The sequence below is a fragment of the Catenovulum sp. 2E275 genome, assembly GCF_025515275.1.
In the GTDB taxonomy this organism is placed as follows: Bacteria; Pseudomonadota; Gammaproteobacteria; order Enterobacterales; family Alteromonadaceae; genus Catenovulum.
The window spans coordinates 1-94016 of the sequence record NZ_JAOPFU010000012.1 but is presented as its reverse complement, the minus strand read 5'-3'; the positions used below and the strand labels follow the sequence as shown (position 1 = coordinate 94016).

Genomic DNA, 94016 nt, shown 5'->3' with positions numbered 1-94016 from the left:
TTAAACTCAGTTGATAATTTTCTTGTCATTTAAAACCTCTTTAGTTGTATTAATAATACCTCTAACTAGGTCTCCAAGATAAGTCTACCGTTACACTTACAATTCCTTCTGCATATTTGTATACCCACTAAGAATTTTCAATAGCTAGCAAGTAAAACGTAATGGTAACCATCGGCTAAATTTTGATATTCTTTGTGAACTTAAATAAATATTAGGATCTATTTAATCTATGATCTAACTGCATTTTGTATTTTTTAGGTGTAATACCAAACTGTTTTTTAAATAGCGCAATAAAATGGGACGGCGTTGAAAAATTCAGTTCAAATGCAATATCTGTAATTGATAATTTACTTTGTGACAACATACGCGCTGCGCTATACAATTTATGTCGATTAACATATTCAGAGTAATTACACCTAAAAATACTTTTGAACAATCTCGAAAAATACGAGGGCGATAAGTGGCATAATTCAGCTGCCTGTTCTAACTGTAAGTCTATAGCGGCCTGTTGTTTGAACTTCTCTACAACCGGCAATAAGCGCTCATAGCCTTGTATTTGATTTATCCCTTGGGTTTGGGAAGACTTAACCGGTATTGAATGATCACTCAGCCATAATAACAATAGCTTCAGCAGTGTTTTACTCATCTCACTTTGAGGATCTTTCTCGTAAGCCTGATAAAGCCAAGTAATTTGAGCCATCATAGAATCAAAATGCTCTACTGGCATGCGTAGATGCATGCCTTGCTGAAAAAAAGCCGCAGCGCTATGTAGTTTTTCTTTAGTTAAAAATGTAGGTAAAAATTGAATAATAAACCAAGATTTAGGTTTATCGACTAATTCAAAATCATGTGTTTCCATACATGGCGTAAACACGATATCATTATTTTTCAGTTCAGACTGTCCTTGACTATAAAAATACACCCCATCAATTTCTTCGAATACAATTATTTCATGTACTTCATGAAAATGCATAAAACAGGAATAACCTAAATTGCTCTCGTAACTCACATGATGTATTTCAAAATCATAGCCTTTTTGAATGCAAAATGGTTCGCAATATACTTTTTGTTTCGCCACAGTCTACTCATAAGTAATATCGAAAATTAGAATAGGCAGTCTACCTATATTCTTCTGAAAATAGCAATATTTTGATATTAATGAATTTTGAAATAACAGTTTTATTGTTAAAAGCGTGTTTAAATTTACATCATTATACATACGTCTTTTGAATAGAGGTTTTCATGATCAAGTCACGTGCAATAATTTCAGATGGTCAAGGCAATTTTAAGCTAACGGAGGTTGAAGTAGGTCAGCCGGGCGCGTTGGAAGTGCAGGTTAACATTAAAGCATCCGGTATTTGCCATACCGACTGGGATTCAATTCAAAATTGGAACAAAGAATTTATTGTTGGTCACGAGGGCGCGGGCATCGTCACAGCCATAGGCGAAGGAGTCACTAAGGTCAAAGTTGGTGACAAAGTGATTCTAAATTGGGCGATTCCTTGTGGTAGCTGCTTTCAATGTTTAGAAGGTAACCCATATATTTGTGAAACTAACTCACCTGTGTGCGGTTGTGACTTAGCAGGCCATGCACATGCGAAGGCATGTACTAAAGATGAGCAGCCAGTTGAACGTTCTTTCCATTTAGGCACTATGTGCGAATACACAGTTGTAAAAGAATCGGCAGTGGTAAAAACCGAGGTGGATATATCTTTTGAATCTGCGTCTATTGTCGGTTGTGGTGTTATGACGGGTTGGGGTTCTGTAGTAAATGCAGCCAACTTAAAAGCTGGTTCAACCGCTTGTATTATAGGTTGTGGTGGTGTTGGTTTAAATGTTATTCAAGGTGCAAAATTATCCGGTGCAGCGAAAATAATCGCCATAGACATAAATGCAGAGCGCATTGAACAAGCGAAGAAATTTGGTGCAACCCATGGCGTTATCGCTAGCCGCGAAGATTTTGATTTCAACCAAGTTGCTGCAGATGTGAAAGCGTTAAATGGTGGTAGAGGGGCTGACTACGCCTTTGAATGCACCGCCATTCCGGCTTTAGGCTCTGCCCCACTTAAATTAATTCGTAGCGCAGGTACAGCGGTACAAGTGAGTGGTATAGAGCAACGCATTGATTTTGACTGTGAATTGTTTGAATGGGATAAAATTTACATTAACCCATTGTACGGTCAATGTAACCCAGAGCGTGATTTCCCACGTATTTTGTCTTTATATCAAAGTGGTAAATTATTATTAGATGAACTGGTCACTAAAACTTACACACTAGAAACGGTTGCTGAAGGTTTTGACGACATGCTCAATGGCCGAATCGCTAAGGGCGTTATTAAGGTGAGTTAAAATGTCGATAAATCGTTTAGAAATTTCTAATCCGGCGTATTCGCCGGACAATACTAAATTTGTCACTGTGCATTCGTCGAATTTGCAGCGGCGCCACGACATAGTTTTATACAATAGTGATGCGCAAGGTGAAAATTTACCTGTGATTATTCTGTTGCATGGTGTTTATGGCAATGCTTGGGTTTGGATGTACTTAGGTGGTATTCACCTAGCCTATGAAAAAGTAAAAGCTCAATTAGGCGGCATAGACTTTGTACTAGCCATGCCATCTGACGGCGGTTTGTACGACGGCAGTGCATATCTGCCGCTAGCAAAAAACGCTAACTATGATAAATGGATAACTGAAGATGTAATTGCAGCCGTTAAACAAGTGCAAAACTCTGTATCCGACAAAAGCCGTTTTTACCTTTCGGGTTTATCTATGGGCGGCTATGGTGCACTGCGTTTAGGTGCTAAATATCCAAGCTTATTTAGTGGTATTTCTGCACACTCGTCTATTACTAAAATTGACGATATGCGGCACTTTGTCACAACAGAGTTAACTGAATACCAATGCGAAACTGAACAAGAGTCTGATATTTTTTATTGGCTACAACAACATAAAAACCAATTGCCACCGATACGTTTTGATTGTGGTGTAGATGATGTGCTCTACCAGAGTAACTTAGACTTTGCGCAAAAACTAAAAACACTCAATATTGATGCTGAACTAGCAAGTTATAGTGGTGAACATAGCTGGGATTATTGGCACCAGCATGTGCAAACGACCTTCAAGTTTTTCGCTAATATTGAACGAGCTAACAACTAACGTGACAATAATAGCTGCGCAATAAATTTGAACTATACTCTAGTTGGAATATTTATTGTTGGAGACTTATGTGTCAACGCTAAAACAGTTGTTGCTAATTTGGATGGCCTTAGTGCCATCTGTTTGTTTTAGTAATACTATAACTATAGACATTGCAGTTAATTCAGACCAACAGCAAAAATACCTACAACTTGTTCAACAGCAAAACTGTCAAACTGTTAACCACTACTCCCATCCCGCCGCATATAGGCTATCACTAGAACTACTGATTATTTGTAAAGCATTAACCTACAGTCAGCTCGATTTCAATTTTAAATTTTTTGATATTCCAAACTACGCCAGAGCACTAAAAGAAGCGGAGAGAGGCAATGTGGTGATGTCGGCAACAACTGTATGGCAAGACGACATGGACACAACAAACTTTTACGTGACCACTGCCGTTTTTCAATCAGGACAATTTATTAAAGGGTTATTTACCACCCCAGAGTATAAACAACAAATTGAACTAAAGCTGGCGGGTTTGCCCCATGCACACAGCGAGCGTGTTATTTTACATGCACTGCGTAATTATCATGTACTGTCGTCACGCCAATGGTGGCACGATTGGGCCATGTTAGAAAAGCTTGAATTACCGGCGGTTAATGCCTCGCAAGACAATACCTTGTGTTTAATGCTTACTGCAGGAAGAGCACAACTCTTTATTGGCGAGTTAGTCATGGTTGGGCCAGAGCAAACCAGTGTGCCTTGTGAAAGCGTAAATTTGGCGCCAATTGAAGGGATTAAGTTTGTTTTTCCAATCTCACGCCATTTTGCTGTGTCAAACCAGCATCCATACGGTCAGCTTGTATTTAACGCACTGCAAAAAGGACTAGCTCAGCTACAGCAGCAAGGGGAAATTGAGTTAGTGCTATTTCCAACTGAAAAAATTAGACAAGATCTTAAATCTAGAGTTGATTTATATCCGCACTGACTTTGATTAAAAATCCACTAAAAGATCAAGAAGTGCTATTTAGCACCTCTTGTAAACACATTAAACTAACAAACCTGAACTCTGGATAACAAATTGGCGGGTTTAAATTCGACGCTGGCATCAACTAATTTTGCTTTATCAATTTGCTCACCAGATTTAATAAACTTAGTGGCAACTACATAAGCTTTTGCATTGTTTACTGCATCTACCGCTAACAATTCATCACCTTTAAAATACCAAACTGAGAATTTCTTCGGCTCGTTTTCGTCACGCACCAAAATATCTGTATAACCTTGAGATAAACCAACCATCTGTAGTTTTACATCGTACTGATCTGACCAAAACCAAGGCAAAGTATCGTATTCAACTTCTTGTCCACAGATAGATGCGGCCGCCACTTTTGCTTGATCAACCGCATTTTGTACCGACTCCAAACGAATAAATCTCTGGTAATGCGGATTGTAGTGATAAGTACAATCACCAATAGCATAAATGTTCTCATCACTTGTTTGCGCTTGAGCATTTACTTTAATGCCATTGTCTATTTCAATACCCGCCTGCACAGCGAGCTCGGTATTTACGCGAATACCCACACCCACAATAATAATATCTGCTGGGTAAACAGTGCCGTCATCACACTGCACTGAGTTTTCGCCATCTCTGGTTTCAATACGCACGACATTTTTACTGGTAGCTACTGCCACACCATTATCAGCATGCAAGCGTTGAAAATAGTCAGACATATAAGGTGCAGTAACACGGGCTAAAATGCGTTGCTCTCGCTCAAGCACTGTAACTTCACCACCGAGCTTTTTAAGTGATGCTGCGGTTTCTAAACCTATATAACCCCCACCAATAATCACCACACGCTTTTGCGCTGAATGTGCAAATGCTTGGCGAATATTTTCTACATCCTGAGCTGTACGTAGCGGATACAAATTCGAAGCTGAGTCTAACCCTTCAATTGGTGGTATAAAAGGTCGTGCACCTGTGGCAATAACCAATTTATCAAAAGCAACCTGCTCGCCATTTTCAAGGTGAAGCACTTGAGCTGTGCGCTCAATGCGACCCACTTTCACACCCAAGTTCAGCTCAATATCGTCTTTTTGATAAGTCTCTGCTGCTTTGAGCAAATTTTTATCAATTGCATCCGAACTGGTTAAATACGCCTTAGATAAAGGGGGTCTGTGATACGGTAAACTTGGGTCGGCATCAAACAATTTTATACTGCCCTGCCAGCCTGCTTTTCTTAATGCAAACGCAAAATTAACCCCAGCATGACTTGCACCCACTACCACACATGTTTGATTTTCTGACATAACTTGCCCCCTTTTAACAAAGATTAAACCACTACTTAGCTACGTGTAATACCACACCGTCTAACTGCTCAGATACTTCAATTTGGCAGCATAAACGGCTGTATTCATTAGCGTCGTCATCTAACTCCAACATGTCTTGCTCAATCTCACTGGCTGGCCCAGTTTTAGCAAAATGTTCTGGAGCTACATGTACATGGCAAGTCGCACACGAACATACACCACCACAATCGCCGTCTATACCTTGCACTCCATTTTGTACTGCAAGCTCCATGACACTGCCTGAAGTTGCTTCTAATTCAATTTTTTCGCTATCACTGGTAATAAAAATAATTTTCGCCATGGCTTAACTACCTCTTATCTTGGGTTAAATTTTACGTTAATGCTGTCAAAACCAACTTTGCGTTTAAATTGGTCTAAGTCTTCGATGTTTTCTTTCGCATTTAAAATATCGATTGAACCGACTTTAGCCGCCAAAGTTTCTAATAAAATATGCATAATTTGTCGTGCATGGGTCGCGCCCAAACAATTATGATGGCTAAAACCAAAAGCCACATGTGGATTAACCTTGCGGTCTAATACCACTTCATTCGGATTTTCAAAGGTTTTAGCGTCACGATTGGCGGAAGCCCAACATAAAGAAATTCGGCTATCGGCTTTTACATCATGCCCATGCGGGCACACTTTTGTATCTTCAGTGACTACGCGTCCCATATGAGTTAATGGTGAGAAGTAACGAATTAACTCTTCCACCGCTCGATTGGTAATTTCAGGTTGATCACGTAGGCGTGCCAACGACTGAGGATGATCAGCAAAATAAGCAATCGAATTGGTTACCGCATTAATCACTGTGTCACGCCCACCAGCAAAAGTTAAAATCATCACGCCTTTAACTTCTTCTTTGCTTAATTTTCGGCCGTTAATTTCAGAATTGAGCAACACTGAATATAAATCATCGGTTGGATTTTCTGCTGCACGCTCAATTTGAGCGTCTATGTAATCGTACAGAATAGAAGCTTTGTCGCCATCTAAAGCTTCGCCTTCGCTTCTAAATACATGGGTACCCCAACCAATCCACACGTCTGATTCTTGGTATGGCGTATTTAATAATAAGGTTAACGCGCGTGATTGTAATTTAAGGGAAAACTCACTAACCACTTCAACGTCTTCTTGTGTTAATACTTGATCAACTAAAGATTCAATTTGTGCACGCAATTTTGTGCGGTATTCATCTTCCAACGGACGTTTAAACCAAGGCTCAACAATTGCGCGGTAGTCGCCATGCTCTGGTGGGTCGACTTCAAAAGGAATTTGTCTAGTATCACGGATCTTGACTTCCGACGGCACTACAATACGGCCAGGCTTAGCGCCAGACTGAAAGGTTTTCCAATTGTGTGCACATTTACGCACATCTTTTAAACCCAGTACCATAGTGACAGGATCATCTTGATCCTGCATTTTACCAATACCTTGCTCATTACGTGCTTGTTCAAACGGATCTGCAAATTCACTTCTTTTCATCAATCTCACCCCAACTAATCAGCGCGATAATCTGAGCGCCGAATTTGTTAAATAACTGTGAGTATTATAAGAAGAGAAAATTTAAAAAATATGCAACTTATCATCCAAAAATGTCATATTCTTGCTGTTTCACATTAAAATATAAAGATATTTAATAGCAAATTTTAGTCATATTCAGGTGTTATTAAATCAAACAAATACTCTATGAAAAGCTTTTATTTTCATAGAGTATTATGCATAGCTAATGTGTTATAACTATAAATCTCAGCAGAACTTGTTCGGATAATATTGGTAATTTCAGTTCATTTTGATAATTTTCTTTACCGCTTTTGCTTCGTACTTAAACACAATTTATTTCGCCTGGCTTTATTGTGCTATAGAACTATTTATCTGCCATAACCTATTCCTTTGGTATGCAAACATACAACTCAGTTAAGTTTTCCGTTTGAACTGTTTTATCCTAAATAAATTGCAAAAAAACTCTCTAATAGATTTTTACTAAAGTATTTTTTCTTTAGTAAAATTTGAAACACAACAAAAATTGTAAACAATTTACATTAAAAAGATTCCAATTTAAGTGTGTATATGATATTTTCATGTTACTTTACTGTTTCATATGTATTACAGAAGCTACTTAGAGTCTTAAAGAATGTCACACCCTGAAAGAAATGCTTTATTTTACGCTTTTATTGTTTCAATAGGCGGTTTTATTTTCGGTCTCGATATTATGTTAATATCTGGGACATTCCAATATACGACAATTGAATTTGGATTATCAGCAATAGAAAAAGGAAATATAGCAGCAGCTCCAAATTATGGTGCATTATTAGCTTTGTTAGTGGCTGGTTATTTCAGTGAGCATTTAGGTCGTAAAAAAACCTTAATGATCATTGCTGCACTTTATGTTGTATCAGCCATAGGCTCCGCACTTGCTCCAAGTTATTTCTGGCTTTTTTTTGCACGATTAATTGGTGGGTTAGCCTTTACTTCCTTGAGTCTTGCATCAATGTATATAGGTGAAATTGCTCCTCCTAAAATGAGAGGCAAATTAGTGGGTTTAAACCAATTAAATATTGTACTCGGTATTTTAGCAGCTACTATCATTAATTATTATTTGGTTCAAACAGTTACTAATAACACCTACTGGGCTGTAAGCATTGGTTTGAATGAGCAAACTGTATGGCGCTGGATGTTAGGTTTAGAAATTTTACCTGCCATAATCTGGTTTTCCTTACTATTTTTAATTCCCGAAAGCCCTAGATGGTTGATGCTTAATCATAAAGCGGAAAAGTCACTTACAGTACTTAAAAAGATCTTACCCAGCGAAGAAGTAGATGCAGAGTACGAACATATTAAACAAAATTTAAAGTCGACCGACCATAGCCTGTCTTACATTGAACAACTCAAATTTTTATTTAGTAAAAATATGCGTATCGCGTTGTTTATTGGTGTTTTTATGTCGATAGTACAATCCCTTTCAGGTATGAACGCTATTCTGGCTTTCATGCCAATGATTTTCCAACAAGTTGGAGGTGGGGAATCGGCATTCGTTCAATCAATTTGGGTAAGTTTAATTGGAACTTTCTTTACCATTTTAGCAATTATTTTAATTGATAAAATAGGTCGTCGTAAAATTCTACTAGGTGGATTAATTACCTGCTCTGCTAGTTTAGGCTTAGTCGCGTTGGGATTTTTTAATGCCGTATACAGCATAAATATTGATACTTTGTCCACACTAAAAGCCAGTTATGAAGACTTAGATATTCAGGCTCTCTCAGCATTATTAAATACCGAGTTTTATAGTGATATTGAATTTAAATCAGCTATAGTAAATATTATTGGCCAGAGTGACTTTGCCTTAATTGAAAATGATTTGCTTGTGCGATCTACTAATATGCAGAGCATGCTTATCTTAACTGGTATAATTGTGTTTGTATGCTCCTATAATTTTTCATTAGGTCCTATTTTATGGATTTTATTTTCCGAAATATTCCCGACTAAAGTACGTGCAGTAGCGATAACATCTAGTGCTTTAGTTGCAACGATTTTTGGTGGGATTATCGTGCCAACGTTCTTCCCATGGCAACTTGAAAATTTAGGGTCTGGTTTAACATTTTTAGCTTATGCAAGTTTTTGTGTGGTTGGATTATTAGTTATGATGAAAGTCATGCCTGAAACTAAAGGCAAAACTATAGAAGAAATTGAAATCTTACTCTTGTCTAAAAATACTTCAGCTCAAAAGAAATAAAAACTAGAGAACCGAGCTCTATAAACTAGTTTAGATGCGGCTGCCTTTTATTTTTGTCTGTTCCTTAAAGGTGGCTGCATTTTCTTATATTACCTGTAGGTAACAACTATATTAAGAATGTTACCGTCTGCTGAACCACTCCTACCTTTTATATTCCAAGGCAATAAATCATCAATATTGTAGTTGTGAAGGTAGACTTAGATTGGAGGCCTGTTTAGAGGTATTATTCAATACAACTAAAGAGGTGTAGTGGTCAAGTTATTTGGCCACAGTTTTATAGTTATGCCAGAAGTTATTCTCTGACTCGTTTGGCGTCAAACCGCTGTTATGCGTATGCGGCCTGACTGAATTGTAATATCGGTAAATATATCGCGTGATTTCACTTTTCGCTTCATTAAAACTACGGTAACCCGTATTTGGTATCCATTCTGTCTTTAAACTTCTAAAAAATCGCTCCATCGGGGCATTATCCCAACAATTTCCGCGTCGACTTAAACTTTGCCTTATCTGATAACGCCAAAGCTGTTGTCTGAATTCCAAGCTTGTGTAATGGCAACCCTGATCCGAATGAAACATCACGCCATGAGGTTGTCCTCTAAATTCATAAGCCATTGTTAACGCTTGTTTGGTCAAAGCGCTGTTTGGTGAATTCGACAAGGCCCAGCCAATGACTTTTCGACTGAATAAATCGATAACAACCGCTAGATAACACCACCGAGTACCTGTCCAAATATAGCTCACATCACCACACCAGACCTGATTAGGGGTTTGCGGTGAAAACTGGCGAGCCAGATGGTTTGGTATTTCAATATGTTCCGAGCCGGACTTTTTATAACGATGCTTTGGCACTTGGCAACTCACTAAACCCAACTGGCTCATAAACTTCCCTGCATAATAACGATTTAATGGATAACCATTTCCCGTCATAATCGTTGCAAGAGTTCTGGCCCCGGCAGAGCCGTTGCTTTGCGTATGCACTCGCTTGATTTCAGCTTTTATTTCGACCGTTTGCCTGGGTTCCGACTTATTTTTAGCTTGCCAGTATCTATAGCTGCTACGGTGAATGCCAAATACTTCGCAAAGACGCTTCACTGAGTATTTAGATGGCTGGCTCTGATTGAGTTTTTCAATTATTTCGAATTGTTCAGTGAGTCTGACATCAACAGAGCCGTAGCCTTTTTTAAAATATCCTTTTCTAATTCAATGCGCTCTATTCGTTTTTTAAGCTCACGAATTTCAATTTGCTCTGGTGTCATCGGAGACGCTTTTGGTGATTGACCTTGGCGTTCTTGTTTCAATTGTTTGACCCATTTCCCAACCGTTGAATTCCCCACGTTCATCGCTTTAGCGGCTTCTTCATGGGTATAACCCTGGTCAACAACCAACTGAGCAACTTGACGTGGTTTAATTGAATTGACCAGTCCAGTTAAGGATATAATTAAACCTTAAACTGGAGAAGTCGATGACAGAAAGAAAAAAGTTATACCAAAGAATTTAAACTTGATGCTATTAGTCTGGTACTTGAGCAGGGTTATACCAGAGCAGCAGCGGCTAAATTGTTGGAAATTAACAGCAACATGCTGGGGCGTTGGATAAAAGAACATCAATCAGATGATGGGCAAGCATTCAGGGGCAACGGCAAATTAACCCCAGAGCAACTGGAAATCAGACAGCTCAAGGAGCAGGTTAAGCGCTTGGAAATAGAAAAGAAAATATTAAAGGAAGCGACGGTCTTCTTCGCCAAGGAAACGAAATAAAATATTCGTTTATCGCCGAAAGAAAGAAGACCTATCCGGTTGATACCATGTGTCGACTGTTAGGTGTAAAGCGTAATGGCTTTTATCGTTATTTAAATGCTCAACAGCAACCCAAACCGGATAATGATAAGCGGGAAGAAATCATTGAATGGATGGTTAAAATAGCAGAATCGTCAGACTATAGCTATGGTAGCCGCAGGATGAAGAAAGCCTTAAATGCTTTAGGTTATCCGGTAGGTAGACGGTATACCAGACGGCTGATGAAAGAAGTCAATATACAGGTGCGTTACAAGAAAAAGTACAAAGTCACGACCAATAGTAATCATAAGCAGCCCATTTTTGACAACGTGTTGAAAAGACAATTTGATGTGACAGCACCCAATCTCGCTTATGTGCAGGATATTACCTATATCTGGACACAGGAAGGTTGGTTGTATTTAGCAGTCGTGATTGATTTGTATTCTCGCCGAGTGGTTGGTTGGAGTATGGGCAGTCGAATGAAAGCTAAATTAGTGTGTGATGCATTAACCATGGCTATTTGGCAACGCAGGCCAAAAGCGGGTTTAATAGTTCACTCAGATAGAGGCAGTCAATATGCCAGCAAGCAATACCGTCAACAGCTTAAAGCCAATAAATTTATTGGTAGTATGAGCAGAAAAGGTGACTGCTGGGATAATGCCGTGGTCGAAAGCTTCTTCGGCACGCTGAAGCAGGAGCTCGTGCATTGGAAACATTACCAAACTCGACATGAGGCTCAACAAGATATTTTACGGTACATAACGACATTTTATAATCCGGTAAGATTGCATTCTTTTCTGAATTATAAAAGCCCGAATCAATATGAGTCGGACAATAACCAATTGAAAAAAAGATGTTGCTTAACTGGGTTGGTCAATTTGCCTTGACCACGTCAACTTCCAGCTTAAATTCAGCACTAAAATTTCTTCGAGTTTTCTTTGTCATTTTGTCACCTAATCTTGCTATGATTGAATCATAACAAGATTAGGTGACAAAATTATTCTGCCACTACAAGGTTACAAATATCAGAATGTAGATGATGCAATGGATGTTGGATTATCGTCTATTCAACGTTGGGTTAGCCAATATACAAGTAAGTCGTTCCAACGCTAGCTAAAAACATTTGGTATTGAATCAAGTATAAGTCGCGCTGGTAATTACTTAGATAATGCGGTAACTGAACACTTATTTAGAAGTTTAAAATCAGAGTGAGTTAACTATCGACGATATCAAACTCGCTATCAAGCAGTAGCAGATACCGTTGATTATACTGAGCCGTTTTATAATCAGAAAAGGCACCATTAAAAATTGGAAAATATTTCACCAACACAATAAGAAATGAAATTATTAAAAACTGCCTAAAATAGTCTCCAAATTTAGTTGACCGTTCCTATACCACACCTAAACATTTATTTTATTTCGCTAAGCTCATTTGTTTTTAATGATAGGAGTAAGTTATTCAAACTAATCGGACACAACTCAACTGGAATATCAAAAACTAGGTGTGGATTAGCCGACGGTTACAATTTAATGAGAAACTTAGAGAAAAAGCGTCCCTGCTTTTTTGTGCTCGACGCTACTCGGGCACGACTACTAAACTTACAATATTACAATTACGAAAATAGATTTTGATATGTGTAAAGATCCATTATAGCTCCCTGATGCTTAACTACCTCTCTAGCAACTCGATTTGAGACTTTTATCGATTCAGAAACTGACTTTCCTTCCAATCGACAACTTAAATAGGTTCCGGCAAAAGAATCTCCGGCTGCTTTGGAGTCGACTTGTATAGGTGCGGAGGTATATTTAATGTGAAATTTAGCCCCTAGGTTATATCCGTAGCAACCAGATTCACCAGCGTTAATCACAAACTCGGTAACTTGGGAAAAGAACATAAAATCTTCAACTTCCTCTACAGAGTTATGATCAAACAATACTTGATGTTCGTCTAAACCGGGTAAAACAATATCGCTAAGCATATAAGCTTTAGTAAACCAATGTTTAGCATGTTCTTTACTTTCCCACATTGTAGCTCGGTAATTTGGAGCAAAAGCGATTTTACAACCTCTAATTTGTAAATCTTTAAGCAAAATTAGAAGTTTATCCTTATCTGGCTCTGATAATATTGCTAGAGAAATGCCGCTAAAAAATAAACAATCAGCTCTTAATAAGTCAGTTACACTTATATTTTCAAATAAAAGTTCTACCATAGACGTTGCAGCAGATCCTTTCCGCCAATAGGTGAAACTACGTTCCCCTTGCTTATCAGTAGATATAGTATAAATACCTATATTTTTAGTTTCAGATGTAAATAAAACCTTTTCATTTATTTGCTCTTTAGCCATTAACATTCGCATTTGTATACTGAATAAATCTCTACCAATAGCAGAGCAAAAACCGACATTTAATTTAGGATTCCAACGCTTAGCATAGACAGCAACATTAAAGGTATCACCAGCAAAGTTATGAGTTAATCGACCATATAGATCAGTTTTTAACTCAACCATAGCTTCGCCAATCGTTATTAAACTTTTCATTAGATCGAACCAATAATTAATTTGAATTTTAGAAAGTACCAGCGTCTAATATTTGGCGCTTTATCTTATAACGACAAATATAATTCCAGTCCCAACTAGCATCGTATTTGTGGCATAGTCTCCATCGCAAGTAGGGCAAATCTTATCATTACCCTGAGGATTTCTAAAAATACCTAATGCTTCTGGAGCTCCTTTTATATGGGACATAATCTCAAAGTTAATCCCATCCTCAGACTACTGTATTGTATTTTTTTCAGGACTATCTGTTATTATTAAGAAAGCAATAGCAACACCATGCTTAATTTCACAACCACCAAAATTCATACCTTCACCCATAGTTTCGCCTTTGTAGTGAAAGATAAAATTTATTTTTTAAAAACATTAAACAAGGGTCATGTACTTGATGACTATCACAACTACCCTTTGATTTAAAATAGAATCTATTATCTCTATCACCTTCCAACTCACCATCTTTGGTTGGACTTAATAATTGGTTTATCTAATTTAGTCCATTGTCCATAAGGACTTATAGATTGTGTTACTACAATCTATTCATATTGTCTATTCCTAAATGGAAACTACACAGTTTGATTTTAAGGTACTATCGGCTTTTATGAGTCAAAACCTCAGGTATAAAATGGCACGATCATCATAAGAGCTCTCAGCATCTTTGGAAGTAGCATGCCAAACCTCAGTTAAATCCCAAAGGAATACTTTGTCTTAAGGATTTAAATACCCAAAACCTACAGTGTGTTCTTCACCTTTTGTATACCAAACATGGTATAGCCATTAGGAATCTTTTTTATCATAGCGACGCTCTAATGTTCATCCACTGGCTAAACTTAATTTTTGTTCGGACATTTAGCTATCCGATTGTATTTGGGCAACAACATAGAAGTTTATCATTTAATTTTTAATATACACTAAAAATTGAATATTGTTAACAAAAATGACAATTAAATTTATTACTGAAAATCTCTAAACGACCATTTTCGCTTGTGATTAACAATGCTTAGAATTTAATATTCCTTATAAAAAACATCATATTCATCCCACATAAAACCAAATTTTCTTTCAAAACGCACAACTAAATCATCTGTTTCTATCTCTTTCCATTGAACTAATGATTGTGTTTTAAACAGTGTGTTTGAAATAGGGTAATATTGAATTTTTATGTAACCATTATAGCTTCTCAAGTAATCAATCAATATTTTATTTATTTTTATATCAATAAAATTAATATCATTCGCATTTACAATTTTTAACCTTTGATAATAATTAAAATCACCAAAAGTATTAAATATGGGCTCAATTTTGATATTTTTAATCTCAAATAATTGGCCTGATAATTTACAGGCAACTTGACTATGCTCTTTCTCAAAAATAATCCCCCAAAAATAAGAACACAATAACAAACCATAAAGAATAATTAAGCTTCCCCACAATGATCTATGCCAAGAGCTCTTAAATAGATTACCACTTAATGTCAGCATGTTTTTCCGCCGCCTAAAGCATTCCCACCAAAGAATATGAATATATACTATTATACGAATAACCTAACACCTCATATTATTGTTAACAATATACATTAATCAATATAAAAATGTAAGTATTATAAAGCTAGATACGGAATGTGTTCTCTTAAATAATAAATCTGAATCTGATACTGCTTTTACCATTGGTTTTAATGATTCAAATTATTTTAGAAATGTTTTAAAAATCACAAGGGTTTTGCCAAAAAATCATAAGGCATTGTTTTTATTAATTTGTAAAAAATATAAATAATTTGAATTTATTTATATTTTTAAGTGTTTTATTAAAAATAAATTGTTAACATTAAACAGTTTTATTGTAACATATAATTAGCCACATTGGTTTATTTAAGATTATTATTTTAAATCAAATAGAGGAAACATCATGATTTTGAATTTTAAGCTCAAAACCTTGCTATTGAGCATAATGATAGCTTCATTAAGCGCATGTAGTAACGATTCTACAAATAATAAAGAAGATTTACCTGATATAGAAAACCCTCAGCCTGAGACCCCAGAGCCTGAGACCCCTGAACCAGAGACCCCTGAACCTGAGACCCCTGAACCTGAGACCCCTGAGCCTGAGACCCCTGAACCTGAGACCCCTGAGCCTGAGACCCCTGAACCTGAGACCCCTGAGCCTGAGACCCCTGAGCCTGAGACCCCAGAGCCTGAAAACCCTAGTACAAAATTAATAGACACAGAAACGGTTATACAATTAGGTCAACCTTTTGAAACTAGCTACATGGTTTCGGGGCAGGCCACTAAGTCGATTTTATTTGATCTGTCTATTGCCGCTGCGTACGCACATATCAGTATCGAAGTTGATGGTAAAATCTTGCTTGATAGTTTAAATATTCCAAGCTCTGGTCAGCATTCTCTAACAGCAATTGTTGAGTTTGATGGTACTGGTGAAAAAGCGATAAAAATTATTGCTAATGCAGCCGATATCACAGTTAAGCACATTGATGTTGTGGATGCGACAGCCAAAGCGCTACCTAAATTTACCGATATTTCGGCTGACATTGGTTTGTTTGATGATCCTAGTTTGAAGTACGGTGGCCCTTCTATTGCAGATATGGATAACGATGGTGACTATGATCTTATCTTAAATAATCATAACGATTCGCCTAGCAAACTGTATTGGAACAATGGTGATGGCAGCTTAACAAAAAATTCAACAGATTTGTCTTTATGGAAATTGATGGATTTACATGGCTCTGCTGCCGGTGATTATGATAATGATGGTGATCTTGATTTAATTATTACCCTAGGTGGTGGTAATGGCACAAACCCAACGCCACCAGTATTTTTCCGCAATGATAATGGCACGCTTGTTCGCAGTGATACGGCAGTTGGCATTACCGCTGGTGCGCGAGGGCGTTCTCCGCGCTGGTTAGATTTAGATATGGACGGAGATTTAGACCTAGCCTTATTTAATGCTGCTGGAATTAATGGCGAAACTGGCGCGCAACATATTTTCTATCGTAACAAAGGTGATGGCACCTTTGAGGTTGTTGATGTACTCGGGTTAGGTTATGCATCGAGCGATCGTGTACTCGTGACTGATTTTAATAAAGATGGCATAGATGACATATTGATGATCGCGCCAATGTCTTTATGGCAAGGTAATGGAGATTTTACTTTTACCAATGTCAGCGATACTTGGTTACCACAATCAGTGCGTGATTTATGGGGTGGTATAGCTGCCACGGATGTAGATCTTGATAATGATGGTGATTTGGATATCTATGTCGCTGCTGGTAAAGGTTATTATAGTGTTGCGGATAAATCGCTCGACTTTAATCCAACTAGCCAACAAATGGACATCAGTGATAAGGGCGACACTGCTGGAAAAACTGAGTTCAGTTTTTCTGCTGATAGCGACATAAAGCTCATCAATTATGATACCAGTATTATTCGAACCTCTGGATACACAGGTGATTTTGAAATTTTCCTTGGCGCTGATAAAACTGCATTTGTACCTGCCGATCGTGATGAAGTGAATTCTATTAGCCAAACACAAGCACAAGGTTGGCCGACCACTCGAGATGGCAACGGTATTTATATTGGTCATGTCGGCAATGGTGAATGGAAAATGGAAATTGTCCGTGATCAAAAGTTAAGTTGGAGTATTAAGTATAGTTTGGCGGGTATTTCTTCGGTACAAACAGACTGGCAACCTAACAATAGGAACATGCAGGATACCTTGTTGATTAATCAAGGTGATAAATTTGAGTTGGCACCAGCAAGTTGGAATATTCCTCAAGGCGGTAATCATTGGGGGGTGACTCATGGAGATTTCAACAATGACTCGTTTAACGACATATTTGTTTATCGTTATACATATTTGCAGCAGCGCGTAGCCGACTATATTTTGTTAAACACTGGCCAAAACAGTTTTGAAATTGTCACATCTGTTCAAGCAACTGCTATGGACTCGACTGGTCATGCTGATTCAGGTCAAGCGTTTGATTTTGATTTAGATGGTGATGTTGATGTATTGAGTGGTGACGATGAATACGGTTTGTGGCATATGTTCCAAAATGACTATGCAGGTACAAATCAATTTACACTGGTACAGGTGGGTTATAGCCCAATTGAAAATATAGACCCAATTTCAGCACAAGTCACAGTAACCACGGCTTTAGGTACTTACTACAAGCGAGTTGGTTCTTCAGGAGAATCTCATTCTCAAAGTTTGTTAAATACAATTCATTTTGGTTTAGCTGATGCAAGTGTGATTGAATCGATAGAAATTCGCTGGCGCAACGGTGAAACTGTTTATCTAAAAGATCAGGCGGTTAATACCTTGCTTAAAAGCGCGGATGGTGAATTCCCTGAGCCTAATAACATTAAATTGACCCCAGAAGCTGCAGAGGTAAGAGTAGGCCGTTCTATTGATTTATCTTTAGTGCTTGAGCCAGTCAATGCTAACCCTAATGTAAATTGGATATCAGATAAGCAAAACCTCGCGACAGTTGACAATAACGGGGTGGTAACGGGTGTTGCCGAAGGAACTGGGGTGACTATTACTGCAACATCTACCGCAAATGGTCAGTCAGGTTCGGCTGTGGTAAACGTAGTGCCATATTTTGATATTCCTGTGTCGGGTATTTCACTTTTGCCACAATCTACTTTAGTGCTGGTTGGCAGTAGCCAAAAGTTAACCGCAAGTTTTACACCTGATAATGCCGATATTAAAGATATCAATTGGACATCAACTGACGACTCGATAGCGACTGTTGATGAACAGGGTGTTGTACGTGGTATTGCCGATGGCCAAGTTATCATTACCGCGACAACACTTGATGGTGGATTTGAAGATAGCAGCACAATTAATGTGGAAACTTATGCACCACCTTCAATTGCATTCAGTGATGAAGATTATTACAAAACGACTGAATTTTTGACCTCGGCAAGTTTAGAAGTGGTAGTTGATTATCATGCGGGTACAGGAGACAGCGTAATTGCCGGTGTGGATGATGGGGCAAAATTCTTTTTACGTGAAATGACTTCAGATTGGTCAAGTGTGGTCAAAGATTATACTGCCTCCGATGCTAGAATAATTGGTACAACTTCAGGTCAAGCGTCAGTGAGTATTCCGCTAACAAATGTAACACCAACAGCAGAATTAGCTGACGGCAATTTCTATTTCCTATGGGTTAGAATGAGCAATAGTGAAGGAGAGGTTGTAGATAAGGGCGTGTGGCCAGTTAATATTGTTGCCGGAGATACGAGCTCTGAACCAACAGCATCTGTTTGTAATGCAAGTAATTTAGTGAGTTGTGGCAATAATGATGGTGAAGGTGCAGACGTAACAGACTGGTATGCGTTTAAACACGAAAGTTATGCAACCGACCTATCTACTCAGTTATCTGTCAGTTCCGCGCAAGCAAAAGACGGCAATAACAGTATTATGTTTGCTTTTAACCAAGCGGGTATTCAGCATTTCGTTTACGATAAAATTGTATTTGAGGTAACTGACACTGCTGATTATCAACTTAGCCTAGACGTATATGGTGATAATTTGTCAGTGGGGACCGACTATGTGATTGAGATTTCATTTAGGCCTGTAGATGCGCCCGAAAACTCAGAAGCGTACAAGTTGTGGCAACGAAAAACCTCTGGTAGTTGGCATACTCTTAGCCATACTGCGACTTTACCGAAAGGCCAGTATTTTGTTGGATTTAAAGCATTCAGCCCTGGGTTTGCGAGCACACTAACCTTAGATTATTACTTGGATAATATAACTGTAACTAAACAATAAGTAATATCGACTAACAGACTATAAAAAGCTAAAAGATATACTTAATTCTTTTAGCTTTTTATTTGTGAATATCTTCTCATATCAACAAATAAACAACATAAAACTTATCTAAATATAATATTACTTAGGAAAAGTAGCTACAAGTTAGGTAATAGTAATGGCGCAAATATACAATCAATGAGAGTGCACTAAAGCAACCAAGAATCTAATTTAATTGGACATATTGATAGTTAATACAGCAAAAACCTTAATTTTTGCGTAGTGTTTAGAAATCTGTATCACTTCAATTTATGATTTAGATAAACAGGAGTAACACATGACTCAAGAATTTGATTTCAATGAAGCATTAAAGCAACTTCAATCAGGAAAAGCGTTAATTGGTAAAGATGGCATTCTTACCCCATTAATCAAACAACTGACAGAAGCCACTTTGCAAGCCGAACTAGAACTACATTTGGAAAATGAGACCCAGCCCAACCGGAAAAATGGCTCAACTGCCAAAACAATTAAAACCTCAACTGGTTAAGAAAAATCAAACCAAATCATCTGAAAAGATAGACCTTAAAATTCTCTCCATGTGTTCAATGGATTAAGTTACCAGGATATCCGCAAGCATGTCGCTGATTTATATGGATTAGAAATATCAGAAACCTCAATTACCGCTGTCACTGACCAATTAGTATCGCAGCTTAATGCTTGGCAATCTCGTCCATTAGATGCGGTTTATCCCATTGTTTGGCTAGATGCCATTCATTTTAAAGTCAAAGATGAAGGCCGTCATGTCAGCAAAGCCGTTTACACCATTTTGGGGTTAAATGTTGAAGGGCAAAAACAATTACTCGGTCCGTATGTGTCTGAAACGGAAGGCGCCAATCATTGGTTATCTGTGTCAACAGACTTACAAAACCGAGGTGTGAAAGATATTTTAATCTCCTGTACTGATGGACTCACCGGTTTTCCTGATGCCATTGAAACTATCTATCCGAAAACTCAGGTTCAGCTGTGTATTATTCATCAAATTCGAAACTCGATTAAATACGTAGGCTCTAAACACCATAAAACTGTAAACCTGCAAAAAAGCATCATACTTTTAGTGCGGTAACTCACTGTTTTACCGTTAATATCGCACTTATATAGCAGTTAAAAGTATCATACTAACTCACTACATTTCACTATGAAGCAATGCTAACTAGCAATCAGATCAACAAGTTAAATGGTTAGTATGATGGTTTTTTGTGAGTGTGATACTTTTTGTTGATTAACAAAAACCTTCATGGCTGATTTAAAGCCGGTTTACCGGGCAAACACTAAACTGGCAGCCGAAGCCGCATTGGATGAATTAGAACAAAAATGGGGTACTCAATATCCGATTGTTATCGAATCTTGGCGTAAAAAATGGGATAAGTTGAGCACATACTTCCAATATCCTGAAAACATTAGAAAGGTCATTTATACAACGAATGCGGTTGAGACGGTTCATCGCCAATTTAGGAAATTAACCAAATCCAAAGGCGCGTTTCCAAATGAAAATAGTTTGCTCAAGCTGTTGTATGCTGACATATTGAATGCTCAGGAAAAATGGACAATGCCAGTTGCCAACTGGAACTTAGCATTGTCACTTTGATGGGCAGTTAAATGAGTATTTACAATTTACAAGTGTAAATCGTATTTACCTGACACAGATTTTTGAACGCCCTCAATTTTTGCATTAAAACCTAATCAACAATATTTACAATACTGCTTCCGCTGCCATTTTTACCAATTAATACTCCCCTATTGAAGTGGTTTTAATTCTTCATTCAAACCAATTTTTTGAGCTTATTACTGTTTATCTTAATCATAAATTGAAATGACTAGATTTCTAAAAGCAAACTCGGTAACTGATAAACTATGATATATTTGCTTAAATTCAGAGTCCCTTTCAAGCTAAAAGCATAGGGCTGATACATAATGCTTGAATAATTTACAATACCATAACTAATACTATCAATTATTACTCAATTATGCTTAAAACAATCGACTAACCTTAGTTATGTTTTAAATAAACAACCCGTTTTTGCAAATATTCTTCAATACCATAAACGCCGTCTTCACCACCTGTGCCGCTTACTTTATGGCCTGAGTGGTAACCTTGCACATAACCCACAATTTGTTTGTTTACAAAAATAGTACCCACCTGCATGTGATTCATAGCATGCATTATGGTGTCGATTTTTTGTGTCCATAAATAAGATGACAAACCTTCATCCCTGTCGTTGGTGATATCCAGCGCCTGCTGATAATCTTTCACCTTGATAATGGGCATAACCGGGCCAAAAATTTCTTCTTTTGCAACGGCCATATCCGGTGTTACGTCAGTCAAAATAGTCGGTTCGTACCAGTTACCCTGTTTAAAATAATCGCCGGCTGGTTTTTTACCACCAACGGCTGCTTTTGCACCTTTGCCAATCGCTTCTTTAACCATTTCGTCAATTCGGTCGATGCCAACTTTAGTTACACTTGGCCCCATATTGACATCGCTCATCGGGTCGCCGTAAGTCACTTGTTTGGTCAGTTCAATCACTCTCTGGGTAAAAGCATCGGCGACTTCTTCTTCAACCAGCACCATTTCGTTACAAATACAAACCTGACCACAGTTGGCAAAACGGGAAATAACCGCAGCGCGCGCCGCCTCTTCGATATCTGCATCTTTTAATACGATAAATGACGCTTTACCGCCCAGTTCAAGCACTAAACCCGACACATTTTGCGAAGCCGATTTATAAATAGCCTGGCCTGCGCGCGTACTGCCAGTTAATGAAATTAAACGCACACTTGGATTAGTCACTAAATAAGAGCTAACTTCAATGCCAGTGCCGCTGACTAAATTCACCACGCCTTTTGGCATGCCAATTTCATCAACCACTTTACAAAATTCTGAGGCAGTCACAGGTGTGGCTTCGTGTGCTTTTAAAATAATGGTATTACCTGTCACCAATGCCGGGCCTAATTTACGGCCGATCAAGGCCAGAGGATAGTTATAAGCACATAAACCTAAAGTCACCCCATAAGGGACTTTAGTGATCCATAGCTGCTCATTCGCATTATCAGACGGAAAAATTTTGCCTTCAATCCGGCGCGCAGCTTCGGCGGCATAAGTAATGTAGTTACAGGTATCATCAAATTCGCCATACGCTTCAGGCAAAGTTTTGCCCTGCTCCGCAACCAATAATTTTGCAAAGTGATCCCGTTTTTCTTTTAAAGCTGCAACCAGTTTGTGTAACCAACGCGCACGTTCAATCGCAGGTAATGCTTGCCATAAAGGCTGGGCGACTAAACTGGTATCAATCGCCAGCTGGGTATCGGCTGTTGTTAGCTCTGGAACCGTCGCCCAAACTTGATCGTTAGCGGGGTTAGTGACTTCAAATACTTTGCCGTCGGCTGCGTTTTTCCATTCACCATTGATATAACACGGGTAATGCGTAATGCTTGAATTTGACATCTTTTTATTCCTCTTTTTTATGCCAGCTGAGTCTGAAATTAAAACTGCTGGAGTCATTTTTTCAGACCAGCGGGATCGTTTTATCGACCACTAAATTGAGCTTCGCGCTTTTCAACAAAAGCGTTAAACCCTTCTTTAGCATCCTGAGTATCATAAAGTTGATCAGATAATTGTTTTTCCAGTGCCAGGCCATCTGCCAGCGACAGTTCTGCGCCTTGTTTAACTGCTTTTTTGGTTGCAGCTATCGCAAGTCCCGGCCCTTTAACCAGAGCTTGTGCGTAATTGAGCGTGTTCGTTAATAACTCATCTGCTGGATATAAACGATTTATCAGGCCAATGCGGTAAGCTTGTTCAACGCCAAAATTATCGCCGGTTGCAAGAATTTCAAGCGCGCGGCTGGCACCAACCACTTTGGTTAATCTCTGGCTGCCGCCATTGCCCGGAATTAAACCCAGTTTAATTTCAGGCAAACCGAGTAAATAACTGCCGTTTGCGGCAAAACGCAAATCACACGCCAGCGCAATTTCAAGTCCGCCACCTAAAGCGTGGCCTGCAATCATAGCAATAAATATTTTGTCGCTTGCTTCAATCGCCGCTAAATTTAAACGGGCCTGTGCCACCATTTTCTGGTTATCAGCCGTGTTGTTTTGCGCAAATTCTTTAATATCGGCTCCGGCACAAAAGAATTTTTCCGATGAGCTGCACACAATCACAACGTTAACACTGGATACATTAGCTGCTTCAATTGCTTTGGCAAAATCCTGCATAAAGGTGAGATTATAGGCATTGGCTTTTGGGCGGTTAAAGCGCAGGTAACCTACCCCGTCGATTTGCTCGAAATAGACAAACTCTGTCATAAGCCTAACTCCTGAAATACGTTAGCGGTATGCTGGCCTAAACTGGGCGCGCCGATTGACGAGTGAATAATTTGGCCATCAAGCCGTATCGGGCAACGTGTGGTTTGATACTCGCCACCTTCAGCTTCAACCGTTTGCAGCATATTCAGTACTTTAAAACCGCTATGTTCAATCAGTTGTTGCCAGTTCAGTACTTCAGCACACCAGATATCGGCAGGCTCTAAAATATCCAGCCAGAATTGAGTTTTTTGCCCGGATAAATGATTGGCCAGAATTTTTTTAATTTCATCCCGTTTGGCAAACCAAGTGCCAGAATCGGTATAAGCAGTTAAAGGTTCACAGTTTAACAACTCACCTAATTTTGGAATTGCACCCATTGCCAAAGCAAGGAAGCCATCTGAAGTTTTATATAAACCATAAGGCGCACCAACCAAAGAATGGGCTGCGTTTTGCAGGCCACGATCAATTGCCTGTTTATCCTGATAATAAAGCGTGAGTGGTTCAAACTGAAAATCGAGCATAGCTTCTAACATGCTGACCTCAACTTGCATACCCTGACCGCTAACCAACGCAGCCAAAATGCCTTGCACTAACTGAGCGCCGGCAAAAATATCGGCCACTGCAACACCCATAGGCACAGGACCATCGTTTTGCGCACCGGTTAACCAGCTTAAACCCGATAATGACTGTAATAATAAATCCTGACCCGGACGATCAGCCCAAGGCCCCTGATTGCCGTAACCACTAATCTCGGCATAAACAATGTTCGGATTAATTTGTTTAACCGATTGATAATCTAACCCTAAACGCGCCATCACTTGCGGGCGAAAGTTATGGGTTAAAATATCGGCTTTTGCGATCAGTTTTTTTGCCGCTTCTATACCTTCTGCCGCTTTTAAATCCAGTATAATGCTTTCTTTATTGCGGTTAATTGCCTGAAAAAAGGCTGAACTGCCAGCAACCTGATGTTCCACTGCATAAATTGAACGGCAAATATCGCCCGCCCCTGGACGCTCAACTTTAATCACGCGAGCGCCTAAATCAGCCAGACGTAATGTGGCACTTGGCCCGGATAAAAACTGAGTAAAATCAACTACCAATAAACCATCTAACGGTTTTACCATTTCGGTTTGACTCATGATTTCGCTGTTATTCATGATTGTGAGGTCTCCGCTTTAAACTCAGATAAGCCATTGGCCAGTGCCTCGTTAGCTTCGCCAATTCGTGGCGCAGCCAGTTCAGATTTAAGAATCTGACCATTAATGCGAATTGGACAACGAGTAGTGGTAACCCCTATGCCATTATCACGCGATACCTTTTGCTCAAACTCTAATACTTTGTAAGCTTGATGATCGGTCAGCTGCTGATAATCCAGCACATCTGAACACCAGTATCCGGCTGGTTGCAATAAGCTAAGCCAATGCTCAGTGGTATCAGAGGTTAAAAATTCTGCCAGTATCTGTTTAATGGGTTCGCGTTTTTTAAAGCTTTCTTTGTCTTTATAGACTTTAAGCGCGTCGCATCCAAGAATTTGACCAAGTTTGCCAACCGAACCCATAGACAAAGCAATAAAACCGTCACGCGTTTGATAAATACCGTAAGGCGCTCCTAAATAAGGGTGCGCATTGTTTATGCGAGTCCGTTTAGGTAACTGACAGTCGGTATTTAAAAACGCGGTTAAGCCTTCAAACTGCAAATCTAAAATCGATTCAAGCAGGCTGACTTCAACTTTTGCGCCGATATTTTTACGTTTTTTACGCACCAGTGCCGCTAACAGCGCCTGCGCAAAATGTGTACCTGTGATCATATCGGCAACCGCCAAACCAAATGGGGTTGGTGGCTGATGCTGATTGCCCGACATCCAGGTTAAACCGGAAACTGACTGAGCCAATAAATCCTGACCCGGTTTATCGCGCCACGGACCTTCGTTGCCATAACCACTGACTTCACCATAAACTATGGTCGGATTAATTTGTTTTACACTCTCATAATCCAGACCAATTCTGTCCATAATGCCCGGACGGAAATTGTGGGTCATTACATCAGCCTCAGCGATTAGCTGCTTTACATTTTCTAAATCAACCGGGTCTTTTAAATTAGCGGAAAATGAGCGTTTATTACGGTTAATGGTATGAAATAAAACACTGTCACCATCGGCCCATAAATTTTTTGTTGCTAAGCTTCGGCATGCATCACCGCCATTGGGCCGCTCAACTTTAATAACAGTTGCGCCCAGATCGGCCAAACGCAGGCCCGCGTAAGGGCCTGCTAAATATTGGCTGAATTCCAGTACAGTGATGCCTTCTAATGGCAAACTCGTCATGATTAACTCTTAGCCTTAGATTGTCTGTACAATTCATTTAACTTGTTTAACAAGGCTTTTTCATCGCCGCCATTCATTAAATATTCACGAATTGGCGCACCAGAATTGTCCTGAAACTGCATATGGCCGTGATAACGCGGACGTAAAAATGCGCGCTCTAAACCCGGTAAAGTATCTTTGAAATAGTTGTTCGTTACTGCATTGGCTGAATCTGATAACCAGGCTGTTCTGTGACCCGGCTGACCGCCCATATCAACAAAGAAAGTGCTTTGCATATGCGGGTTGGCAACAAATTGCGCGTACTGGGCACAAATTTCTTTGTATTCAGAATTCGCTGAAATGGCTAACCCTGTACCGCCTAATGTAGTACGTAATCTGTCAGTACCTTCTAAAGTAACCATATCGCCAAACTGTAATAATTTTCGCGCGAAGTTATAACGGGCATAGTTTGAATAACCATAAGCAAATGGACAATAAGCAAACTTATCAGTTTGAGTCATAGCTTCATAAACCTGAATTGGATTCATATCAAAACAGGCACGGTTTAAATTAACCGATAATTCGCGCAACATTTGTAAAGATTGCAGACCAATTGCTTCGCTGACAACCACATCGTCCTGTAAACAAACGTCTTCACCTAAAGTTGAACATAACATGTAGAAGTTCATTAAGGTGTCTTGCGGAATAGAAGGCACAGCCACTTTGCCTTGTTTGGCTAAGTCCATCAGTTCTGCCCAAGTTTGTGGCATGCCATCTAACATGTCTGGACGAATTGACGCAACCGGTGTTGCCGCATCTATTGCCAGTGCCCATTGCTGACCACTGAACGAATAACTTTCGTGCGAATGGCCTACGCTGTTTTTTGCCTGATCGTCTAAAAACTCAGCTGGTAACCATTTATTTAATGCTTCAATCACACCCGTATGCGCCGCAAAACCAGTCCACGGATGGTCAATCACTAACATGTCGTAGCGTTTTGCTAACTGATCGATTGGTTCATCAGCAAAGGCTTGCAGTGAACGCTTTTCCCAAATAATGCGAACATCCGGGTTAAGTTCTTCAAAACGTTGTGCGGTTGCTGCCATTGATGTGTAACCACGGCTGTGGTTCCAGGTAATGCCTTTTAAAATTTTAACCATGATGTAAACCTGCTTTATGCTTGTCTGATAAACATTAATTTGCTTGGCTGGCAGTCGTTTTCCCAGCCGTGTAGTGTATTGGCCGCAAACGAAATAAAATCACCGGCCTGATAATGAACTTGCCCGGTTTTTTCTTCGTTAGCGCAGCCCGCATATAAAGTGCCTGATCCGGATACCACATATCCCATCCAGACTTGGTCAGATGCATGAAGTGGAAATTCAACTGCGTCTTTTTCAATATCAAACATAAATACAAACACGCCTGATTCTTCAATTGTCGCGCCGTTCCATCCCTGATGCTCCAGAGCTTCAAATTTGGGTCCGGTTTCAGTAGCGAGAAAACTGGCGCCTTGTTGTTCGGTCATTTTGATTAACTTTGACATGCGAGCTCCTGATATTTTTAAATATGCTCAGAATTCGAAACTGCAGGGAACAGGTCTGCAGTCCCGAACCCGAGCATAAAAACTTATTCCATTTCCCACATTTCAGGGAAGAAACGATAAATACTGTGTCCGCACTTAGCTAAACGCTCCTCGGCTTCTGCGAGGAATTTTAAACTCTGTGCTTTTGCAGCCTGCTGACTACCCACTAATAAGGTGTAGTGGTTGTCTGAAATGGTTTCGCCGTTTTCATCTTTCAGGCATACCGCAATTTCAAACGTGCCTTTGGCATTAGCTGGCACATCCCAGTTAATCGTGACATAGTTTTTCGCATCATCACTGGCAACATCAACCGTTTGGCTGCCAGCCACTTCGGTTTGGAAACCATCGTAAATCACCTTCCATTCCAGGGTTAGATTTGAAAATGCTTTGTGGTAATCATTTAATACCCAAAGGTCAGCGCTGAACTTAGAACCCGCATCCCAACGGCGTTTTTCAAAATGTAAACTAGGTAGCAGCGGTGCATAAGTACGTTTTAACCAGTCAAATGACAGTTTTTTCTCTCCGTAATAATCAATTACACCCCATTTAATATCCGGTACGTGAGTCATAAAGTGACAAAGCGCAACCCCACCCATACGGTCTTTACGACGACGATAGGTTTCTAATGCAAACTGAATCACTGTGCCCTGTACTATTTGAGTGGCTTCAACAAACTCTTCAAGTGAACCTAATTTGTAATCGTTAAATACTTCAAAGTTTAAGTTTTTCAGAATGTCGATGTCCGCCCAGTGATACGCCCAGCTCGGACCCATAGGCCATAACTCATCTTGGGGAATAAACTTTTTTAAACTATCAATATTAGGGGCAGAAGCCGCTGTTAATTCAGGAATAATCGCGCAATCTAAAGCCGGATAATATTCCTCCATAAACTCGGCGCCTCCCTGATAATAGTGCTCATTAGCATGCATAGACTCATACGCGCCAAAGCCCATATTTTGTGCAGATTCCGAACTTAATGGTGAGGCTAAGCCATAAGGTACATGGGTATATTCAGCAACGGCATCTCCAATTACTTCCATTAATTTTTTGTTACCACTGCGCTCATGTGCCCCCGAAAAAAATACTTCTTCCCCGCCCATCCAGAAAATGTTGGATGCATGGTTACGGCGTTGTTTAACGGTTTCAATACACTCATGTAAAACACCATCGATAAATGCCTGATCTTCCGGATAAGCTTGAGTAGCCAGAGTAAAGTTAGTCCAAACCGTAATCCCGAGCTCATCACAAATTCGGTAAAAATCCGGAATTTCTGGTGGATGCCAGCCGAAAATTCGCAGGTTGTTGATATTGGCTTCTTTCACCATAGCTAACCTGTCTTCGTATTTTTTCAGACTGTTACGACCATATAAGAAAGATGGCTGACCACCCCAACAGGCAGAACGTAAGAAATGGCGTTTACCATTAATCACAAATGTCCACGGAAACTCTGTGTCTTCACGGCTATGCAACATAGTAACCTGACGTAAACCAATCGTTTCGCTGAAACTATCTAGTTCAGTGTCTTCTTTTTGCACAGTCAGCGTGAGTTCATACAGGTTTTGCTCACCCATATCCCACGGCCACCATAATTTGGCGTGTTTAACTTTAATTTGCTCTCTGTATTCATGTATACCCGGCGGAACACACACTGTCATTTGTTTAACAAATTCATGTGTTTCACAATTTTTACCGGTGAGGTGGGCAACTAAATCAACTTGCTGTTCTTCATTGCTATGGTTAACCACAGTGACCTGATAATCGAGCACAGCTTTGTCGTCTGACTCTACGGTGACATCGGTACGAATGCTCTCAACTCGAACCATTTCAGTTGCCACCACTTTCACCGGACGCCAGATACCAAACGGGACTAAACCTGAGAAATAATCGCCGGAAAAATTAACTTTTTTACCACCACAGTTACGGTAGTTTTTAGGTGGCGGATCGAGCTTAACCATTAACATGTTTGACCCGTCGCGCCAGTCTTCAAAACTGACTACATCGCTAATATCAAATTCAAACTCAGAGAACATGCCTTCGTGACGACCAAGATGGGTGCCGTTTAACCAAACGTCACAACTGTAATCCACACCTTCAAATACGATACGGATTTTTTTGCCTTTCATTGTTGGGTCAACCGCAAAACGACGGCTATACCAGAATTCGTATTCAGCCGCCCATTTGGCTTTATGCATATTGCGACCAAAATAAGGATCATCAATTTCATTAGCGCGGTGTAAATCTGTGTATACATCACCCGGAACGGTCGCAAAATTCCAGCTAAAGTGCGTACCCTGATACTCAGCCGGTAATAAATGTAAACCTTCGATTACCCCCTGCCCCGGACGCATACGTTCCATCTGCCAACGGCAACCACTTAAATCTAATATTTGTCTATTCACCTGCAACCCTTATTTTTATATGAATTCACCATTTATATTTAAATCACAATTAAGGTTACCTTTCAAGGTTTAATTTAAAAATAAATTAATCATTCATATATAAATAAAATAAAAAAGGAAAAATAATTTTCGACAAGACAAAATTTAAGGTCGAAATTAATTATTAATAATTAATTTAACCATATGAGTATGCGAATGTTTTTGGGGAGAGGCGATGGCAGCCAGTTTGAGTCGGTAGCGTTTTTTGGGGGATTGGAAATCTCAAACAAATTAGCAGCAAGCCACTTAAATTTAGACTTGCCAACTAACGGTTTTATAAATTAATAACCCAGCTGTTTAGCAATTTTGTCCGCTGTCACTAATAATTCATGTTTTATATCAAGCATACTGCTTGCTTGATATGTTTTATTTTTTAATACTGACACAGCCAACGCCGCAACCACTTTGCCTTCTGGCTCACCTATTAATACAGCGACGTCACAAATACCATCAGTAATTGAGTTATCAGCCAACAAATAACCTTGTGCGCGAATACTATTTAATTCTGCAAATAAGCTATTTTGGTTTGATTTAGTCAGTTTAGAAAAGCCTTTTTCACGCTGTAAAATCATATCGCGTACTTCATCATTACTATTGGCCAACAATACTTTACCTGAAGTTGTTGTCATAGTTGGAAATAATGAACCTTCAGCTATGTTAACTGACACAGGTACTTGACTGCGTGCTTGGATAATGACCATAGTTTGGCTTTGATAAAGCATGCTCAAATAACAAGATTGTCCAATACGCACAGCTAAGTCTTCCATTTGTGGTAATGCAACTTGGCGCAATTGATCAATTGGGGAAATGGAGCGCGACAAATTATACAACTTTAACGACAGTTGATAGCGGCCTGACAATTCGTCACGTACTAAATATCCGCGCGCTTCTAGTCCAACCAAGACCCGGTAAATTTCATTGGGATTACGCCCAACACCTAAGGCTATTTCTGCCTGTGATCTTGGTAGCTCTTGGCTAACTAAGTATTCTAAAATATCCAAACCTTTGTCTAAAGCTGGTACTGCATACTTATTTGTTTTGCTGGTACTACCAGTCTTGCTTTCAACTGTTGTCAAAGTTGTTACCCTCAAGCATATTATTTTGCGCTTATATTAACATAGGAGCTTTAAAGTTTAGAGCCAATTCCTGCTTACATTTAGCCAGTCAACAACTCTCTATAAATCAGCATAGCTACCTTGTTACAAATTTTTAAAAATAATATGTGTCAGCCATGTACTTACAAAACAATAATGTTAACAACTAATAATACTATTTTTGGAGTTTTGATGAAGCTAAATTCAATAAAACCATTAGCATTCACTATTTTAACCCTAGCCTGCAGTGCATGTAGCAACTCATTACCAACACAAGCCACGGATTCGTTATTGATAGATTTTGAAAACGACACAGACAAAAAATTAATTTTGTTGGAAAATGCTCAAGCAAAATTGCAATCTAATGAAAATGGGCAATCATTAGTTATTAAGCTCGCATCGAAAGACCATCACGATGCATCTTTTACCATACAGCCAGACAAACCTTGGGACTTCAGCCAGTACCAAAATGCAGCTATCGCACTTGATATTAAAAACCCGAGCTCATCTTCAACTCATGTTTATATTTACACTTATGACGCAAACAACGCCTTTCAACTGCGTAATGTAGTGATACCAGCAAATAGTAAAAACAATTATTTAATTGAACTTAAAAGCTTGGGCTTGCAAGTTAACTCAGGTATTCGCAATAATCCACCAAGTTGGCAACATGATTATGTGCACACTATTTGGCGCGGTGGTGTTAAACAGCCTGACATTGGCGCTATCAGTAAAATAAAATTTTTAGTCTCAGGTGTGCTCGAAAATAAAACGTTAGAAATTGACAATATAAAACTGGTTGAGCCTAAACAATTTGATGATAACTTTTTAACTGGCATAGTGGATAAATTTGGCCAAAACGCCAAACAAGAATTTGAACGCAAAGTCCATTCGGTAGCAGAGCTACAAGCTTTTAGTCAGCAAGAGCAACAAACTCTAGTCGACCACCCACTGCCTTCTCGCTCAAAATTTAATGGCTGGGCTGACGGCCCCAAACTAAAAGCGACGGGTTTTTATCGCACTGAAAAATACCAAGGCAAATGGTCTATTGTCGATCCAGAAGGTTATTTGTTTTTCTCAAATGGCATCGCCAATATCCGCATGGCCAATACTTCCACCATCACTGGTTATGACTTTGACAAAAAATTCATCAAACAAAGAGACCCAAAAGACTATACGCCTGAAGATTCCATTGGCTTAAACCGTGCGCCTGATAGCGCAATTGTCTCTCGCCATGTAAGTTCCGATATCCGCGCAAATATGTTTACTTGGTTACCCAGTTATCAAAGCGAAGAAGCAGCAAGTTTTGGCTACCGTCGTGAAGTCCACACAGGTGCAATTGAGCATGGTGAAACCTATAGTTTTTATCGCGCTAATTTAGCGCGTAAATACCAAACTAATGACGAAGCCTTATTAATGGAAAAGTGGCGAGATACCACAATTAAACGTATGCATTCATGGGGATTCACCTCTTTTGGAAATTGGGTAGACCCAAGCTATTACCAGCTCAACCGCCTACCCTATTTTGCCAATGGTTGGATAATTGGCGACTTTAAAACCGTCAGCTCAGGCAATGACTATTGGGGCGCAATGCCTGACGTATTTGATCCTGTATTTGCGCAAAGAGCAGAAGTCACCGTTAAACAAATCGCGGATGAAGTACAAAATAACCCTTGGTGTGTAGGCGTATTTATCGACAACGAAAAAAGCTGGGGATCAGAATGGGGACCAACCGCACAATACGGCATAGTCATCAACGCTCTGACTAAACAAGCATCAGAAAGTCCAATTAAACAAAGTTTTGTCACTGAGCTAAAACAGCGTTATGCCAACATCAGTCAATTAAATAGCGCTTGGCAGAGTAATTTCGCTTCTTGGCAACAACTTGAAGCACCTTATACAGTTGATGTTATTTCAGACGCAATGCAGCAAGATTTTTCTGCGCTTTTATACCACTACGCAAACAAATACTTCAGCATAGTCGCCAATTTGCTTGAGCAACATATGCCAAACCATATGTACATGGGGCCAAGGTTTGCCCACTGGGCAATGACACCAGAAGTTAGAAAAGCCGCAGCAAAATGGGTTGATGTAATGAGCTACAACTACTACAGAGAAGGAATCGACCAACCATATTGGAATATATTAACCGAGCTAGACATGCCAAGCATTATTGGTGAATTTCACAACGGTTCAATGGACTCAGGTTTATTTAATCCAGGGCTGATTCATGCAACCAACCAAGCCGACCGCGGCAAAAAATATCAAGAGTACATGTACAGCGTAATCGACAACCCTTACTTTGTCGGCGCACACTGGTTTCAATATATAGACTCTCCTTTGACAGGCCGTGCCTACGATGGCGAAAACTACAACGTCGGTTTTGTAAATGTTGCGGATATTCCATATCAACCTTTGGTAGATGCAGCTAAAGAAGTCAATCAAACAATCTACACGCGACGGTTTAAATAATTATGTTTAATAAAATACTCAAAGCTAAACTGATTTTAGCGGTTGCAAGCTTAATGCTATTGAGTGCGTGCAACTTAACTTCAGCACCTGTATACCCAACAAGCGATGCTTTAGACAACAATTTAAAAAACAACCATTACTCAGAAAAAGTATCTCTGGCAGGACAATGGCAATTTCAAATTGATCCTTATAAAAATGGCAATAAACAGCAATGGTGGAAAACCAGTACAAATACACAAAATTGGGACCAAATAGCCGTACCTGGTGTGTGGGACGTATACGACCAATACGCCAATTACATGGGCGATGCTTGGTATCGAACCGAATTCAAAGGCAGTAAACATTGGCAAGCACAGCAAGTGCGTTTGGTATTTGACAGTGTTTACAACGATTCAGAAGTTTGGTTAAACGGTGTTTATTTAGGTGCCAACAAACTGGGTTTTATGGCTTTTGAATTTGATATTTCCAAACACTTAAAACCAGAGCAAAACAATACCTTAGTTGTAAAGGTAAACAACCGATTTAGACGTGGTGCAGTATGGAATTGGGGTGGCATTCGCCGTCCAGTATACCTTGATATTCGTCCTAAAACGCATATTGAAAAAGTCTATGTAACGGCTCAACCCAATTTATCCAGCGGCAGCGCCAACATAAAGTTAGAAACCTTTCTAGCTAACTTAGATGACAAACAAATCAACGCAACCATTGAGCATAAATTATTACGCAATGGCCAAGTTGTTGCTGTTTATAACGATATACCAAGCGTTACAATAACTGAGAATAATCAGCACAAACTAACGGCATCGTATACGTTAGAGCCTAACAAAGTTGCGCTATGGCACTTTAATAGCCCAAACCTTTACCATATTGAAACAACGCTGCGTATCAACAAGCAAATAGTCCATCAACATAAAGATAGATTTGGTATTCGCACCGTTGAAGTAAAAGACCGTAAGTTATTTTTAAACGGTGAGCAAGTGCGGTTAGTCGGCCTCAATATGGTGCCAGAAGATAGATTTGATGGTAATGCCCTACCACTTTCACGCATTAAAGAAGACGTAGATTTACTTAAATCTTTAAATGCTAATTTTGCCCGTTTATCTGGCCCTGCACTGCCAAAAGAATATTTAGACTATCTAGATGAAGTTGGCTTTTTAGTGGTTGAAGAAGTTGCCTTATGGGGCAAAGATGCGTTAGTTGACCCAGACCATCCATTGCCAAAACAATGGTTAGAGCGATTGGTTTCAGACAACTACAATCACCCATCTGTTATTGCACGTAGTGTTGGCAATGAAATTGGCGATTTAAACAAAAACCCCAAAGTACTTGAATATGTGGAAAGCGCAATTGCCCATGCAAAAGCGTTAGATCCGACTCGACTAGCTGTGTACATCTCTTATTCAGCTGACTACCAGAAAAATGATCCGTCAAAGTTTTCTGAAATTGTCATGTTTAATAAATATGGTAAACATGAAGAACGCTTGCAGGTAGTTGATTCATACCACCCTGACAAACCAATATTTTTCTCAGAAATTGGCACAGCACTAGATGGGGTTGACCCAAATGAATCTGTGTTAGATGTTGAAGCCTTGATGGGGCCTTTGCGTAAATATCCATACTTAATTGGCACATCGCATTTTGCGTTTAGCGACTACCGTAGTACTTGGTACGACGAAAAACCATCGTGGACGACTGACTTTTCACAGAACCGTGCTTGGGGTGTATTAACCTCGTATCGCAATAAAAAGCGCTCGTTTGCCAAGTTACAAAATTTCTATTCACCATTAGAAAAATTTGAACTAGACACCAGCGGTAAATTCCTCAAAATCAAACTTACATCACGCTCGTTAAATAGTTTCCCATCTTACACTATGTCTGGCTATCGACTTATTTGGCAAGCACTCAACCGTAAAGGTGACACTATGCAAATTGGCCAACTGCCCATTGCTACTTTATCGCCAGGAAAAAGTGCCCCAGTATTTGAAGTGCCGTATTTCGGAGACTACGCGAAACTTCAAGTTAGCTTAATTGACTCAGCAGGGTATGTTGCACAGCAGATCTCGCACGATAAACAAGTGCCGCTTAGTAGCGAAATTAAAGCTTATTTCACTTCCTTGGATACAATCCGAGTTGTCTATAACCGCTCAGCACTAGCGAATGAATATCAATTGGTTGCAATAGGTCCTAAAGGTGAAAAAATTCTGGGAAAACCAACCATCAATCATTTTGCCGAAGTCAGTGGTTTACAACCACAAACCGAATACACATTACACCTATATGCACTTAATGATGCAGGTCGTGGCCAGGCCAATAAAAAGCAGCTAAAAGTAGAAACTGCGCCAAACGAATTGCCACCGATAATTTGGGCAACCGAAGGCAAGTTAGACGCATTTCATATTGGTTTTTCTGTTGCACGTAACGATTTCGCTTTCGAAGTTCAGTACGGTTTAAGTTCAGGCGAATATACCCACAAACATTTAGTGCAAACTAAAGGAGCAACGCGCATACCGGCTATTGAGCAAGGGAAAGACCATTATTTTAAATTTAGACGTTTAATTACCGGCACAATAGACAGTGATTGGAGCGAAGAACACAAAGTGGTACTCCAAAGCCCAGCAGGTTTATTACCACCGAGCGACGCTACTGCAATTGCTACGACAAAAGGCTACGTGTTGAAACTAACCCCAGTTCGCGGTGCAACGGGTTATCGCATAACGGCTAAAGATGCGAAAGGTAAAAGGTTTGAATTAAACACAAGGTTGGCCTATTCAAACTTTATTAACCTAGAAGATCAGAGGCTTGTACAAGCAACCGATTTGCAAATAGCAACTTTAGATGCTCAGCAACAACCGGGTCAATTTGCTTCTATCGAATTGGTTTCTCAAACGGGTGCTTGGCTATTACTTCAAGCAAATAGATAAATAGTTATCTGACGTATATTCGGGCAGTTGTTGTAATAAACTGCCCGTAAAACCGCTGCAAGCTATTCGAAACGTGCTGGTAGATCTTTTAGAAAACTCGGATATAGCTAATTTTTTGTATAAACCATTCGGCCATCACGGTTAATTAACACTAGCGGTTAGTCGCGTTTGTGCCAAATATAGTATTCCAAGCCTGATCAACCATACTATTAACTGTTCAGGTATATTCTTGCTGTTTACAACTCATGTGCTAGTTTCACCGATTTTCGTTCGATTCAGCAAGTACCTCTACTCTATAGCAAATGCTCAGAGCTTGCTTAATACGCCGTCTATATTTACTTCTCAGATTAAAGAATACATCACGAATTTTTACTTAGCGAGGATAAATCATGGTTAAGCTATTAGACATTATTCTGCATTTGTAGGTTTAGATTGGGCGAGAAAAAAACGATGTATGTGTTCAAATAGGGACTGAAAACTGTATTGGACAGTATGAGACTTTATTACACTCCTGCAAAAATTTCTGCTAGATAAATTTTGAATATATAAAAATTACTTTTAATACATTTAGGGAGTAAGAACGTCATGTTCCATCAGAAATCTAGTTTAGTAATAATTAGATGTTGAACTTTGTTAGTTTAAAATCCCTTATAAATCATAATCTAAGAAAAACATATAGTACCTAATAATGATCCAGATATATTAATAATAAAGTTTTACCCTCACAAAATAGGTCAAATTTTCACTCATTATGCTTATAAAAACTTCCTGAGTTATGATATTTTATGGTTTTTACTGATTATTAACAGTAGTCTTTCAATACTACCTAAAACCCCCTCCTTGTTAACTACATGTTAAAATAAAACTAAACCCATTGCCTGACTGCAGCATATTTAGCAATATTATTATACTAGTAGATAACTCGTTGTTTAATTTTTACCTTATAGCTTTTGTTTATTCCTCTTTGTCATCGCCTGCTTTAATAGCTAGGGCCTGTTGATCTTTGCTGTATGTTTTTCACTCAGCAATGCATTGGTAACCACATCATCGAAAATTCCAGTGATACCATACTGGTATAATTTCTCACCAACTTTTCATATCTGATTGATATTGAACGATAATGTTTTATTCGAGCAAACGCATTTTCAACTAAATGTCAATATTTATAAAGACACCAATCAACGCTATTTTTATCAATATCTTGCCATAATTACGTTTTGGTATCACTGAGATACCCCCTTTGACTTCAATATATTTTCTCAGAGCATCACTGTCGTATCCTTTGTAACCTACGAAAATGTTGACTTCCCTAAAATGGTCAACCAAACTTTGCGCCCGAGCTATGTCATTTCTTTGGCCTTCTGATAGCTCAAAATAAATGGGAAGCCCGCCACTATCCACGGCTAGATGAATTTTTGTAGAATTACCACCTCGGCTCTTTCCGATACATTCACTTTCTTCGGTCACTGCGCCTGTACTATGTTGATGAGCTTTGATAATTGAACTGTCTGCAAAGACCCACTCGCAATCAGATAATTTGGCTAACTCATTGAATATTATATTCAATAACCCTTTCTTTGACCACAAATTGAAGCGCCTATAAATGGTATTCCAACTACCCAATTCCGTTGGTAAATCTCGCCACGGGATACCAGTTCTTAGCTTATAAAGTATCCCTTCAAACGTCATTCTGTGTTCTGGTTTGTTATAAATGCGGCCTGTACTCTTCATTATTTTAAGTAGCTTTTGCCACCACTTATCAATTAGCATTATTCTTGGCATGGTATTGAGTTGTTCTTTTACTTTTGGCGAAGCAAATTATAACCCTTTACCATGCCGCTCAAAAACTAATCACAGAAGCTCAACAGACCCTAGCGTAGGCTGCTAAGTAATCTGAATTTTTGTCTTCAGGCTCTACCTGAATAGGAGAAGTTAGATGGTGCGAGACTAAAATAGGAATATCATCTTGGCAATTATCTAATTCGGTTTGGATAAATGTTTTGGCTTTAGTATGCCACTAAACTGTCTCTAATGGTCTTAGCTTTCAGTATCCCATAGGTGATTTAACTTTATTTTTAGAAAATCATTCTTTCTCGATCAGGAAAAATTATTCTATTTAACAATATCTTGAACTGAAAATATTTCATAAATCAGCTCGGCATTAATGGATCAACAATTAAATCAAGAGGACAATGCAAACGTAATATTGAGTTAATGTGGTTAGCTGCATTACGTCACCCCATTTGGACGATAAAAATGTGGGTGGGAACAACGCATTTACTAACTAATTGCTTTGAAAAATGTAGGCATAGAAATCAGCTTTAATTTATACTGGCTTACACAAAAATCGATCCGAAATTTTCTAAAATCGCCTGTGTCAGTTACCACAAAGTCTGGGTACAATCCGAATATCAAATTCGAATGTACCCTAATAACAAATGCCAGATCAAGTTAGGACTTATTCAGATTTACATTTTGTCGATCATATGATCACCAGCTAATTTAATTCGTAACAACCTGTCATTTGCAGTGATATACAAGTACTGCTCTTTGTCATCAAATGCCAAATTAGCGCAAAAATATGGAATATTAATTTTTGCCAATACTTCTCCGGTTGGGGAAAATAGCCAAACGCCATATGGGCCTGTGGCAAACACTACACCAGAACTATGCACTTTTAAGCCATCAGGCGCACCATTGTCATGTGTGCCGTTTCCTGCAACTTGGTAAAAAAGTTTTTTGCTAAGCACCTCCCCTTGCTCATCTAATTGATATTGATACCAAGCAGGCGCATCTGGATCAGATACCGCAACATACAGGGTTCTGTTATCTGGTGAAAGAGCGATTCCGTTGGGAAAGGTTAAACTTTTATCCAGCAGTTTAAGATCACCTTCGGGTGATAATTTAAAAACGCCTTGAAAATCTAATTCTTTCGCTGGATCGTCCATTGATTTTGGCAAACCATAAGGCGGATCTGTAAAAAACACATTGCCTTTGTTATCAACCGCAACATCGTTTGGGCTATTTAGCCGTTTGCCATGGTAGTGGGTTGCCAATGCTTTGTAGTTTGTTTTAGCGTTATTTAGTGGAGCTTCCATCACAGCCACTTGTCGACTACGAGACTGCATTATCACTAATTGATTTTGTGGAGTTAAATTTAACCCGTTTGAAAAACCGCTATCAGTTAAATAAGTAGATACACCTTCAGTTGGCGAATACTTGATAATCTGATTATTTGGGATATCCGAAAATAGCAAATAACCTGATTGCTCAAGTGAGTTTTCAATCCATAATGGCCCTTCCACCCATTTAAAACCCTCAGCCAGTTGTTCATATCCTTGGTTTATATCTAAATAGTTTAACGCTGCTTGATCGTGAATTTGATACAAAGCTTGACTAAAACGTCGTGGATATATGTTTTTGTTTACCTCTTTTACCGCATCAACCAAAGGTTGATAAGGAATGTCCGTTACCGAGACAAAACCAACATTGTAGTTCTCGCCGTCGTAAGCGCGGCCAGTCAATGGCGAGTCTATATATTGGAACCAATGTGCACCAACTAGATATGGGTTGTCGATAACACTATACAAATACTCTTGATATTTACGTCCACGATCAGCTTGCGATTCTGCATGAATCAACCCAGGGTTTAATAAACCTGAATCTAAAGCGCCATTGTGGAATTCGCCGATAATACTTGGTTTGTCAATTTCAGCTAAAAAGTCCCAAAAATCGTCGTTGATGCCTTCTTTATAATAGTTATAGCTCATAACATCAGCATGTTTGGCCGCAGCAAAACGGATTTCAGGTGTCATACCCCAGTCGGCAAAACGTGCGCCCATGTACATATGGTTCGGCATATAGTGCTTAACCGATTGTTTAACTACTTTGAAATATTGCTCGGCATAAACAAATAATAAATGTGACAAGTCGGTCAACATAACATCAGAATACTTGGTTATTTCAACGCCTTTGGCTAAGGTTTGCCAATCAGATATTTGTGTATTCCACGCTAGGTTAAGCTGTTCAATCGAGCTATATTTTTTAGCTAATTCATCAACAAATACCTGTTTGGCAGGGCTATCACTGGCTGGGCGGGTGAGCGTATTTAATACTATGCCATACTGACCTTCAACTGAGCCCATCATGCCCCAACTTTTTTCATTATCAATAAACACACCAACACACCAAGGGCTATTTTTTACTTCATCAGCAATTTGTTTCACTGTGATGTCGGTACGTTGTTTAAAAACAGGATCGAACGGATCAGGCAACGGGCTCCAATAATCATTGCCACTGCTAACGGTTTTAAAGTCACCAATAATCCAACCGTTCGCAAAATATGGATATTGCTGCATGTCGTAATATTTAGCATCAATCCAATTACCAAACGAAGTGAAACCCCAAGACTGCATACGTTTTACTGTCGTTTCTCGCCATTTTTCCATCAATTCAGCGTCATCATTTGTTTGGTACTTACGCTGTAAATTGGCGCGGTAAAAACTAAAAGTTTCACCTCGCTCAATTGCGCCTGTATGTACTGAACGCCTATAACCAAAGTTATCAGCCAGTTCAGAGCCATATTCTGGCAACCAGCTAAACATATTTGCTCGTAACTCTGAGGAAACTTCACGGCTAGGCCATGCAGCTTTAGGTGCTGGGTTTAAACCTAATGAATCTTCCGGGGTTAAATCGCCCGCTTTGCGCTCAACGATTTTGCTGTGGTCAAAGTCATAACCTGTAATGGTAGAAGTATTGGCTAAACGTACATTGGCGATACCATTAGAGAAAAATAAGTGCCCTTCAGGATCAACTAAAGTCCATTTTCCTTGGAATTTCTCAGCTCGGTAATAACCCGTTGCCGCCAATTTGGGGCCATGCTTCCAGCCATTATATTTGGAGCGGTCGGTAAAACCACTCGCAGATAATTCGGTTTGTTCTTTATTGTGGATCTCAATCAGCTCAGCGGTTGACGTTACCTTGTTTGGAAAATCAACGCGAGTACTCTGGCCAAATTCATCCACTAAATTAGTTAGGTAGTTATTATCAACGGCTTTCGGGTAAATTAAACGAGCGTTGTCGATAATCAGTTGTTTATCTTCAAGTACACCTCTTACATTAAATTTAATACTGGTTATTTGGCTGATATCGATATTTTTTGTGCCATGTCGCCAAATAATCGGTACATAATCACTCTGCCAGCTTGGCGGATTTGAGCGTATGCCAGTTTCTACATCTAAATCTATGCCTTTAAGTTCAATAAAATAGGTGTCAGCTGAGCTAGCTGGCACAACAAAGCTCCGATTATGCGTTTTGCCGGCTTTATCTTTAACTGTGACATACATGTGCACTGAGTTATTTTTTGGGTTTTGTATATCTAATGCAAAAGCAAAAGATTGTTCGTGCGACCAGTCCCACCCATGCTCTGATTTAAACTCAAAACCGGACACATGCTGCTGTTTTGAATCAAAGCTAATTTTGGCAGCTGTATTTGAACCTGCAACAATAGATTTAATTAAAGCATTTTCAGTGACTAAATTATTAAAATCAGCCGCTTGCTCAAAATCCCACAACATTTTTTCACTGTTATAAGTATTCGAAGTTTGCCCGCATGCTGCTAATAACCCAGCAAAACCGAGCAGGCTAAGGTGTTTTATATTTATAAATTGCATTGTGCTTTTATCCCATTTGTTTTAGTCGATTAACTATTTTGCTAACACCAGCAATGAGTTGTTGTTTTTCAACTTCAGTTTCTACTGGTTTTGCCAATGCGCCGCCTATACCTAAACCTTTCGCACCAGCATCTATCCACTGTTCAAAGTTGTCTTGATCTATGCCGCCAACCGGGAAAAATGCTGTGTCTAAAAACGGCCCTTTGGCTAAAGCTTTCAAATATTCAGGGCCAATTGGCTCAGCCGGAAACAACTTAACTACATCAGCGCCTGCTTTTTTCGCCTCTACCACATCAGTCGGGGTAAATGCGCCCATTAATACAGGTAAATTATGTTCATTAGCAAAAGCACCAACTTGTTTACAGGTATTCGGGGTTACTAAGAACTGCGCACCCGCAGCTTTGGCTTGCTCAGCAATTTCTACTGTGGTGATTGTACCAGCACCAACAATTAAGTTTGGATATTGCTCGCGCAGTTGGGTGATTTTGCTCGCGAACCCCGGGGTGTTGCTGGTTATTTCTAAAATACCGACACCCGCGGTTAATAGGTTTTCAACTATGCCGTCTATCTGTTCTGGCTGTTCAACTCGAATAATCACCACCAGCTTTTGTTTAAACATCTGTTCAATTATTTGTTGTTTATTCATTGGATAATTCCACACCTCAACACCTTAAATAAAAACGTTAACTGTTAACTATATTTTTAAAAGAAAAAATTTAGCGAATAACATATCCGCTGGTAAAACCTTGAACGACTGCATTTATTTCAGCTTCATCCGACCAATGTTGATCGCCGTAACAAGTGTGCGCCAGTGCAAAAGCTGCATTGGCAAAATCAATTGTCTGTTGTGCTGATTTGCCACTTAATAGACCATGCAAAATCCCTGCGGCAAATGCATCCCCAGTGCCTAATCGGTCGAGTATCTCTACGTCTAACCAATTGCTTTGATAATTTTCACCTTGAGTGCGGTAAATCGCGGCCAACAGGTTGCTCGATGCACTCTTGTGTATTCGCGCGGTTACTGCCGCGTCTACATTAAAGGTATCGGTTAAATAAGCGGCAACAAGTTTGGTTTGGTCAATTGCATCAGCCTTGTCAAAAGTTTTGCCAAACACATCAGCAACTGCACCTGCGTTGGCAAAAGCTAAATCACTGTAATGTAAAATTTGGCTAAAAATCTGCTCGGCTTTTTTGTTTTGTTGCTGCTCTTCAGACCATAAACTGCGGCGGTAATTAATATCAAAAGCAACTTTAACGCCCATGTTATTAGCAATACGCGCAGCTTTTACTATCTCACTGGCGCAATTGGTTGAAAGTGCAGGTGTGATTCCGCCGATAAACAACCAGTCTTTACCGGCTAATATCTTTTCCCAATCGAATTGACCGGGCTGCAGCTCAGCAAAAGCCGAATCTGCTCTATCGTAAACCACTCGCGATGGACGAATAGATGCGCCAAGCTCAATAAAATAACTACCAATTCTATGACCACTTCGTAAACAATAATCGGTGTTGATACCGTATTGTTTAAGTGTCGCGATACAGTGATCGCCTATTGGGTTATCAGGTAAACAAGTCGCGAAATAACTTTGATGACCTAACCTTGCAAGTGAGCTCGCAACATTTGCTTCAGCCCCTGCAAAATCAACCGCTAAATTTTTCGCAACAACCAATTTTTGTTGTGGTAATGCTGGCGTCAACCTTTGCATTATTTCGCCAAAAAAAACTATGCTCACGCTTTGGCCTCCAATTCATTTTCGGCAATTGGCATTTCTATGGTTTCAACCTTGCCCACCAAAAATAAATACGAGAACAAACCAACAAATGCGAGGCCTGCAATCAGTGCTAATGCGGGTCTAAAATCACCGTCTTGCACTAAAAAACCAATAAGAATAGGTACAATTACCGCAGATAAACCACCGATAAAATTAAAACAGCCACCGACTAAACCAACCATATGTTTAGGCGCGATTAAAGAGACAAAGACCCAGTTGATCGAAGCCAAACCATTGCCAAAAAAGGTTAAAGATAAGAAGAAAGTCACCCATAAAGTGCTGTCGGTGTAGTTGGCAAAAATAACCGAGCTAGATAAAAACAAACCTAATATGATAGGAGTTTTACGCGCAAACTCATTTGAGTAACCTTTACGCACCAATAAATCAGATACAAAACCTGACAACAGCACACCACAAAATGCCGCTAAAAATGGTACTGAGGCTAAAAAGCCGGTTTTTAAATCACTAAATCCGCGGTATTCAGCTAAGTAAGTTGGAAACCAAGTTAAAAAGAACACTAAGGTGCCGCCTAAACAGAATTGGCCAATATAAATGCCCCAGAGTTTTTTGCTAGAAAATGCCAGTTTTAAATTTTGCATGCTAACGGGTGTTGCATTGGCTGGTTCTGCAGTTGTTTTATTGCTTTGAACATTAGCTTGAGTATTAGCTTGCGTGTTTTCAGTTGGTGCTTCTTTGTAAAATATGTACCAAATAACCGCCCAAACTATGCCAATTAAACCTGAAACAATAAACAAACCACGCCAGCCAAACCAGTCCTGAATAACCGCCAACACGGGCATTAAAAATGCCAAACCAATAAATTGCCCAGAGGTATAAACTGCAATCGCCCCTGCTCTTTCTTGCTCGGCAAACCATTGAGTGACTATTTTGTTGTTAGCAGGATAACTTGGTGCTTCAAAAAAACCTATCGCCATTCGACAGCCAATGAGTGCCGCAACTGAGCTAACTAAACCTTGTACTAAAGTCACTAAACTCCAAGCGACTAAAATAAATGGATACAAAATACGAATACGCACGGCGTCCACTAACATGCCACCAGGTATTTGCATAATTGAATAGGTCCAAGCAAATGCGGAAAAGATCAAACCCATTTCAACTTTGCTGATATTTAAGTCAGCCGAAATTGCAGCCGCTGCAACAGATATATTGGTTCTGTCCATGTAGTTAATGACCACACTGATAAATATCAGCGCTAAAATGCCACCTTTTTTCATTTTATCCCCCTTTATTACCAGTTGGTGTAACTGCCGTCTGGTTTAATTAATCTGGGTGGTTCCCAAAATTTGAATTGTTGGTTTTGCAGTTTTTCTTCATTTACGTCTATACCTAAGCCGACACAGTCAGGCACAGCAAAACTGTTATTGGTTACACGCGGTCGATTAGTAAAAATTTCATCGTATTCAGATAAATCACCATCGTATGGCGCAAGCTCTAACCAGCTCATATTGGCAATAGCTGCACAATAATGTACTGATGCGGCGGTACAAATTGGGCTAAGTGGATTGTGCGGCATCATGTCGATATATTTTGTTTCACACATGGCGGCAATTTTAATTGCTTCAGTAAAACCACCCGCGTTACAAATATCTATTCGCGCATAATTGGTTAAAGCGCTGTCAACGTATGGTGCAAAATCCCACTTGCTGGTGAGCTCTTCACCTATCGCAAACGGAATATCCACCATAGAGCGTAAATTTTGATAGGCCTGAATAGACTGATCGCGTATTGGCTCTTCTAAATAATCTAAAGTGCCACTTGGCATGCGTTGACAAAAAGATGCGGTTTCACCAACACTTAGTCTGTGGTGGTAATCAATACCCAGCATAATTTCACTGCCTATAGCTTCGCGTGCTTGGGTTAACCAATGTGCTGTTTTGGCTAATGACTTTCTACTGTCAAAAACAGTTTTCCCTTCTGCTTTGCCATGTTCGCCTGTGGTGACCCGAATAGACTGCCAACCTTGCTCTTTTAATTTGAGTAAATCTTCAATTAAACCTTGGTTGAAATCTTTTACTGACGTTGCAAATAAAGGGATATAATTGCGCTGTTTACCACCTAACAATTGATAAGCTGGCTGGTTTAAATATTTTCCGGCAATGTCATGCAGCGCTATATCAATAGACGAAATGGCGGCAGCCAATACACGGCCACCTTCAAAATATTGGCTACGATACATTTCTTGCCACATGGCAGAGATATTAAGCGCATTTTGGCCAATTAGAAATTGCTTAAAATGTTCAATAGTGCCAACCACAGCTTTTTCTCGACCGGATAAACCAGATTCCCCCCAGCCATAAATGCCCTGATCAGTTTCAACTTTCACCAAACAAACATTGCGAAAGCCAAGCCAAAATACATATGTTTTTATATCTGTTATTTTCATGTTACTTCTCTAGTTAACCAACTTACTGCACTAATACTTTTGACCAATATTGCCGACCTTGATTGATATGTTGCTGCAAAGCTTGCACTGCGTCCTGCGGCTTTTTGTTGACTATGTCGGATAGAATTTTTTCGTGTTCGACAATTGTATGTTCACGCCTTGCCAAACTAATCGGAATATTGCCGTGCAGCGCTTGTAAGATAAGTTTGTTTTTTTTCCACAGTTGTACAGCACTTTTGTTGTAATGGTGTTTGTACATCAGCCAATGAAATTCTGTGTCGAGTTCCCGAAATTTCATATGCTCATCAACTGCTAAACTACGCATTTGATGCAACACTTCGTTGAGTTTTAACAAACAATCTTGCGTATATCTTTGGATATACCATTCAAACAAATATGGCTCGAGCAATTGCAAAATTTCGAATACATCGCGCATGGTCGCGTGACTAAAATTCGCCACGCGTGCGCCACTATTTTTTTGCGAAGTAACAAATCCCTCACCTTCAAGTTGTTTTATTGCCTCCCGAATTGGATTAATTGATGTGCAGTAGCGTTTAGCCAAAGCTGTAGTCACAAGCCTATCGCCACTGACATATATGCCCTGAGCTATGTCAGCAAGAATTTGCGCATAAACTTTGTTCTCGTGTTGAAAAAAATCTTTGAAATATTCACTTGCCGACATATTGCGTACAACCCAACTAAAATTACACATAATCCATTTACAGACTACACTTAAATTAAATTGTTTACAATAAACACTTGACAACAATAGTTAACAGAAAGTAAAAATATTATAGAGATGTTTGTAACGCTGACATTAGAAGCAGTACAGCTAGGAAGTTAAACACTCAACAAACAACACAAACAAGAGGACATTCAAATGCGTAACAGCATGTTTAAACTCAATACCGTCTTATTATCTATGTTAGCCGCATCAGGTATGACTACGGTTGCTCAAGCTCAAACTAATCAAGCGGAAGAATCGGAAGTCATTCACGTAAAAGGCATTCGCAGTTCACTCAATAAATCAGCAGCGTTAAAACGTGATGCATCAGGGGTTATTGATGCCATTTCAGCTGAAGACATTGGTAAATTTCCTGACACTAATTTAGCCGAATCATTACAACGTATTACCGGTGTATCGATTGATCGCTCTAACAACGAAGGAAACCAAGTTACCGTGCGTGGTTTTGGTCCTAGTTTTAACTTGGTCACATTAAATGGTCGTCAAATGCCTAACTCATCTGCCTTAGATGGTGAAGGTATTTCCAGAAGTTTTAATTTTAAAGAAGTGGGTGCTGATACTGTTTCTGCTGTTGAAGTTTATAAAACTGGAAAAGCACATGTGAGTTCAGGCGGTATAGGTGCAACCATAAATATTAAAACCGCGCGCCCATTTGAACGCCCGGGATTTAATGCTCATGCAAGTGCCAAAGCTGTGATGGACACAAGCACAAGTGATGGTACAGGTAGAAGAATTACCCCTGAATTATCCGGAACAATCAGTAATACATTTTTAGATGATACTCTTGGCGTCATGTTGTCTCTCTCACATGCTGAACGAGATAGCCATAAAGACAGAGTAGGTACTCAAAATAACTGGAGTCGAGGGTATCCGGGTTTTGCAGAAGGAGCGTCTCCCGACACAGGTGCTATTAACACAGATAAAAACCCGACGTTAGAAACCTGGAAAGTACCAACAGTTGATTTGGACGACTCAAATACAGAGCGCACACGACAAAATGCACAATTAGTTTTCCAATATGCAATTAACGACAACCTAACGGCTACCGCAGACTATACAATGTCTCGCCACGATGAAAAAACCAAAATGAACAGAATGAGTTTTTGGTTTGATAATCTGGAATCAGGCAAAGCAGATGCCAATGGAACCATTATTGATCCGCGCCGTACAAATGATGAACTGAACTTCTGGGCATGGGAATATGCATTTGAAACCGAAAACGATTCATATGGCTTAAATTTCGAATGGTATGCAACAGACAACCTTAAATTTGAACTCGATATGCATGACTCAACTTCTCATGCAAATCCAGGTGCTTTACCGGCCGAACGCTTAGCGAATCTTGCAAACATCAAAACTGCAGATGGCAAAGGTGTTACCATACAAGCTGACTTTAGCTCTGATATGCCTAAAGTCAGCTACGACGATTCAATGTTAAATGGTGGCGCCTATGATTTGTCGAATATGCGGGCAGATTTATATCAGGAACGCGGCTACGAAATTGAAAATAACATCCAGCAAATTCAATTGCATGGTCACTGGGAAAACACAGGCAGTGGCGGCTTAAGTGCAATCAATTTTGGGGTTGCAACAACTAATTATCAAGTAGATACCACAACCATTTATAGCGCTAACTTTGCATTGGGTGGTGCAATGGATATATCTGCACTTGACCTATCGTTAGAAAATGGTGGGATAGGTTTTGAACATATTCCTAATTATTCTGCTATTCAGTTTATTGATATGGTAAAAGCGCAAGATCTATTTGTTGATACAAATAAAAATTTAAATGGTATTGAAGAGGAGACACTTGCCTATTATATATCATTTGATTTTAATACTGAATTTAATGGGATGGATTTTAATGCCAATATTGGTGTCCGCTACGAAGATACTGATGTGTCTTCTTACTCAATCGAAAAACCAGTTGTAGGATTTAACTGGGTTTCAGATTTAGAAATGTCTAAGATATATGCAAATGAAGAAACATCCAGCTCTTTATATGGTGACTATAACTACTTTTTACCAAACATGGATTTTAGTTTAAATATTACCGGAGATTTAGTCGCTCGTATGTCGTACAGCACAACTATTTCACGTAGTGATATTAGCGCTATGTTCCCAGCAACCGAATTAACTAACCATTTATCTACAGGCCCGTTTAAAGCAAATCAAGGTAACCCTAATTTGTTACCTTATGAATCTCGTAACTTTGATTTATCACTGGAATGGTACTACGGGGATACCAGTTATATGTCAGCAGGTTATTTCCGCAAACAAGTAGATAATTTTATTGCCACGGGCGAAGACGAAAGAATTATTAATGGACCAAATGGGCCTTTAACGAATCCAAGCGTGAATCCTCGTGGTAACTGTCCAGAAGGCAGTCCAACAAATCCGATTAATGCCTGCACATCGCAGTCTGATGATCCTGCTATTTTATGGACAGTGACTACTCCGAAAAACTTAGATTCAACCGAAGTGACCGGATGGGAGTTTAACATTCAGCATATGTTTGGAGATTCCGGCTTTGGTACCATTGCAAATTACACCATGGTCGACAGTTCTGATAACTACGATATTTATAACCTGAACAATGATTTTGCATTAACCGGTTTAAGTGACTCGGCAAATTTGGTTGGTTTTTATGAGCAAGACAGCTTCTCTATTCGAATAGCGTATAATTGGCGAGATAAATTCTTATTAAAAGGCGGTGCTGAGCCAACCTTTACAGAAGCTTACGAGCAAATTGATATCTCAGCTAACTATGAACTCAATGAAACTTTTACCTTGTTTGCTGAAGGCTTGAATATCACAGATGAAACGACTCGCCGTCATAACCGCTTTCAAAATCAAATTGTTGATTTTGAAGATTATGGCGCACGTTACAACTTTGGCATTACAGCCAAGTTCTAATTAAGTTGTAATTTGGTTGTAGATATAAGCGGTAAACATTCCGTTTGCCGCTTTGAGGTAGATTAAATGCACAATTCTATTTCATCTGTTGTCCTTGTTGGGGGTGGTAATGCGGGTTGGATCACAGCTGCGATATTAGCCAGCAAGCTGAAAAACAAATGTGCAGGGCAAGTTTCAATTAGTCTAATTGAATCACCAAACATCAAAACAATTGGTGTTGGTGAAGGTACTTGGCCAAGCATGCGCCGCACCCTTAAAAGTATTGGCGTAAGTGAAACTGAGTTTATTAAAAGTTGCAATGCAACATTTAAACAAGGTGCAAAATTTGTCGGCTGGGTTTCAGGCGCTAAAAATGATGCTTATTACCATCCGCTGATGTTGGCGGGCGAAGACGAACAATTTAATACACTGCACGCTTGGCATCACCAAGCACAACCCCAACAAGGTGCTTTTTCCAAAGCTTTTTGTGTACAAGATTATATATGTGAACTTGGTTTGGCACCTAAAAGCATCACCACTCCCGAATATGCGTCCGTTAGCAACTATGCATACCATTTAGATGCTGGTTTATTTACTGATTTTATAAAAAAACATTGTGTTGAAAAACTTGGAGTAAAACTGCTAACAGACGATGTGATTGAAGTTAAGGCTTCTGTAGAAAACACTATCTCAGCCGTGGTGACTAAAGAAAATGGTCTTGTGTCAGGAGATCTATTTATTGATTGCACCGGCTTTAATCGGCTCCTGATTAATAAACATTATCAAATTCCGTTTAAATCGTGCAAAAAGATCCTTAGTGCCGACTCAGCCATAGCTTGCCAAGTTGATTATGCCAATACTGATCAAGCAATTGCTTCAACGACAATTTCCACTGCACAATCAGCCGGTTGGATTTGGGATATTGGCTTACAAAACCGCCGAGGTGTTGGTTATGTATTCGCCAGTGATTATCTCTCTGACTGTGATGCCCAAGCACAATTGGCTAGCTACATAAACAACACAGCTGGCAATGCCACCAACTGCACTTTCAAAACCATTAAATTTAAACCTGGGCATTTAAGCAAATTTTGGCATAAAAACTGTGTCGCAATTGGATTATCAGCTGGTTTTTTAGAGCCACTAGAGGCTTCGGCTTTATTACTGATTGAGATGTCAGCCAATACTCTAGCTGAACACTTTCCTGCAAATCAAAGCGCTATGCAGTTAGTGGCAGATAAATTCAATCAAACATTTTTGTATCGCTGGCAACGCATCATCGATTTTCTTAAGTTGCATTACATACTCAATCAAAGACACGAGCCATTTTGGCAAGATATTAAACAAGCACAGAGCATACCTCAATCATTACAAAACCAGCTTGAGTTGTGGCGATACCAATATCCTTGTGTGCATGATTTTGAACAAGCAATAGAGGTGTTTCCGCTCGATAGCTATTTATATATTTTGTACGGCATGGGTTTTAAAACAGACTATCCGTTTAAAGTTAGTAAACAACAGCAAGACTTACTCTTGGCTCAATGCAGCGATATTCAATTACAGCTAGACCATCTTATCAATACTCTTGAACCCAACCGTAAACTCATTGAAAAAATTAAAAAATTCGGGCTGCAAAAAATTTAGGTATAACTATGCAATCATTTGAAACATTAGATGGAAAACGCCATCAAGATATACGCATTAAAACAGGCCATGGTGAAAATTTTGGTGAAAATGTTCACTGTGTACCTGTTGTCGCAAACGAGTTAAATCAATTAGCAGTTCATTACCCGGTTTGTTTTTTAAAAGACACAGAAACAGGTCAATTTGGTTTATATGCTTTATTAGGTTTTGAACCCAATCAAAATTTATACATTAAAAGTGGTCAGTGGGGACAAGACTACTTGCCTTTGCATATTCAAAGACAACCCTTTATTTACCAAATCAATAATAATTCCACTGGTTTAAACCTAGCGATAAATGTTGACAGCCCAAGAATAGATAATCAGCTTGGTGAAGCACTATTTTTGGATGATCAACAACCCAGTGATTATTTACAAAAAATGGCCAAGCTTGTTGAGTTTTTGCAGTCAAGTTTAGCCAGCAATCAAAATTTTATTCAAACCTTATTAAACATAGATTTAATTGAGCCGAGCCAACTCCAATTTCAACAGGCGGACGGACAAACAAAAAAAATAGATGGTTTGTACCAAGTCAGCCGACAACGCCTCGCTTCTTTATCCGAACAATCAATTATTAATCTCCATAAAACAGGTGCACTACAAGCTTGTTATTTGTTGTTGGCGTCACAAGAGAATTTCAAAAAATTGATCAATTGGTACAAAGGTTAATTACAGCCCAAGCTTAGTTAACGCTAGCGTCAATCAAGCAAAAAATTTACAACACTATACATGACAAGAGGTCGAAAATGCGTAAACTCCCAATTGCAGCCATCCTATCTGCAATATTGCTATCAGCTTGTAATAGCAAAAAGTCCGAAGTGAAAATAACTCAAGCACAACCAGAACAAGCGCTGGCTGTTATTTGGAATGGCAGTGCAGATTCCAAAGTGGATATTGCCAGTTGGGGGGCTCAAACTCAGCTGTTGAATAACTCAGTGAGAGTCAGTTACCAGAGTGATCACTACCGTCCATCGGTTAAATTTCACCCTGACACACCTTGGGACTGGTCTAAATTTGACGAATTTAACTTAGCGGTTGATATCAAAAACTTATCTGATGAGTCAATTCAAATTTACCTGTCGTTAACCGACGAAGCTGGTGTCAAAGAAGATATGGAAATTACCGGTAGCCGTGCGCGTTCATTAAACCGAGCTGCTAACTTAGCTAAAGGAGAACAAGGCACCTACTTTTCAATTATTAAAGGTAAGTTTGTTGATACCAATGCAGGTATTCGTGAAAAACCTTATCCATGGCAAACCGACGAAGAAATGTTTGTTACCCGTTTTGGTAAAAAACTTGATTTAAGCCGCATTACCGAAGTCGCCTTGTTTGTGCGCGGTAATTTACACGACAAACAAATTGAAGTTACAAATTTACGTTTACGTAAAAACCCTGAATACAATGACAGTTATCTAGTCGGTTTGGCTGATGAATTTGGTCAAAATGCTAAACAAAACTTTCCAATTAAAGTGAACTCTGCTGAACAGCTTAAAGCAGTTGCCGATAAAGAACTTGCCGAGCTGGCCAAAGGTGGATTAATGGCCAATCGCTCTAAATACGGCGGTTGGAAAGATGGCCCTAAACTGAAAGCGACTGGCTATTTTAGAACAGAAAAAATTGATGGCCGTTGGTGGATGGTCGACCCTGAAGGCCATATCTTTTTCTCACATGGCCCAGCTAATGTACGTATGGCTAATTTAACCACTTTGACCGGGGTTGATTTTAAAGATGACTCAGTGCGATATATTGACCCAACTCGAGTAACACCAGAAGACTCTATGGGCATAGTGCAAGTGTCAGACGAGGTTAGAAAAACGCGTTTTGTTGCATCAGAGCTACGCAATAACATGTTTACTTGGTTACCAAGTTATGACGATCCTATGGCTAAACACTATAGCTATCGGCGTGAAGTACATAAAGGCCCATTAACTTCAGGTGAAACTTTTAGTTTTTATCGGGCTAATTTAGAAAGACGTTACGGTGAAAACTTTGAACAAACTTGGCAACAAGTGACGTTAGATCGTATGAATAACTGGGGATTCACTTCATTTGGTAATTGGGTTGATCCGGCATTTTATCCGAATGAGCAAGTACCTTATTTTGCTAATGGTTGGATTATCGGTGATTTTAAAACGTTAAAATCTGAACATGATGTTTGGGCACCTTTACCTGATCCATTTGATCCTGAATTTGTCCGCCGTGCAAAAATCACCATTGATGTAATAGCCGAAGAAATTAAAGGCTCACCATGGTGTGCAGGTATCTTTATCGATAATGAAAAAAGTTGGGGACTGCCAGAAGGTACAGTTGCCCAAAAATACGGGGTAATCTTATCAACATTAACCGTAAACAATGCTGAAAGCCCTGCGAAAACTTATTTTACTGAATATTTAAAAGGTAAATATGGCAGCATTAACCAGCTTAACCAAGCGTGGAATTTTCAAGCAGATAGCTGGGCAAACATAGAACAAGGTGTGCATTTACATGCACCGTATTCTGGGGAATTAGTGGCTGATTTATCTTATATGCTTGAAGCTTTATCTGATCGTTATTTTAAAGTGGTTCATGACACTTTAGCAGAAGCCTTGCCAAACCACTTATATATGGGCGCGCGTATGGCAAACTTTGGTATGCCAAAAGAAACCATTAAAGCTTCGGTTAAATACTCAGATGTATTGTCGTTCAACATTTATGAAGAAGGTGTTCAACCTGAAGAATGGGGCTTTTTAACCGAGTTTGATTTACCTGTAGTAATTGGTGAGTTCCATATTGGTTCAACCACAGATACGGGTGTATTTCATGCAGGTTTAGTGCAAGCACATGATCATAAAGACAGAGCGAAGATGTATCTAGACTATATTACCAGCGTAGCCGCTCATCCGAACATGGTTGGTGCACATTGGTTCCAATATATAGATTCGCCATTAACTGGTCGTGCGTTTGACGGCGAACCCTACAATGTTGGATTTGTCGCAGGAACGGATATTCCATATCCAGAAATGGTAGATGCAATTAAATCCTTTATGTCGACTGTCTATGAAAAACGTTTCAACGGTGACTTCGACAACCCTGCATACAAAAAATAATTTGTGCTGATTTATAACTAAGGGCGCGCACGCCCTTAGTTATTTTTAGTCTTGTTTAGCAGTTTAATAGGATAAGAGTTATGCGCTCGCCACTGGCCGACATATAAATTACCTTCATCATCAATACACAAGCCATGGCAATGATTAAATAGTTGCCAGTTGGTTTTCATTGGCTGCAATTGCCCCTCTAGGTAAACTGGTTGTTCAGCACCTATGTTTGCCACAACCTGATTATTTTTATCAAAGATGCTGATAAAACCTGAATCGTCTTGGTTTTTACCATCAATATCAGACCAACATACTGGCACATAAAAATGCTCACCATGAAAAACCGGACGCCCAACCCAAGCGCCAGGTACATAAAGTGTGTCGACATACTCACCCTCTAAGGTAAAAAATTTAAACGCACATTCAGCTCTGGAGCTTATCATTAACATTGGTTTGTCAGGGTTGCGTTTATCAATTTCAATACCATGGGTGTTGCACAAATTGAGATTTTGCTCTTGGTTGTCGTGGCCGCCCCAATGACGAATATAACGCCCTTGTTTGTCATACTGAATGACATAATCTGAGCCATAACCATCAGTCACATAAATATCACCGTTATCAGCTATGGCGATGTCAGTCGGCCTAAAAGGCATATCAGGTGTATAAATACCTATTGTTTGTGGATGGCCAATAGTAAACAAAATATCACCACGCATATTCAATTTAGCAATAAAGCCAGCTTGTGCGATAACTTTGTTACGCGGCGAGTCCCATTCATTGATAGATACACCGTCCCAATCACGATTTAATTTCCAGCCGCTGTCAACCACATACATAAACTCGCCATCATCTTCTTGGCGAATTTTCAGCGCATGTGCACCAGGAAATTCAGTACCAAAACTATCGAGTAACTCACCTGCTTGGTTATAAACTAAAAAGTTATTTTGCACATTATCCGTAACTAGAATAATCCGCCCTTTCGAATCAATTGCTAAATCATGGCAATTTTCTACTGGATATTGTTTTGAATCTAACTTGCCCCAATTGGCATCAAGTGTGTATTCAAAACCTGCAGCACCGAATGTTTTTCCGTCTAAATCATCAGAAATCTTTAATGTTGCACTGTTATTCATCTGGTTATTATCCTGAGTTTATAAAACAAACAAGCCGCCTAGAGGAGCTCTATCGGCGGCTGTATAGAAATTGATAATTTGCGTTTATTGGCTTTCTTGCCAATTTAAAATTGCATCATCATCAACACGTTCTAGGGGATAATAAACAGCTTCGTTGTCGGCAAAAGCTTGATTGCTTATTGCGTTATAAGCAGAGATCATCGACCAACGAGGATCTTTCGAACGGTTTTGGTTTGATTTGTGTAATAAGTTGCAATGGAAAAACAATACATCACCCGGCTCTAACTCAACATTCACCAACTCGTGATATTTCATCGCTTCTTCAACAAACTTAAGATCGGCACCTTTTTGATCACCAGTTTTGCTATGATCTAGCCGACCCAAATGGTGTGAACCTTTTAAAACTTGTAAACAACCATTTTCGATTGTCGCTTTGTTAATAGCGACCATGCAGCTAATGGCTTTTGGATAAAGCATTAAATTGTCTTGATGCCAATAACCAAAATCTTGATGCCATTCCCACGCCCCACCAACAAATGGTTCTTTCATCATAATTTTAGTGCTGGTGTGGTAAGTTGGCTCACCAATCAGTTTTTCACACGAATCAACCAAACGACGGCTTCTGGAAAACATGCTATACAAGTCGTCACCCGTTTTTTGCCATAAACAAACTTTACTCACAGCTCCGCTGCCATCTTTTTTATTCCAAGCTCTGTCGTATAGCGAATCATCACTAAAGGCTTTTGCTTGTAATTTTTCGATCTCAGCCATATTGAAATAGCCGCGGGCGATTACATACCCATCACGGTTGAAATCTTCCATTTGTTTTTCAGTTAAAGAAATTGCACTCATAACACACCTCAGTTAAAACAACATTTAATTGTCAACAATATTTACACAAACACAAAGCCCAAGCAAGCTTTATTTTTATATGAATAGAATATTCATATAAAAATAAAAAAATTATAGTTACGAGGAGGCCTACTCTTTTTCACCAGAGCAAATTGATCTATCAATGGAAATGAATATTGCGGAGGAAAGTTTAAACGCTGCAGCAGCAGGTTAGCGGACTGCCAACCTGCTTTTTATTGGAGACTTGACTCAATTAAGCTTCGTCAGCCCATTTAATGAGCTTTTGTATATGAGCTCCCGAACTTAACAACAAATGACACACTTCCAAAACACTCGCCTTGTGACAAGTAGCTAACCCATCACCGGATAAGTTCTTTAATGCGTCTGTATCGACCGCGTATAAACCATTAATGCCGGTTTTTTCACCATTTTTCAGCTCTACTTCTAGGTTTATACTGGTTAATAACTTATGTTCTGCGGCAACATTTAATATCTGCTGAGTGCGCTGTGTACCAGCTAATAATCCGGCAAATGTATTTTGCATCCGCTGTAAGAACTCTGTCGCTTTACCCTCTGCCGTAAATAACGCTTCACCTGTTTGAGTGTTCACCCAAGGATGATTAACATCTATTGCTATTCTTCCCGCACTAAAATCATCATTTTCGATCATGGCGCTAAAAGGTCTACGCATTATATCCAGAGGTAAATAGGTGGCACGCCATTGCTCGCCGTGCAGATATAAATTCTGCTTAGGGCTAAAACCTAAAATTGCGACAAGCTGAAATTGCCCGGTATTTGGATGTTTTGTAGCAAATATTGGGTATTCGTGAATAAGTGTGCTGAGCTCGGTAACCACAACCAAAGCGGCATTCACTCGATTTTCTGGTGTATCCATGTTGCCAGTTTTAATTTTAATCTGCTGATGTTTTTGTTTATCCAACAGTTCTACTTGTGCTGCCATAATTCAACCTCTCTACAATCTAAACTTTTGCTAACCCATACTGCTTAATTTTATTGATTAAACTGCGATGGTCAGGTAATTGAGTTAACAGGTTATCTGTGCTTTTTTGGTTTTTTATAACCTGATGTTGCATAAATTCGACTTCGGCTGGCGACAAGTTGTACACTGGCTCGGTTCTGAAATGAGTGCCATACAATACAAATTGAAAACTTGGCGCTTGAAACAGCTCTCCTGTTGCTTCAAAGTCTGACACTTTAGGCACTTGATGCTGCCATAACAACATCAATTCTTGTAAACTAGACGGAATCGATGTTTCTGCTCTGTTGTCTTGCCAAAACTGTGTTTGCCGTTGACTTAAAATATAGTGCAGTTTGAGAAAATCGATAGCACGTTGCCAACGGTAGTGAAATTTTTGATTAAACCTTTTTTCAACAATAGATAAGGTGTTGATTGTAGGGGGTAATTGCTCGGCAATCATGGCAGCTGACAATTCCACCAGTACCAAAGCAGAAGCTTCAAGTGGCTCTAAAAATCCAGCCGATAGACCAACGGCTACACAATTTTTATGCCAAAACTTTTCTCTATAGCCTGAATTAAAATCAATTTTTCGGAAATTTAATTCGCTTGTATCAGCCCCTGAAGCAATAATGTATTGCTCTAATTCAGCTTGTGCTTGCTGAGCTGAGATGTGTTTGCTCGAAAATACATGCCCAACCCCACGGCGACTTGATAAACCAATGTCCCAAATCCAACCCGCAGTTTGCGCAGTAGACTGAGTATAAGGTTTAATTTGCATATTGTTATCTGGATACTGAACTTGAGTCGCAATGGCTGTATCGGCAAATAAAACATCTGACACTGGCTTAAATTTAATATCAAGTGCTTGACCTAATAACAATGATTTAAATCCGGTACAGTCAATAAATAAATCCGCAGAGAGCGTACGACCTTGATCTAAAATGACGGAATCTATACTACCATCGGTTGCCAACTCCACCTCTGTTACATCGGCTAATATATGCTTAACCGAGAGTTTTTCGGTACAGTGTTTTTGCAGTAGTTTGGCAAATTTCCCCGCATCTAAATGGTAACCATAATTTGCTGCATGAGCATATTCAGCATGGGTGATATTTTTTGGTGCTTTAAAGTTTTCACACAAAGCCTCTTGTACTGAAAATATTTTAGCGAGTGACCCCATGTCTGGGTTCGTTAACCAGTATTCTGGTAATAAACCTTCAAATGCCGCGATAGGCACATCAAATGGATGATAATAATATTGAGGTACATCACCCTCCTCTTGACCCCAGTTAACAAATTTTGAGCCTTGTTTAAACGCTGCATCGCACTCCCGAATAAACTCAGTTTCGGATATACCCATAGCTTTTAATGTCGAAGGCATAGTTGGCCATGTACCTTCACCAACACCAACCGTTGGTATATTAGGTGACTCACACAAGGTCACAGCAATATCACCATTGTTGATACGAGTACGTAGCCTAGATGCAAGAATACCCGCTGTTAACCAGCCAGCAGTACCACCACCAACAATGGCTATTTGTTTAATTTTGTTCTGCACCTGTAACCCCAATTTTTCAAGTTTAAACTTAGTTACTTAACAAAAAGCCCAGCTTAAACTGGGCTTTTGTATTGTTTATATCAAGCTTAGTGAATTCTTAAGGAATTGCGAAAACAGTTACGTTATCAACATAAAACTGAGTATCTGCAAGCTTAAATAATATACGCAAGCTGACATCTTCAGCTTGCCAATCAGGAGTACCAGTTGCAGCTTCTGTGTTTAAAACAACACGAACAGCCTCATTTTTGCCATTGCCCCAAACTTGACCGAAGGCTAAAACGTTGCCATTTGCAGTTTCAAGTCTAGCTTCAAAAGCTTGATGTTGGATATCAGCTGCGGCATTACTCGCTTGAATATTTAATTGAAGCATATAACGGCCACCAGCTTTAATTGCACCCGCTTTAATTGGCAACATCACATCTGCCGAATAACCTGATTTACCAGTGGTATCAACAGAAAGTGCACGCGTACCATCGCTTACAAACTGAGCTTCTTGAGTGATAGTTATATTACCTTCACCATTATTGGTTGGAAGATCATCTGATTCAAACAAACCAGCATTATCAGCCAATAAGTCATTTAACATAGGGTCAATATCTGTAATATCGACTATTTTTATGTCATCAACATAAGCGCCAGTAGTTGAATTGCCACCAGCAGGTCCATTAAATGCTTGGAAAGCAGCTTTTGGATAAATTGGTAATCCACCTTCAAAAGTATGGAATACTTTTACACCTTCATTCCATTGAGTAGAGTCAGCAACCCATGGTCTAAATCCACCATCCCACCATGCACGGCCTGCATCTGCTTCACCGTAAGCATTAAAATGGACAAAGTTACTAGTCACAGGATCAACTGTTTTAAACCAACCAGCATAATAATAAACACGATTTTCTTGTGCAGGCCAGTTATTGACAATCCCTACACCGCTGTCAATAAATACACTATTTTCACCTGAGCGAGCGGTTACTTTAGAAACCTGAGGTAAAATAGGATTTTCCCAACCAAATTTTGCCCAACCTGAACTAGCCGCTAAGTCACCTTCAGCTAGCCCTTCAAAGCCAGATGTAGCACCATTTTTCACCAAGATATTTGACTCAACCCCATTGACTTTAATAGTTAATGTGCGCTCACCGTCTGATTGATTACCGTTTTCATCGGCTACTCTATAAGTAAACTCTAAGGTTTTAGATTTACCGGCTTGGATTTCGGTTAAATACGCTGTCGGGTAAAACTTCAGATTTGTACCTTCAAGCTCAGCGGCAAACGGTAAATCTGTTGAACCATCTAGTTTAAGATCCTGTACGACAATCTGATCACCTTCACGATCTACAGCACCTTGGATAAGATCATAAACCTTTGCATTAGAATTTTCAGTCAGTTCATCCGATAAAAAATATTCAGCAAATAGCGGTGCACCAGGGACATCTTTAACACCTAGAACATTAATCGATACATTACGCTCGATGCTGTGGTTATGATCTTTAACATTATAAGTAAACTTGAAGGTTAGTTTGCTACCGTCCGGTATTTGATCTTTAACCGAGGCAATATCTATGTTTAAATCGGTGCCAGAAAGGCTAACAGGCAAATCAAATGGATTTGTCGCGTCGGCAGTTAAGTCAGCAACAGTCAATACTTCACCATCGGCATCGGTCACGCCACTTAATAAATCAAGCGAGCTAGCAGTTGAATCTTTGGTGAAATTTGCACTTAAATCACCCGATACTTCTGGTGCAAAATCCTCACCTTCAATATTGATGACCATTTTTCTATCAACTGTATTAATACCATCGGTTACTTTATAACTTAAAGTAACCGTACGGGTATCACCCGTATCTAGCTGGTCTTTCAGCAGTTCAGGCCTTACACCAACCTTTAAATCACCAATTTCAATCCCTGTCAAATCTTCAGTATCAGCCGACACATCAGTCACACTTAAAATATTGCCATCTAAGTCAATTGCAATACCGTCACCTGATTTTTGACCAGCTTGTGTGCCTAACATGTATAAAAACTGAAAAGCATCATTTTCATTTACAATAACACTAATATCGCCACCATGAGTGGGTGCATTATCATTTACTTGAGCTTCTGGTGAGTAATCATCTTCAGAACAGGCTGTTAATCCTGATAATACAGCAGCCACAAGTAGAGATTGTTTAAATAATTTCATAATCAACACCATTTAACCTTTAATAGGCGCATGAATATGCGCCTTATAATTTATAAAATTAGAAATTTACGCGCATACCTAAGCGGTAAGTGGTACCCACTTTGTATTCTGTATACGTACGTGACTTAGGTGCATCGCCTTCGAGCGGATTACCCTCCTCAAGCGCAATAAAGTCATAGCCATTGGCATTGTCAGCATATACTCGCTGCACTTCTAAGGTTCTACTTGTGAAATAAGTTCTGTATGCTGCATCAGTTAAATTAACCGCTTGGAAAGTAAAACTGATTTGTTCATTCATTTGGTAAGACAATGATAAGTCGAGAGTATCTCGTCCTTCATTCCAAATTGAACCTTGGTTCCATGTACGACCTCTAAAACCTGTATTCCAATCAGTACCAACTAGAGAATCGGATGAACCACGATAGCTTAGACGAATTTGATGTCCATCCTGCTCCCAGAAAGTAGTCAGGTTATAGGTGTGCTCAGGGGTATCAGCCACTGGATATTCAGGTAAAGGCTCACCTGTTACCGCTGAGATATCAGAATCATATTTACTATTTTGATAGGTATAGTTTGCTGACATACCAAGCCCACTTAACAAGCCAGGTAAAAAATCATAAGTTTGAGAGTAACCAAGCTCCAAACCAGTAATTTTAGCGCCCTTACCGTTAACAACTTTGTTGATTTGGAATTGTTGACATAAGTCTTTCATGTCATCACTCAATACTAAGGCGTCATTAGCATTTCTGAAACCATCCGCCGTTGAACGAACTGGCATACATCCGGTTAAGCCACTGTCTGGCAGTGAATCATCAGCTAACAAAGTAATTGTTGAAGCATCAATTGTTCCGGTAAACTCTCTAAGGTCTGTTAAGTAGGTTATTTCAGTATTGATATCCGTGAAATTTTTCATGTCTTTGTGGAAGACAGCCATACTTAACATGGAAGTAGGATTAAAATACCATTCTAACGAAACATCTAAGTTATTTGATTCAAGTGGCTCCAGTTTGGTGTTATACATATCTACTTCACTGCCGTAGAAGGAGCTTCCGCTATTCCAATAACCACCTTCTTTTAAAGCAAACCCTGGTCTAAGTTGGTCAATTTCAGGACGTGTCATGGTTTTTGAAATCGCAAAACGGCCAACAAACTCATCAGAAAAAGCATAGTTTAAATTTAAACTCGGCAGCACATTGGTATAACTGTGAGATCCAATAGCTGGTGTAGATTTTGTTCTTTGATTGGTGATTGTTTCTGGTAAGAAACCAACATAGTCACGCGCTCCCGGAGCTGAACCGTCCCAGTTAATAACATCACTACCCCAACCATTTATATGGGATGTAGAAACATCAGCATATCGCCACATAGTATCCCAACCCATGACTGGTAATTCTTGCTGTGAATCAGGGATGCTGTCAGTCACTAGCGTATGCCATGACGCATAATTTGGATCATGACAAGGGCCTTGATCAGCAATTCTAGTCCAGCCAGAAGGATCAGGACCAGACGAGGTATCCCAACCCAAACCATCAACACGTTCAAATTTTTTCGTATAACCTTGAGGATCGTCCGAGCTTAATGGGCGACATGCTGGTAATGACGTGTCACGCAATTCTTTTAATTTAACGTGGTCGAATTCTCGCTCCAAGTTAAAGTCTGTATGTGACCAGAAGTTAGCGCCTGCATAACCTTGAGTTTCAACTTCGGTCTTAACATATCGAACACCAAGATCACCGGTTAAACGCCCATCCATTAATTCAAAGTTAGCTTTAAAATAAACCGCTTGGGTATCTAAATCTGTGTTTCTGGTTTTAGTATTATCTATATTAGGTACTGTGTTTTCGTTATCTAATACTAAATCCCTAGCTTCAAGAACATCAATCGGTGTCCAACCTCGCGTTGCTGGGCTACGGCCATAGCCTAAAGAGCTCATAAAATCGTCATAAGCCAAACCATTTTCATCGGCAATCATCGAACCACGGATACCACTTAATGGGCCACTTGGTAAAACGATGGTATTACCAAATTCATCGGTAATAACTTCGGTTTGTGTTGACGACGTAAAAGTATATTGTTGGTTATCAACCAGTTTTTCACGACGACTTAGCTTACCTCCAAATTCAATCGAAGTAATAGGTCCCCAATCTAGATAATAATCAAAATCTATTTGAGCATTATTTAATGTATCTTCAACTGTTGTATCGTTTACAGAAATAAAACCTAAATGATAAGAATCTAAATCCGCTGGGTTATAACCTGTTACAACGTTTGTATTGTCATTCCAAGCTGGCTGTAATTCACCGTTTTCATCAGTATAAGTATCGTTGTGTTCACCTAGACCTAAGAATTGATCACCTGTAACCATTTCACATCGACCTGACGTACAGTCAAAACCAACAGGTTGCAATTGGTCAATTGGCACTTCAAATAACATAGGGCCAGCAACCTGCTGGTAGTTCTGCATTGCAGTCCAAGCATTCGGTAAGTTGTTAGATTTACTATTTGAATGGCCTAGTTGAATACCCATTCTCAGGTCATCCGTGATATCAAGGTCATATTTTAAAGATATATTTAAGTTTTCTTGTTCATCACCTCCCTCAGAACGACGAATATCACCAGCACCAAATCTGTCTAATTTTTTAATAAAGGTGTTGGTATCTGTATCTATTGTGTACCAATCTGCTTGAGGATCTGTTGAATCGGCAATTAGGCCAGGGTAGTTAGCCAACGGCGCTTCCCCTTCAACCAAATTTTTGTAATTACCACCGGTTTTACGGGATAAAACCGCATCGTACATGGTCTCTTTAGTTTGTTTAGTGTAGGTTAAATCAAATGTAACTTGGCTAGCATCAGTTGGGAGCCATTGCACACCTAAAGTTAAGCCTTTTCTGTCGGTATCGGATTGATTTAACTCATACATGGTATTTTGCGGCTCGATCGCGCGCACACCTGACAATAAATTTCCGTGCTGATCTGAAGCAACATCATGAGTTTCTGAAGCAACGAAATTTTCTACGCGATATTGGTCACGACGAGTTGAGTTTGTTTCGGTATAAGCTGTTACAACAACACCTAAAGTATCGTCTAAAAACTTATCTGAAACTGTAAATTGAAGTTTATAATCAGATTCATCAACAAAATCATTATAACGGCCTTGTAGCGTCATGTTTCTGATTGTGTACGGAATATCTAATGGCTTAACAGTGACCAAGTTTACACTACCACCTAAAGAGCCTTCATCATGATCCGCACTTGGTGTTTTAACCACTTCTAACCGCGACAAAATATCAGATGAAAAGGTACTTAAATCTACTGCTTGGCTAAAATCTGTTGTGGTCATTTGTTGACCATTTAACGAGATATTATTTTGTTGTGATGTTGCACCACGTACCGTAATTTGTGAGCCTTCTCCGTCTCGGCTAACAATAGATACGCCGGTCACACGCCCCAATGCATCAGCTATGTTTTGATCGGTATTTTTCCCGATATCTTCCGCATTAATAGTATCGGCGATATTTTTTGAAAAGCGTTTATCATTTATCGACTTTGCTAAACTTCCGCGTATACCTTGAATTTCAATAACTTCTACTTCGTCTTGTTCTTGTTCTATTGAATTATCTTCAGCTGCATAAGCTTGCATTGAGCTGGTAGACAGCAAAGCTAGCGACAGCGCACTTAATTTAAATCGTTTGTTCATTGTTGGCATTTTTCATCTCCGCTAAGGAATTTACAAATTTATGCTGATAGTTGCATCCTGACAAACATAAAACAGAACACATACAACATGCATATAGTATATTGTCAACAATCAACTATAAGCAAGTGTAATTTACAAAAAAAATACATTTAAGATGCTAGTTTAAATCTTTATGGTAAAAGATGTTAAAAAGGATAATAACATTGATAGGTTTAACTTGTGGTTATATCTCGTCTTCCCTGCGAAACACCAATTTAAAATATTGAAGTGAAATTTAAATATCCCCTTCTATAATTAGCTAAAGAAATTAGAAGTTAACTGTTTAAAAAAATTATCTCAAGCGGGCAATGCAAGCGTACTTGAGATATTTACTTTAAATATCACTCATACAATACCGATGGCAACCACAAGGACAATTCAGGAATAAATGTCACTAAGATTAAAACAAATATCAATGGCATTAAAAAAGGCAGCGTGGCTTTTGTGCAAGTTTCGAATGGTACTTTAGTCACGCGTGACAATACGTACAACACCATTCCGACAGGTGGGGTTAACAAACCTATCATTAAATTAAGCACCATAATAATGCCAAAGTGCACAGGATCTATGCCTAAGCTGATGGCTATTGGCAATAATACCGGCGTTAAAATTGTGATGGCGGCTATGGTTTCCATAAAACAACCAACTATAAATAGAATGAGCACCATTAATAGCAGCAACAGAGTTTTGTTTTGGGTAAAACCTAACATCCATTGAGTAAATAATTCAGTGATTTGTTGAGTGGTTAATACCCAAGAGAAAATTGATGCCCCCGCGATAATTAACAAAATGATACTTGTGGTCTCTATGGTTTCTAAGCTTATATTAACCAGCTGTTTAAACGTCAGCGTTTTGTAGATCACTGAACTTAAAACTAAAGCATAAGCGCTAGCAGCTACCGCCGCTTCGGTTGCAGTAAACACACCAAATAATATTCCACCTATTATGATCACAGGCGTCATCAGCGATAAAAACGCCGATCTAAAAGTTACAATGGTTTTATTAATAGAAAATCCGGCATCTTTTGGGTAATTGCGCTTTCTTGCGTACCAAGCAATCATAATCATTAAACCGAGTGCCATTAACAAACCCGGAATTAAACCTGCGGCAAATAATTGGCCGATAGAAGCGGATGCCATTACACCATAAATAATAATAGGTAAGCTTGGTGGAATAATTGGCCCTATGGTCGATGAAGCAGCGGTAATACCTACAGCAAAACCTGCGTCGTAACCTTTATCACGCATAGCTTTTACTTCAATTGCGCCTAACCCACCTGCGTCGGCAACTGCAGCACCAGACATACCAGCAAACAATACCGAAGCACCTACATTTACATGACCCAAACCCCCTCTTAACCAACCGACCAAAGAGTTGGCAAAATCGAAAATACGCTGAGTAATACCGGATGCATTCATTAACGCGCCTGCAAATACAAAAAATGGAATCGACAACAAAGGAAAGCTATTGATACCAGCAACCATACGGTGCATAACCACTAACTCTGGTAGTTGACCATCAACTAAAATAGCCAATAAAGCAGAAGCAATTAATGCAAAAGCGACTGGGGTGCCAAGCATAATCAGCACAAGTAACGAAATAAATAAAACTGCGATGACCATGTTTTTATAGCCCTTGTGTTTGGTGTTTGTATGGGGTGACAAGCACAATACGCAGTGTACGAGCGAGCATTGCGCACAAAAATACCAATAAAAGTGCATAAACCCAAGTAAGTGATAATGGCAATGAAGCCAATGAATGCGGCGAAATCAATGGAATAATTTGCCAACAAAAATATGCCAGTAGACAAATAACCACACAGTTAAAACATTCAATAACCATTTGCAGTTTACCGAGTGTTTTTTTTGGCAACCAACGATGAAATAACGTCATAGCGATATGCGCTTGGTTGCGACTGGCGATGCAAGCACCAGCAAACGCCAATAAAATAAGCAGATAGCGACTCACTTCTTCAGACCAACCTAACGGAAAGTTAAATACATACCGGCTAAAAAACTGGCTAAATAGAATAATAGCTAGCCCCCAGAAAATGATTAAGCTGAGCCAGTCTTCTGCATGCAATTGTTTTAATGATGTTACTTTTTGTTCAAGTTCTACAGTGTCCATCTTTATTTAACCCCCAAGGTATTTTCTGGGTTAAGCGCAATCAGTTTCTGATAGTTTTCACGGCCGACTTTTGCTACATAAGGCGCGTGTCGTTTTAACGTTTCATGACGCAAACTTTGTGTGTCGACTTGGTTAACCCTGATACCGTTTTGTTGAAACCAATTAATTAGCGCGAGTTCGTTATTACGCGTTTCTTCACTCACTTTTTCAGCGGCTTGTTGCAACACAGCTTGGACAATTTTTTTATCTTGCTCCGATAATTTATTCCATCGATAACTACTGACAATAGTAAGGATAGAACCCATCATATGACCGGTTAGATTGATATGCTTTTGCACTTCGTAAAGCTTCTTTGCTTTTATCGTTGGTAATGGATTTTCTTGTGCATCAACAACACCTTGTTGTAGTGCCATATACACTTCAGAGAAAGCAATAGGTGTTGGGTTTGCCCCGACTGCTAATGGAAACTCTTTAAAAATACTGGCGTTAGGTACGCGTATTTTTAAATTTTGCATGCCAGCTAAATCGACAATCGCCTTGTTCGAAGTAACATGTCGCTGGCCGTAATAGCTGTTACCAAGTATTTGGTTTCCGTTTGTTGAACTAGCGTAATCATTAGCTAAATTAACTAACAAATCACTCTGGTTAAAAGCTTGCCAATGCGGATAACCGTCAAATACATATGGTAAATCCGCAATTGCGAGTGAAGGCGAGAGCTGTGCCGCAAAACTAGTGCCTGTATAAATAATATCAACCACACCCAAACTTAAACTTTCGTTGAGTTCAGCTTCTTTGCCTAAAATTGAAATAGGGAAAATATCAATTTCAATCCGCCCTTCACTTTTAATTTTTATTTGCTCTGCCGCCCACACAGCCCATTTGTGCAAGGGTTCACTGGTTTCATAGACATGCCCCCATAACAGTCGCTCTGTAGCGTTGCCTACAGGTATGCAAAACACAATTAATAAAACGAAAATAGCCTTTTTCATAATAGAGTTATCGCATCTCAAGTTTTCACACCAATGTTCCGCGTTACCGATTTTTTATGCAGCAAGTAAACAGTATTTTTAACTTATACTACCACAACAAAGTTTATTGTTAACAATTAATTTTAAAATGATATACTTTATAATACTTTAAAACCACAAAAATTAACATTAAGGATTTTGATGAAATACTTAAGCTTTATCTTATTTTGCTCTAGTTGGTCTGGTGCCGTTTTTTCGGCACCGCCAAATGGTGAACAAGTTTATCAACAATATTGTGCAGGCTGTCATGGTCCACAATTACAAGGTGGGTTAGGTGCAAACTTAATAGATGATGTTTGGTTACATGAGGACAGTGAACAGGCTATTATCGAAACAATTAGAAATGGCGTAATAGATAAGGGTATGCCTGCTTTCAAGACAGGTCTAACACAAGAACAAATAAAACAAGTTGCGCAGTTTATTAAAGTAAGTAAAAGTGCCAATACAACACCAGAAGTATTTCTGGATAAAAATCAAATATTTACCACAAAACATTATCAGTTTAATTTAAAATTGATAAATGTATTTGACAGCCTGATTTGGGCAATCACATTTATCAATGCAAACGAATATTTAGCTACAGAGCGGGATACAGGTAATTTATATTACGGTAATATCGACGGCAGTTACCGCATTATTACCGGTACACCAAAAGTTTGGAATAATGATCAAGGTGGATTGTTAGATGTTGCCTTAGACATTAACTTTGCCAACAACCAGATTATTTATTTGGCTTACGCAAAAGAAAATATTAATAGCACTTGGCAACAAGCCCAGGGTATGACTGCAATTTTTAAAGCTCGAATAGAAGGGAATAAACTAGTCGACCAACAAGATATTTTTAGTGTGGATGACACATTTGCCCTGCCCTCTGGCCGCCACTTTGGTTCACGTCTTGTCGCAGATAACAACTACCTATATTTCTCAATTGGTGAACGAGGCATACGCCCTGATGCTCAAGATTTAACTAAACCAAATGGTAAAATTCATCGCATACATTTAGATGGCTCTATTCCATCTGACAACCCATTCGTTAACCAAGCTAGTGCCTATAAGAGCATTTGGACTTATGGCAACCGCAACCCACAAGGCTTAGCCAGACATCCAAATACTGGCGAATTATGGTCTACCGAACATGGACCTAAAGGCGGAGACGAAATTAATTTAATTTCTAAGGGCTTAAACTATGGTTGGCCTGTGATTACCTATGGAATGAATTACGATGGCACCTCAATGACAAATAAAACTCATATGCCGGGTATGGAACAACCCATACGTTATTACGTACCATCAATAGCAACAAGTGGTATTGATTTTTATAATGGTGACAAGTGGTCAAAATGGCAAAACAATATGTTTGTTACCGGTATGAGTGCACAAGAGTTACGCAGAGTAAAAATAGTTAACAAGCAAGTGGTTGAAGAAGAGTTATTAGTTAAAAACTTTGGCCGAGTTCGTGATGTCGCAGTGAGCCCTTCTGGTGATATTTATATTATGATCACCAGAGATCATAAGGGACATATGTATAAATTAGAGAAACTGAATAAGAGCGGTAACAACCAACAAGAAATACCATAAAGTTCACATGGTTTAAGTATAATAAATAGAAAAGGGCTTCAACTGAAGCCCTTGTTACCTTTAAAAAATTTCTTAATGAATTAGTGAGCTAATTCTAAGATACCCCAAACTTCAAGGTTACTCACCGACACTACTGCATCACCATTTGCGTTGGTTGAAACGGCAACAGTAGAACTTGAACCGTCTGGTAAATGCAATTTAGCTGAGGTTACACCTTGTGGGAAATAATCAGCAGGAATTGCTACTTCAACATTATTTAAGATAGGTGTTACCCCACCAGCAAATGGACGGTTAATTAAGTGCACAACATATGGCGCAGACGCATCTGTTTCGTGGATACGTGATACCGCAGATACTGTATCGTTTGATACTGAGCCGTTTATGCTTACATTAATTTGTAAACCTGAGATAGTACCACGTTGACCTATGTGTCTTACTTTACTGCCTTGAGCATCTAATACTGCGCGTTGCTCTGTAGTTAAGTAGTTTAAGTCACCGTCGTAGAAGATGTGGTCAAACTTATCAAAGTCAGCTTGGCGTGGTACAACTGGGTAGCCCGCATCACCAAATACCAACATATCAAAGTTAATATTATCTTCAGTTAATATTTTCACACTTGATTGAACTTGGTTGCCACCGTCAATAAAGCCAGCTTTCATTGACGAGAACATAGCATGTACATAACCCGCTTTCGCGTATGAAGTGTAACCGTCTAACAAGTTCTCTTGTGCACGAACAAATTGGTAAATATCACGGTAATTATCTGCACCTGGTGACCAGGTCCAAATGTCGCCACCTACCCAAACGTTAGCAGGGATAGAGAACAAACCACCATAAGCGTATGCTTGAGCAACCCAGCCACGGCCGAATCTTGGTGCATTTTGGATACGTAGCTCATCAAATTCCCAAGGATACGGGAAGTAAGCAAGGGTTTTATCCACTGCCTGCGCACCTTTTAAGTGAACTAGTATGTTAGTTGGCAACTCAGAAGTTGACGTTCTTGCACCTAAGTTCAACTCACCAGATAAGAAAGTAATGTTTTCATTAAAGATATAACCACGCGATTCAAATAAATGCGTACTTGCACCAATTTCGATATTTGGACGAACCTGACGAATATACTCTAGCACCTCGCCAAATTTTTGGTTCCATACATCGCGGTTGAAGTAGATAAAGTCTTCTAACATTGGGATATTGCCAGACAGCGTGTCGCCGGCATTTGACCACTCAGTATGAGTGACACCCTGCCCACGTAAATAATCACCATAATCAAAGGTATTGATGTCGTTAATGCCCATAGATGCTAATTGAGCATTGCTATATTTTTTCGACAACCAAACACGGAAGTTTGCCATTGCATATGGAGAGAAATCACCACCAAATGTGCGCATATCGGTTGAACGAGTTGAGTTAGTTTGCGTATCAAACATCAGCTTGTCTGGATTTGCTTTAAGCAATTGGTCAACTTGTGACTTCATAAATGGTACAAACGCAGGGCTATGATTACTCAACCAATTGTTGTTATAACCATCGTGACTTAAATAACCCATAAAGGTCATGCGCACGTTGCGACCGTCTAATGTTTGTACATAGTGTGGCTGTGGATTAGTGGTAAATTCAGTAAACCAACCGTAACCCCAGTCAAACTCACCACGGGCTGTATATTCAAAACCTTCACTTTGGAAGTCGTCTACTACGTTAACCGCCCAATCCATAATGACAGTGTCATCATAAAAGTCATGCTCTGGTGGATGACCCCAGAATGCACCTGTTGCTCCAAAGTCAGCATAATCACCAGGTTGACCACCATTATCAGCGTCGTACCAGTTACGATTTTGCGGATAGGTATACCAAACGTCTGATTTTAATACTTTGTTTGCAAGTGGAATTTGCACTGGCTCTTTTAAGTACTGTAAACCTGTTGCTGGGCCTTGAATTTCAGCAACAACATGCTCATTCGGGTTGTATACACGCGGTTGTTTAGCTGTGCTGTCGCTCACTTTTGCAAAGCGGACAAAATCACCGGACCACTGCCAATCTGAACCGCCAATGGCTTCAATGTGCACAGTATGGTTACCTGTACTTTCTACGACTAAATCACCACCATAGAGTTCGTATTCTGCTGCTATATCCCAACCACCTGTGCTATCAAAATATCCCCAAGCAAACGGTTCGCCGTCTATATCGATACGCGCACCATAGCTGCCGCCTGCGGGCGTTGATACATTTATAAATGCACGATAAGTACCCGCTTCTAGGAATACATTATGGTATTTACCAAAATCACCATTGGTTACCCAACCAACGTTAGAATCGCCTGCAACAAAACCATCGTTAGGATCGCTCGCCACTCGGCCAACAGTGCCTGTTTCGTCAAAGTCTTCTAGTTGAATATAAATACCGCCTGGTGGTGGTAAAATTGGATCAACCACAACTTGGCCGCTTGAGCTAAACATGCTTGGGCTTAATGTGCTTGGGTGAACAAAGTTAGTACCACCGTTAACATCGATACCAAAACCTACACCGCTTACCGCACCACTGCCGCCGTCTGCATTGCCAAGACGTAATTCAAAGTCATGCCAACCTGGGGTTAAGTTTAAGTCTGTTGTTTGTGACGAATTTTCCCAACTGTCGTTGGAAAGCACCAATTGACCATCAATATATAAACGAACACTGTCATCTATATGCTCGTAGAATGAAATATGACCATCGGCATCATAAATTTCACCACGGAATACTTCGGTAGAATTTCCACGAATTGCATCATCTGTTTCTAATAAATCAGTTGTAACGTCATAATTAGGTGGATTAGCAACATAACCTGCTTCACCTGCAAAGTTCATGGCACCATCGACTCGGCCAAATAACAAACCTTGGCCATCGTGGTAATACTCACCTTCACCACCGTTTCCAGGATCGCCACCACCATTGTCAACTTCACAACCTGACGCATCAACTACTGTAACAGCAGGTGTATTCGGGCATTGGTCAACATTGTTGTTTACACCGTCGTTGTCATCATCTAACTGAGACGCACCACAACCTGAGCCATTTACAGCCTCTCCCGTTGGCGTATTAGGACACATATCAACATTGTTGTTTACACCATCATCGTCGCTATCATTGTCAACAATCATTTCACAGCCATTTGCATCTACGGCTGCACCAGGCGCTGTATTTGGACATTGGTCTATGTTGTTGTTCACTCCATCACTGTCATCATCTAATTGTGACGCAGCACAACCATTTACATCAACGGTTTGGCCTGCTGGCGTGTTAGGACACGAATCAACTGCGTCTTCTACACCGTCGTTATCTGAATCTGGAATAGGTGTGCCACCGCCCGTGTCACTCGATTCATAATTAAAGGTTAAGGTATCCGCATTCCACTGCCATGTTTGGCTACCAAAACTTTGTAGTCGAATAGTATAAGTACCAGGCGAAGCAATAATAATATCGCCAGTTAAATCAAAATTAGCAAACGTGTCCCAACCACCCGTTGCCACAATGCTAGTAGAAGCAACAACTTGGTTGTTAATTAGAAGCTGCGCGCCTAACTGGCCAGACATTGGCGTGCCAGCAGCTAAGCTTGCTTTGTAAGTACCAGCTTGAGAAAAAGTAACGGTATAATCTGCAAAATCACCTGAAGTATTAAAGTTGATACCTTGATTGGTAGTGCCAAAACCAACAACAGTGTCACCAGCAGCAGCAGGTCCTTGTTTGTCTGTATATATAAAGTTTTCAAGATTAACTACAACACTATCAACTGGTGTTTCTGGCGTTTCAGGTTCAATTGGATTGATTTGAGTTAACTTGAACGACTCCATATTCCACTGCCATGTAGAACCTGTTGCCATTAAACGAATGCTTGAGGTACCCGCTGGTAAACTAACAAGTGAGCTTGGGCTAAGAGGTTGGAAATTATCCCAATGGCCAAAAGGTACAGCCACAGAATTTTGGCTTTGCCATACGCCATTAACTTTTAATAATAATTCAATGTTAGGACCTGATTGAACGCTAGTGCCGACTAGATATTCAATTTGGTAGTCGCCGCCCTCAACATTAACATCAAAATCGATAAAATCACCCGCGTTAACAAAGTTAATCGCACTTTGTCCGTTTACGTTATATATGGTTACAGGGTTAGGCTGACCATCGTTGTAGGTTCCACCAGAATTGGTAAACGATTCAGCTTGTATTACGAGTGTCTCTGCTTGTGCGTGAGCGCCGAGTAAAGCAAATGATAATGCGATACTTGAGCTCAGCAGAGAATGTTTTGCTTTAAACATTTTATTCTCCAGTTTTTGTTATGTTAGTAAGTGCTTCTTACATGTACGGTTACCCTTTGTTTCAAGCGAGTTTTCACTGTCCAACAACCGCACAGCAATCTTTTTGTTAATTGATAACAAAAAATACGGGAGCATTTATAAGAACCAAATATCAATCCCGTATACAAACCAATGCATTCTTTATGAGTATTGATTTGAAAATTTGCATTAAAATACTAGAACAACACAAAACAAATATCAACAAACCAAAAACATTAAACATAATAATGTTAACAAAATTAAAAATACAATTAAGAATGCAACCCTATATTTACAAAAATCATACAGGTGATCTGCTCCAATAGTTTTAGACACCTCATTAAGTGAGTAAAATAACTCACAGTGGTGAAAAATGAAAAAAGTTAAAAAAGAAAGAAAAACCTATTCAATCGAATTTAAAGAAGAAGCTTTAAAATAAGCAAGTAAAGTCGGTGTAGCACAAGCAGCCAGATAGTTAGGCGTATATGAGTTCCAATTATACTATTGACGCAGTGTAGCTCAGAAGAAAGCTTCTACTTCAGATTGAGAAATCATCTTATCAGCAGAAAATGCTAGGTTAAAACGCCAACTGGCAGAACAAGCCGAGGAGCTAGAAATCCTAAAAAGGCGGCAACCTACTTCGCGAAAAATCAAAAATAGCACGTTTGAATTTATGCACGAGCACCGTCAATCGTATCATATTGTACGATTGGCGTGCGTTTCGCCAAGTGGGTATTATGCATGGTTAAAAGCAAACCAACAGCCAAGTGAACGCCAAAAAGCTCAGCAAATTAGAGATGAAAAAATCAAAGTTGCTTTCGAAAATAGCAAAGAGCGAGATGGTGTAAATAGAAGAAAAAAGCCCTTAATTCAAAGTAAGTTTAAGGGCAAGACAATCATAATTTTTGAGGATCTAATATATATTGTTCATAATCAGTTCCGACCTTATCAATCATCGGATTTTTAAATTTAAATAGACGACGCTCTTTCAAATTAGCAAATTGGATTTTTTCTAAAAAATAAGATTTCCAAAGTTCAATTAGTTCACCAGATTCATAAGATTGTTTCAATCCTTGCTCTATTCTCTGGCCCAATTTAACATTTTCAGGGTTGGTAAAAAAAAACTTAGGTAATGGATAATATATACACAGATTAGTATCATAAGCTAATCCATCAATATACTTATATTTATCCCATTCGCGTTTTAGTTCATGCGCACCAAGAGGAAATAAATCACCTCTTTTATTTGCAGCCATAAAAAAAAGACCTTCAATATATCTCCCTTCAATGACTTTAAAACCTTGAGAGCGTAAAATATCACCATCTAACCATCCACGTCCTTGTATCATTTTTAATTGAATTACATTTTCTTTATTCCGAATATTAGATAATTTGAGTTTATTTTCTTGAGAAGTTAATCCAACTCTGTATCCTGATGCCCCTAGGTCAACTGGGAACTCTATGGCAAGTAATTTATTAACTAAATCATTCGAGACTGAATCTTTATATACCATATTTGTATATTCATTATCTTCAGCTTCAACTCTTAATCGACTATAACTAGGCGTTGTATCTCCTGGTCTTATAACGAGTTCATACTCTCCATATTCAGCTAGTGTTTTATCCAAAGCTAATTTTAAGAGATTATATTCATATTGCGTTCTTGCATCTCCTTCAACTCCTGTAGCATAGGTCACAATCGTTTTTGAATTCGCCTCAGAACAAGCTAATAAAATGCTAAACAGTAATAAAATTAAGATATATTTCATATATTACCTCCATCCCCAATATACATTGTCAACAATAAACAATCAATAAAAACAAAGGGTATAGTATTAAATTTGGTAATATATTGTGGTGTAAATTTGAGGGTTATCACAAAATCAGCAGAGTAGTTAAACCAATGTGAATAAAGTTAGGTTAGGCTTAGAATAGAATAAATTTTAATTAAAGTAAGACTCAGAACTAAAAAGGCAGACTTTATTAATATAGTCTGCCTTTAAATGGGATTAAAATAAGTTTATTTCTCCATTAAATAAACTGTTTTCTTTTCCAAATACTGTTCTAAACCAAATTTACCGTCTTCACCACCAAAACCACTTTGCTTCCAACCATTATGAAAACCTTGGTGTTGTTCACCCATACCACGGTTTACGTATACTTCACCCACATCTAAGTCGTTAATAAACTTATTAATGTCGAAGAAGTTTTTCGTGTAAACATAAGCACTTAAACCATAAATACTGTCATTACAGAATTCAATGGCTTGGTCGGCATCTTTAAATTTTACAACAGGTAAAACTGGGCCAAAGGTTTCTTCATGTACCGCAATGTTGGATTGCTCAACATCCACCAAAACTGTTGGCTCGTACCAACAACCACCTTCAAAACCTTCAATTTTAGCCACTTGACCGCCAGTTGCTATAGTAGCGCCTTGCTTAACAGACTCTTTTACAATGTGATCAATATTGTCTATTTCACGTTGATTACATTTAGGGCCCATTTGGCTGGCATGATCCATAGGATCGCCAACTTTCAAACCTTTAACTTGTGGTAAAAATTTAGCCATAAATTCGTCATATACTCTTTCATGAACATATAAACGCTCAACACAAGTACATACTTGACCACAGTTTGTAAAACGTCCCCACAGAGCGCCTTCAACGGCTTGGTCTAAATCAGCATCATCCATTACTACCATAGGTGCTTTACCACCAAGCTCTAACATAACTGGTGTCATGTATTCAGCACTGGTTTTGTAAATTTGCTTACCTGCATAGGTAGAACCAGTCATAGTAATCATTTTGGTAATTGGGCTTTCACATAAAGCTTGACCCACTACCGAACCTGAACCGTTAATTATGTTTAACACACCTGCAGGCACACCCGCTTCAACCGCTAAACGACCTAACTCGGTTGTTGCCAGTGGTGTTTCTTGCGTTGGTTTTAATACCATAGTGTTGCCAGTAATCAACGCAGGTCCAATTTTACGACCAGCAAGCGCTAATGGAAAATTCCAAGCGGTAATACCTACAACCACACCACGCGGTACTTTGTGGATGTAAATTTTCTCGTCTTGATTGTCTGAAGGTAAAATATCACCTTCAATAGTTAATGCGTTGTCGCAAGCGTATTCGATAAAAGTTGCGGTAACTTCAACTTCCATTTCAGCAACAGCAATCAATTTACCTTGCTCAGCAACCAACATAGGTGCTAACACATTTTTTGCTTCACGAATTTTTTGCGCGAAGTTACGTAAGATTTTTTGGCGTGTTCGCGCAGTTAATTTTGCCCAAGCTTTTTGCGCTTTATTAGCAGTTTCCAAAGCAAACTGGGCATCTTCAGCGCAACCTTTTGGAATTTCGCCAATTTTCTCGCCAGTTGATGGGCTTAATATGTCAATAGTGCCTTCGGCATACGATTTAACATACTCGCCATTAATAAAGTTTACGTTGTTTTGGAAATTCATAGATTATCTCCCCATCCAGCCGCCATCTACTAAAAGAATGGCGCCATTTACGTAGTTTGCAGCTTCAGAAGCTAAGAAAACAGCAGGACCTTTAAAGTCTTCTGGTTTACCCCAACGTCCTTGTGGAATACGACCTAAAATTGCAGCACTACGTTCAGGGTCGTTACGTAAGGCCTCTGTATTGTCAGTGTCGATATAACCTGGAGCGATAGCGTTTACGTTTACGCCTTTGCCAGCCCATTCATTTGATAATGCCATAACCAACTGACCAATTGCGCCTTTACTTGCCGCATAACCAGGGACAGTAATACCACCTTGGAAAGTTAACAATGAGGCAGTGAAGATAATTTTACCTTCGCCCCGCGCAACCATCTCTTTACCAATTTCACGGCTTAATACAAATTGTGAATTTAAGTTAACGTCGATAACTTTATCCCATAACTCGTCACCATGCTCCGCTGCTGGCGCACGTAAGATAGTGCCTGCGTTATTAATTAAAATATCGATTTTTGGGAAATCGGCTTTTACCTTTTCAATAAAAGCGTATAAAGCTTGGCGATCACCAAAGTCACATTGATACGCTTTAAAGTTGCGGCCTAGTGCTTTAACTTCTTTTTCAACTTCTGAGCCTTCAAGTTCTAAGTTAGCTGAAACCCCAATAATATCCGCACCAGCTTCAGCTAAACCTAACGCAATACCTTTACCAATACCGCGTTTACAGCCAGTAACTAAGGCAACTTTACCTTCTAAACTAAATTTTTCTAACATAATAAAATCTCTTACTTAACTGTAGGCTTACTCAGCATTACATTCAACTAAAGCTTTCATGCCTTGTGGGTTGTTGTCCATGCTCGCAAACGCGTCACCAATATTTGAAAGTGGGTTAACCGAGCTGATAAATGGCGCTACATTTACTTTGCCAGAGGCGATTAAGTCGATTGCCCAGTCAAAATCCTCAGCTTCGTATACACGCGCACCTAATAACTCTAGTTCTTTCCAGAAGAATTGGAATAAATCGATTTCAGGTTTTTGCGAGTGAATAGCAACCATAACGATACGACCACGACGGCCAGCAATTTGAGTCATAGCATCAATTGCAGGCTTAACACCAGATACTTCAAATACAACGTCAGCGCCTTTAGTGCCTGTCCATTCATCAACAAATTTAGCTAAGTCAGTTTCTAATGGATTTACAGATTCAACACCTAACTTTTCAGCAAACGCACGGCGTGATTCATTTGGCTCAGAAACCAAAACATCCGCACCCACACTTTTAGCAACAGCAGCAACTAATTGACCAATTGGACCACCACCTAACACAACCGCTTTTTCACCGGCTTGTAAGCGTGAGCGACGAATGTCATGGCAAGCAACTGATAAAGGCTCGATTAACGCACCTTGTTTTAAGTTAACGTCTGCAGGTAATTTGTGCAAAGTACGCGCTTTAACAGTCCAATTTGATTGGAAAGCACCAGGAGAGTCTATGCCCATAAACTTTAAATTTTGGCAAATATGCGTATAACCTGCCTTACAAGTTGGGCACTCACCACACCAATCTAAAGGTCTAACAACAACCTTTTCGCCAATATTAAACCCTTCGACACCTTCACCAATTTCTGTGATAGTGCCTGACATTTCATGACCTATCGTTTGAGGCGGATTAACTCTAGCGTCCATGACGCCATGATAAATGTGCATATCAGTTCCACAAATACCAACATAACCGACCGCAATTTTCACCTCACCAGCTAGAGGCTTCTGCTCTGTACCAGGGATAATGTTAAATTGTTTACCGCCAATATATTGTGCTGCGATCATAATAATTAACCTCTAAGATTGTTTGACTAAAAATGAATTAACTAACGTTGGATCAAACTCAACCCCTGTTCCTACTACATTAGGTGCTACAGCATTACCTTGTTTATCAAGAACAAAAGGTTGTTTTATATATTCGTGGATAGGAAACGAGTGAACTTCCATATAACCAGCATGAGGTTGAGACGACATCAGCGAAACATGCAACTCATGCATACCATGAGTACAAATTGGCAAATTATTTATATACGCCAATTCTGCGACTTTCATCCAACCAGTAATACCACCAATATTTGATGCATCTGGTTGTAAAAATCCCAATTTTGCCTGCTGGACAGCGTAATTAAATTCATAAACTGTATGCAGGTTTTCCCCCATAGCTAAAGGAATAGAAGTAGCTTGAGCAATTCGAGCATATCCAAGGTAATCATCAGGAATTGTTGGTTCTTCAAACCATTTAATATCATATTTTTCTATTGCTTTCGCAAAGCGAATAGCTGTTTCAACTGGCAATGAATAATTGGCATCAACCATAAAAATAGTATCATCACCAATTAGCTTCCTTACAGATTCAACTCGAGCTACATCTTCACGATAATCAGCCTTACCGACTTTGATTTTTACCCCTTTGAAACCTTTATCTAGATACCCTTGAATATTATTGAGTAATTTTTCTTCTGAAAAGTTTAAGTCAATTCCTCCAGCATAACAGCGAGTCCTGTCATTAGACCCTCCCGCAACTTTCCATAAAGGTTCGCCTAATTGCTTACAACGAATATCCCATAGGGCAATATCTACAGCAGAAATTGCAAAGCTTAATAACCCACCTCTTCCAACATAATGTAAATGGTATGTCATTTCTTCCCATATGTGGCTTATTCGACTTGCATCTTTACCAAGAAGAATAGGTTTTAATTCATCTTCAATTAAAGAATAAATAGCCCGACCACCTTTTCCACCTGTATAGGTATACCCAATGCCTTCAATACCGTTTGAACAAGTAATCTTCGATACAATCACTTCAAAATGAGTATGATCACCATGTTTCGCATCACTTAAAACTTCAGCTAATGGAATTTGGTAATACTCTGTTTTAATAGAACGAATTCTTAAATCTACTGAATGTATACTCGATATATCAGCTTTACTTGTTGAATTGACCATAAACACACCTAAAACATTCACAATTTATATTCAATTGTACATTGTTAACAATATTATTCAAATAATTATATGCCTTTTTCTTAAAATTTTTATAGTAAAAACCTAAGGCATTGATAAAAAAACAAATAAAAACTAGAAATGCTGAACAATCATTCTTAAGTCAGAACTTGATTTACTACTTACTGAACATTATTTTTTATTTTAGATGTATAAGACATTCATTAGGGCTAAGAAGGCATAGCTTAAGTAGATATTTGTCATATAATTTGCTAGCCAATGTTATGCAAAAGTATTAGAATCCTATAATTAATATTAATTAATTTAATGTATATGGTTTACAATCATTTATTCTTTTACATTAAATAGCGGAACCAGATTATGAATAAAAAAATCAAAATAATTCCTGTTCGCGAACAAATAGCAGATGCACTTAGATCCGATATTATTTCTGGCGAATTACAAGCAAATACAAAATTAAATGAACAACAATTAGCTGAACGTTTTGGCGTTTCTAGAGGACCCATTAGGGATGTTTTATTAAAGTTGACGAAAGAAGGATTATTAGTCAGTAAAAATAATGTAGGTTCATCCGTTAGTAGCCCGCTTTCGGCCGATATGCAAAAATTAAGTATAGAAATTCGACGGAAAATTGAAGAATTTGCAATAAAGAACCTAATCGGGCATACCACTGAAAAACAGCTTGAAGATTTAGACTATATAATTGAAAGAATGCAAGAGCATTTTGATAAAGAAGAATTCACTGAGTTGACAAAAGCAGATATTGAATTCCATCAATATATGGTCAATTTAGCTGGAGGAGAAGACCTAGTGAATATCTGGTATCCTATAGTTATGCGTATGCGTATGAACTATCAAAGAATAAAAACATCACAAGCGCTTGTTGACGAACATAAGCATATTGTGGATGGTATCCGTAATGGAGATGTAAAGGAAGCAATAGCAGCTTTACGTAAAAATATAAAATAAATAAAGAGCTTAGTTAACTAAGCTCTTTTAACATTTAACATACTATTTTACAAAATTAACAGGGTAAATTTCTTCGTCATACATATCCCCATTACTTGAAGTAAATGTAGCCCTCAGTGAATAAAAGTGACCTTCCATCAAATCTTGAGTTGGTGCAATGCCATTCAACGGCAGTTTAAATTTCACTATACCGGATAGCGTATTAATTGCACTAGGTTCAGCTAATACAATATCTTTCACCGGAATCCCGTCATGATTAAAGTGGCGTAACCACAAACGAATCCCACCTTCATCAGCTGAAACCACTTTATGACCCGCTCCCGCATGATATTTAACAGTTACCTCTACTTCCTGGGCTACTTTAATTGGCTGGTTAGCAAATTTATTCGCCTCAACAATTTCAATATATGGCTTAATGTAAGGTTGAACTTTAAAGGTCAGTGAAGCCTTCACCTTGTTATCCGCTTTGGCTAGTGCTGAAATCACCACCTCGCCAGCTTGTTTGGCTTCAACTAAACCACTTTCGCTAACGATTGCAATTTCAGTGTTACTGCTTGTCCATTGCAAATCTGCATTATCGGGTTGCAATGGCATAATCAAAGCAGAAATTGACACATTTTTACCTGCTATGATTTCACTTTGCGAAGCGGTTAAAGCAACAGACTGTATGGGTTTAGCGTACCATTTTACAATTTCAAACTCGGCGCTTGCCGATAAACCATTCGCGGCACTGGTTGCGGTAATAGTGGCGTTTTTGCCTAATTCACCAATGGCTTCAACCACACCTGAATCTGACACTTTCAAAACACGCTCATCGCTACTGCTCCAGCTAACGGTTTTATCAGCGTAATTTGGCGAAAAAGTAAGGCTTAACTGGCTGCTTGCACCTTGTCGTATTTTAAAAGATTCAGCCTCAATTGATAATTTCACCGGATCAAGCTTGTTAGTATCAAACAAGGCATTGACCGATTTTTCATTAAACTCAACCGTCTCGCCATTGCGCCATCTCACTGTAATTTTTTCTATCTTGTCAGCTTGTCCTAAACCAAAATGAACAATATTGAGTAAACTCTGTGAGAATATTTCACCTGCAGAGCCAACACGCTTTGTGTATGTTTGACTCGCCGTTTTCACTGTAACTTCAGCAGAGAAAGCATCAATATTCGAGTTAGGCGCGTAACCTACTCTGACCAAAGCGTAATTACCAGCCTGTGACGTTTGGTTGTCGTATAAATACCATTGTCCAAATTCACTACCGCTTAATAAATCCAGATCTCCGTCTAAATCAAAGTCAAAGGCTTGGCCCATATCACCATAGCCTGGTCCACCAACATCATTGGCACCATGCATGGTCAAAGTTTCAAAACGAGATTGCCCTGTATTAACTAGCATTAAATCTGAAATTCTGTGACCAACATTGCCCCAACGGTAAACAAACAAATCTTGCATCCCGTCGTTGTTAAAGTCGCCGTGGGTTACACCCATTGAATTGCCGCCTGGTGCGATATTCCACTGTTCTGAAACATCTACAAATTTACCGTTATCGTTTCTTAATAGGTAGTCTTGGAGGTTACGATTTTGTGGGATAAATTTAGGGGTAAAGCCTGTAACGCCGGTTAAATTAAAGCGGTATGACCAGAAAATATCATCTTCACGGACTAAAGCTGCCTTCCAGCGACCGTCACCCAAATAACCAAAATAAACACCGTTTTCAGTAAAGTCATCTGGCCAGCCGTTTGCTTGTTCGGCTGTGAATTCAAAAGTCTCACCGCTAGGAACTGGCGTTTTAGTTTTGCCTTTACCCAAGAATATTGGATAAGCCTTACCGCGATAGCCTTTTTGACCTAAATAGTAGTAATAATCCAGTTTAAGCTGACCTTCAGAGGTAAATTCCCATTCGTCTACACCGGCATAACCACGCGGTTTAACCGACAATACTTGGCTGTCTGGGTCAAAATCAACCGACGGTGTTTCGCCTTCGCCATGCTCGAATTCATAACCTCGGGCAATATATAAATCTAAGTCACCGTCGTTATCTATATCAATATCGGTAATAGCATTAATATGCAGTGCATCAGCAACCGCTTGTGGGAATTGATCATTAATGCGAGTAAAAGTAAAGTCGCCATTGCCGAGCCAAGCTGAAAAACCAACAGGTTCGGAATGGCCGAATAAAATAATATCTTCAATATGATCGCCATTTAAATCTGTCACTAAAGCGCGCTCAGGTCTTTGATCCTGAATGCCCTCTACTGATTTAAACTTAAATTTACCTTGGCCATTATTTTCGTAAAAAAAGTGTTGTGGTGTTTCATTGGCAAGGCCAGTTTCATTGACAATTAAAAAGTCCAGATCGCCATCTAAATCGAAATCGCCCCATCTGGCACCTCGACCGCGGCCACCACGATCAATACCAATATCACCGGTATAGCGGATTAGTTCATTATTGTCGTTTAAATAAAAATTAGAGCGAGATGGATTTTTCCCATTACCGCCGCCCTGTGTCAGAATTAAATCTAAATCGCCATCAAGGTCATAATCTGCCAGTGCAGTGCCGTGTAAATCTTGCATAAACCAGCGCGATAAATCTTTATGATGTTTTTTGAATGTGCCATCACCGTTATTCCAATACAACTTACTGGTTTCGGCATTATGGTTATTGGCAATAAAATCATAATCACCGTCATTATCAATATCCGCAATACTAGGGCCACCGTATTTAATAGAATCAGCTTTATCTAACCCTGCCTGAACAGAAATATCTTGATACTTTGGTACAACTAAATCATTCACATCAACCAATTTAAACTGATTGATAGTTAAATCGGCAGCCAAGCTCTTAATTTTAAGCTCTACCGCACCAGCTTGCTCAAATTGCACCAAAGCATTTAACACTTGCTGTCCTTGCTTAGGTACGTTCAAACTGTCTACTAATAATTGTCCGTTTGCGTACACGCTAACAGTGGCATAACTCGCCGAATTAGTAACATCTAAAATCAATTTTTTAGTTAAACTGCCTGAAACTATATAACCTTGCGTGTATGCGTTACTAGGCGTAATTACAAATGAAGATTGAACCTGTTCGCTGTTTCCGCAAGTGCTCAGTCCAATAAATGTTGCAGCTAATAAGGGGAAAATTCGAACAAAAGGTTTTAGTTTTAAGTTAGCCATATATGTCTCATTTTTCAGAATGTCAGAAATAACAAAACTCACGTCCATGTGAGTTTTGTTGGGGGAGATGGTTACTGATTATTTTTGTTTTAAATCACCAAATCTTCGCTCGTACAGCTCTTCGTGTAATTCGCGTGCCGCTTTAACCATAGCGTTATAAGGCACGTCGGTTACCGATACAAAGCCAACGTTGTAGTTTTCACCGTCGTATGCGCGACCGGTAATTGGAGAATCTAGATATTGAAACCAATGTGCCCCAATAAAATAGTCATTATCTATAATCGAGTGCATGTAATCCTTGTACATTCTTGCTCTATCTTCTTGGTTAGCAGCGTGAACCAATCCAGGGTGGAAGAAGCCTGATGCTGTTGTACCCATATGGAATTCACCAATTACAGTTGGCATATCTAGATCTTCTAAAAACGCCCATTTTTTCTTGGTTAAACCTTCTTTGTACAAATTAAAGCTGACTACATCGACATATTTTTTCGATGCCTGAACAACAGGCATAGGCATACCCCAATCGGCAAATCGAACCCCCATGTACATATGGTTTGGCATATATTTTTCGAGTTTAGCGTCGACAATTCGGAAATATTCACTTGCGTATTCAAATAAAAGTTTTTCGTAATCGGCAACTTGTTGCGCGTTGGCTTCGTCTAACTTACTATTAAAGCTCCCTTGTTGAAACGCATCCCAAGAAGCTATATTTGTATTCCAAGCTTGGTTTAACTTAGCAATATTTTCATATTTAGCCCGCATTTGTTCAGTAAACATATTTTTAGTCGGTGATTCAGCACCGTTTTGCGTGAGCGTATGGATGACAATCCCCAACTCAGTTGTTTTCGATTCAGGACGTCCCCAACTTTTTTCATTGTCAATGAAAACCCCTACACACCATGGGCTGTTGTTTACTTCTTTGGCAACTTGTTTAATTGTTGCATCAGCACGCTCTTCAAACTTAGGATCAAATACATCTGGCAATCCACCCCAGAAATCATTACCACTAGAAACAGTTTTAAAGTCACCGATTATCCAACCGTTTGCGAAATATGGTATACGAGCATTGTCGTAATACATAGGATCGATCCAATTACCGAACGAAGTAAACCCCCAGCTCAACATGCGATCCACTGTTACTTTTGACCAGTCCTCAAGGTAAGAATAAGGGGTCGTTTCACCATATTTACGTTCTAAGTTTGCCATGTAAAAACTAAATACTTCACCACGCTCAAGTGGGCCCGAGTGGGCACCACGGCGATAACCATAACTGCTAGCTAATGGATCGTTGTAATCAGGTAACCACTCAAACATGTTAGCCCGTGTTTCAGAAACTAACTTGCGCGTAGGGATAGCATTTTTTGGAGGTGGGTTTAACCCTTGAGAATCTTCTGGGGTTAGCTCGTCGGCGCTACGTTGGTTTATAACGTTTTGATCAAAATCATAACCTGTAAGGGTAGTCGCATTCGACATCCTAACGTTATCAATGCCCGTAGTGAAATATAAATAACCTTCAGGATCAACTAACGACCATTTATCACCAACTTTTTCAGTTCTAAAGTAACCAGTCGCGGCTAATTTAGGGCCCTCTTTCCAGCCACTGAATTTAGAACGGTCAGATAATTTTTCGCCATTATTTAAACGTGCGAGTTCCTTTTCTTTTACTTCAAGAAGCTCTTTTTCAGAATGAATTTTTTCTTCATATTCCAAACGAGTTGGTTGACCAAATTTATCAACTATACCTTCTAGGTATTGTTTATTCATTTTAGGGTTAGGCATCACCCTAACATTATCTATTGTTACTTCTTTGTCATGTAAGTTGTATTGAACACTTAATGAAATTTGTTTTATGCCTTTGGTATCGAGATTTTTTGTCCCCCACATCCAAATAAATTGTACTTGGTCTGATTCCCAAGTTGCAGGGTTAGAACGCAAACCTGAACTTAAATTCAATTCAACATTTTCACCGTGTTTATTATCTGGGCTAACTAAATCGTGACCGGCCATTTTTGAATAGTAGGTTTTAGCACTACCTACTGGTACATTGACACTACGAGTATAAACTTGACCATTATGATCATATACATTCAAAAATAATTGGGTTGAATATTGCCCTTGATTAGAGATATCAAATGCAATGCTGAAACTATCTAAGTCGCTCCAATCCCAAGCTTGAGTCGGAGTAAAATTAATTGCCGAATACTCATGTTTTTTAGAATGAAATTTAACATTCAGCGCTTTATTACCTTTGGTAACACCTTTCGAGACGACACTCCCCTCTGCATTAATAAGCTGGACTTCAACAGGTAGCGTAGCTGATTCAAAATCAAATAAAGTCTTTTCTAAAGGTTGCTCTTGTACCTCATTTGTTTGACACCCAAGTAATGCCATACTGGCAACAGAAAGTGCCGATAGCGTAAAGTTTTTATTTTTTCGATCTATATAACTTAATTTTTTCATAACCCAACGACCTCTATGGTGTATCTTAACACTTAAAAATTGTAGATAGTTAACAATAACGAGTAAAAAATGTAAAGTATTTATTAAACATATTGACATATTTATATTTTGTATACATTCTACAATTAATGTTAATTAATAACCGAGCTTTAAACATGAAATTACAAATTTTAGTATTAATAAAGATGATGAGAGCTGTAATTATCATGCTTTCTTTTTCTTCGATGGCTTTAATTGCAGATCCTGTATCTGATTTTTTAAATGAAGGTAAAGCTACTCCTCCTTGGAAATTAAGTATAGGGAATGCTCTAGCTTGGGGAATACCAATTGAGAATCAAGCAGGTAAAACTAAACGAGGTAACTTAACTGTCGAACCAATTAGTATAGAAAAAGAGAATGATGCAATAAAAGTAAAATGGCGCGGGAGAAATAAACAAGCTGCTTGGTTTTCAAATATAACACTTAATAGCCATAAAATAGATCTATCTTCTGTAGAAAATGTTGCTGCACTTGAAATTCAACTAAGAATAATCGAGTTGCCGAGCTCAATTGCTAAAATAGCTATGCGTTGTAACTGGTCTAATAAATGTGAAAGCGAACTGGCATTAAATCCTATTTTCAATCAAATGCCTAAAAACGAATGGACGGCACTCACTTTACCATTAAACTGTTTTAACAAAGACGGGAATTTTGATTTCAAAAATCTAACAGATATTTTTTCAATCTCCACTCAAGGGAAAATGGAGTTAGATTTGGCCAAAGCATATTTAGTTGCATTGCCAGAAGGAAGCAAAGGTTGTAAATAATTATTTGTGTGATTCATAGAGATCGTTTCAATCTGGCGATCTCTAAATCACGTTTATAGTTAGCATCTTGAATCCTTTCAGCAGAAGGCGCATCCAATTGTAGTAATGCTGCCACTCTGCGATCTGTTCATCCAAATCTTCAGAGTGAACATCAATGGTCGCATAAAACTCTGTTTTATCAGTTTTCTGAGAACGCTTAACTTTTCCATTTAAGTGGGGAGAACTAGGCTTATTTGGGCGAAACTTTATTCCCAGCTCCATCAAATATTTTTGTACTTTTTCAGCAAAAAATTCTCGGCCTCGATCAGTTTGAATTCGCTGAATCGGAAATGGCATTTCTTCTACTACATGCCCGATAAAATCAAGAGTATTTGCAGCTGTACGACGCTTATAAACCCTTAGAACACGGTAACGAGTGCAGTCATCTACCGAGGTATATTGGTAAAGTCCTGGCGCTAGCTTACACGTATCCATTTGAACTCTGTCACCAGGTAAAGGACGTTCGTATCTAATGTAATCAAGTTTACGACGATACTTTTTAACTGGTTAAACATCGTTTTTTGCTAGAACCTTTTGAATCGTAGCCATAGATAACGATATCTCATGAAGCCTTCCTTACTCACTTTCAAGACGTCTTGCACCTAAATTTTTAGCTCTTCTTAATTCAAGAATTATTGACTCTACTTTTAATGAAACTTTTTGATTAGGTGAGTTATGAGGACGCCTACTTTGGCTATGGAGGCCATCATCCACCACTTTCGTAGTGTTGGTCTAGTATGCCACATCTGCGGCATACTAGACCTGCATCATTTGTTTCTTCGTATAGCTTAACCCAAGTAAGCCGTTGTTGAATTTCTCTGTTCATAGATAGAGATTATATTGAAATGATGTCTATGAATCACACATATCATTTTTTAGTGCTATCGTATTAATATTATGGAGAAGCCAGATACAGTGAACTAATTAAGGCAGGTGTTAAATCCATATTCAGTTTTGACCTCACGTCTCACTTTAACTGACTAAAAACGAGGATTTGCAATTGAAAATATAATCACCGTCTTTAGGCTGAAAATCACTGAATTACGGTTTATAAAACTTTCTGAAAGAAATTACACTAACTTTACCCACATTAAATCACATTGTAGATAATGACTTATTTTTTAACCTCTTTTAATAATAATTAAAAAATGCAGAATTATTATATTCTCTTGCCACCATGCTCAAAGTTATATTATTTTCATACTGCCGAGGCAAAATTTCAAATCGATATATTACAAAAGCTTGTTAAATCAATTTACTTAAACCCCACAAAAATATCGCATGTGATTTTTTTAGAAAGGTTAGATTTATTCAACATCCTATACTTCATTCATATTATCTATTAATGATAATATTTTATTTTTCTTTTCTAACGAAAGATCTTTCGATAACTTTATTGTTACAGAACCATCTCGCGCATTAGTGACTTTTATGTGGGATATATTGTTCTTTGTTTGTCCATCTAACATTTTCTTAAACGCACTAATAACTAAAGTAGGAGTAGATAAAGGTAATCGAAATGTAAGATCTTCTTTGTTGATATCTCTTTCTATAACCTGCCGATATATAGAAGTTAAAGCTTTTAAGTTCCTTATTGACCAATCTAAATTTTTACTACTATCTTTTATCCAATCAGGTAATTTAGCAACGCTAAATTTTAAGTGCATTAAAGTTCGATCCATATTATTCATTCTAGAGTATACTTCTACACTTAATGTAGGATCTAACTCTTTCATTTTTATATATTTATCATACAGATAATCGCATTCACCGATTGCATCAACTTGCTTTCTTCCTGAATTTTCTATTTCAGCAATTTCTTGAGCATCTTTATCTGTCATATTTTCATAAAGATCTATGACTAGTTCTAAACCGCTTTCAATACAGCATCTTCGACGTCTTGAACCGGCTATAACTTCGATTTTACCCTCAGAGTTTATACGGGCATCTACAGCTTGAGTATTCCCCCCTGATTTTTCTATTAAAGGTAGGAGGTCATTTATATCTTTATCTCTTGAAAAGTTTCTTGGATTTCCCTCCCATAAAACTGTATCACTAGCTTTCTTTACAATTCGAACTCCATATATTGTTTTTCTTGCTAATTTTTTTTGAATTTTACCATTTTCAATGATATTCTCTTTTTCTTTAATTAAATCTTGTTCTTGTTTCTTAATCTCTGATGGGTATTTTGCTGTTTTTCCTTCCAGCAAATCTAAGTTAAGTTTCTTTACCATTTCAAAAACCTTTCAATTATATAATACTGTAGAACGTGTTCTACATTAAGTTAACGTCTAATTCGGTTATGTGTTAACTTTCTTTTTCCTTGAATTTCATCAAATAATATTTCGTACATACTCCTCTTGGGATGTTTAATATCGGCTAGCATTAACCCTTCGTCTTGTATTTTTTTCATTTTTTTTACAACCGTTATAGTTGCAGAGGATAAACTTGCATGTGATTCTAGATGTTTAGATACAGCCTTTGCATCCATGACTAGATCTTTAGAATTATGATCCGCTCCAACCACTAATAATCTAGCATCAATCATATAATCAGAGATCAATTCTGATACCATATCTTCAGTATCTATAATAACTTTCAATGTCGGTACCAGTTGATCCATATCAACCTGACATGGTTGAAAGGGCATATAGATCACATCAGAAACTTGAATCGCAGAAGTAAAAGCTTTATTTTCATATCCACCTGTATCAACAAATACATAATCGTAATTTTCATCCAAAGCTTGCAAATCTTTACCAACAGAATCATCCGGCCTTTTCAACTCACTTTTAATGAATGGATACTCTTCAATGCCTTGTTTCAGTCTTTCTGAATTCGTTTCATTTCTTCTTCTTAGATATGTATTCGATGTTTCATTAGTATCAGCATCTACTACACACACACGGTAACCTTTATGTGCAGCCACACAAGCGGTATTTAAGAGAGTTGTACTTTTCCATACCCCCCCTTTTTTATTACCAAATGTAATAACCATTTAAATTCTCCATAGATAAACTATTTTTTTATAAATTTTCACTATTATATATTTATTCTTATTAATATCCATATATTTCGTATTTTCATTTAGTGTAGAACACGTTCTACACTATTGAGGGTAACTAGCTTGTATTAAATATAATATTCAAACACAAAATTAAGTGTGTAGAACGCGTTCTACACATCTCAAAACAATATTAAGAATTGACGGTTGGTAAATAACAATCAATTCTGACGTATAGTTTAAATGCACACTAGCTTAGACGTAATTCTGATAGATGATATTTCTATTCGAACCATCAATCGATAGTTTACCTAATCAAAATTGGTGAAAAACAGCAAAATATACCATTTAGAATCAACTACAGTGAGGTAATGATAACTATAAAAGTATTTCATCTTTAGATTAGCTTGAGTTCAAAACCGAGTATGTTTAACTAGCAAGGGAAAAGCATAATGGACTGGATTTATGAGTTTAAGCTTCATCAGATGATAGATACAATGACAGGGTTAATTTAATAGTTATTCCAAAAGAAAAAAGTATTGCTAATAATTCCATTTTTAATTTTTGGCAACATTCTAATTAATAGGAAAATGCCAGAATGGACAACGTTGTCTTTCGTTTGGGAACCGACATACCCATTTCCCAATAAAGTAAATGACTAGTCGGTATTGGTGAATAAAGAGAGAAGTAGGGTATTAATATTATTTATATATTTGATTAAGCAAATCAACCGTATATGGTTCCACCATTTATTTAATAACACATAAAGTAGAAGGATATACGTTAAAAGGGGAATAAAGTACGAGCTCCACATCGTTTATTCTTCTTCTTTCTGAGCGTTTTTTTTCCCCTATTTATAAGTAAACCTTTCCCTTTAAAACGTTTATCTTTCCTCTTTTTAAGAGTATTTTATTCCACCTTAAAGTAAAAGCTTCCTCTTTAAACACCTAAGCTATTGATTTTATTAATGCTAGGCTAGATCTAGATCAGATCTTTTTATTTTTTATTTAAATAATTAGATCTTATAAAAATTGAGATTCAGACTTACAAATAAATAGTCATCTATAATATGGAAATTTGCAGTCTAAATCCCAAGTAAATATTTTCATCTAAGGTCAGCTATTATTCGTTAATAGAGATAAAGGTTATTAAAATACAATGTTTTGTTGATAACCAAAGGCATTGTATATAAAAAAATATCGTATTTACTTCCACTTTACGTAATCGAACATGATAATAAGGTGGAAGAAAATACGACCACAAATTTGACTAATTATATAGTTAATGTATAAAAATCGATTAATCATTAGTATTAAACATCTTTAGCACACTGTATGCAAAATCAAGAATCAATAGAAAATATTGTTGTAAAAAGTGACAGAGTCGTATCCTTTGCTACGCCTGGAGGGAGTATCACATCTTCCCTTTATAAATGCATGAACGCAGTAATATTGGCGCTACAGAATGATGTAAGACAAAGATTTGATAATTTTGATGATGTAGAAGAAGTATATAGTGACCGAGTATATGATATTCAATTGCCTGTAATAAAATTTATAGAGTATATGGAGTGGAAATCAAATAATAGGCAAGGTGCAAGGCGAGCTATTAGTTTATTAAAAGATTTAAGGGTTGAATGGGATGTTTTAGAGTCTCAAGATGGGAAAGGGAATAAAGTAGGGGGGGCAAGTATTGGGTTTCAAAACTATGTTTCCAGAGCTGAAATAAATGATGGGATTCTTTCTATACGATTGGATCCAGATATTAGACGAACTTTATTAAATACTTCAGAAGCAACATCTCTTGGTGTTGATTTAAGAATCGCTAACGGTGCTTGGTCTGATAAGTATACTCCAATATTATATGAACATTGTTTACTCTTTATAAGAGATGGTCAACGAAGATTTGAGTTAACTGTCCCTATGTTTAGAGAAATAATGAACGTCCCTTACACTATAGAAAATGGCGAAAAAGTATGGACTTACCCAAATTTTAAGGATTTACGTAAATATGTAATCCAAAAGGCGATAAATAATATAAACAGTTTAGAGTTTTTAGATTTTAGAGTCGAAGCTGCTTATGTAGGTAAACCTATTCGTATTATTTCATTTTTTATCAGAAATAAAATACCGTCGTATGCAGAAACACCAGAATATAAAAATTTAAAACAGGACGCGTTAATGCTTTTAGATGAGCGTTGTCTTGAAGCTACATGTAGAGTCTTTTTTAATAAACTAGAAAACTCAGAATTATATTTTGATGAAGAAATTAGTGTTAAACATTTACACTATATAAAGTTTAATATTGAACTTTATGATAAATATGCAACTACAAAGAAAAAACCTTTAGATTACTTTAAGACTTGTTTAAATAATAATTTTGATGCATTTGAAAATGAGTGGATCAAGATACAAAACGAAATGAAATTATTACAAGCTAAAGAGAGTCAAAGAAAGAGGGTGCTCGCTGCTAAACAAAGAGAACAATTGGAGAAGATTGAAGCAGACGCCATAAGAAATTATAAAAAAGAAGTTGCTGATGCTTACCTAAACTCATTATCTGATCTGGAAAAAGATAGCTTTTTTCGTGAAGTTAACGAATATGCGATACGAAAGAACCCAATGATAAAGCCAAAAACTCCTGGATATGATGCTTTACTAAGAATTTACTTATTTGAAGTTCGTTCGCCTGAGTTGCTTGATCCAAAAAAATTAGAAAAACGTGTTGCTGATGCTCAGGATGAATTTTGGAGTACTATAGAAAAAGATTAGTCGTTTTTCCTACCGTTTTTAAGTTGACTGTAGATATAAAGGTGGAGGAAAAAACGTATCTTTCCGACATCCAGTCGTTTTTCCTACCGCTTTAAGTTGACTGTAGATATAAAGGTGGAAGAAAAAACGTATCTTTCCGACA

General features: G+C 38.7%; 56 protein-coding genes and 6 pseudogenes. 18 read left to right on the top strand and 44 right to left on the bottom strand.

Features of this window, described 5'->3' with window-relative positions; genetic code table 11:
• Window positions 1–211 precede the first annotated feature (211 nt).
• On the bottom strand, window positions 212–1078 hold the full coding sequence (locus tag N7931_RS08380; RefSeq protein WP_262793332.1) for a helix-turn-helix transcriptional regulator: 867 nt from the start codon (window positions 1076–1078) through the stop codon (window positions 212–214).
• 164 nt (window positions 1079–1242) lie between these two features.
• Between N7931_RS08380 and N7931_RS08375 the strand changes: the two genes are divergently transcribed.
• The 3 genes from N7931_RS08375 (at window position 1243) to N7931_RS08365 (ending at window position 4127) form a co-directional block, all read left to right on the top strand.
• Window positions 1243–2349 (top strand): Zn-dependent alcohol dehydrogenase, encoded by a 1107-nt coding sequence (locus N7931_RS08375; protein WP_262793331.1) that lies wholly within the window; start codon window positions 1243–1245, stop codon window positions 2347–2349.
• Window position 2350: 1 nt separating this feature from the next.
• The gene (locus N7931_RS08370; protein ID WP_262793330.1) at window positions 2351–3157 is read left to right on the top strand and encodes an alpha/beta hydrolase; all 807 of its coding nucleotides are present in this window, start codon (window positions 2351–2353) and stop codon (window positions 3155–3157) included.
• 70 nt (window positions 3158–3227) lie between these two features.
• On the top strand, window positions 3228–4127 hold the full coding sequence (locus N7931_RS08365; RefSeq protein WP_262793329.1) for a hypothetical protein: 900 nt from the start codon (window positions 3228–3230) through the stop codon (window positions 4125–4127).
• A gap of 65 nt (window positions 4128–4192) precedes the next feature.
• On the opposite strand, the gene N7931_RS08360 is transcribed toward N7931_RS08365, so the two are convergent.
• The 3 genes from N7931_RS08360 to N7931_RS08350 are packed head-to-tail and all read right to left on the bottom strand — an operon-like array spanning window position 4193 to window position 6964.
• Entirely contained in the window at window positions 4193–5446 is a 1254-nt protein-coding gene (locus N7931_RS08360; RefSeq protein WP_262793328.1) for an NAD(P)/FAD-dependent oxidoreductase, read from the bottom strand.
• A gap of 31 nt (window positions 5447–5477) precedes the next feature.
• Window positions 5478–5786 carry a 2Fe-2S iron-sulfur cluster-binding protein gene (locus N7931_RS08355; protein WP_016957576.1) on the bottom strand — a complete coding sequence of 103 codons (309 nt, stop codon included), beginning with the start codon at window positions 5784–5786 and terminating at the stop codon, window positions 5478–5480.
• Window positions 5787–5800: 14 nt separating this feature from the next.
• Window positions 5801–6964: a cytochrome P450 gene (locus N7931_RS08350; RefSeq protein WP_262793327.1), complete on the bottom strand. Its 1164-nt coding sequence runs from the start codon at window positions 6962–6964 to the stop codon at window positions 5801–5803.
• A gap of 649 nt (window positions 6965–7613) precedes the next feature.
• On the opposite strand from N7931_RS08350, the gene N7931_RS08345 reads away from it, so the two are divergent.
• Window positions 7614–9212: an MFS transporter gene (locus N7931_RS08345; RefSeq protein WP_262793326.1), complete on the top strand. Its 1599-nt coding sequence runs from the start codon at window positions 7614–7616 to the stop codon at window positions 9210–9212.
• A 258-nt stretch (window positions 9213–9470) separates the two neighbouring features.
• Here the strand turns inward: N7931_RS08345 and N7931_RS08340 are convergent.
• Window positions 9471–10651, bottom strand: a protein-coding gene (locus tag N7931_RS08340; RefSeq protein WP_410369345.1) for an IS3 family transposase whose coding sequence is annotated in 2 segments (ribosomal slippage) — window positions 9471–10396 and window positions 10396–10651 — 1182 coding nt in all. Because the reading frame shifts where the segments join, the coding sequence is not laid out codon by codon here.
• A 69-nt stretch (window positions 10652–10720) separates the two neighbouring features.
• Between N7931_RS08340 and N7931_RS08335 the strand changes: the two genes are divergently transcribed.
• Window positions 10721–11874 (top strand): IS3 family transposase gene (locus N7931_RS08335; RefSeq protein ID WP_262793337.1). Its coding sequence is split into 2 segments (ribosomal slippage): window positions 10721–10925 and window positions 10925–11874, totalling 1155 coding nucleotides; the frame shifts between segments, so codons are not numbered across the junction.
• A gap of 726 nt (window positions 11875–12600) precedes the next feature.
• On the opposite strand, the gene N7931_RS08330 is transcribed toward N7931_RS08335, so the two are convergent.
• The 3 genes and pseudogenes from N7931_RS08330 to N7931_RS08325 form a co-directional block, all read right to left on the bottom strand.
• A complete protein-coding gene (locus tag N7931_RS08330; protein ID WP_262793324.1) occupies window positions 12601–13524 on the bottom strand; it encodes a sugar kinase in 924 nt (307 codons plus the stop codon).
• A gap of 28 nt (window positions 13525–13552) precedes the next feature.
• Window positions 13553–14310 (bottom strand): annotated as a pseudogene (locus N7931_RS19610) (glycosyl hydrolase); the annotation flags it as partial.
• 233 nt (window positions 14311–14543) lie between these two features.
• Window positions 14544–15017: a hypothetical protein gene (locus tag N7931_RS08325; protein WP_262793322.1), complete on the bottom strand. Its 474-nt coding sequence runs from the start codon at window positions 15015–15017 to the stop codon at window positions 14544–14546.
• A 466-nt stretch (window positions 15018–15483) separates the two neighbouring features.
• Here N7931_RS08325 and N7931_RS08320 point away from each other — a divergent pair, with 466 nt between their 5' ends.
• The 3 genes and pseudogenes from N7931_RS08320 to N7931_RS08310 all read left to right on the top strand — a co-directional run bounded on the left by N7931_RS08320 (window position 15484) and on the right by N7931_RS08310 (window position 20950).
• On the top strand, window positions 15484–19326 hold the full coding sequence (locus tag N7931_RS08320; protein ID WP_262793320.1) for an FG-GAP-like repeat-containing protein: 3843 nt from the start codon (window positions 15484–15486) through the stop codon (window positions 19324–19326).
• A gap of 316 nt (window positions 19327–19642) precedes the next feature.
• Window positions 19643–20386: pseudogene (locus N7931_RS08315) on the top strand (transposase); the annotation flags it as partial.
• A 213-nt stretch (window positions 20387–20599) separates the two neighbouring features.
• Complete coding sequence (locus tag N7931_RS08310; RefSeq protein ID WP_410369344.1) at window positions 20600–20950, top strand: transposase; 351 nt, start codon at window positions 20600–20602, stop codon at window positions 20948–20950.
• A gap of 402 nt (window positions 20951–21352) precedes the next feature.
• Here N7931_RS08310 and aldA (N7931_RS08305) read toward each other — a convergent pair whose 3' ends face one another.
• From aldA (N7931_RS08305) to N7931_RS08270, 8 genes are all read right to left on the bottom strand, one after another.
• Window positions 21353–22807, bottom strand: a complete 1455-nt coding sequence (aldA, locus tag N7931_RS08305; RefSeq protein ID WP_262793319.1) for an aldehyde dehydrogenase — start codon at window positions 22805–22807, stop codon at window positions 21353–21355.
• An 80-nt stretch (window positions 22808–22887) separates the two neighbouring features.
• Window positions 22888–23664 carry an enoyl-CoA hydratase/isomerase family protein gene (locus N7931_RS08300; RefSeq protein WP_262793317.1) on the bottom strand — a complete coding sequence of 259 codons (777 nt, stop codon included), beginning with the start codon at window positions 23662–23664 and terminating at the stop codon, window positions 22888–22890.
• Entirely contained in the window at window positions 23661–24821 is a 1161-nt protein-coding gene (locus N7931_RS08295) for a CaiB/BaiF CoA transferase family protein (protein ID WP_262793315.1), read from the bottom strand. Before N7931_RS08295 ends, N7931_RS08300 begins: the two co-directional genes overlap by 4 nt.
• Window positions 24818–25987, bottom strand: a complete 1170-nt coding sequence (locus N7931_RS08290; RefSeq protein ID WP_262793314.1) for a CaiB/BaiF CoA transferase family protein — start codon at window positions 25985–25987, stop codon at window positions 24818–24820. The genes N7931_RS08295 and N7931_RS08290 overlap by 4 nt, the downstream gene beginning before the upstream one ends.
• A gap of 2 nt (window positions 25988–25989) precedes the next feature.
• A complete protein-coding gene (locus N7931_RS08285; RefSeq protein WP_262793313.1) occupies window positions 25990–27126 on the bottom strand; it encodes an extracellular solute-binding protein in 1137 nt (378 codons plus the stop codon).
• A 14-nt stretch (window positions 27127–27140) separates the two neighbouring features.
• Window positions 27141–27509: a cupin domain-containing protein gene (locus N7931_RS08280; RefSeq protein WP_262793312.1), complete on the bottom strand. Its 369-nt coding sequence runs from the start codon at window positions 27507–27509 to the stop codon at window positions 27141–27143.
• A gap of 83 nt (window positions 27510–27592) precedes the next feature.
• Window positions 27593–29947 carry a glycoside hydrolase family 2 protein gene (locus N7931_RS08275; RefSeq protein WP_262793310.1) on the bottom strand — a complete coding sequence of 785 codons (2355 nt, stop codon included), beginning with the start codon at window positions 29945–29947 and terminating at the stop codon, window positions 27593–27595.
• Between the two features lie 320 nt (window positions 29948–30267).
• Entirely contained in the window at window positions 30268–31062 is a 795-nt protein-coding gene (locus tag N7931_RS08270) for an IclR family transcriptional regulator (protein WP_262793309.1), read from the bottom strand.
• A gap of 210 nt (window positions 31063–31272) precedes the next feature.
• Between N7931_RS08270 and N7931_RS08265 the strand changes: the two genes are divergently transcribed.
• Both N7931_RS08265 and N7931_RS08260 read left to right on the top strand, forming a co-directional pair.
• Window positions 31273–33552 carry a beta-galactosidase gene (locus N7931_RS08265; RefSeq protein WP_262793307.1) on the top strand — a complete coding sequence of 760 codons (2280 nt, stop codon included), beginning with the start codon at window positions 31273–31275 and terminating at the stop codon, window positions 33550–33552.
• Window positions 33553–33554: 2 nt separating this feature from the next.
• The gene (locus N7931_RS08260) at window positions 33555–36473 is read left to right on the top strand and encodes a glycoside hydrolase family 2 protein (RefSeq protein WP_262793306.1); all 2919 of its coding nucleotides are present in this window, start codon (window positions 33555–33557) and stop codon (window positions 36471–36473) included.
• Between the two features lie 1021 nt (window positions 36474–37494).
• Here N7931_RS08260 and N7931_RS08255 read toward each other — a convergent pair.
• The 8 genes and pseudogenes from N7931_RS08255 to N7931_RS08220 form a co-directional block, all read right to left on the bottom strand.
• Window positions 37495–38255, bottom strand: a pseudogene (locus tag N7931_RS08255) (IS5 family transposase).
• 686 nt (window positions 38256–38941) lie between these two features.
• Window positions 38942–39766: pseudogene (locus tag N7931_RS08250) on the bottom strand (SMP-30/gluconolactonase/LRE family protein); the annotation flags it as partial.
• 96 nt (window positions 39767–39862) lie between these two features.
• A pseudogene (locus N7931_RS08245) lies at window positions 39863–42145 on the bottom strand (agarase); the annotation flags it as partial.
• A gap of 7 nt (window positions 42146–42152) precedes the next feature.
• Entirely contained in the window at window positions 42153–42791 is a 639-nt protein-coding gene (locus N7931_RS08240; protein WP_262793304.1) for a bifunctional 4-hydroxy-2-oxoglutarate aldolase/2-dehydro-3-deoxy-phosphogluconate aldolase, read from the bottom strand.
• Window positions 42792–42861: 70 nt separating this feature from the next.
• Window positions 42862–43878, bottom strand: a complete 1017-nt coding sequence (locus N7931_RS08235) for a sugar kinase (RefSeq protein WP_262793303.1) — start codon at window positions 43876–43878, stop codon at window positions 42862–42864.
• Window positions 43875–45152, bottom strand: coding sequence for an MFS transporter (locus N7931_RS08230; RefSeq protein WP_262793301.1), 1278 nt, complete (start codon window positions 45150–45152; stop codon window positions 43875–43877). The genes N7931_RS08235 and N7931_RS08230 overlap by 4 nt, the downstream gene beginning before the upstream one ends.
• A 14-nt stretch (window positions 45153–45166) precedes the next feature.
• Window positions 45167–46321, bottom strand: coding sequence for a mandelate racemase/muconate lactonizing enzyme family protein (locus N7931_RS08225; protein ID WP_262793299.1), 1155 nt, complete (start codon window positions 46319–46321; stop codon window positions 45167–45169).
• A gap of 22 nt (window positions 46322–46343) precedes the next feature.
• Window positions 46344–47003 (bottom strand): GntR family transcriptional regulator, encoded by a 660-nt coding sequence (locus N7931_RS08220; RefSeq protein WP_262793298.1) that lies wholly within the window; start codon window positions 47001–47003, stop codon window positions 46344–46346.
• Window positions 47004–47201: 198 nt separating this feature from the next.
• Between N7931_RS08220 and N7931_RS08215 the strand changes: the two genes are divergently transcribed.
• From N7931_RS08215 to N7931_RS08200, 4 genes are all read left to right on the top strand, one after another.
• Window positions 47202–49982 carry a TonB-dependent receptor gene (locus tag N7931_RS08215; protein ID WP_262793297.1) on the top strand — a complete coding sequence of 927 codons (2781 nt, stop codon included), beginning with the start codon at window positions 47202–47204 and terminating at the stop codon, window positions 49980–49982.
• A gap of 66 nt (window positions 49983–50048) precedes the next feature.
• On the top strand, window positions 50049–51602 hold the full coding sequence (locus tag N7931_RS08210) for a tryptophan halogenase family protein (RefSeq protein ID WP_262793296.1): 1554 nt from the start codon (window positions 50049–50051) through the stop codon (window positions 51600–51602).
• Between the two features lie 8 nt (window positions 51603–51610).
• Complete coding sequence (locus N7931_RS08205; protein ID WP_262793295.1) at window positions 51611–52309, top strand: SapC family protein; 699 nt, start codon at window positions 51611–51613, stop codon at window positions 52307–52309.
• A gap of 77 nt (window positions 52310–52386) precedes the next feature.
• Entirely contained in the window at window positions 52387–54726 is a 2340-nt protein-coding gene (locus N7931_RS08200; protein WP_262793294.1) for an agarase, read from the top strand.
• 35 nt (window positions 54727–54761) lie between these two features.
• Here N7931_RS08200 and N7931_RS08195 read toward each other — a convergent pair whose 3' ends face one another.
• From N7931_RS08195 to N7931_RS08155, 9 genes are all read right to left on the bottom strand, one after another.
• Window positions 54762–55847 carry a 6-bladed beta-propeller gene (locus N7931_RS08195; RefSeq protein ID WP_262793292.1) on the bottom strand — a complete coding sequence of 362 codons (1086 nt, stop codon included), beginning with the start codon at window positions 55845–55847 and terminating at the stop codon, window positions 54762–54764.
• An 84-nt stretch (window positions 55848–55931) separates the two neighbouring features.
• Window positions 55932–56699 (bottom strand): phytanoyl-CoA dioxygenase family protein, encoded by a 768-nt coding sequence (locus tag N7931_RS08190; RefSeq protein WP_262793291.1) that lies wholly within the window; start codon window positions 56697–56699, stop codon window positions 55932–55934.
• 253 nt (window positions 56700–56952) lie between these two features.
• On the bottom strand, window positions 56953–57660 hold the full coding sequence (locus N7931_RS08185; RefSeq protein ID WP_262793290.1) for a SapC family protein: 708 nt from the start codon (window positions 57658–57660) through the stop codon (window positions 56953–56955).
• A 19-nt stretch (window positions 57661–57679) separates the two neighbouring features.
• A complete protein-coding gene (locus N7931_RS08180) occupies window positions 57680–59236 on the bottom strand; it encodes a tryptophan halogenase family protein (RefSeq protein ID WP_262793288.1) in 1557 nt (518 codons plus the stop codon).
• Window positions 59237–59333: 97 nt separating this feature from the next.
• Complete coding sequence (locus tag N7931_RS08175; protein WP_262793287.1) at window positions 59334–61412, bottom strand: hypothetical protein; 2079 nt, start codon at window positions 61410–61412, stop codon at window positions 59334–59336.
• Window positions 61413–61470: 58 nt separating this feature from the next.
• Window positions 61471–65118, bottom strand: a complete 3648-nt coding sequence (locus N7931_RS08170; RefSeq protein WP_262793286.1) for a TonB-dependent receptor — start codon at window positions 65116–65118, stop codon at window positions 61471–61473.
• 371 nt (window positions 65119–65489) lie between these two features.
• Complete coding sequence (locus N7931_RS08165) at window positions 65490–66770, bottom strand: TRAP transporter large permease (protein WP_262793285.1); 1281 nt, start codon at window positions 66768–66770, stop codon at window positions 65490–65492.
• Window positions 66771–66774: 4 nt separating this feature from the next.
• Entirely contained in the window at window positions 66775–67275 is a 501-nt protein-coding gene (locus N7931_RS08160; RefSeq protein ID WP_262793284.1) for a TRAP transporter small permease, read from the bottom strand.
• A gap of 2 nt (window positions 67276–67277) precedes the next feature.
• Window positions 67278–68264, bottom strand: a complete 987-nt coding sequence (locus N7931_RS08155) for a DctP family TRAP transporter solute-binding subunit (RefSeq protein WP_262793283.1) — start codon at window positions 68262–68264, stop codon at window positions 67278–67280.
• 180 nt (window positions 68265–68444) lie between these two features.
• On the opposite strand from N7931_RS08155, the gene N7931_RS08150 reads away from it, so the two are divergent.
• Window positions 68445–69881 (top strand): PQQ-dependent sugar dehydrogenase, encoded by a 1437-nt coding sequence (locus tag N7931_RS08150; protein ID WP_262793281.1) that lies wholly within the window; start codon window positions 68445–68447, stop codon window positions 69879–69881.
• A gap of 80 nt (window positions 69882–69961) precedes the next feature.
• Here N7931_RS08150 and N7931_RS08145 read toward each other — a convergent pair whose 3' ends face one another.
• The 6 genes from N7931_RS08145 to N7931_RS08110 all read right to left on the bottom strand — a co-directional run bounded on the left by N7931_RS08145 (window position 69962) and on the right by N7931_RS08110 (window position 80636).
• Window positions 69962–74170, bottom strand: coding sequence for a carbohydrate-binding protein (locus N7931_RS08145; RefSeq protein WP_316250571.1), 4209 nt, complete (start codon window positions 74168–74170; stop codon window positions 69962–69964).
• A gap of 914 nt (window positions 74171–75084) precedes the next feature.
• On the bottom strand, window positions 75085–75957 hold the full coding sequence (locus N7931_RS08130; RefSeq protein ID WP_262793280.1) for a hypothetical protein: 873 nt from the start codon (window positions 75955–75957) through the stop codon (window positions 75085–75087).
• A 251-nt stretch (window positions 75958–76208) separates the two neighbouring features.
• The gene (aldA, locus tag N7931_RS08125) at window positions 76209–77657 is read right to left on the bottom strand and encodes an aldehyde dehydrogenase (protein ID WP_262793278.1); all 1449 of its coding nucleotides are present in this window, start codon (window positions 77655–77657) and stop codon (window positions 76209–76211) included.
• 3 nt (window positions 77658–77660) lie between these two features.
• The gene (locus N7931_RS08120) at window positions 77661–78425 is read right to left on the bottom strand and encodes a 2,5-didehydro-3-deoxy-L-galactonate 5-reductase (RefSeq protein WP_262793277.1); all 765 of its coding nucleotides are present in this window, start codon (window positions 78423–78425) and stop codon (window positions 77661–77663) included.
• 27 nt (window positions 78426–78452) lie between these two features.
• Window positions 78453–79475: a zinc-dependent alcohol dehydrogenase gene (locus N7931_RS08115; RefSeq protein ID WP_262793275.1), complete on the bottom strand. Its 1023-nt coding sequence runs from the start codon at window positions 79473–79475 to the stop codon at window positions 78453–78455.
• Between the two features lie 12 nt (window positions 79476–79487).
• Entirely contained in the window at window positions 79488–80636 is a 1149-nt protein-coding gene (locus N7931_RS08110; RefSeq protein ID WP_262793273.1) for a mandelate racemase/muconate lactonizing enzyme family protein, read from the bottom strand.
• Between the two features lie 378 nt (window positions 80637–81014).
• On the opposite strand from N7931_RS08110, the gene N7931_RS08105 reads away from it, so the two are divergent.
• On the top strand, window positions 81015–81623 hold the full coding sequence (locus N7931_RS08105) for a GntR family transcriptional regulator (RefSeq protein WP_262793272.1): 609 nt from the start codon (window positions 81015–81017) through the stop codon (window positions 81621–81623).
• A gap of 42 nt (window positions 81624–81665) precedes the next feature.
• Here N7931_RS08105 and N7931_RS08100 read toward each other — a convergent pair whose 3' ends face one another.
• Window positions 81666–84794, bottom strand: a complete 3129-nt coding sequence (locus tag N7931_RS08100; RefSeq protein ID WP_262793271.1) for an FG-GAP-like repeat-containing protein — start codon at window positions 84792–84794, stop codon at window positions 81666–81668.
• Window positions 84795–84872: 78 nt separating this feature from the next.
• Window positions 84873–87254: a beta-galactosidase gene (locus N7931_RS08095; RefSeq protein WP_262793269.1), complete on the bottom strand. Its 2382-nt coding sequence runs from the start codon at window positions 87252–87254 to the stop codon at window positions 84873–84875.
• Window positions 87255–87409: 155 nt separating this feature from the next.
• Between N7931_RS08095 and N7931_RS08090 the strand changes: the two genes are divergently transcribed.
• Window positions 87410–88060: a putative glycoside hydrolase gene (locus tag N7931_RS08090; RefSeq protein WP_262793267.1), complete on the top strand. Its 651-nt coding sequence runs from the start codon at window positions 87410–87412 to the stop codon at window positions 88058–88060.
• Window positions 88061–88147: 87 nt separating this feature from the next.
• Here N7931_RS08090 and N7931_RS08085 read toward each other — a convergent pair.
• From N7931_RS08085 to N7931_RS08075, 3 genes and pseudogenes are all read right to left on the bottom strand, one after another.
• Window positions 88148–88925, bottom strand: a pseudogene (locus tag N7931_RS08085) (DDE-type integrase/transposase/recombinase); the annotation flags it as partial.
• A 493-nt stretch (window positions 88926–89418) separates the two neighbouring features.
• Window positions 89419–90333, bottom strand: coding sequence for a ParB N-terminal domain-containing protein (locus N7931_RS08080; RefSeq protein ID WP_262793266.1), 915 nt, complete (start codon window positions 90331–90333; stop codon window positions 89419–89421).
• Between the two features lie 50 nt (window positions 90334–90383).
• Window positions 90384–91097, bottom strand: a complete 714-nt coding sequence (locus tag N7931_RS08075) for a ParA family protein (RefSeq protein WP_262793265.1) — start codon at window positions 91095–91097, stop codon at window positions 90384–90386.
• 1340 nt (window positions 91098–92437) lie between these two features.
• On the opposite strand from N7931_RS08075, the gene N7931_RS08070 reads away from it, so the two are divergent.
• Window positions 92438–93874, top strand: coding sequence for a replication initiation protein (locus N7931_RS08070; RefSeq protein WP_262793263.1), 1437 nt, complete (start codon window positions 92438–92440; stop codon window positions 93872–93874).
• Window positions 93875–94016 lie beyond the last annotated feature (142 nt).

Bases quoted from the DNA above. Each gene is read 5' to 3' on its own strand.
- N7931_RS08325 (WP_262793322.1), bottom strand. From the start codon at position 15,017: ATGCTGACATTAAGTGGTAATCTATTTAAGAGCTCTTGGCATAGATCA.
- N7931_RS08265 (WP_262793307.1), top strand. From the start codon at position 31,273: ATGAAGCTAAATTCAATAAAACCATTAGCATTCACTATTTTAACCCTA.
- N7931_RS08355 (WP_016957576.1), bottom strand. From the start codon at position 5,786: ATGGCGAAAATTATTTTTATTACCAGTGATAGCGAAAAAATTGAATTA.
- N7931_RS08195 (WP_262793292.1), bottom strand. From the start codon at position 55,847: ATGAATAACAGTGCAACATTAAAGATTTCTGATGATTTAGACGGAAAA.
- aldA (WP_262793278.1), bottom strand. From the start codon at position 77,657: ATGAATTTCCAAAACAACGTAAACTTTATTAATGGCGAGTATGTTAAA.
- N7931_RS08150 (WP_262793281.1), top strand. From the start codon at position 68,445: ATGAAATACTTAAGCTTTATCTTATTTTGCTCTAGTTGGTCTGGTGCC.
- N7931_RS08120 (WP_262793277.1), bottom strand. From the start codon at position 78,425: ATGTTAGAAAAATTTAGTTTAGAAGGTAAAGTTGCCTTAGTTACTGGC.
- N7931_RS08130 (WP_262793280.1), bottom strand. From the start codon at position 75,957: ATGAAATATATCTTAATTTTATTACTGTTTAGCATTTTATTAGCTTGT.
- N7931_RS08290 (WP_262793314.1), bottom strand. From the start codon at position 25,987: ATGACGAGTTTGCCATTAGAAGGCATCACTGTACTGGAATTCAGCCAA.
- N7931_RS08075 (WP_262793265.1), bottom strand. From the start codon at position 91,097: ATGGTTATTACATTTGGTAATAAAAAAGGGGGGGTATGGAAAAGTACA.
- N7931_RS08090 (WP_262793267.1), top strand. From the start codon at position 87,410: ATGAAATTACAAATTTTAGTATTAATAAAGATGATGAGAGCTGTAATT.
- N7931_RS08115 (WP_262793275.1), bottom strand. From the start codon at position 79,475: ATGATCGCAGCACAATATATTGGCGGTAAACAATTTAACATTATCCCT.
- N7931_RS08320 (WP_262793320.1), top strand. From the start codon at position 15,484: ATGATAGCTTCATTAAGCGCATGTAGTAACGATTCTACAAATAATAAA.
- N7931_RS08280 (WP_262793312.1), bottom strand. From the start codon at position 27,509: ATGTCAAAGTTAATCAAAATGACCGAACAACAAGGCGCCAGTTTTCTC.
- N7931_RS08230 (WP_262793301.1), bottom strand. From the start codon at position 45,152: ATGAAAAAAGGTGGCATTTTAGCGCTGATATTTATCAGTGTGGTCATT.
- N7931_RS08190 (WP_262793291.1), bottom strand. From the start codon at position 56,699: ATGAGTGCAATTTCTTTAACTGAAAAACAAATGGAAGATTTCAACCGT.
- N7931_RS08225 (WP_262793299.1), bottom strand. From the start codon at position 46,321: ATGAAAATAACAGATATAAAAACATATGTATTTTGGCTTGGCTTTCGC.
- N7931_RS08350 (WP_262793327.1), bottom strand. From the start codon at position 6,964: ATGAAAAGAAGTGAATTTGCAGATCCGTTTGAACAAGCACGTAATGAG.
- N7931_RS08160 (WP_262793284.1), bottom strand. From the start codon at position 67,275: ATGGACACTGTAGAACTTGAACAAAAAGTAACATCATTAAAACAATTG.
- N7931_RS08210 (WP_262793296.1), top strand. From the start codon at position 50,049: ATGCACAATTCTATTTCATCTGTTGTCCTTGTTGGGGGTGGTAATGCG.
- N7931_RS08100 (WP_262793271.1), bottom strand. From the start codon at position 84,794: ATGGCTAACTTAAAACTAAAACCTTTTGTTCGAATTTTCCCCTTATTA.
- N7931_RS08300 (WP_262793317.1), bottom strand. From the start codon at position 23,664: ATGACAGAGTTTGTCTATTTCGAGCAAATCGACGGGGTAGGTTACCTG.
- N7931_RS08310 (WP_410369344.1), top strand. From the start codon at position 20,600: ATGGCTGATTTAAAGCCGGTTTACCGGGCAAACACTAAACTGGCAGCC.
- N7931_RS08220 (WP_262793298.1), bottom strand. From the start codon at position 47,003: ATGTCGGCAAGTGAATATTTCAAAGATTTTTTTCAACACGAGAACAAA.
- N7931_RS08165 (WP_262793285.1), bottom strand. From the start codon at position 66,770: ATGGTCATCGCAGTTTTATTTATTTCGTTACTTGTGCTGATTATGCTT.
- N7931_RS08145 (WP_316250571.1), bottom strand. From the start codon at position 74,170: ATGTTTAAAGCAAAACATTCTCTGCTGAGCTCAAGTATCGCATTATCA.
- N7931_RS08345 (WP_262793326.1), top strand. From the start codon at position 7,614: ATGTCACACCCTGAAAGAAATGCTTTATTTTACGCTTTTATTGTTTCA.
- N7931_RS08110 (WP_262793273.1), bottom strand. From the start codon at position 80,636: ATGGTCAATTCAACAAGTAAAGCTGATATATCGAGTATACATTCAGTA.
- N7931_RS08070 (WP_262793263.1), top strand. From the start codon at position 92,438: ATGCAAAATCAAGAATCAATAGAAAATATTGTTGTAAAAAGTGACAGA.
- aldA (WP_262793319.1), bottom strand. From the start codon at position 22,807: ATGTCAAATTCAAGCATTACGCATTACCCGTGTTATATCAATGGTGAA.
- N7931_RS08105 (WP_262793272.1), top strand. From the start codon at position 81,015: ATGAATAAAAAAATCAAAATAATTCCTGTTCGCGAACAAATAGCAGAT.
- N7931_RS08170 (WP_262793286.1), bottom strand. From the start codon at position 65,118: ATGCCAACAATGAACAAACGATTTAAATTAAGTGCGCTGTCGCTAGCT.
- N7931_RS08175 (WP_262793287.1), bottom strand. From the start codon at position 61,412: ATGAAATTATTTAAACAATCTCTACTTGTGGCTGCTGTATTATCAGGA.
- N7931_RS08215 (WP_262793297.1), top strand. From the start codon at position 47,202: ATGCGTAACAGCATGTTTAAACTCAATACCGTCTTATTATCTATGTTA.
- N7931_RS08205 (WP_262793295.1), top strand. From the start codon at position 51,611: ATGCAATCATTTGAAACATTAGATGGAAAACGCCATCAAGATATACGC.
- N7931_RS08240 (WP_262793304.1), bottom strand. From the start codon at position 42,791: ATGAATAAACAACAAATAATTGAACAGATGTTTAAACAAAAGCTGGTG.
- N7931_RS08155 (WP_262793283.1), bottom strand. From the start codon at position 68,264: ATGAAAAAGGCTATTTTCGTTTTATTAATTGTGTTTTGCATACCTGTA.
- N7931_RS08080 (WP_262793266.1), bottom strand. From the start codon at position 90,333: ATGGTAAAGAAACTTAACTTAGATTTGCTGGAAGGAAAAACAGCAAAA.
- N7931_RS08370 (WP_262793330.1), top strand. From the start codon at position 2,351: ATGTCGATAAATCGTTTAGAAATTTCTAATCCGGCGTATTCGCCGGAC.
- N7931_RS08295 (WP_262793315.1), bottom strand. From the start codon at position 24,821: ATGAATAACAGCGAAATCATGAGTCAAACCGAAATGGTAAAACCGTTA.
- N7931_RS08285 (WP_262793313.1), bottom strand. From the start codon at position 27,126: ATGGTTAAAATTTTAAAAGGCATTACCTGGAACCACAGCCGTGGTTAC.
- N7931_RS08330 (WP_262793324.1), bottom strand. From the start codon at position 13,524: ATGAAAAGTTTAATAACGATTGGCGAAGCTATGGTTGAGTTAAAAACT.
- N7931_RS08185 (WP_262793290.1), bottom strand. From the start codon at position 57,660: ATGGCAGCACAAGTAGAACTGTTGGATAAACAAAAACATCAGCAGATT.
- N7931_RS08375 (WP_262793331.1), top strand. From the start codon at position 1,243: ATGATCAAGTCACGTGCAATAATTTCAGATGGTCAAGGCAATTTTAAG.
- N7931_RS08260 (WP_262793306.1), top strand. From the start codon at position 33,555: ATGTTTAATAAAATACTCAAAGCTAAACTGATTTTAGCGGTTGCAAGC.
- N7931_RS08095 (WP_262793269.1), bottom strand. From the start codon at position 87,254: ATGAAAAAATTAAGTTATATAGATCGAAAAAATAAAAACTTTACGCTA.
- N7931_RS08360 (WP_262793328.1), bottom strand. From the start codon at position 5,446: ATGTCAGAAAATCAAACATGTGTGGTAGTGGGTGCAAGTCATGCTGGG.
- N7931_RS08200 (WP_262793294.1), top strand. From the start codon at position 52,387: ATGCGTAAACTCCCAATTGCAGCCATCCTATCTGCAATATTGCTATCA.